This is a genomic window from Moraxella sp. CTOTU47724, from assembly GCF_032014955.1.
Lineage (GTDB): Bacteria > Pseudomonadota > Gammaproteobacteria > Pseudomonadales > Moraxellaceae > Faucicola > Faucicola tetraodonis.
Genome location: NZ_DALZSV010000003.1, coordinates 1 through 96,676 on the forward strand (window position 1 = coordinate 1; position 96,676 = coordinate 96,676).

The window sequence follows — 96,676 nt, forward strand, 5'->3', positions numbered from 1 at the left end:
TCATTTGGGGATTTTTGGCAATTTTGCCTTGCCCCAAAATTGGGAAATATGGTATAAAGTACCGTTTAATTTACGTTTCGTGACATTGTAAACAATCTGCTAAGCGATCCATCAGGCACTTGGTATGGCAAGTCTTGGATAGCGATGGCAAACAATGTGCGCGATATTATAGGGTGTATTGACAATGGCTTTAATCGTACAAAAATACGGTGGTACGTCGATGGGTAGTGTCGAACGTATCAAAAATGTGGCACAGCGCGTCAAACGTTGGCATGACAATGGTCATCAAGTGGTGGTTGTCGTCTCTGCCATGAGTGGTGAGACCAATCGCTTGATTGATTTGGCACGTCAAATCAGTAAAGAACCGAATGCTCGTGAATACGACCAAATGGTGTCAACCGGTGAGCAAGTATCAATTTCTTTACTTGCTATGGCATTAAATGAAATCGGTGTGAGCGCCAAGTCAATGACGGGCGGGCAAGTGGCGATTCGTACCGATGATAGTCATACCAAAGCCCGTATTCAACATATCGATGATAGTCAGCTTCGCGCCGCACTCGATGCTGGCATGGTCGTTGTGGTGGCGGGTTTCCAAGGGGTGGATGAAAAAGGTGACATCAACACCTTAGGTCGTGGTGGCTCGGACACCACCGGGGTTGCACTGGCTGCTGCCCTATCTGCCGATGAATGTCAAATCTATACCGATGTCGACGGCGTGTATACTACTGACCCACGTGTGACACCAAAAGCCAAAAAATTATCAAAAATCACCTTTGAAGAAATGCTAGAAATGGCAAGCCTTGGCTCAAAAGTGTTGCAAATTCGCTCGGTTGAATTTGCCGGAAAATACCAAGTACCACTGCGTGTTTTATCCAGTTTTGATGAAAATGCCGATGGTAAATTCGATGATGATTTTAAAAAGAATGTAGGTACATTAATTACCACCGATGAGGGAGACAGCATGGAACAACCAATTATTTCGGGCATCGCCTTTAACCGTGACGAAGCTAAAGTATCTATCTTAGCAGTGCCTGATCGCCCTGGTATTGCATCATCGATTTTAAGCCCAATCAGTGCTGCCAACATCGAAATCGATATGATTATCCAAAACATCGCAGAAAACGGATTGACAGACTTTACCTTTACCGTTAACCGTGGTGACTTTGATAAAACCCTAGCGATTTTGGGTGACAATCTTGCTGAGATTGGCGGCAAAGAAATCGTGAGCAATAACAACGTGGTTAAAGTATCACTGGTGGGTGTTGGCATGCGCTCACATGCAGGCGTGGCAAGCAAAATGTTTGAAACACTGGCAGAAAACAACATCAATATCCAAATGATTTCTACCAGCGAAATCAAAATCTCGGTACTGATTCAAGAAGAACAACTGGAGAAAGCGGTTAAAGCGCTACATACCGCTTTTGGTCTTGACCGTGAAGACGGTGAAAGCAAGGTTGCTGGATTATAATAAATTTGTAATTCTCCACAAAAATAAGGTTAATATCCGCGTTTTGCGGGTGTTAACCTTTTTTTTACTTCTGCATTTCGTTTATAATGGCATCTCGTTTATTGGGCACAAACGCAACTGACCCCTCAATGCCTATTTTGACTGTTGGCAAATAGCTGCCAAGCATGATGAGTTGGCTTAAATTATGCCCTTGCAGTCTGTCTTTAACGTATCATTGGGCAATGATACATGATAATATATTTGACGAATTTAGCTAATTTATCGTTGAATCATCATAGGACATTGATGGTACTTGTTGCGACATAAGGAGTGTGACGCATGTTAATTTTGACTCGCCGTGTTGGCGAAACGTTAATGATAGGTGACGAAGTGAGTGTCACCGTACTGGGTGTAAAAGGTAATCAAGTCAGACTGGGCGTCAATGCGCCAAAAGACATTGCCGTACACCGTGAAGAGATTTATCAAAGAATTCTGCATGAACGGACTGGGCATGAACGCATGGGTTATGATAATCACCCAGTCGATTTTGCCGCCCATGATAGAATGGGTCAAGACCGCAGTGGTTTTGGGGCAGCCAGTCATGAGGCCTTCCCCCAAGAGCGCAGTAAACCCTCTCAACCGCGTAACAGCGGTCAGCAAATGCGTCATTTAGAAAACCGTGTGGAAAACCGCGGTTTTGGTCAGACCAACAATAATTTTAACCCAGCTTTTGATCCGTTTGAGGACGATTATTTTAACCGTTAATCACCTTATTTATTTTGACTTTTGGAGTAACTATGAGCGCTATTGATAAGCTAGAACTATCAAAACTATTAGCTAAACTAGAAAACAAATCGCTAGATTTTGCTTCCGTGCTAGCTATCATCGATAGTTACTATGACTATCGACCAACTGAGTTTAACAATGGCGAAGTGCACAATGCGGCGGGTGAAAATGAAGGCAGTGCGAAAGTGTTTGGCTTTGCCCTACTCAACCATTTGACCCAACAAGATACGCTAAAACTGTTTGCTGAGCACTATGACAGTGTTAAAGCAGAGCCGAAAGGTACGAACCATGCCAATATCCGTAACTTTAGCTTTTTTGGCTGGCAAGGCTTTTTGATGCAGCGTAACTGTTTAACGCCAAAAGCATTAACACCAAAAGCGTCATGACATTCTCTAACATGCTTTAGTCTAAAAATCTAACTGTTTTTTGCGTCAAACAAGGCAGCCGATGGGTTGCCTTTTTTTATCCAATATTTTTTATTTTAAAGAATGGTTTTGAGAGACTCATTGGTTATTGGTTTGCCCTTAACTGCTGGCGCAGTTGTTTTTTTTGCTCACGACGATGGCGAAAAAAATCCTGCAACAACGCGCGACTTTGCTCTGCCATTAGCCCCTGTTCTACGGTCAAAAAATGATTATAGAACGTCACTTGGCTAAAATCCTGCTGGCTGACAATCATGCCTGCTTTCGGCTCTGTCGCTGCAAACACCAAGCGCGATACTCTGGCATGAATAATCGCTCCTAGACACATGGTGCAAGGCTCAAGCGTGACAAACAGTTCACAATCCGCTGGCAGACGGTAATTATCAAAATATTGACATGCTCGCCTTATTGCCACTATTTCGGCGTGGGCAGTGGCATCATGACTTAAAATCGGTTGATTGTAGCCTTTGGCTATGATGGTGCCTTGATGCACAATCACCGCACCCACTGGCACTTCCCCCAGCTGTCCGCCCTCGGCTGCAACGTCAAGCGCCGCTTGCATAAAGGCATAATCGGTGTCACAAAAGTCGCTGTCACAAAAGCCTGTTTCACAACAGTTATGCTCACTTGCATTCATTTATGATACCACCCAAACTACTGTGGCAACTGCCAATCTATCGGGCTTTTGCCATGCGCTATCAGATAATCATTGGCTTTGGAAAAAGGACGGGTGCCAAAAAAACCACCCCGATTGGCACCAAGCGGTGATGGATGCGTGCCTGTAATGATTAAATGCTTAGATGTATCGATAAAACGGCCTTTTTTCTGTGCGTAACTCCCCCATAAGATAAAGACACAGTGCTCACAGTGCTGATTGACTGCCTCAATCACCGCATCAGTGAACGTTTCCCAGCCAATACGCTGATGACTGCCCGCCTGCCCTGCTTCTACCGACAACATACTGTTAAGCAGCAGCACCCCTTGGGTTGCCCAATGGGTCAGATCGCCATGTTTTGACGGGGCGATACCCAAATCGGCGGCGAGCTCTCGTAAAATATTTTGTAGACTCGGGGGTTTGGGGATGGCTTTGGGCACAGAAAAAGATAACCCCATCGCTTGTCCCGCGCCATGGTACGGGTCTTGACCCAAAATAACTACTTTAACCTGCGACAACGGGGTCAAATTAAACGCATTGAACATTTGACTACCCGAGGGATAAATCACTTTTTGCGCATGATATTGATCTCGCAAAAATTGGCGAATCTTATCCATATTGCTGCTCGTTAGCTCTGTCGCCAAGGCGTGCTTCCAATCGTCCGGCATTTTGACATTGGCTAAAATTTGTTGTTGTTCAGGCGTTAATGTTTTCATGGTTTATCTGCTATCAAAAAATTATAAAAAAAGCCAAAGAATTTCTTGGCTTTATTGTAGCAAATAATTGTCGTCAATAACTGCAACACTTCTATATTGTATATTCTATACCCACTAATTATTCTGAAAAAGTTTGACGTAGGGTAAAATCGTCTAATTTGACCGCTTCACGGCTGCTTTTTTCAGTGGGGGGAATTACTTGCGCTTCGCCTGTCACTACCGCTTTACCGTCTTGATTGGTCACTTGGCAATCTAACACCACCCATTTTTTGCTATCGTCTTTACTTTTCACCGTCAAGGTCGCGGTTAAGGTATCATCGATATGCACAGGACGACGAAACGACAAGCTTTGGTTCAGATAAATTGTCCCCAAGCCTGGAAATTTGGTGCCAATCAAGGCTGATAATAGACCTGCTGTCCACATACCATGCGCAATCACGCCTTTAAACTGGCTTTGCTCGGCATACTCATTATCGAGATGCGCAGGGTTGTAGTCATGGGTAACAAGCGCAAATGCTTTGACATCATCTGCGGTCACTTGGCGGGTCATGCTGGCAGTTTGCCCGATAGTTAATTCCTCATAGGTAAAATTACTAAAAATTGTCATTGTCCGTCCTTTTGTTTTTGTTGATTAATTTTATAAAAACCACGATTACAAAATCGTTTTGATGGTTTGACTATAGTTCGACTATAGCATAAATTTTTCAATTTTTTATGACAATGACTACGCATTCATCAACCCATCTGATTTTAATAATTACAAATTTTTTATCTTTTTGCTTGACTTGATGAACTGCTAATAAAATCAAGCGTCTAGCATTTTTGCAGAAAAATAGGCAAAAAATTGAAAAAAATACAAGCTAGAATTACAAATTTTTTTACGCTATATTGTGCGAAATAATAAAACAACCCCTAGATATAGTAGTTTTTTGCAAAATCTTGCAATAATACGGCAATGACTTTGCAATGTTACATAAGTGACGTGGCCTCGGCTCAAAAGCCGTCGTTAAAAGCGGCATACACACTCACTATACTTTCGGTTAGCTGTTTTACTTGGCATTTTTATCTCACCACCTCTCACTCAGCGCCTTTTTAATACATACAGATATGACGTTGATAAACAGGTAAAAAAAGGAACGTATTATGACTCGTACTGAAGATATCCTCGTGCAAAAACGCGACGGGCGTTTGGAAAAAATTGATTTGGATAAGATTCACCGAGTCATCGAGTGGGCAGCAGAAGGGCTTGATAATGTGTCTGTCTCACAAGTAGAAATCAGCTCACATATCCAGTTTTATGACAAAATCACCACCAAAAGCATCCATGAAACCATCATTAAATCAGCCGCGGATTTGATTTCTGCAGCAACGCCTGATTATCAATATTTGGCAGCGCGATTGGCAATTTTTCATTTACGCAAAATCGCGTTTGGCCAGTTTGAGCCGCCGCATTTGTTTGACCATGTCACCAAACTGACCCAAGAAGGTCGTTACGATGCCCATATTTTGCAAGACTTTAGTAAAGAAGAGTTTGATATACTCAATGACTATATTGACCACAACCGTGATTTGAGCTTTGCGTATGCCGCCGTCAAACAAATGGAAGGCAAATACTTGGTGCAAGACCGCGTCAGCAAACAAGTCTTTGAAAGCCCACAATTTTTGTACATGCTCGTCGGTATGTGTCTGTTTGCCAGTTACGACAAACAATATGACAAGGCTTCGCGATTAGATTACATCAAGCGCTTTTATGACACCACGTCCACTTTCAAAATCTCACTGCCAACGCCAATCATGTCGGGCGTGCGTACCCCATCGCGTCAGTTTAGCTCATGTGTACTTATTGAATGCGATGATAGCTTAGACAGTATCAATGCCACCACCAGTGCCATCGTGCGCTATGTGTCACAGCGTGCCGGTATTGGTGTCAATGCGGGTCGTATTCGCGCATTAGGTAGCCCAATCCGTGGTGGTGAAGCGCAGCACACCGGCTGTATTCCTTTTTACAAACTATTTCAAACTGCGGTCAAATGCTGCTCACAAGGCGGCGTGCGTGGTGGTGCAGCGACCTTGTTCTACCCGATTTGGCATTTGGAAGTGGAAAATCTGTTGGTGCTCAAAAACAACCGCGGTGTGGAAGACAACCGTGTTCGCCACATGGATTATGGCGTGCAAATCAATAAAACCATCTATCAACGTTTGATTAAAAATCAAAACGTAACCCTGTTTTCACCATCGGATGTGCCAGGTTTGTATGATGCTTTCTTTGCCGATCAAGCCGAGTTTGAGCGTTTGTATGAGCAATATGAGCAAGATGACTCCATTCGCAAACGCAGTGTGCCGGCGCAAGAGTTGTTTAGCCTGATGATGCAAGAGCGTGCCAGCACGGGTCGTATCTATGTGCAAAACGTTGACCATTGCAACACCCACAGTCCGTTTGACCCAAGTGTCGCGCCAATTCGCCAATCCAACCTATGTATGGAAATCGCGCTACCGACCCAACCGCTTGACAACATCAATGATGAAAGCGGTGAAATCGCCCTTTGTACGTTATCAGGGATTAACTTGGGTGAAATCAACCAATTAGAAGACATCAAAGAGCCAGCGGAACTGATCGTGCGTGCGCTAGATGCCTTGCTTGACTACCAAGACTATCCGGTTATCGCTGCTAAAAATGGCTCTATGAAACGCCGCACGCTGGGTATTGGTGTCATCAACTATGCCTATTATCTTGCCAAAAACGCTACCAAATATTCAGATCCTACGGCGCTCGGTTTAACCCATCGCACTTTTGAAGCCTTACAGTATTATCTGTTGGTGGCGTCCAATAAACTGGCTAAAGAGCAAGGCGCGTGTCCTGCATTTGGCGATACCACGTATTCACAAGGTATTTTACCGATTGATACGTATAAAGCAGACATTGATGCGATTTGTAATGAGCCGCTACAACTCGACTGGGAAGCACTGCGTCACGATATCAAAACCCACGGTCTTCGCAACTCAACCTTGACCGCCTTGATGCCATCAGAAACCTCTAGCCAGATTGCTAACGCAACTAATGGCATTGAGCCACCCCGCGGTTTAGTATCTGTCAAAGCATCAAAAGACGGTATTTTAAAACAAGTGGTGCCTGAGATTGATAAGCTCAAAGATCAATACGAGCTATTATGGCAAATGCCGAATAACAAAGGTTATTTGAGTCTAGTGGCGATTATGCAAAAATTCATTGACCAAAGTATCTCAGCGAATACCAACTACGACCCAACCAAGTTTGAAGATAGCCGTGTACCGATGAAGGTGATGATTCAAGACTTGTTGATGGCGTATAAACTGGGCGTTAAGACGCTGTATTATCATAATACCCGTGACGGCGCCAATGATGCCCAAGACGACCTTGAAAATGGCTGTGCTGGCGGTGCTTGTACTTTATAAGAGAGTATTTAGGGATAATACTGATGGATTATCCCTAGTTTTTTATTCAGTGATTTATCTTTTGTAAATACAAATAAAAATGGCATAACCCATTAAATTGATTACTTAAATTATTTCGATGTAACATCTAGGTTTTTATTATTAAAAGCCTAGAAATTTTCATTGCATGGATTTTTATTACATAGGATGTTTGAACTTGAAAAACCCATTAATTGTTTATGCCATTTTAGTGATGAACCTTACCTCGTGTGCTTCTTTGCCGCAAACATACGACAGTCCGATTCCTGTCTATGTTGACTTGGGTGATGCCACACCTGCCACCACCCTGCCCAATTCAAATTCAAAAGCCAATGTCAAAACTATGAGTCACTAAGGCTGGGTATCAGGCTTATCCGATTGTGCCAGTTTTTCTGACGCTACCACTTTATCTTTGCCGGGTACAGTATTAGCAAAATTTGAATGGGTAACATCAATCGGTTTGCCCATCATCACACGGCTGGTCGGTAACGCATTTTTGAGCCCCACCTCTTTCATCATCTCAGCGATTTTTAAAATCATATCAGTTTGTTTTTGATTAAAATCCATCGCCCCTTTCACATTGAGATAGCATCGCACTTCGACAAGATAAGCGTCTTGCTGAGTGCCAGAGATACGCACTTGATTCCACACACTGTTGGTGTCAGGATGATTGGTGATATAAATTTGCGTCTGCTCGATAAATTCCTTGATCTCACTGATTTCGCTATCGCGCGAGATATAGAACACTTGCGAAAAATGAAACATGTCGCGCTGCGAGACATTTTCAATGCTCATCGATGAGAAGTTACCATTGGGAATCGTTACCACCGTGCGATCCGTGGTGCGCAGACGGGTGGAGCGGATACCAATGTCTTCAACCGTACCTTCTTGCGTGCCAAAGCGGCAGTAGTCGCCCACATTCACAGGCTGGTCAGCGACTACCGATACACTGCCGACTAAATTTTCAACCGTTTTTTGTGCACCCAATGCCAACGCCACACCACCAATCCCCAATGCGGCAATACCTGTGGTTAAGTCGTAGCCTAGATTACCCAAAATCACAATGGTCGCAATCGCAATCAAAATCAATTTTACGACTTTTCGCAGCAGATTTAGGACAGATAGCCGCTCTGGATGATGGTTATTACTCGCATAGTTTTCTGCACGTTTAAAAATCAAATCCAAAATACGTAAAATCAACCATACCATTGATACCCAAGATAAAATATCGGCAAGGTTGGACGCCATATTGCGCACAACCAAATTAATACCCACCAAAATCATGGCTTCTTTGATAATCAGCGCCGTCAGCACCATTGCGGCAGGTACGACCACGCGCCCATCAATCGGAAATTGCTTTTCTTTATCTGGGTGGGTCGCTAGATAAATTCGCGTGATAATCATATATAAGATTTGGCTAATCAATAGACAGGCGAGATAAGTCGCTATCATGAGCGCAATCACTGCCGCAATATGCCCAAGACTATAGCCTTTAATATCTTTCTCAATCCATTGTTTGGGAATGTACTTTTCTACCAGTGTCGGCTGGGTAACGAGTGATAACGACGCCACTTCTTGCAAGGTTTGTCGTGAAATCAGCCAAATATAGGTGCCGTTAGATTGTTTGACACGCTGCATTAAGATATCAATACTCTTTTTGTCAGCGTCGGGATTGTTGATTTCCCCTACCTTATCGAGATTGGGCGCTAGTTTGTCATCGAGATTGCCGGTAGGGTCATTGCTAATTTGCAGCTGCTCGTTGATACGTCCGCCGCTATCGAGTGCCGATTTTAAAGATTCGAGCGTACCACTGGGGTCTTTGGTAGAACTTAAATCCACATAACGGCTGGCGAGCATCCAATCACTTTTTGCCAAGGCTTGAATAAAGCCTTGCACGCTGCCGCGCGGGGTATCACGCCCAAAGGTGTCTTGTGGGGTTGCTGTGCCGCTGGCGCTACTGGCTGATTTGCTGCTATCAGCCGCCCATACAGCGGTGGGTTTGACACTGGTGATAACCATGAGTAAAGCAAACAATGCCATCATAAAACAACGGCGGTATAAAGATGGTGCATCAGCATGACGCTGACATTGGTTAAGAGACTTTGACAACGGCATAAACTTCCCAAAATTTGTAAAACGCTCAGACATAGTTAGGCTAAATAAACGGCCTTGATTTATGTTTTAAGAAATCCTAAATTGCAATGCGCTTATTCTGAATAAAGTATTTCGTCTTGTAGGTATAACTGCTAAAATACGCGCATTATTTGATTTTATCAGTTTTAAATTCCAAAAACACTTTTAAATGCATTGAGTTATTATGTTTAATTTACATCCGCAACTAGCAAAAGATACTTTTTTGGTGGGCGAATTTCCGTTATCTACTTGCCGCTTGATGAACGACTGTCAATTTCCTTGGTTGATTCTAATTCCGCGTGTACCCGGTATCAAAGAATTATACGAATTATCCGCCAGTGACCAAGCCCAGTTTTTACGTGAATCCAGCTGGCTATCAAGTCAGCTTGCCAAAACTTTTCAAGCCGACAAAATGAACATCGCCGCGCTTGGCAACCAAGTGCCGCAATTGCATTTTCATCATATCGTGCGCTACCAAAATGACATTGCTTGGCCTAATCCGGTATGGGGTAATCCTGCTATCCCTTATACCCCTGAAGTGCTCAGCCATATGCAGCAGACACTGATGATGGCGCTGCGGGGTCATCGTGATATGCCATTTGATTGGCAAATGAACGTCTAAAAAAAATTTTACTACGAGGCACGAGGTAGACAAACTAAATTGCGTGAATCCATTCAAGGTCTTTCGACCAATCTAAAAAGTCCGAAATTCATTGAACTGGCGGCATTTTTTATTTTATTGCTTACCTTAACCTCTCTTGATGTACCGCCTATTTATCATACGCTCAGTATTTTGCTGTTGGTAGCAGGCGTTATTGTCACTGCTTTGAGTGTTATCCGGCCCCATCACTATATTACTTCAGCCAGTGTATTAACCCTGATGGCGTTGGCAACGGGTATGTTGCAGTTTAACTATATCCCAAGCCTTGCGTTATGGTTGTTGATTTTGATTCGTCTGATTTTTTCAGATACCAAACATACTGTTTCGTTGGTATTATTAACCGTAGCAGTGGGTCTACTTAGTCTGATATCTGCGCATTTTTTATTACCCGCCATTAGTTTGACCGCCAAGCAAGAAGATATTTTAAATTTTGTCATCGTATTTACCGATATCTTGATAGTTGGTTATCATATCTGTTCTCTGGTGATTCGCTTACGCCAAAAAAATCAAATGCTTGCGCAGCAACAAGCACGGATTGATACCTTGGTTAATGTGACCAATAAATTAACCCGTTTTTTGCCGCCCCAGATTTGGCAACCGATTGTCAAAAATAACACCAAGGTTGAAGTCATTAATCAACGTCGCAAGCTAACTATTTTGTTTTCGGACATTGTTGGTTTTACTGATTTGTCGGATCATATTAGTCCCGACCATTTAGCCAATATTTTAAATACTTACCTTGACCGTATGACCCAAGTGAGCCAAAAATATGGTGCGACCCTCGATAAGTTTTTGGGAGATGGGTTATTGTGCTATTTTGGTGATATGGGTGGTAGTGACCGTGATAACGCCATTGCTTGTGCCAGTATGGCCATTGAGATGCGCCGTGAAATGGAAGTGCTGCGCCACCAATGGCGATTACTCGGTTTTGAAGGGCTGCATGTACGTATGGGTATCAATACAGGGTATTGTTATGTCGGTAATTTTGGCAGCCGCAATCGTATGACTTATACCGTGGTTGGAAAAGAGGCCAATTTTGCCTCTCGCCTTGAATCTGCCGCGCAAAACAATCAAATTTTGATGAGTGAAAGTACGTTTAATTTAATTGGTCATGTCCATCATTGCCAAGCCGTGGGGCAATTTAAATTTAAAGGCTTTCAAGATGCCATGAATGTGTGGGAATTGCTTGAACCCAAAAGCGAATCAATGCAACAAACCGATTGGGTGGACTTTAGCTTGCCTGGGTTTAACCTACATTTAAATTTTCATGATATTCGTAATTATGATAAAAATGATATTACTAACCAGCTAAAATCTGCATTGGCGCTTGTCGAAGAAAAGCAAAAATAATGATATTGACGGTTTTTGCTCAGCTATATTCTTAGCTTAGCTATGTTTAACCATTTACCGACACTAAAAACCAGACACTAAAAAAGCCGAAGCATTCAGCTTCGGCTTTTCTTATACTATTGAACTAGGCATCAAACGAAGCCAATGCTTGGTTAAATGTCGCACTTGGGCGCATCACTTGGCTTAGCTTTTGTTGGTCTGGTTGATAGTAACCACCAATATCCACACCTTGACCTTGAACATCATTTAATTCCGCCACGATTTTGTCTTCATTTTCTGACAACGCTTGAGCAAGTGGCGCAAACTTGGTTTTAAGCTCGCTATCTTCCTCTTGGTTTGCCAATTCTTCTGCCCAGTATTTGGCTAGATAATAATGGCTACCACGGTTGTCGAGCTCACCGGTACGACGCGATGGTGATTTGTCGTTATCCAACAATTTACCCGTTGCCAAGTCTAGGGTTTTTGCCAGTAATTTTATCCGTGGGTTGTTTTCTTTAATCCCCAAGTCTTCTAAAGATACCGCAAGCGCGAGCATCTCGCCGAGTGAATCCCAGCGCAGGTGGTTTTCTTCAACTAACTGCTCGACATGTTTTGGGGCTGAACCGCCTGCCCCTGTCTCATAAAGACCACCGCCTTCCATCAATGGGACGATTGATAGCATTTTGGCTGACGTGCCTAATTCTAGGATTGGGAATAAGTCAGTTAAGTAATCACGCAAGATGTTACCTGTGACTGAGATGGTATCCAAACCACGCGCCACACGCTCAAGGGTATAACGCATCGCACGAACTTGAGACATGATTTGAATATCTAGCCCTGTGGTATCATGCTCTTGTAAGTATTTTTTAACTTTCTTGATAAGCTCATTTTCATGTGGGCGGTATGGGTCAAGCCAGAAGATAGCTGGCATGCCTGAGTTACGTGCACGCGTCACTGCCAGTTTTACCCAGTCGCGAATTGGCGCATCTTTGACTTGACACATACGCCAAATATCGCCTTCTTCAACATTTTGCGACATCAATACTTCGCCTGTCTCAATGTCAGTGATATTGGCAACACCTGCCTCTGGGATTTCAAAAGTTTTGTCGTGAGAGCCGTATTCTTCCGCTTTTTGCGCCATCAAACCTACGTTTGGTACGGTACCCATGGTCGCTGGGTCAAAGTTGCCATGCCATTTACAGAAGTTGATGACTTCTTGGTAAATACGGGCAAAGGTCGATTCTGGCATCACTGCTTTACAGTCGTAAGGCTTGCCATCGGCTGCCCACATTTTACCACCATTACGAATCATCGCTGGCATTGAGGCATCTACAATGACATCATTTGGCGAATAGAAGTTATCGATTCCCTTTGCTGAGTCCACCATCGCCAATGCGGGGCGATGTTCTTGACAGGCATGCAGGTCACGGACGATTTCTTCACGGATAGTGGTCGGTAGGGTTTCGATTTTTTCGTATAGTCCTGCCATACCATTGTTAACATTAATACCTAATTCGTCAAAGGTTTTGTTCCATTTTTCGAATGCATCTTTGTAGTACACTCTCACGCAGTGACCAAATACGATAGGATGTGACACCTTCATCATCGTGGCTTTGACGTGTAGAGAGAACAGGATTTTACCTTCGCGGCAATCTTCTAGCTCTTTTTCATAAAATTCGATTAAGGCTTTTTTGCTCATAAACATTGAGTCAATCACTTCACCGTCTTGTAGGGCAACTTCGGGTTTTAGCACCAAAGCTTTGCCACTGTTGGTGATGAGCTCCATTTTGACTTTACGCGCTTTATCAAGGGTCATTGATTTTTCGCCATGGTAAAAGTCACCTTCTTCCATGTGAGAGACGTGGGTTTTTGACCATTGTTTCCATTCACCCATTGAATGCGGGTGTTTTTTGGCATAGTTTTTTACGGCAGCGGGGGCACGGCGATCTGAGTTACCTTCACGTAATACGGGATTTACCGCAGAACCTAAACATTTACCATAACGGGCTTTGATGGCTTTTTCTTCGTCTGTGGTTGGGTTTTCTGGGTAATTAGGAATGTTGTAGCCTTTGGCTTGTAACTCTTCAATACATTCTTGTAGCTGAGCCACTGAGGCACTGATATTAGGCAGTTTGATGATATTGGTGTCTGGGTCTTGGGTCAACCGACCAAGCTCAGCAAGATTGTCGGTCACTTGTTGTTCTGGGGTCAGGTAGTCGGAGAACTCTGCCAATACACGCGCGGCAACGGAAATATCGGTTTTAGTGATTTCAACGCCAGCAGGTTTGGTAAATGTTTCAATGATAGGAAGTAGTGAATAAGTCGCCAGTAGCGGTGCTTCGTCAGTTAAGGTATAGATAATATTTGACTTTCCACTAGCCATAGAGAACCTCTTTTATATGAATGTTAATTGAGACACTAGATGATGCATCTAGCAGCGTGAGAAATTTCACAGTAAGCATTACTAATTATGGGATAAAATGTGATTGACCATTTTAAACGCAAAGTATACGGTTACCGCATAATGAGTCAATAATGTATCTAGGAATACCTATATTTAGGAGAAAAATAATGCAGATACGATGTATCCCTATCGATTAAGACAATCCCTTTTTTTGTCATAGTGTACCACAGTATCATAGTGGCGAATATATCCAATCACTGACAGACAGCCATGGCAATGTCGTCAAATGTATAAATTTTTGGCTCTCAAAATGCTTGGTGATTTTACTTAGGAGAATTAAAGAGTAAGCTTACGCTACACCCAAGTCATCTCGCCGTACGGACCAATTTTCCACTCACTTCTTTTTCAATTAGCGCCATCTTGTTATTATCTAAAGGTTGCTGCTCGTTGTTGTAGCGCCAGCTATCGGCAGAACGGGTCAGACTGGCAAACCATAATGCCTTCGTATTACTTGGCAGTTTGGCCAAAGCTAATTCACTAATCACATTGCCTTCATCATCACTGAGCTGACAAGACGCTTGTTTCGCTTTGCTAAGCGCATAGCCGTGATAAGATGACACAATCATCACCACATGAAATACTTGCGGCGGAAGCTTACTTAAAAAAAGCACCATACTTTCTTGATTGAGGTTGGCATCATTGACCTTTGTGCTTTGATTGTTATAAGGGTCTTCTTTGCGGTCATCGATAGCGCTAAATGGCTTTTTGCCCAATAATTCATCGCCTTGATGACGCACTGATTGCGCTTTATCACGGACATTTTTGAACCAAACGGTTTCAATTACCTCGCCATATCGGTTACAAAGTAAGCAGGATAAGTCTAAGTCCATGGCTTGCGTGCGTTTTTTAAATTTATTGTAAAGCCCCGATTTTGGCATCTGCGTTTGCTGCCATTGCACGCTAAAATACCACTGCTTGAGTACCACATCCATATGCTCGATAGCTATACCTGACGCTGTTTTATCATCTTCAAGCTGATCGTCTTGGGTGATTGCTAACTGATGACTTTTTTGCAAAATATTGTCATCAGTCATTGAGTTGATTTTTGGCGCCTTCTGTAGCGAATGGTGTAGCGGCGAGGTACTTGCCACTCCTGCCTCATTGGTGTTTTTATCGGTTAAATTGGATGAGTTGACAGGCGCTATCACTTCAGCCGATGGTGCTGGCGTTGGGTCAGCAAACTGCGTCGAAATAATCTGGTACGTTTCTGTGGTAGTGCTGGGTGTCAGATTGTCAGGCGATTTGACAGATGTGATAGGTGAATCATCCGTCAAATCACTGTATAAAATCGTGGTTTTTGGCTTACTAGGCTGCTGTGAGTTGGTGTCGGTGGCAGTGGACTCAAGGGTGTTATTATCAGTATGTTTCATAAGATTCTCGAAAAATCGGACAAAGTAGTTAGTTTACTTGGGCGTTTGTTCATTATTCGCTTATTGTTTGGGCGGTGGGTTGTTGATTAGGCGCTTGTTGGTTTGGCGTTTGGGTTTCAAAGACGGCGATTGATAAAATCTCAGGCTCGATTTTTCGCAGTCCTTTACCAAAACCGCGTAGCCACCATACTAGCTGCGACGTCATGTTCACTGTGGCTGTGATATGCAATCCTTCATCATCTTCCCAGCTTTGCTGGTCGGTTGACAATGGGCTTTCAAGCAAGCTTGCCCCCGATAACGGATGAAACAATAAACGCACTTGCTGTATGGGGGGCTCGTGGTTGTTTTTTTCACTGTCAGGCATGAGTTTTTGGAACAACGGATAATTAAACCCCATCGCGCCTGTGTTGATATAATTGTCTAAATTAAAATCTTTCGGGGTTTGCGCGTCGCTTGCGCTCACTTCCGCACTTTCAAAACGGTGCAAAGCAAATTGGCGCACATCGTCAGACGCTCTGTCAGTTCGCGAGGCAATCAAGTAAATCACTACACCACGCTGCACAATGGCTAGCGGATTTAAGGTGTATTTTTGCGCTTCCTCTCGCCCGCGCGCTTTATAACAGGCGATGAGTTTTTTATTTTGAAACAATGCATCATAGACGGCGTCTTTGGCGGCTGGATTGACCGATGGCGGGATGAGCGGTTGATTGGCGGACAGGATACGCACTCTATCAAGCCAAGTATTTGCCACTTTGCTTTCTTTGAGTTGCCGATTCGCTAGGTCAAACCAAGGAATCAATTCATCCAAAATAGCCGGGGGTAATAGCTGGGTCAAATTATGGCGCATCATACTAAACGCCACTGCTTGCGACAAATTCATGTGCGGCAAGCTTTGCATCGGTGCATCTTCACGCCAGCGCCAACCTTGTGGATTGGTGTTGTTTTTTTCAATCGGAAAACGCGTTGCCAAAGCGTTTAAATCTCGCTGAATGGTTCGCAAACTGATATCAAAACCCATCAAATCAAGCTGTTCTTTGATATGGGTGGTACCGAGCCAACGTTTGCGATCCAGCTGTGACAGGATTTGCCATTGCCGAGCCGTCGTTGCGGTTGCATTGTTGGCAAGCGATTTACTCATGGCAATTCTCCATACGCAGGTAAAAGACAGATAGTTAAAAGGCAAGCGGTTAATAATAAATAATAGCCAGCTAAGCGCCAAAGCTTTATCAAGCTTTAAAAAATTAACACCTTGATACCTGCATAATTTATCAAAATTTAGCGCAATATAGGTGATAAATTATATTAACATGTCATTTTATGTCGTTTATCATCTTTATTGGGTGTTATGGTTATCAGATTGTGTATGAATCAGCAAAAACGCTTGTGTAGAGGAGTACACCCTTTTTTACCCTTAGCTGCAATTTAGTTTGTCCATTAAATAAATTTTTCTCAAGCTCATAGAGTAAATGCACTTTTGACACACTGCGATTGATAGCAGACAAAGCTATCGCGTCAAAGTCAACATTAAACCAAATCGCTTCGATAGTAAAAGGCACATCGGGATACGACAACCATAATTTTAAATGACGCTCTTTTAACACCCGATAATCTTGCACTACAAACACCCCATCAAATATCGGTGCCACAAACCCATGTCCCCAAATAGCCAACGTCTGCAAGCTATCTATAAAATCAACCGTGAATTCACCGGCTGTCAATTCGCCATCGCTATATAACGTCTCTGCAAATACCTCATCAGCCACCGCTGCAATTACCTCATCAAACGCTTTACAAAATGGCTCAAAGTTTTTCCGTTTGATTGTCAGGCCTGCCGCCATCGCATGCCCACCAAAGTGGCTAATGAGTTCGGGGTAGGTTTGCGCGACTGATTCAATGGCATCACGGATATGAATGCCTTCAATAGAGCGTGCGGAACCTTTGATAGCATCGTCATCTTCAATCAATGCTGTATCAGCAGGGGCAAACACGATAGCGGGCACATGGTAGCTTTCTTTTAATCTGCCTGCGACGATACCAATCACCCCTTGGTGCCACTCATCTTGATACAAAATAATACTGCGTTTGCGGTGCGTTACTTGATTTACAGCATTTTGCTCAGATGGATTCTCAAGCGTCCTTAATACACTATCGGCTTGTTGTCGCATGCCCTGCTCGACTTGGCGGCGCTCTTGATTGAGTTTATCGAGCTGATGCGCAAGCCGCTGTGCCTCCCCCCAATCATCGGTGAGCAAGCAGTCAATGCCTATGCGCATACTATCCATACGACCTGCGGCGTTGATGCGTGGTCCCAAAATAAAACCAAAATCTTGAGCCGTGATGTCGGCTACCTGCCGACTCGCCTGCTCCAACAATGCCAAAATACCCACACAGCAACGACCTTGCTTGATGGCTTGGATACCTTGGTGCACCAAAATACGATTATTTTGGTCTAATACGCCCACATCCGCCACCGTGCCGAGTGCCACCAAATCAATATAGCGACTCACTTGGGTGGTGGATTTGTTGGCTTGGCGTCTGACTTTGGCAAGATTGCCTAGCACATAGAATGCCACCCCAACCCCTACCAATGATTTACTAGCAAAATCACAGCCCAGCTGATTGGGATTGACCACGGCATCGGCGTTTGGTGTCGCCTGCGTCGTCAAGTGGTGATCGGTAATAATCACCGTTAGCCCTTCGGCTTTGGCAAGTTCGACCCCCGCATGGCTAGAGATACCATTATCAACCGTGACAATGACATCAGGATGATAGGTTTCAATACCTAGCGCAACAATTTCTGGCGTCAGTCCATAACCGTACTTAAAACGATCGGGCACCAAGAAATCAACCTGCGCGCCCATTTCACGGAGCACCCTTACCATCAGTGCCGTGCTGGTCGCGCCATCGCAGTCAAAATCACCCACAATCAGTATTTTTTGCTGCGTATCAATCGCCTTATCAAGTAGCGCCACGGCCTTGGTAATGCCTGTCAACGAATTTGCAGGTAACATCTTATTGAAGGCGGTGTCTAAATTTGCCACATCTTGCACGCCCCGCCCAGCCAAAACGCGGGCTAATGTCATCGATGTCTGCGCCAAGGGCTGTAAATCGCGGGGAATCTCGTCAATATGGGTCGCACTAAAACGGGGAGTCACAGTCAACATAAATTTATCATGGTTGTCAAATAAAGTAGAGAGAACAAACTAGCATAATGAGAGTGAATAGGCAAAATTACAACAGCAAAATGATGAAAAACACCCCATCAGCTTTCGTAGCTATTTGTGCGTTTTGCATATCGTAATAATGCCACTACAAACCATTAGCATTTTTTTGCAAAAAGATGCTTATTCATACGTTTACACTCAGTTATAATCAAACCAAAGAGTCATTACTTACCATTAATGAAACAGTATCAATGACCATTAATGAATAATCATCTCTTGTTGCAAGCGTTTTGCAATACTACCTTTACTATTGATAATTGAAATTTTTTAGAAGGAAAAATTATGTCAGCAGAAAATTCGACCAAAACCATCGACCCAAAACTTGATTTAGAAAAAATCAAACGCGAATGCGAGGCGATGATTAAAAGTAAAGCCAAAATGTCTGCCGTAGCAGCGGTTGTCCCTGTGCCGCTGCTAGACGTTGCGGTTGACGCAGGTCTATTATCAAAATTGCTACCTGAAATCTCCGCTAAATTTGGTTTAATTGAACCAGCTCAAGCAGCGGTAGATTTGAACAACGGCGCGCAAATCAACCAACTAAAAGATAAAGCGGTGGATTTTGCAGGGCTAGTGGTGACGCGCAGTATCGCCAAAAAAACTTTCCAAGGTTTTGGTAGCCGTATTATCGCCAAGCAAGTCACCAAATTTGTACCGTTTGGTGGTCAATTAGTGGCGGGTACCATCGGTTATTTGATGTTTAAAAAAATTGCTGAAAATCACATCAATGAATGCTACCAAAAAGCTAAAAAATTACAGCAGCAAGCAAGCTAATTGTTGATATAAAGGCTTGTATTAAAACCCCTTTAGTTACTAAAGGGGTTTTTTATTGAAAAATTCTCAAGCTTTAATGAGCAATGACCAAGCGAAAGTAATAGCTTATGTAACGATATTTTTCTACAATGTGTCTTTAAACTATTTTTTTGGGTCAAGTTATGCGTCATACCTGTCAGACATCACTACGTTTTATCAAAAGGCCATTTTTTAATATCCATCCAATCACGCAAAGCGTTTTGGTAATTATTGGCATGTCCATGACTGGTGTTAGCGCTCATGGAGCGGCTAGCGAAGCTGCTAATGGCGAAACTGAATCCACCTTGCCGAGCCTTACTTTTACCACCACAGCAACCAAAACGCCGACGCTTGTCAAGAATACCATCGCCCAAACCACCGTGATTGATGAAGAACAATTACAACGTTATCGCGGTCAAAGCGTGATAGATGTATTGCGTAGTCAAGCAGGGGTGCATATTACCCAAAATGGCGCGGACGGTAGTGCGAGTAATTTTTATCTTAGAGGCTATGAAGGCAAGCAAGTCTTAGTGCTTATTGATGGGGTTCGCTATAGCTCGATGACCATTGGTACGCCTGCATTATATCTTATTCCAGCCGACCAAATCGACCGTATTGAGATATTGTATGGCGCTTCGGGTGCTAGCTTATATGGCGCTGATGCGATGGGCGGCGTGATTCAAATCTTTACCAAAGGTCAAAATGCTCAGCAGTCTAATGTTGCCTTGACCATTGGCGGCGGTACACAAAACAGCTATAAAGGGCAAATCACGGGGCAATATGTCAACGATACTTCTACCTTAAGCTTATCTACAGGCTATGAAAAAACCGATGGTATCAATGCCACGAGACCCGATGTCGGATCTAATTATTTTGCGGATAAAGATGGTTTTGAGTCAAAAAGTGCAAGCTTTGTCGCTAAACACAAAATAAATGACGCAGTCGATGTGGGTGTCAATGGCTTAGTTTCAAAATCTACCAGTGATTTTGATAGTGGTGCTACCCTAATCAATACTTATTCCGATCAAAAAAACGGCGCAGCATCAGCCTATATTAACTTCAATCAAGATAAACTCTCTGCCAATCTCAAATATGGTCAAAGTTTTGATAAAACAACAACTTACGACTCAACATCACCACAAGGCAATACCTTTGACACCACACAAAAACAGCTCAATTTTCAATTGGGCTATAAGTTACCCGTGGGACAATTGATTGCAGGCTTAGAGCATCTTAAGCAAGAAGCCGATGTTAATGCTGATTACGGTGGCGGCTATAATGCGATTTATGATTTAGACCGAACTGTCAAAAGCCTTTTTACTAGCTACCTAGTTACCCAAAATAATTTTGATTTTCAAGCAGGCGTGCGACGAGATGATCACTCTGAGTACGACAAGCATACCTCTTATAATATTGGCAGCGCTTATCGTATCAACCCAACAACCCGTTTAGGTCTAGCTTATTCAACAGGTTTTAAAGCGCCTACTGTCCAAGACATATACTATGGCAGTGGCAAAGTACCTTTCCAAACGAACAAAAACTGGGAAGCCTTTATTGAAAATAGCGGCAAGAATCGCACTACACGTTTAACAGGTTATCAGTCGGACATTGAAAATAAAACCATTTGGGCTGACGGAAAAACCCAAGTGATTCCCAATGCCTCGATTGATGGTATCAATCTAAGTTCTGATTGGAAATCAAACGCGCTGTTATTTGGTTTTGACTATGACTATCAAAAAGCCAAGAATGAGACGACTAATCAAACCTTGTATTATCACCCAAAAAATAAAGCCACAGTGTATGTCGGATATCAGCAACCTAAATACGATTTGCGTGCTGAAGTGTCTTATACTGACGAATCCATCTCACCTGATTACCGTACCTATCCAGAAACCAGACAAACCTTGGATGATTATACTCTGCTGAATATTTCAGCCAATTATTATCTTAGCCCGAACTTGACGATTAATACGAGAATCAATAATTTAACAGACACCTCTTATCAAACCGTTTATGGTTATAACACTAAAGGCACCAACGCCTTTGCATCACTAACCTACCAATGGTTCTAATTTTTATAACTGCAGTACATCAAAGGGCATAGATTTTATGCCCTTTTTTATATGTCTTTTTTATACTTCTTTTTTTACAATCACGTTTTAACTTTTGCACTATTTTGGTTCAAAATATATCATACTACGATTAGCCCGTTGCTATAAATGAGTGATTTTTTGATATCAAATGACTGATTTGCTGCCCATCGTTCTATTATTTATCTGTTGTGAAAATAATCCAAACATTATTCAATAGTTTGTTGGCATTTAAATTGCACTTTAACCATTGCTCAAATTTGTGGTAGTTATCCAATGACCCATCCTACTTTTTTACATAGTCTTGAATCCAACCAAACCCTGTTTGATGATATGTTCAATAACCTATTATCGGGGCTGATTGTCGCTGACAGCAACTATGAGTGCGTCTATATCAATGCGACGGCTGAGCAGATTTTGTCAGTCAGTCAGCCCCATTTACTTCATAAAAATGTGATTGATATTTTAACCCCCGCAAACTATGAAAAACTACTAACGCAAGCACCAGAGCAATCATCCACGGATGATGACCTGATAACCCATAAAAAAACCAAAGTACAGGCCAAATTGGCGCTACAAAACCAATTTGAACATACCAAAAAAATGTACCAAGCCTTTATCCATCATGATTGCACCATTTTGGGGCTAAGCGCTCAAGGGATTGGTGCACCATTATTGGTCGATTATGGGGTTTCCCCGTTAGAAACCGAGGCGGGTTTTTTCTATTTGATTGAAATTTGGGCAAAAGATCGCGAAAGTCGTATTCAGCAAGAACAATATCAAAATCACCAACATTTAATAACCCGCCAAATGATTCGCAGTATGGCACACGAAGTCAAAAACCCTTTAGCCGGCATCCTTGGGGCAAGCCAACTGCTTGAGAAGAATTTTAATCAAATCATGAAATCTGATGGGATTGTCCGCTATATTAACGACACCAAGGCGCAAAAGGTCGCCAATTATCTCAGTATCATCATGGATGAGACCAGACGACTCAATAACTTGGTGACCCAATTGCTGGGTGCGCCAAATTTGCCCAACTGGCAAGTAATCAACGTGCATGAACCACTACAGCATGTACTAACATTGGCAGAGATACAAAACCCCAATATTAGTCTAGTCAGAGACTTTGATTTATCATTGCCAGAAATCACCGCTGATAAAGACCAGCTCGTACAAGTATTTATGAATATCGTCAATAATGCGATACAAGCGCTCAATGAAAACGACATTGTATCGCCTAGCATCACGGTAAAAACCCGTATTCAGCACCAACAAACCATTGGCGATATACGACATAAAAGCGTATTGCGCGTTGATTTTATTGATAATGGCTTGGGCATTGATAGTGAGTTGTTACCGCAAATTTTTTATCCTTTGGTCACAGGACGCGCCAATGGTACGGGGTTGGGACTGGCACTTGCTCATGACATTATTCAGCGTCATCAAGGGCAAATCAGTGTAACCTCTCAGCCAGGTGAAACCCTGTTTACGATTTTTTTACCTTGGCAAATTCGGCAAATAACCAAATGATAGTTTAAGCGTGGTACACCATAGCATCATGACTGATCGGCTATGAATTTTTCAATCAATAATGTTTAAACCAATAAAGTTTCCCATATAGGGTTTTTATATGACTTATCCCAATAATAAAACGCCAACCACCGAGCCTATTGTTTGGGTCATCGATGACGACCAAGCGTTACGTATGATTTTGGAAGACACGCTGACAGATAGTGGATTTCAAGTGCAAACCTTTGGCAATGCGAAATCGGCGTGGCGGCTGCTACAAGATAGTGGGCAAGACAGTCAACCGAAGAGTGACAATAGTGCCTCCTTACCAAGCATCATCGTCACCGATATTCGAATGCCGATGATGAATGGCTTGGACTTTAGCAGTAAAATCAAACAAGCCTTTGCACAAATTCCTGTCATCATCATGACCGCGCATGCCGATGTGCAGTCTGCGGTGGATAGCTATCAATCAGGCGCATTTGATTACTTACCCAAGCCGTTTGAGCTAGATGATGCCATTGCCATGGTAAAAAAAGCTTGCCTGCAAAGCCAGTCAAACCAAACACAAAAGCGCAGTAAGTCCGAGAACCACAACGACTCTCTGATTCGTGATGCACAGCAGCCGCCAACTGAACCCGTGGCAGCCGAGCCAGAAAAAACCACCACCAACCCATCGGGTATCATCGGGCAATCGATTGCTATGCAAAAAGTATTTCGTGCGATTGGCCGCTTGTCGCATATGCCGATGACCGTACTCATCACCGGCGAATCAGGGACGGGTAAAGAGCTGATTGCCAGTGCCTTACACGAACATTCGCCACGCAAATCCAAACCATTTATCGCGCTCAATATGGCGGCGATTCCGCATGATTTGATTGAAGCTGAACTATTTGGTCATGAAAAAGGCGCGTTTACAGGTGCGACTACCACGCGCCAAGGGCGTTTTGAGCAGGCGCATGGTGGCACTTTGTTTTTGGATGAAATCGGCGACATGCCTTTACCTACCCAAACACGTTTGCTGCGCGTCTTAGCAAATGGTGAGTTTTACCGTGTCGGTGGTCTCAAACCCATTAAAGTCGATGTACGTATCATCGCAGCGACCCATCAAAACCTAGAAACTCTGGTGCAACAAGGCAAGTTTCGTGAAGATTTGTTTTATCGGCTCAATGTCATTCGACTGGCGCTACCTTCCCTACGTGAGCGCCGCGAAGACATTCCGCTGTTAATCGATTTTTTTATGCAAAATATTACCAAAAGCATGGATACCCCCACCAAAACCATCACGCCGTCTGCCATGCATATTTTGCAAAGCTATCATTGGCAAGGTAACGTGCGTCAACTTGAAAATACCTGCCGTTGGCTCAGTGTGATGACAACAGGGCAAACCATTCAGCCCAGTGATTTGCCACCCGAGATTTTACAAGCGTTTGAATCGCAAGATAGTACGCCTATAACTACGCGTGAGCCCAATACACAGACACATAAGACACATAATTATCAGCCTGACACTCAGTTTGAGACACCAGCTAGCGAACATCCATCATCTTTGTCAGCTCCCAGTAACACCCCCAGTGCTAGTGCCAATCTCAGTGCCCATTCGAGTGCGCTGCCAACGCCTTTGTCCGCTACGACGGTCGTACCGACCTTACCTGCATCACAAACTGGCGCGACCGCAGATTGGATCACGCCGCTGCAAGTTTGGGCACAACAAGCACTCGCTGAAGGACAGTACGACATTCTGCAAACCGCTTATCCGATGTTTGAGAAATGTTTACTTGAAGTGGCACTTGCCCATACTGCTCAGCATAAAGGACAAGCGGCTGACCTACTGGGTTGGGGGCGCAATACCGTGACCCGAAAATACCAGCAGTTGATTGAAGGTAGACTCGTTAAGCCATCATGATTGAGACAAGGTCAACTCACAAAGTACTGGTTATCATAAAAAATGGCTGTCAGTCGCTCGTTACTGACTTACAGCCACTATCAGCTTCAAATCCACTCAACCATACCGAGCTTTGGTACGGGGTATGGCATTCAACTCACTCCCCGCCTACTGCCGTTGTCGTTAAACAATTACTACCTCACTTTAATGCAACCAATCTCGCCCATTTTGAGCAAGAAATTAACGCCCTTCATCATTGCCAAAGCCTAGCGATTGACAGCACCCATCATACAAGCGGTATTCCCACGCTGTATGCTTCAAACCTTCTACCTGATACCCTCATCTTTGACCAACAGCAGCCGCAGCAATCTGTTAGTCCGTGTCTAGTCATGTCGTATCATCCAGGCGAGACGTTAAAATCCTTGCTGTATGCGCATGCTAAATTGCCAATACTTAATCTTCCGCAAAAAATGACCATTTTTTTACATAGTTGCCAAGTGGTCAACCGTTTGCATCAATTTGGGCTGATGCATTTGGATCTCAAACCCGCCAACTTTATTGTAAAACCCAATCTTGAAGTGGTGTTAATTGATTTTGGTCTGAGTGATTTTAGTTTTAGTGATATTGGTCTTGGCGATGCTATGGGGAAAAATGCCTCACTGAACTGCAAAACTTACACCGCTGGTACGCCTGCCTATATGAGTCCTGAGCAATTCACAGGACAGCCTTTTGACAAGTTTAGCGACTACTATAGTTTGGGGGTGATATGGTACGAATTATTGATGGGATGTCTGCCTTTTATGGCAGATGATTATCCTGGTTGGGCAATCGCGCATCGCCAACAGCCCGTGCCTTTTCTATGCCCAAATCATCAGTTATCAGAATTTGCTTGCCAAGCTTGCCAGCCTTTTATTGACAAGCTGCTGGCAAAACGCGTGGAAAACCGTATTAGTAACTTGGCAGATATTATCAATGCGCTAAAAATTTTACTTAACCAATAAAAAAATGCGTTTTTTTTAAAAAACCCCTTGCCAAAGCGAAAATTTTCTATATAATAGCCAACCACAAAGACACTGATACAAATATTGAGTCAACACTTTGAGGCAACTCATGGGGCTGTGGCGAAATTGGTAGACGCACTGGATTTAGGTTCCAGCGCCGCGAGGTGTAAGAGTTCGAGTCTCTTCAGCCCCACCACTCAAATCGATATTAGTTAAATTAACCTGCCTCTTGCAGGTTTTTTTATGCCTAAAATTCCTGTCTATCTTATCTCACCATTGCTTACTGCCTTACTGTTAGCCAGTATGCTGCTCATTTTGTTGCTAAAAATTTTTTAACTGATTGCCAACTAGCTAATTTTTAACTTGCATCTAGTATTAACTGCCCCATCTCTATAGTTAGCTTGTTTATTGCTAACTATGTTAATTTTTCTACTGCCTTTTATAAGCCTATATTCCTATGAAAATTTTACAATCGCCCTATTATCAGCCGCGAAAGCTGCTTAGCGCCTCCTCTGAGCCGCCCTATAGCGTTCAACTCATTGAAGATAACATCCAATACGCTAGCAAATATAACCCTTTTGAGTCGCTACTCGATGATATTTTCCCTGGGGTACATGTTGGCAACCATGATATGGTGATTCGCAAAGAACAGCTTAAAGATTTTGAGCGTTGTACCGATTTTACCACCGTCGCCTATTCGCATAAAAATAATACCTTGTATGAGCGTGAAGCTTGTTATTTTCATCCCAAATATGAAGTGTTCATGCTCACCAACGAAGATTTGTCCAATGACTATGACGAATATATCTTTGAATCAGGTCTGCTAAAAGTCGTCAGTATTTACTATATTTCGACCAATCCGCATTCGGCGGCGAGTGTCAAAAACGTGTTTGATGAGTACTTGCAAAAGTATGTGTCGCAAGAGGCTAAAGTATCTATTTTACTTAAAGAAGTCCATGGTTTTGTATTTAAAACCCATCGTATCAAGCCATTTCCCATCAATTTAGATACCATGTATCACGAGGATTTTCTGCCCGTGCATCAGCATATCAAAGAATCACTCAATCATGATGGTAAAGGCGTGGTACTGTTGCATGGCGTGGCGGGTTCAGGTAAAACTAACTATATCAAATGGCTAACCAGCCAAGTGCCTAATAAAAAATTCATCTTTGTGCCCACTACCATGATTGGGTATTTGACCAACCCTGAATTTATGTCACTATTGGTGGATAACAAAAACTCGGTATTAGTGCTTGAAGACTGTGAAAACTACATTGCCGAGCGTAGCATTGATAACGCCAATACCGATGTGGTATCGGCGATTTTGAACATTGCTGATGGTATGCTGTCGGATGTGTTGGAGTGTCAGTTTATCTGTACCTTTAACTCAGATATCTCAAAAATTGACCCCGCGCTGCTGCGTAAAGGTCGATTGATAGCTGAGTATAAATTCAAAGAACTGTCCGTTGAAAAATCCAACGCGTTTTTGGCATCGATTGATAAAGCTATCACCGTCAATAAACCGCACTCATTGGCAGAGTTAACCAACATGGATCATCTGTCCTATCGAGAGAAACCAGCAGAAAAACCCAAATTTGGTTTTGTATAACTATTAAGCCTAATCATTAATTATAATCATTAGCGATAGTCATTAAGTATAATCATTAAACATAATCAGTAAGCATAAAAAAAGGAGCGCAATTGGCTCCTTTTTTTATACTAGACATTACTAAACATTGTCGATTTGCTTCTCATCAATGGGCACAAGCTCAATCGCTGTTTTATCTGCATTCATACGAATCGACATCGTACCGCCATTGACCAAATCACCAAACAATATTTGCTCTGCCAATGGTTTTTTGATTTCATCTTGAATCAAGCGGTTCATTGGGCGTGCACCCATGAGACGATCGTAACCTTTTTCTGCCAGATAATTTCTCACCTCATCATCAATTTCAAGCACCACTTTCTTGTCATCAAGCTGGGCTTGCAGCTCAACCAAGAACTTATCAACCACAGATACAATGACATTTTGATCCAATGGGTTAAATTGAATGATGGCATCCAAACGATTGCGAAACTCTGGGGTAAACATCCGTTTCATCGCTTCACTATTGTCGCGGCTATGGTCTTGTTTGGTAAAGCCCATGCTGTTGCGACTGATGCTATCAGCGCCGACGTTGGTGGTCATAATCAGTATCACTTGTTTAAAGCTTGATGTGCGGCCGTTATTGTCGGTGAGCGAGCCATGATCCATCACTTGGAGTAGCAAGTTAAATACATCAGGATGGGCTTTTTCAATCTCATCTAGCAATAGCACACAATGCGGAAATTGATTGATTTTTTCGGTCAATAAACCACCCTGATCAAAGCCCACATAGCCTGGCGGTGCCCCAATCAAGCGTGACGCCGTATGTGCTTCCATATACTCAGACATATCAAAACGAACCAGTTCAATGCCTAACAAATTCGCTAACTGACGACTGACTTCCGTTTTACCGACACCGGTAGGACCGGCGAACATAAACGAACCAATCGGTTTATCATCTGGTTTTAAGCCTGCACGTGACAACTTGATGGCATCTGCCAAGTTTTTGATGGCTTCATCTTGACCAAACACCAGATGTTTTAGGTTGCTTTCAAGATTTTGCAGCACCGATTTGTCATCCGTTGAGACGGATTTTGGTGGGATACGCGCAATTTTTGAGATAATGTATTCAATTTGCGGAACATCAATCACCACCTCGCCATTTTGTTGTGCCGCGTCAATCACTTTATTGTCGGCTTCGCTTAACATAGCCTCAGGTTCGACAACACCATCCGCTGCATGGCTAACATCTAAGTCATCGACAAGTGCGTCTTCATCCACCACAGGCTGATTTGATAACTTGTCATTTGCGACATTATCAGTGGATTGATTGCTGTCCACAGTAGATTCAACCTGATTTTCGGCTTGTTTTTGCAGGCGAACAAATGCACCCGCTTCATCAATCACATCAATGGCTTTGTCAGGTAAAAAGCGTTCGTGAATGTGTTTTACCGCCAGATGCACCGCACTTTGTAGCGCCTGATCGGTATAGCTGACGTTATGGAATTTCTCATATTGTTTTTTCAGACCGCGTAGAATATCAATCGTTTCATCAATGGATGGCTCGTTGACATCAACTTTTTGGAAACGACGACTTAAGGCATGGTCTTTTTCAAACACTTGGCGGTATTCGGTAAAGGTGGTTGAGCCGATACAACGCAGCTCACCGGATGCCAACGCAGGTTTGATTAAATTTGACACATCCATATTGCTGCTCATCGATGAGCCTGCGCCGATAATCATATGGATTTCGTCAATAAATAAAATCGCATTGGGCTTGGCTTTTAAGGCATCTAATAGCGCTTTCATCCGTTTTTCAAAATCACCGCGGTATTTTGTACCGGCAATCAGCGCACCAATATCTAAACTATATACCACACAGCCTGATAATGGTTTTGGTGCTTTGTCATTGACAATCAACCATGCCAAGCCTTCCGCAATCGACGTTTTACCCACCCCTGGGTCACCCACCAGTAGCGGATTATTTTTGCGGCGGCGGCATAAAATCTGCGCGGTACGCTCGATTTCTGCTTGGCGACCAATTAACGGATCGGTGCCACCCGTAGAGGCTTTTTGATTGAGATTAACGGTAAATTCAGTCAATGGGTCTTTATTGGCTTTTTCACCCGTTTCTTCAGTTTCAACACTGGTTAATTTGTCGCGCACTTTTTTGTCTTGACCATGCGATAAGTACTGGGTCAACTCAAGTCGCGTCACCCCTTGTTTTTTAAGTAGGTACACCGCGTAGGTGTCATGCTCTGAGAACATAGACACTAGCAAATCTGAGCCTTCCACCAAACGGCTGCTGGCAACCGATTGCACATGAAAAATCGCCCGCTGCAAGATACGGTCAAAACTGCGCGTTGGTTGTGGCGAGTAATCTTCGTTGATATCGACCGTTGGGGTATGTTCATCAATATACTGGGTCAAATCTTTGCCAAGCTGATCCACATTGACTGCACAAGCCACCAAGGCTTCTACCGCATTTTCATTCTCTAACAGTGCCAATAGCAGATGCTCGACCGTTAAATATTCATGTGCACGTTGTTTTGCAAGTGTCACTACCAACCGCAACGTGCTTTGTAATTCTAAACTTAACATAAGATGTCCTTAATACTTGTCACCGACGGTTTTTGATTTTGCCCTACTTGAAAAATCATGCGTTATCTAATTGATTGGTTTGATGTCGTTATAGGTGTTGATGGTTATTTGCGTTGATGTTTTCTCAAGTTTCATTTGCCGTCACCTCAGCACCAAATATCTTATGGATATCTGGCTAATCATGCTAAGTTCGGTTAAAAGGAAGTAAAAATGAAAGATGACAAAATGGGAAAAATCAAAATCATTACGTTTAATATAATGACATTGCTAATAAATTCAAGTGATAAAACGTAGTTAATGGCGGGTTTTAAAATGGCAAAAAATTCAATGATGAATAAAAAATAGAAAGGAGGTGCCACCAAAAATAAAACTGGGTTAAATAGCAAACTGCCACTAACCTTGCGGCTCAATTTGACTCAGTAACGGATAACCTGCCTGACGCGCTTCACGGTTAACGGCTTGGGCTTTGGTTTCTGCGATGTCTTTAGGGTATATACCGGCAATTCCTTTGCCTTGTTGATGAATGGCAAGCATAATACTGATAGCTGAATCTAGCGAATGTTTAAAATGATTTTGTAAAACATCCACCACAAATTCCATCGGCGTATAGTCATCGTTATACATGACCACCGCATACATCTGTGGTTTTTTCAGTTCAGGGTCAGCCAATAGCACATCTTCGACGGGGTCGGTATTTGGCTCGCCTTCTATGTCGGTCAAACGCGCTGGCAATGAATTTGGTGATTGGTTAGGTAGCTGTTTAGGGGACTGCGTTGGCAACCATGCCGGTAGGTGCCAATCCATATTCGTGGTGGTTGGCTGTGATACAACTGATTGACGAGAAAAATTAAGCGTTTGAAGCATCATTAATTGAACATTTACCTAAGATTAGACGAAACATTGATTATACTACTTTACAGCAGTCGTTGCGGCAGGTTTTTGCGTATTGGCTGTGCTTGCCACTGGCGTGCTATCGGTCGAACTCACAGGTCGTTTATCCGCTTCAGGCGTTTCTTCAAGCGTATATGGCATGTTATCAATCGGTTGACCGAGTTGCCAATCATACACTTGCTCAGTTTTTTGGTTGCCGGCGGCTAATTCAAGTTTCACTTGTTTGGGTACAAAGTTTTTGGGCATCAAAAAACGCCCGCGAATTCTTGCAATCCCATGAATCGAGTAACTATTAGGTTGCAATGGGACTTCGACCATATTAACTTCATCGAGCAAGGTCAATTTTGGTATCAGATTTTTTGGCTGATTTGATGGATCGACCATACCGACATCAAAGCGGTATTCATAGGCATTTTCTGGCAATGGTGCGATTTTTGCCCCGATGACTTGTAAACTCATACCGCCTTTTTTGGCAAGCGACGTGGTTAAGAATTGCTGACCTTGTTCAAGCTGTAAGTTGGTGACTTTTAGATCTTGAATATCGGTACGCAGCGCTGATAGGTTCGCCAAGCTGATATCACGCTCTTGCTGCGCAGTGGTTAATTGGCTTTGTAACGTATCAGATTTTAGCTTTAATGATTTAATGTTTTCTGCTGAGATTTCAAGACCTGCGGCGGTTTTTTTCGCTTCTTCAGCAGCAAAGCTCAAGCCGCGATGATAACCAATGCGTTGACCTAACACCAGTGCAATGATGGCAACTAACAACAAACTAACCCCAAACGCAATCAGCCACCCCGACACCTTGTTGGGTTGGGCAATATAATTGCGTTGTGCTTCTGGCAAAGATTGAGAAGAGTTATTATCTTCGGGCAAATCCATAGAGATACTCAAATTGAAAAACGATCAAAACATGGATAATCACAGTACTGATGATAGCTCAAAAAGGGTTGATGAATATGACATCCATTAAAGCGAACCCCATTATAAACAAAAATTATGATGAATTCAGCTAAATTTATTGACTGAAAAAATAATAAAGTTAGCCCATTTCATCATAGCGTCATATTTTTTTGGCTAAAAAAAATAAAGCAATGCTTGTTATGGCATTAACATTTTTAAATAGGCTGACCATAAATAGCTTAAGAAAACCACTTATTAAAGAAATAACTTAAGGCACGACGGCAACTAACGCCAACCCTGTTTGCTCTGCAAGCCCAAACATCACGTTCATATTTTGCACGGCTTGTCCTGCCGCACCTTTGACCAAATTATCTTGTACCACCAAAATCGTCGCCATCGGGCTATTTTCTAGTGTTTGCACCGCAATTCTTAAATAGTTGCTACCCCGTACACTACGGGTATCTGGGTACATCCCTTTTGGCATGACGTCTACAAAATATTCGTTTTGATAGCTGGTTTCATATAAAGATTGTAAATCTAACGCTTGACCCGCCGCCGTCAAGCGAACATGAATCGTGGTAAACATACCGCGAATCATGGGTACTAAATGGGGTACAAAGCGGATATCATGCGACTGAAAGCGTTTGCTTTGACCCAATATTTGGTCAATCCCTTGGCTAATCTCTGGAGCGTGACGATGACCTGCCACGCCATAGGCGCTAAAACTATCCGATGTCTCGCTAAATAACAAATTCATTTTGGCTTGGCGACCTGCACCTGAGACGCCTGATTTGGCATCAATAATAATCCAAGGCTCAATCAATGCCTGCTGCTGGCTGTTTTGGGCGTCGATTAGTGGTTTTAATCCCAAAATCGCCGTGGTGGGATAACAACCTGGGTTGCCAATGACCTTGGCTTTGGCAATGGCATCACGATTGACTTCGGGTAACCCATACACAGCTTCTTTTAAAATATCGGGGCAAGTATGTTCAAGTTTATACCAAGTTTCAAAATCTTGTAGCGACTGCAAACGAAAATCTGCCGCCAAATCGATGACTTTAGTGCCATTTTCGGTTAAAAATTTGGCATGCTTCATGGCAACGCCGTGGGGCGTAGCAAAGAATACCACATCACATGCTGCTAATTTTTTTTCATCCAAATCCGAAAACGTTAAATCGGTCACGCCCCGCAAACTTGGAAACATATCATCAACGCGTCGGCCCGCTTCTGAGCGCGATGTCAGCATCGTCACTTGTGCCTGTGGATGACGACTCAATAGTCGAATTAGCTCTACGCCAGTGTAGCCTGTGCCACCGACAATACCTACTTTGATCATGGTCGTCTCCTGATGTTGGTATTAAAGTTTATATTCATGCACCGCATCAATAAAAGCTTTGGCATGGTCAGGATTAACCCATTGGTTAATACCGTGACCTAAGTTTGCTATATAGCCTGTTTTATCACCGAGGCTGTAGGCGTCCTGTAGCATCAAATGCGTCTGCTGGCGAATATGCTCAGGCGATGCAAATAATGTCGCGGGGTCAAGATTACCTTGCAGCGCGATGCCTGTATGCAGCTTTTTGTGCAATTTGGTCAATTCTTTTTGTTGTTCAAAGACGATGCTGCGGGCTCTATCTAGTGGCATCGTCCAATCAAGTCCTAGCGCATCCGCGCCACTGTGGCATTGGGTATCTAACCACAAGCCGCCACCTTTGGTAAATAGTACCACAGGTACCTCTGGGTATGTTGCTTTGATCGCCGCGACAATTTTAGTATTGTAATGGTGCGAGAATTCAACAAATTGGCGATGCGCCAATGCCCCACCCCAACTATCAAAAATTTGTAATAACTGCGCCCCCGCTGCTATCTGCGCTAGCAAATAATCAATCACAGCATCAGTGATTTTAGCGAGCAGCGCATGCAAGGTTTCAGGCTCGCCATACAACATGGCTTTGGCATAGCGGTATTCTTTAGAACTACCGCCTTCAATCATATAGGTCGCTAGCGTCCACGGACTACCCGAGAAGCCAAATAATGGCGCACGGCCTGCCAGCGCATGACGAATACTGGTCACCGCTTTCATCACATAGTCAAGTGCATCTGCCATCGCGACGGTTGGCAAGGCTTCAACCTCTGCCATGCTTCTGACAGTTTTGTGAAATTTTGGGCCTTCCCCTGCTTCAAAATACAGACCCAAACCGAGCGCATCAGGAATGGTTAAAATATCACTAAACAAAATCGCCGCATCCAACTCAAAACGGCGAAATGGCTGAATGGTGACTTCCGTCGCCAAATCGGTATTTTTGCAAAGCGATAGAAAGTCACCGGCTTGGGCACGGGTTTTTTTATACTCAGGCAAATATCGACCGGCTTGTCGCATCATCCACACTGGGGTCACATCCACGGATTCAAAACGCATGGCTCTTAAAATACGGTCATTTTTTAACATCGGAAAATTATGGGTCATGTCGTTGCCTTTAAAAATAATCTTGGGTAAAAATAATCTTGGGTAAAAATAATCTTGGCTAAAAATACTATTGGGTAAACATACTATTGGGTAAAAATACTATTGAATCAGTCTAAAATTAGTTAAATTTCAATCAAAAATTGTCGAAAATTATACGATAATCGCCATATTATCACGATGTACCATCACGTGGCGTTCCTCATTTTTACCCAAAATCGCTTCGATGTCGCTATTGCGTTTGCGAGCGATGCGCTTAGCTTCACTTGATGAGAAATCCACCTGACCGACCGCGATACGTACCCCTGTTTTATCAACGCACTCCACCACATCGCCCTCATCAAAATCACCTTGCACTTCAATCACCCCGACAGGCAATAAGCTTTTGTTATTTTTAATGATGGCATCCACTGCGCCATCGTCAATCACCAAGCGACCTGCCATACGCAGATGCGCGGCTAGCCATTGTTTTTTGGCAATGCGTTTATCATCGTCATTGGTGGTGAGCATCGTACCTAAGGATTCCCCTTTGACCACGCGATTAATCACGTTATCGATGCTGCCGCTGACAATCACGGTGGGACAACCACCCATTGCCGCAAGCCTTGCCGCACGAATTTTGGTAATCATGCCGCCACGACCCAATTTGCCACCATCTCCCGCCACGTCAAACAAATAATCTGCCATTGCCCGTTCGCTCTTAATCAGCTTCGCATCCGGGTTGGTGCGAGGGTTATCGGTGAATACGCCTTGCTGGTCGGTCAATATAATGTATAAATCAGCTTTGACCATGGCTGCCACCATCGCACCTAGACTGTCATTATCACCAAATTTGATTTCATCGACACTGACGGTGTCATTTTCATTAATGACCGGTAGCACTCGCCATTCAAGTAGCTGATTTAACGTACTAGCGGTATTGAGATAACGATTTCGATTGGCAAGATCGTCATGTGTCAGTAGCAACTGCGCGCTTTGTACACCATACTGAATCAACGCCGACCACCAAGTTTCAATCAAGCCCATCTGCCCAATGGCGGCGCAGGCTTGCAAGGCTTGTAATTTTTTGGGGCGTTCTTCCAAATTCATCCGCACCACCCCTTCCGCCACTGCCCCTGAGGACACTAGCAATACTTGGTAGCCTTCATTATGCAGCTTGGCAATTTGCTTCGCCCATTCATAAATTGCGGTGCGATCCAAGCCTTTACCATTATTGGTCAGTAGCGATGAACCAATTTTTACCACAATGGTGTTGGACTTAAGGGCTTTTTTAGTTGAGTTAGGTGAGGCGGTGGCAGTCATAAGTTGATAGTCATAATCAGTCAAGTGCAATTTTTTAATCAAATTAAATGCCATAATGGCTTGGCTGAGCATTGTAACAATTTTTACTGGGTTTATAAATGCTAATCGATGCCGGTAGCCGTTAAATATCACACGTTTTTGCCATACGCATTTTTATCCCAATTAAATAGCAACCATCGAAAAAAAAATTGACATTGTCAACTAAAAAATATCGACTTGAAGTTTTCTCAATTTAGATGAGGATAACTTGCTATCAACTTTGCTTTTATATAAATTTGCTCATCTTCATGGGCTACTGGGTTTATCAAATTTATGAAAAGAGCTGTTGTCACCACCTCCTCATCTTGTCTTGAAGCCCTCGGATTGTCGCAAGGCATGGACATTCTGCGCTTACACGTAAACATCAATAACGTTGATTTTATCGATGGTAAAAATATCACCAGTGAGCGCCTAGCAACCATCATGAAAACCAACCTCAAATCGGTAGCGAGTACATTTCCGCCATCCATCCATGAAATGCATCTGTTGTTTAATGATTTGATTGCTCGCGGAGTCACTGCGGTATTTGTTTGCGGCATCTCGTCCAAATTTAGCCAAACCTTGCCCATGCTAGAAGAACTCAAAGTACATTATGCCAATCGTCTGCACATCTTTGTGTATGACACCAAAACACTCAATATTGCTGAAGGGGCGCTGGCGTACGAGGCAAAAGTGTTGATTGAACAAGGTGAATCGTTTGAAAACGTGGCAAAAAAACTTGACGATTTGCGACGTCGCAGTGAATTTTTATTTACCCTCAGTGACTTGGACTATATTATTCGCAACAAAAAATTGTCCGCCCCTGCCGCATTTGTTGCCAACTTATTTGATATTAAACCGATTATGCAAATTAATCAAATTGGCGAGATTATCGCGGTGGAAAAAGTGCGCAAGCTTGAAAAAACCCTGATCACCATGGGAAAAACCATCGAAAAACTTGCCGCAAATCAACCCGCGTTTATCTATTTGACAGATACGGGGCATCATGAAAGTACCGAATTTTTTAAAAAAATATTAGCGACCCATTTTGGTTGGGATGATTTGCTTGTCATTCGCGTGTCGACTATTTCGCTTGCCAATCATGGCTTGATGGGGACAGGCATTGGGGTGTTTTATGGTGAATTACCGCATATTGTCAAAGCATTAAAAAAATGACCCGTCCTTATCTAAATTCACTTAATAAAAAGGTTAGCCCGGGCTAACCTTTTTAAAGCTATTTCCATCACCGCTAAGGTGCGTATACTACTTCCACGCCATCATCGTCATCGTAGTCGTCGTCATCAAAATCATCTTCATCCAATGCGCGACCTTCACGCTCAGCTTTACGTTTGGCACGATATGCTTCTTTTTGCTCTTCCGTATTGGCGCGCACTTCCGCTTCCAGTCGTTCAAAACGCAACCGCTGACTTTCAGCAAAGTCGGGATCAGTTTCTTCCATCTCGCGCTCTTGCTCGATTTCATTCATCAAATGCCAAACCACGGCATCAACCCCTTCCCCTGTGAGCGTGGAAGTACGAAAAACCATCCCTGTCCAACCAAGCTCTGCCACGATATGAGTGCAAAGTTGGTTTAATGACTCTTCGGGCACTTGGTCGATTTTGTTTAAAATCAAAATTTGTGGCAGTTTTGACAGCTCTGGCGAGAATTTTTCTAACTCATTAAAAATCACTTGGGCGTTTGCCACAGGGTCGCTACCATCAATGGGCTGTACATCGACAAGATGCAATAATCGACGGGTACGAGCGACGTGTTTTAAAAAGCGAATACCCAGTCCAGCCCCTTCAGAGGCGCCTTCAATCAGTCCTGGGATATCTGCCATAACAAATGAGCGGTGTTTGCCCACATCCACGACACCTAGATTCGGTACCAAAGTGGTAAACGGATAATTGGCAACTTTGGGTTTGGCAGCAGAGACTTGACGAATAAAGGTGGATTTACCCGCGTTTGGCAGACCGATAAGACCTACGTCCGCTACCACTTTTAGCTCAAACTTCAAGACTTTTAATTCACCTGCAAAACCTGGGGTGGCACGTCGTGGTGCTTGATTGGTGGAGGTTTTAAAATGGGTATTGCCTTGCCCGCCGTCACCGCCTTTGGCAATCCTCGCCGTTTGCCCTTTTTTGGTCAAGTCTGCTAAGACCTCACCTGTTTCAGTATCAACGACGGTGGTACCGATGGGCACAGATAGATAGATATCATCTGCCCCACGACCTGAACAGTTTTTGGCGCCGCCATTTTCGCCGCGTTTGGCATCATAGCGACGTGTAAACCGGTAATCGACGAGGGTATTGGTGTTGTCGTCGCACACCACATACACATCACCGCCTTTGCCGCCATCACCACCATCGGGGCCGCCTTTGGGGACGTATTTTTCTCGGCGAAAACTGACGATACCATTGCCGCCGTCGCCTGCTTTGACTGTTACGATTGCTTCATCGATAAAACGCATTGAAGACTTTCCTTAAATTCTTGGATAACCAAATATTATAGCATGAATTTTAGCAAGAAAAATTTCAACACAATCGATGTTTGAAAATTTATTCAATAAAAAACCGCCCAAACTTGAGCGGTCTTGTAATCGTCCTTAACGCTTAGGAACACTTAGACATTTTTCGCCATGGTTTCAGCGACACGCAATACTTGGGTGCTATAGCCCATTTCGTTGTCATACCATAGGTACATCACTGCACGGTTCTCTTGAGCAAGCGTAGATTTGGCGTCCCAAATCGCCACTTTTTCACAGCCCACAAAGTCGGTAGAAACCGCTTCATCCGAATCTGAATAAGCAATTTGCGCTTGCCATTGTTCGCTCTGACTGGCTTCTTTGATAAAGGCATTGAGTTCATCGCTTGAATTGACCGGGTTTTTGAAATTCAAATTCAAAATCGCAAGGCTCACGTTTGGCGTTGGTACACGTACCGAGCTGCCTGACAATTTGCCTTTTAGTTCTGGAATCGCTTTACTGACCGCTTTGGCAGCGCCTGTGCTTGTCATTACCATATTTAAGGTTGCAGCACGCCCACGACGCTCGGCTTTATGGTGGTTATCAACCAAGTTTTGGTCATTGGTGAACGCATGGATGGTTTCCATGTGACCGTTTTCAATGCCGTATTTATCGTTTAAGAGTTTGAGCGTAGGGGTAATCGCATTGGTGGTACAGCTTGCCGCTGACACGATGGTATCACTGCCGATGGTGTCGTCATTGACATTATAGACGATGTTTTTGATATCGCCTGACGCTGGCGCAGTCAATAGCACTTTTTTGGCACCTTTTGACTGTAAATGCTTGCCAAGACCTGCTTCATCTTTCCATTTACCGGTGTTGTCGATGATTAAGGCATTGTCAATACCATAAGACGTGTAGTCGATTTCGCTTGGGTCAGCAGCATAAATGACTTTGATAAAACGACCGTTGGCGATGATACCGCTGTTTGCTTTATCCACCACCACTGAGCCATCAAACCAGCCATGTACCGAGTCACGCTCAAGCAAGCTTGCACGTTTTTCCAAATCTGCTTCACCGGCTGGACGGACGACGATGGCTTTTAATTGTAAGCCTTTGTCTGAGGCAGGACGGCTCATCAGCAAACGAGCCAAGATACGACCGATACGACCAAAACCGTACAACACGACATCTGTCGCAGGCACTTCGTCACCGCTGGTAAAGCTATCGGCTTGTTTACCTGATTTGAGCGCTTGACCCAAGTCCACCGTGGTATGGCTTAGATTTTGGTCGTTTAACGCGGTGGCAAAAGCGAGTGTATCAGCGATGTTAAGGGCGTTTTTGTCATGATGAGCGATGATATCAACAAGGTTTAGGGCAATGCGGTTGCCAAAAAACAACACATTGACGCCTTTATTGGCTAGGGTATTTAGCTCAACTAGTAACTGAACCGCTTGGGCTTCTTGATTTTTGCGAGTAGTGAGGTGGTCTTGGTAAAGATTGGCAGACATAGTATGACCTTTTTTTGTGAAGGAAAAATAAAATCTGTGGAAAATGCAGCAATAAATAAACGCCTAAATTGTAACGGAATTTAGGCGTTTTAGCAATTTTAAAGCAGGGTGTTTCAACTACCTAGCTTATCGGCTATTTTGTGCGGTTTTTTGCAATTTACTGACATCGTAGCCTTGAGATTTTGCGGTAGCGACCATTGTTTGATAAGTGTCTTCATCTATCGTGGGCGTGCGTGACAAAATCCACAAGTATTTTTGATTTGGCGTACCCACCAACGCATGGTTATAATTGGGGTCTAAAGCAAGCACCCAATAATCGGCTTTACCAACAGGCAACCAACGCAGTCCTTGCGGCAAGAAAGTAACTTTAAGTTTACTGCCACTGTCGCCATTTTTGGTGGCTTCACCAATGCTTTGCATGGGTTTGCCATCTTTGCCCATACATTGGTTATTGACTTCCACCTTGCCTGTCGGTTGTAGGGTGTAAGTGGCGGTGACATCACTGGCACAGTTACGCTGAAAAAACATCGGCAAACGGGCAATTTCGTACCATTTGCCCGCATAACGGTTTAAATCAACGCTTTGCACTGCCTGAGCTTTACCAACGCCTGTGGACTTGGCGGTGGTTTCGGTTGTCGGTGTAGTGGAACAAGCACTCATCGCAATTAATGTACCTGCAATACCTGCCGCTGCTAGCGTTTTTTTACTCATTATTTTCATTGTCTATATCACCTTATTTTACTCAGTGTTATTGCGCATTAAAGTAGTCATTTTAGCCCAAAATAAACGCTCAAACGGTGACTATTGGGGCACTTTTTGTCAGCCAGTTGTTACAGTGAATGCGCTATTGTCAACCTGTTGGCTAGTTTTTATACCTTGTCGACCAATAACCGAATACCCGCGACTCCCATCGCCCCATGCTCATAGGCGGTGGCTAAATCTGCCTGCCCTACTCCGCCTAGCGCAAACACCGGCACATCACTAAGCTTTGCTAATTCGCCGAACGCTTGCCAGCCCATGCCCCCACTTTGAAAGGTTTCTGGGTGTGTCAGCGTGGCTTTCACCGGCGATAAAAAACAGCCCATGACAGTATGCGATGTCGCCAAGGTATTTAATCTGCTTAGGCTATGTTGGTCATGGCAACTGGCAAAATAGCGACAATTTTTTGATAAGCTTGAGAAATCAAGCGTCATGAGTTGTTGGTGATTCAAATGCACCATGCCGTTTTTTAACCACGCATCTAATCGCTCAGGTAAGCACTTAAATAAGCACGCTAGTGTTGCATATTGAATAATCGGGGTGATATCCGCTCTTATCCTTAGTAAGCCATCAATCATAGCGGTGGCATTTTCATCGCTGGTTTGCGGGCGAAGATAACAATGGGCATCTTGAGGCAGTTTTTGGCTATAAAAATCAACCCACTTATCCACACCAATGAAGTGATCTAAGGGCTGCGTGATATAAATCGCATTGGGCAATTTTAACCACTCTAAAATGCGGGCATTGGCATCGGGCAGCGCGTACTGATTGGCGACTAAGTCTGACTGGTGCACCCATGTGACCGCTTGACCCTCCTTGCCTATACCCTGTTGTAAACCATCAAACTGGGCTTGACTCACTTGAATTTTAAAAACGTGCAATGCCACGCTTTTATCAGCATAATCATGGCGTATCACCCCCATTTTGACTGCGGTATTTTGCGCGATATCCAAGCCAATCTCTTCATGGACTTCACGGACTAACCCTTGTTTTGGGGTTTCATCTGGCTCAATTTTCCCCCCAACAAATTCATAGCGATTGCCTTGGTGTTGATTGGTATGGCGAAATCCCAATAAATATTGATTGTTAAAATGTATCACCGCGACTGCCACATTAACGACTTTTGACATATTTTTCTCAAACTGTTGATTGTTACCCATTATAAAGCATTAGATTTGATGAAAAAGTGAAAAAAGTCACTTGACGACCCATTAAATATAAATGATAATCATTATCAATTAAAAACACTATTCGCCCCACTTCCAGAGAAAAGGAGTATCCTATGCTACATTTATTAAATCGCGCCAATCTCATCCAACAAAGTTCCTTGCCTACGCTATATTCCAATCATTTATTTGCGCTGACCAAAGAGATTCGCATTCAGCATGACGGCGAAGAATACCGTCTTCGATTGACCCGTAATAACCGCCTAATACTCACCAAATAGTGACTTACCAAATAGTCCCGGTGAAATTGTTAATAAAAAAAGCCAATCTTCTTCAGAGTGGCTTTTTTAAATGGCTAAATTGATAGGCTCTGTTGCCAGTCACTGTGCGCAGTTACTGGTAACAATCACCTAAATTAACCCATGCGAATAGCGCCGTCCAAACGAATGACGTCGCCATTAAGATAGCTATTTTCGATGATATGGGCCACCAATTTAGCAAATTCTTCTGGATTGCCCAAACGTTTGGGAAAAGGAACCGCTTGCTCAAGACTGGTACGGGCAGCTTCTGGCAGGCTTGCCATCATCGGTGTACCGAACACCCCTGGGGCGATGGTCATGATACGTATTTGATGGCGCTGCAGCTCACGCGCGAGTGGTAAGGTTAAGCCCACCACGCCTGCTTTAGATGACGAGTAACTGCCTTGCCCGACTTGACCATCGAATGCGGCAATTGAAGCGGTGTTGATAATCACACCTTTATCTTCATTATTGTCTGCAGTATTTTTTGCCATCGCAGCCGCTGCCAGTCGCGCCACATTAAAAGTACCGATGAGGTTAATCTGGATACCACGGGCAAAGGTGGTTAAATCGGCTGGATTGCCTTCTTTGTCCAGTAATTTTTGCACCAACACGATACCGGCACAGTTGATTGACCCTGATAATTTACCAAATTTGGTCACACCCGCCTCAATCGCGTTTTTGACATCCGCTTCGCTGGTGACGTCACATTTTGCAAAAATCGCTTTATCGCCCAATTCAGCCACTAATTTCTCACCGGCTTCTTGGTTCAAATCGGCGATGATAACATTTGCGCCATGCGCCACCAAATAACGGGTTGTCGCCTCACCTAGACCTGACGCGCCGCCTGTGACCAAAAATGTATTATTTTGTACTTGCATTGTTTTTCCGTTAACCTGTTATTTTTGTTGGTGTTAAAAGCAGTGGGTTTATGTGATTAAATTTTTCACGGTTATGGCTGTCGGTGTACGGGGCAGCATGGTTGATACCCGATCGCCTTTTTTCACCCCCAAAGAAATAAACAGATTGCGGGGTTTGGGTGTCAAAATTGTCCATGATAGGTTCCTAATGTCGTCCATGAGATAGGAATGAGTACCAGTGTCAACGGTCACCAGCTGACTTAAAATAACGCTGACTTCAAATAAATCTGGGTTGAAATAAATTTGAGTTGATACAACCAGTTTTTTGACGATGGGCTCGCAACTATTGCTGATTTACACTCACGCTGATTCACTTGTATTTCGATTTACTTGTCTCAAGTCAAGCTAACAAATTCCTTTTGTCAGCTTATAATGCCTAAAATTTTGGATAATTTCAAGTATTATGATATGAATTGTATCGTTTTAAAAATTTTACTGTTAACCAATAAACTTAAAAAAGTGCTCTTTATAGTGGCGCAGTTCACGAATTGAATCACGGATATCATCAAGTGCCAAATGATTGCCTTTTTTCTCAAAGCTTGACAAAATATCGGGGCGCCAGCGATAAGCCAGCTCTTTGACCGTTGACACATCTAAGTTGCGGTAATGAAAAAACCGCTCAAGCGTCGGCATTTGCCGTGCCAAAAACCGTCTGTCTTGGCAAATCGAATTGCCACACATCGGTGAGCGTCCTGATTCGACATATTTACTCAAAAATGCAATGGTTTCGGTTTCTGCTTGAGCCATCGTCACGTTACTACGGCGAATACGGTCAATCAGTCCCGATTGCCCATGTTGGCGCGTGTTCCAATCATCCATGCTGTTGAGCACAATGTCAGGCGTATGGATGGCAAACACAGGACCTTCGGCTAAGATATTGAGTTCACTGTCAGTCACTATCGTCGCTATCTCGATGATAGTATCTTTGAGGGTATCTAGACCTGTCATTTCAAGGTCAATCCAAATCAGATGTTTTTTATCAACCGCCATACTGTTGCCTTTTCATACTCTTTAACAAATAATCCGCCATCTTAGCAGATTTTACAGGTAAAATATCGGTTTTGTTGGCGATTGCTCATGCGTGCTCATGTAGCCATACATGCCCATGTAGCAGTGTCTAAAAGTATTGCAAAATTTTATAAGGTGTTAGTATGGTAAAAAATCCCCTAGTGGCTGATGTAGTGGATAGCGTATGGCGTTAATCCGTAAACGTAAACTCACTGACCAGCAAACCCGCCGCATCCAAAAACAACAAAAATCCCAGCAAGTGCTGGACGATGCCCAGCTGATGGATGGCATTGTTGTCGCAAACTTTGGCAAGCAGCTCGAAGTCCAAGCCATTAGCTTACCGCAAACCCTGCCTGAAAAACCGATTGTCGCCGCTAACGAGCCAGAACCATTTTGGCAACCCATCACCCTGCACAGTGTTTGGCGTTGTCACACCCGTACTAACTTGCCACTGATTGCCACTGGGGATAAAGTCCGTTTTGTCGCTGACCCAAATACAGGACTTGGGCGTATTGAAGCGATTTATGATAGACAAAGCATCATCAACCGCCCTGACCGTTACCACAAGCTCAAACCCATCGCCGCCAATGTCGATATTTTAGCAGTCGTATTTGCGCCGCTGCCGCTGCCGTCTGCCCAGCTGATTGATCGGTATTTGGTGGCTTGCCATCACTCAGACATCACGCCATTACTGATTTTAAATAAAGCCGATTTGTTGGCAGATGGTAGTCATAGCGAGGTGACAGAGCTACTGTCAGCCTATCAACAGCTTGGCTACGCCACCTTGGTGACCCAATCGAGTGGTGACTTAACCCACCTAAAAAACACCGTTGCCGGCAAGAATGTGATTTTTGCTGGTCAATCAGGGGTTGGTAAAAGCAGCTTGGTCAATCAGTTATTGCCTGCCGCGGGACAATCAGTCAATGAAATTTCAACCATTTCACAGTTGGGTCAACATACCACCACTACCAGCCGATTTTTAGCGTTTGACCCGATGGCGCTCAGCAAAGGTGCCATTATTGATACGCCCGGTATTCGCGAATATGGGCTTTGGCATTTGACCCCTGATGATATTTTACAAGGCTTTATCGAGCTTGCGCCGCTTGCCCCCTACTGCCGTTTTCGCGATTGCAAACATACCGAGTCCACGCCCAATTGTGCGATGTGGCAGGCAGTAGCAGACGGACAGGTGCTAGCAAGGCGGGTGGAGAATTTGGTACTCCTGCAACAAGAAGCGGCCTCGCAGGATTTTTAAGCTTGCGATTTTAGACTAAATATTAGACTAAATAAAAGTTTCTTAAAATTGACAACTACCGTTATAATACAGTCAATTTTTTATGGGCAATCAAACGATAATTTTGAAGCAATGCCCCTGTGGAGGATATCTTGGAACGTTGGTTTGAGTTTATGGGTCATCACCCATTTTTATTTGGCACCATGTTTGTGCTAATTGTGCTATTTTTTATGCTTGAGAACAAACGCGGCGGCAAAAAAATCAATCCAAATGCAGTGGGCTTGATGGTTAACAACCAAAACGCTCAGCTGATTGATATCCGCCCACGAAAAGATTTTGAAAAAGGCTATATCAAAGGCAGCCGCAATATCCCGTTTACTGAGCTAAAAGATCACGTTGACGCACTTCGTAGTGCTGACCATCCTATTATCATCGTTTGCCAAATGGGTATGACTGCAGGTACCGCAGTGGCAATGATTGGTAACGACAACGTTTATCGTCTCGATGGTGGTATTACCAATTGGCAAGCCGCAGGTTTACCTTTAGTGGTAGAAAAAACCGTGTCCGGCAAAACCAAATAAGACTGGTTGGCTGTTCACAATTTGAAATTTGAATCGCCAAGCCCCATAACCATCAATAACGCTTTATTATCTCATCGGTATCTGATAATAAGCTTTTAACCCATTTTAAAAAATCTAGAAATAAGGAGATTGTTATGGCTATGGTGAAAATTTATACCACACCGACTTGCCCCTACTGTATGCAAGCTAAAATGCTATTAAAAAACAAAGGTCAAGCATTTGAAGAAGTTAACATGTATGATGTGACCACAGAAGAACGTCAGGCATTGGCGCAAAAAACCAATAATTATCGCACAGTACCGCAAATTTTTATTGGTGATAATTTCATTGGTGGTTATGACCAACTCGCTGGTCTTGAGCGTCAAGGCAAACTTGATGGTTTATTAGCGGATTAATCGTTCGCAGATTAAAAAAATTTACTAGAACTTTACTAGATAAATAACCCCCATTATAAATACAGTTGATAGTTTTTAGACTAGTTTTTAGAAAAATTTAAAGCTGTCATATTGTTATAATTCCCGTAAAAACAGTTAATTGAGGACACTATCATGGCAGACGAACAAAACTTACCACAACTGGCGCTAGAACGTATCTATGTTAAAGATATGTCATTAGAAGTACCGGGTGCAGAGGTATTTACCCGTGAATGGCAACCAGAGCTTGATATCAACCTATCAAGTGCCGCTGAAAAATTGGACGATGACCACTACCAAGTAATATTAACCGTTAATGTGACTGCCAATAACGGTGGGGAAACCGCGTTTATCGCAGAAGTACACCAAGCGGGCATCTTTATGTTGCAAAATATCCCTGAAGAACAATTGGGCGCAATTTTAGGTGCGTATTGTCCAAACGTATTGTTCCCTTATGCCCGTGAAGTGGTCAGTGACATTGTGACCCGTGGTAGTTTCCCACAATTGTTACTTGCGCCAGTCAATTTTGACCAAGCCTATCAACAAACGCTTGAGCAAGGTAACTAATTTTTTTAAAGTTAACTATTTTAAAGCTAACTAATTTTTAAGTGTCAAAAATTAAGAGCAGGCTAAGCCCTGCTCTTTTTTTATGTAAATTTAAGGTAAATCGTTAGGACTTGGTGCGCCATTTGGTGATGCTTTGGCTAAAGGCATGGGTGCTTTGCTGATAATCCTGCAGCGCTTGATAAAGTTGTGTCGCTCGTTTAAGGTGTGTGATAATCATGGGGTTTTCCAATCCCAACCAATTGGGCTCATATGGATTAAAGCATGAATGATTAAAACGACAAACCGATTAATCAAATAGCCATAGGTAGCAAATGATGTTGAATCAAGCAGCGATGAGCGAAGTATCCAATCCGTGCCGCGTGGCGTGTGTCACAGGTGGCGCCAAACGAATTGGTCGGGCGCTTGTGCTGGCACTGCACCAAGCCAATTATAATATCATTATCCATTACCATACCAGTGAATCAGAAGCCATGGAACTTGTTGATCACTGTAATGCCATTCGCCCAGAGTCAGCAAAAAGCGTGCAAGGGGATTTAGAGGATTTTGAAATGCTGCCACAATTGACTTGGCGCATAATCAACAGTTTTGGTCGATTGGATTGTTTGGTTCATAATGCCTCACGGTTTTACCCGACGCCCTTTGGTCAAATCTCTCAGCAAGACTGGCAAAATTTATTTTTGACCAATGCGCAAACTCCGTTATTTATCAGCCAGTATTTATACCCTTATCTAAAAAAATCGCAAGGCTGTATTATCAGCATTTTGGATATTCACGCCAATGGCAAGCCATTTGGGGGTTATACGGTCTATAACATGGCAAAAGCCGCGCACCAAATGATGGTGCAGTCGCTAGCAATCGAACTAGCGCCCGATATCCGCGTCAATGGCATTGCACCGGGTATTAACATTTTACCCATGGAAGGCACTGAGCAAGCGCTCACCGCTGAGACGATTGACAAAATCTGCCGCGCCGTACCATTAAAAAGAATTGGCACACCGCAAGATATCGCGCAAGTGGCGGTATTTTTGGCAGCTGCCCCGTATATCACAGGGCAGATTATTGCCGTGGATGGCGGGCGTGGTTTGACCTTAGCTGGTAATGAAAGCAGGTAATGACAGCAAATAACCACAGCCGGCAGCCAGAGCAGGTAAAGTACCCAATTAACCGCAACGCAGTAAACTTTTGAAGTTTTAAATAACGTTTAATGATGTTTTTTCAGTAATTCCATTAATTCTGCTCGAATGTCATCCTCATTGCTGGCGCCATTTTGATTAGCACTGTCATTGTTTTGGTCAAAGTTTTGTGACGTGGGTAGCTCGGTCAAAGCTTCTTGGGGTTGTCTTTCACCTAGGGTCACATTGACGCTGCTTTGCGCTTTATTACGCATCACTTGTAGATTGACCACACTGTTGGGTGCTTTACGTGCGACCAATTGAATCAGTGTATTGGCATCATTGACAGGTTTATTATCCATTGCGGTGATGATATCCCCTTTTTGCAAGCCCGCTTTGGCAGCAGGACCATCACGCATCACGTTCATCACTTCAACGCCCTGCGTGTCATCACTGAGTTTGGTTGGGTCTTTCATCGAACTTTGTAATTCAATCCCAAGCCAGCCGCGGTGCACTTTACCATTTTTAATAATGCCATTCATCACAAGCTTAACAATCTCGGTAGGAATCGCAAATCCAATCCCCATCGAGCCGCCCGAGCGTGAAAAAATCGCGGTGTTGATACCAACCAGCTGACCATAAGCATCGACCAGCGCACCCCCTGAGTTACCGGGATTGATAGCGGCATCGGTTTGGATAAAATCTTCCACCGTGTTGATACCCAGTCCCGTGCGCCCCGTTGCCGAGATAATACCTTGGGTGACGGTTTGACCGACCCCAAACGGGTTGCCAATTGCCAACACCACATCGCCCACCTGGGTCGACTGTTCACGAAATCCTAAGGGTTTCAGCCCTGTCAAATCAACCTTAATCACCGCCAAATCACTTTCCACATCGTTGCCGATGACTTTTGCGGTTGCTTTGCGACCATCATTGAGCATCACGATAATGTTATCGGCTTTGGAAATCACATGCGAGTTGGTGACGATATAGCCATCTTGCGAAATAATGACACCCGAGCCTAAATTGGTATTATCGCTTTCGCCATTAGGGATACCGTGATATTCAAAATAGCGGCGCATCATCGGGTCATTCATATAGGGATGCTCCTCGATTTTTTGCGTGGTATAGATATTGACGACTGACTGCGCAGCGACAGCGACAGCATTGTGATAAGATGCCACCGCAGCATTTGGATTGTCACCGAGTTTTTTGGTATCGACAGGCTCAGATTTCGGCGGCTGCCACCCGGGCTGACTGGCTACCACCGCTTGATTTTTTTGCCAAGGCAACTGTGGCTTGGTCATCATCCACAAGCCCGCCAACAGCACTAGTAGTAACAAAATCCAGGGTAGTATTAGAGTAAATTTGTTAGGTTTACGATACGTAGGCGGCAAAACAGGTGGGGTTTCCAAAGGCTTGTCTGAACGGGGGTCTGTCATAGTCAACGTTTCTCAACGATAGGTCAGAAAATAGACGGGTTTGAGCGAAAAATACGGTTTAGTCTAACACTGATTATTTGGTGAGTTGAGCCGATTTTTTATTAGTTTTGTTTCAAAAGATATCTTTGATATTACTGGCTTCAATAAGGGTAAGGGTTGGCTTTGTTGAGGACTGGATTATCATAAAAAAACCGCAGTCATTACTGTGACTGCGGTTTTGAAAGCTATCGCTATATTAATGCTATATTGGCATTTTTTAAACGTCTTTGCGGCGCATATGCGGAAACAAAATCACATCACGAATACTCGGTGCATTGGTAAATAACATCACCAAACGGTCAATACCGATGCCCTCGCCTGCAGTCGGTGGCAAGCCATAGGACAAGGCTTCGATAAACTCTGCATCATAATGCATCGCTTCATCATCGCCTGCGTCTTTCTCAGCCACTTGTTGTTTAAAGCGCTCAGCTTGGTCGATTGGGTCATTGAGTTCGCTAAAGCCGTTGGCAATTTCACGCCCGCCGATAAATAGTTCAAAACGGTCAGTAATCTCGCTATTGTCATCGTTACGGCGTGCTAGTGGTGAAGTTTCGGCAGGATATTCTGTAATAAAGGTTGGTTGACGCAGTTTGGTTTCTGCAGTTTCTTCAAAGATGATGGTTTGCAGTTTGCCAATCCCAAAGATGTCTTTAACGTCTTGTCTGAGTACGTTTTTGGCATAATCCGCTAGATAATCACGGTCTGCGATTTTGCTCATGTCGAAATTATCCGCGTATTTTTCAATCGCTTTGGTCATTGGCAAGCGTTCAAATGGGGCTTTGAAACTAATTGCTTCACCTTGATAATCAATCTCCGTGGTACCTAAAATATCGTTTGCCAGTTTTTCAAACATATTTTCGGTTAGTTTCATCAAATCTTCGTAATCGGCATAGGCTTGATAAAACTCAATCATGGTAAATTCTGGGTTGTGACGCGCCGATACCCCTTCGTTACGAAAATTACGGTTAATTTCAAACACACGCTCAAAACCACCCACGACTAGACGTTTTAAATACAGCTCTGGCGCAATGCGTAAAAAAAGCGGCATATCAAGCGCATTATGATGGGTGACAAATGGACGAGCCACAGCACCGCCTGGGATGACGTGCATCATCGGGGTTTCAACTTCCATGTAACGCTCGTTAAGCATATACTCACGAATCCCTGCAATGACTTTACTACGGATAATAAAGGCGTTACGGCTGTCTTCATTGGTCATCAGGTCAAGATGACGGCTACGATAGCGAGCCTCCGTATCGCTTAACCCATGGAATTTGTCTGGTAGTGGGCGTAATGATTTGGTCAATAATTGTACTTCGGTAGCATGCACAGATAATTCACCGGTGTTGGTTCGAAATACATACCCTGTCACACCAATAATGTCTCCGATATCCCATGTTTTAAAGTCATTATAAATCTCTTCGCCCAAGTCGTTTTTGCTGACATAGGCTTGGATACGACCTGTCATGTCGGCAATGGTCACAAAGCTGGCTTTACCCATCACCCGTTTGAGCATGATACGACCGGCGACTGTCACCATGACTTTATCGCTGTTTGCCAATGTTTCTTTGTCTTTATCGGCAAATTGCTGCTGCAAGTCTTGGGCGTATTCTTTGCGTTTGAATTGGTTTGGGTAAGGGTTTTTACCTGCTTGTTTGATTAAATCAAGTTTGCTGTGACGTTGTTTGATAAGTTCGTTGACGTCTTGGCTGTCTTCCACATGCGCTTCGGTTGCTGCATTTTCAGTTTGGTTTTGCTGTGACATGATGTTTTCCCACAATTTTAGTTACACTATCAAAAGTTAAAATTTTTATGCCAAATGGTAAAAATACCGAACTTGCCGCGTTTTTCTTCACCACCCTTTTCACTACCAAGTTGAGTCAAACGCAATTCGCCTGCAATTTCTTGTAAATAACCATTTTCAATCATTTTGGCAGAGAGTTCTGAGGTTTTCATACCCAACTGACTCGCTAATTTAGCAATCGTTATTTTGCCATACTCTTTATTTTCTGATGTCGTTGACATTTCATTTACCTTGTCAACTGACATTCTCACTTCTTCACTAATACGAATAATACGCTGTGCTTCTTCATATGCATCGCTATATAGCTGATTATCTGCATCACGAGCGATTAAAATGCCCATTTCATTGTTATTGATTTGGCTAAATTCATATAAATTTAAACTTGTGATAATGCATTCATTCTCGTTCATGTAGCATTTGGCATGCAAATTTTTGCAAAAACTGGTTCGAATGAACGTCAAATTTTTGAGCCAATTAATTTCTTCAGGTTGCAAGTCGCTCTTACCATATACGATACGAATATCAATTTTTAAACGATTTTTATCTTCAAGTAACTCTTTAATTCGTTCATTTAATTTAAGATAAGGGCTAATTAAAATTAAACGGTCAGATGACTTTTTGATGAGTTCTTCCAAATGGTAAGTAGTACCACTGGTATTTAAAAATTTTGCCATCTTATTCTTCCCCACTCACCGATGCCATCAAGTCAGCTTGGTGCTCACGCAGTAGGCTGTCGAGAAGCTCATCTAAGTCACCCTGCATAATGGCATCGAGTTTGTACAAGGTTAAATTAATACGGTGGTCGGTCATCCGCCCTTGGGGAAAATTATAAGTGCGAATGCGCTCCGAGCGATCACCACTACCGACCAAATTGCGACGCATATCGCTTGACGCATCGATTTGTTTTTGTACTTTTTCTTGCTGAATTTTGGATACCAGCATTTTCATGGCTTTATCGCGGTTGGCGTGTTGGCTACGCTCTTGCTGACATTCAACCACCGTGCCTGTTGGAATATGGGTGATACGCACCGCAGAGTCGGTTTTATTGATATGCTGACCACCTGCCCCACTGGCACGATAAGTATCGATACGCAAGTCGGCAGGGTTGATATCTACGGTATCATCAATTTCAATCTCTGGCATCACCGCGACCGTGCAAGCCGAAGTATGCACCCGTCCTTGGCTTTCAGTCTCTGGCACCCGTTGCACCCGGTGTGCGCCCGACTCAAATTTTAAGCGGCCATACACACCCGTGCCCGATACACGGCTGATGATTTCTTTATAGCCGCCATGCTCACCTTCATTCTCGGACAATACTTCCACTGTCCAACCTTGGGTTGCCGCATAACGCTCATACATCCGGAACAAATCCCCGCTAAAAATTGCCGCTTCATCGCCGCCCGTCCCTGCTCGAATCTCCAAGAAGGCAGGCACTTTATCATTCGGGTCTTTAGGCAGCATCATCACATTGAGCACGTCTTCAAGCTCATTGATGGTGTCTTTGGCGGCTTGGATTTCTTCTTGCGCCATTTCTTTCATGTCGCCATCGCCCGTTGAATCTGACAGCATTTCTTCAGCGGTTGCCAAATCTTCTTCCGCTTGGCGGTATTTGCCCCAGACATCGACCAATGCGGATAAATCACTGTGCTCAACCGATAATTCACGGAATTTTTTGTTGTCATTCATGGTTTCTGGCTCAGACAGCATGGCGGTGACTTCTTCGAAACGGTCAGACATTTGGTCAAGGCGAAAACGTAAAGATTCTTTCATAATGATAGCTTAAAAATAATGGCTTAAAAGTTTTGGCTTAATTTAGGGCTTAAAAATAAAAATGGCAAAATAATCGGATATTTTGCCACATTTTGGGGGGATTTGCATGGGTTTCGTGAGAGGCAATAAAAAGCTTAGACTTTTTTGACCAACACACCCCCAATTGAGTAACCTGCGCCAAACGAGCAAATCACACCCAAATCACCCGACTGCATATTTTCTTGGTGTTTATGAAACACAATCATGGGACTGGCTGAGCTGGTATTGGCATATTCTGCTAGCACCATAGGCGCAATCGATTTATCCGCTTCTTTGCCCAACACGGTGCGTAAAATCAAATCAATCATGTTGGCATTGGCTTGGTGCAGCCACATTTTTTTGAGCTGTTGTGGCTCAACGTGGTTTTTATGGAGCAGTTCAAGGATTAAATTGGACACGGCAGGGCACACTTCACGAAATACCTTGCGACCTTCTTGCAAGAACAATTTGTCGGTCACAGGCGCGTCGATATCAGGATACATCGGCGTGCCAGCGGCTAAGAATTCACTGCGATCCAAAAAGCCGTATTCATTTTTAATATTGGTTGAAAACTGGGTAAACAGCTGACTATCTAAAATTTCATAGCCTTTGGGTGTGGCTGTTTTTTCGTCAATCTCTTCGATAATCGTCGCCGTTGCCACATCGCCAAAGATAAAGTGGCTGTCACGGTTGCGCCAGTTGAGGTGCGCTGAGGTGATTTCGATATTGACCATAGCGACACGTTTGGCGGTGCCAGATTTGATCAGACCGACCGCTTGGGCGATACCAAAGGTTGCTGCGCTACAGGCGACGTTCATATCAAAGCCAAAACCGCCTTGCATACCAATGTATTGCTGAATTTCGATGGCGATGGCAGGATACACGCGCTGAAAGTTTGAACAAGCAACAATAATGCCGTCTAAGTCTTTACCTTGTAGACCTGCATTGTCCAGTGCTTGTTTGAGTGCATCTAGACCCATTTCTGCCATGATGGACATCTCTTCGCCAAGCTTGCGATAAGGAATCACAGGCGCCATGATATCTGGGTTTAAAATTCCGTCTTTTTCCATCACATAGCGAGATTTGATACCTGAGGCTTTTTCGATAAATTCAGCCGTCGAATGCACAAGTGCCGTCTTCTCTCCACGGGCGATGGCATCGGCATTTTTGGCATTATAGTTATCAACATATTGGTTGAAAGTAGCGACCAACTCTTCGTTACTGATGCTGTAAGGCGGGGTGTATAATCCTGTGGCAGTGATACAAATACTCATATTAGGATTCCTTTTCTAAACGTAAAACGGCAAGGTAATCATCTAGCTGTTGTTATCAATAATAATGCCGCGATGCATGCCATCGGGGATGGTATTGAACAAACAGATGATTAAAAATAGGGGTGTGGCTTATTATGCCTTGAAAATAGCGATAATGCGATAACTATGTTACAAATTATTTCATAGCTTTAAAAATACAGAAAACAAAGGCGAGGGTTTTTTGCGAGCATATACCACCCATATTACTATTCCCCTGCTACTGTCTAAGTCAATCGGTGCTGCGATAAAGCACTACTTGGTTAAACTGCTTGGCTTCATCCATATCAGGCAAAGTGGTTGTATTATCCAACGTCGTTACCTTGTGGTAGCGCGGGTGAGCAAAATTTTTGACGCGGCTATCAGCCACCCAAACATCATGCGCGTATTGTAAGAACACATCTAATAATGGCAAATTGGCTTTGTCATACAGCACATCCGCGACCAATAGCACATCGACCTTATCCATGCCAAATTGCTGTTTTAACTCAAATAAATTATCTAGCAGCTCAGCCGTTACCCCATTTAATTGCGCATTAGCTCGGCAACTAGTCAGGCTCACGCTATCAATATCACAGCAAATGACCCGTTTTGCACCCGCCATTTTTGCGGCAATACCGACAATCCCCGACCCTGCGCCAAAATCCATCACCACTTTATTGCGCACCATCTGTGGCTGCTGCAAAATATACTGCGCCAATACTTGCCCGGACGCCCATGCAAACACCCAATATGGACAATTCTTCCACAGATTTTCTATCACCGCTAGCGTCAAATCTTCATGACAAAAATCTGGATCAATGAGCCATAAATAAAAAGGTTGATTCGGCTTAGATAGTAACGGCACATATGTCTTGGCAAGATTAGCGCTAGGCAACACTTGCTGCAATGCGGTAATCAGTCGATGAAAAACGATTGACGCGTCAGAAGCATTTGATGGCGTTGAAGTTTTATAGGGGGACGTTTTATAAGCGGAAGTTTCAGCATCAGTCACGTAAAGATTTCCAGTCATGAGTCATAGTGAAAAAATGAATACAAAAAAAATGCACAAAAAAAGGAAGCTTTAAACACTTCCTTTTTTAATTCAAACCCATTATTTTGCTGCTGCTTTTTCTGCCGCTTCTACCGTTTGACGGATGAGTGTATTAATGGTCATTGGACCTACGCCACCGGGCACTGGGGTATAGCTTGAGGCAATAGCTTCGATACCTGTCAGCTCAATATCACCCACGCCACCGCTCGTACCATCCGCATGGGTACGCGGATGAAACCCTGCATCGACCACCACGGCGCCCGATTTAATCCAATCTTTTTTGATAAGTTCTGGTTTGCCGACAGCACCCACCACGATATCCGCTTGTTTGACCAATTCTGCCAAATTCTGGGTACGTGAGTGGCAAATGGTCACGGTACAGTTGGCGTTTAATAGCATCATCGCCATCGGTTTACCCAAAATCGCGCTACGACCCACGACCACCGCATGCTTACCAGCAAGCTCAACGCCGTTTTTTTCTAATAAATACATAATGCCTTGCGGGGTGCAAGAACCATACGCAGGCTCACCCATCGCCATATTGCCAAACCCTAAACAAGTCACGCCATCCACATCTTTTGCCAGTGCAATAGCATCAAAACAGGCACGCTCATCAATTTGGCTGGGCACAGGGTGTTGTAGCAAAATCCCATGCACGTCAGGATTGTTGTTAAGCTCGGCAATTTTTGCCAATAGCTGCTCGGTGGTGGTCGCTTGTGGCATGGCAACTTTTAAGGAATCCATACCCACACGTTGACAGGCATTGCCTTTCATTTTGACATAAGTTGCCGAGGCAGGGTCATCACCCACCAAAATCGTTGCCAAAATCGGCGTGCGTCCAGAGTCTTGTTTTAACTTGGCAACCCGCTCGGCAAGTTCAGCTTCCATTTGTTTGGCATACGCTTTGCCATCTAACACTGTCGCAGTCATGGTGGTTCCTCAATCAATAACGAATCGGTCAACAAAAAGTCGTTTAGCAAAAAATTTGCGTTATTTTAACCGATTTTGCGGCGTGATAACATCCATTGAAAATGTTTAACCGCTAAATTAGCGCTCAAATACCCTTCACCATCCTTCATTACATCGCTCAAATGGCTAAAAAAGTCCTTGCACTTTTAAAAATTTTTGCTATCATAGCAAACCTAAATGAAATGGCTGGGTAGCACAGTGGCCATGCATCGGATTGCAAATCCGCGGACGCCGGTTCGATTCCGGCCTCAGCCTCCATTTTCATTTTACGGTACTATTGTTTTATTATTATGGGTGTTTTGTTATTATGAGTCAGCAATAAACGCGAAAAAATATCGTAAAAAACTGCTTGCAAAGTTAACAAAACTGATTATAATAGCACCCACTTCTGACACAGACACCACACGACGCCAAGCGTCAGTGCTGTGACTACCCTGCCCGGGTGGTGAAATTGGTAGACACAAGGGATTTAAAATCCCTCGCTCTTACGAGCGTGCCGGTTCAAGTCCGGCCCCGGGCACCATTGATTAAGCCTAAACTTTTACGTTTAGGCTTTTTTGTTGCCGGCTATTTTTTAACTTTTACTTTTTGTCTTTCAAATAATGGTTAGCTGCCTAAGTTAATGGCACCACTCTCATCACTTCTTCAAACGTCGTCACCCCTTCGGCAATCTTTTTTGCCCCTGCCAGTCTTAACGGTTGCAACCCATCTTGATAGGCTTTTTGCGCGATTTGCGACAAGTCAGCGCCTTCGCTAATCAATTTTTTAAGCGCATTACTGAGCACCATGATTTCATACAATCCCACTCGCCCAAGATAGCCAGTGTTACGGCAGTGTTCACAGCCAACGGCATGATTGATGGTATCTGGGGCGGCGGCTTTCCAAGGACTGACTAACGCCTGCCAAGTCTGCTGCTCAATGTCATTCATGGGCTTATTGGATTTACAATGTGGGCAAAGGGTACGCACCAAACGCTGTGCCATGATGCCCAAAATGGTCGCTGAGGTTAAAAACGGCGCCACGCCCAAATCATGCAGCCTCGTCAACGAACTGGGGGCATCATTGGTATGTAAAGTCGATAACACCAAGTGCCCAGTTAGCGAGGCTTGTACCGCCATTTCTGCGGTTTCGGTATCGCGAATCTCGCCAATCATGATGATATCGGGGTCTTGACGCATCAATGAGCGAATACCGTCAGCAAAGGTCAAATCAATGTTATTTTGAATTTGCATTTGGTTAAATGACGGCTCCACCATCTCAATGGGGTCTTCGATGGTACAGACATTGACTTCTTCTGTCGCCAGTTTTTTGAGGGTACTGTACAGCGTCGTGGTTTTACCCGAGCCTGTCGGACCTGTGACCAAAATAATACCATTGGCTTTACGGGTCATGTCATCCCATTTTTGCAAATCCCGCCCTGTGAGCCCCAACTGTTCAAAAGAGCGCACCAGTACCTCGGGGTCAAATACCCGCATCACCAATTTTTCGCCAAACGCAGTGGGGAGTGTCGATAACCGCAGCTCGGTTTCTTGACCTTTGGGGGTACGGGTTTTGAGCCGTCCGTCTTGCGGTTTACGTTTTTCAGCGACATTGAGTCTTGCTAAAATTTTTATCCGAGCCACTACCGCGGTCATAATTCCAGTCGGCATTTGATAAACGGTATGCAAAATACCATCGATACGAAAACGCACGTTGCTTTTATCTCGGCGCGGCTCTAAGTGAATATCACTGGCACGCTGGTCAAAGGCGTACTGTAATAACCAATCGACAATTTTGACGATGTGTTGGTCATTGGCATCGGGATTTTCAATATTGGCGGCATTGCCCAGTTGTAATAATGCTTCGACATTGGTGATATCGGCATCCGCGCGTTTTTGCTGATGGTTTGCCCCGGCAATGGCTTTGGTGACTTGATAAAATTCTTGGCGATAGCGGTTGATTTGCTCGGGACTGATTAATACGGTTTTGATTTTTTTGGGCGACACGATATGCGCAATATTGAGCTGCCAATCTTGATAAAATGGCTGGTCAGTACCGATTTCCACCGTATCTTGGGTGACGGCGACTGGCAAAATGTGCTGCGAGCGCGCATATTCAAATGACATAATTGATGTCACTGAGGGCACATCGGTTTTCAGCGGGTCAATACGTACATAATCAACGCCTGCTTTTTGTGCCAACCAGCGATTGAGCTGGTCCAGACTGAGCGCCATGTGCGTGGTTTTATCGACTAGATGAAAGCCTGCAATCACTTGCAGGGGATGCAAGGTTTTGCGGTTATGGGTCATCACCAAATTATAATCACGTTGGTCAATGACGCCATCTTTTAGCAGTTCATTAAGACACCAACGGGTATCAATTATCATTGAAAAAGCATGGGATAGCATAGGGTTTCCAAAACGATTGCGCCAATAGAATAGCAATTAGGGTCAATTAGGGACAATCGGGTTAAAGGATTAAAATTATCATAAAAATAAGTGAAATAAATCACCACGCTACCCATCGGTATGGCTTGGCAACTTATATTGCCAACATGGTATCAACAATATGAGCAAGAATATAAGGGCGACTACTGGTATAGCCCTTTGCCATCAAATCGGTGCAACCGCAAAAAATACAACCCAGATAAAATCGTCATGATACCCAAAATGATAAAACTGTATGAAAACGCGGTTTGTGTCTGTGCCAGCGAGGCGCGAGCGGGCGTCAGTAAATGTAACAGCATCGCCCCAAAGCCAATCCCAAAACTAATCGCCAACTGTTGGTTGACGGACAATAAACTATTGCCACTGCTGGTTTGACTTGGGCGAAGCCGTGCGATACTGATGGTGTTCATCGTGCTAAATTGTAGCGAATTACACGCCCCCATAAAAGTCAAAAATGGCACACTTAGCCAAATCGGCGTGGTTTGATTGAGTTGTGATAGCAGCATGATATTAACCCCAATCAACAAGGTATTGCCCGCCAATGTTCTACGATAGCCAAATCGCTTCACAATACGCGTGACCAGCGGCTTGGTCAACAGCGCGCCCACCGCAATCGGTGCCAACATCCAACCCGCTTGTGACGGCGAATAACCCTGCACCACTTGCAGCAGTAGCGGCAGTAGAAAAGGAATCGCACTCATCCCCAAACGGGTCAGCAAATTGCCAACAATGCCCACCCGAAAGGTACGCACTTGAAACAAATCCAAGCCAAATAGCGGTTGTTGCCCATTACGCGATTCTGAGTATTTGGCATGATAATAATAGCCAATGAGCAGCATAATCGCCAATAAAGCAACCATCACGGGAAAAACCGCTGAAGCCAGATTATCGGCATGAATGTTATTGGCAAACTCGAGCGCAAAGGTAAAGCTTGCCATCGCGCCACCAAATAGCAAGAACCCAAGCAAATCCATGCTGGGATTGCGCTGTAGATAGTTGGGCATCAGTTTCCACCCTGCCCACATCCCCAATGCCCCCATGGGAATATTAATCAAAAAAATCCAATGCCAGCTTGCAAGCTCCACCAAATATCCCCCGACCAAAGGCCCAATCACGGGCGCAATCATCGCAGGCATCACCGCATAATTCATCACCGACAGCATACGTTCTCGCGGATAGCTTTTAATCAGCGTTAACTTGCCCACAGGCATGAGCATCGCACCGCCCAATCCTTGCACCACGCGAGAAAAAATTAGGCTATTGAGTGTTGGTGACATCGCACACATCATCGAGCCTGCGGTAAACACGCCAATCGCCACCATAAAGGTGGTCTTGGTGCCATACTTATCGGCAATAAAACCACTAATCGGGGTAAAAATTGCCAAAGTGAGCGCATAGCTAATCACTGTCCACTGCATTGATAACGCAGGCTGACTCAAATCATGCGCCATCGCAGGCAAAGCGGTATTGAGCACCGTTGAGTCTAAAATTTGCATAAACAAAGCGATTGCCACCACGATTGGCAAATATTTGGTTTGCGCGGGGGTCAAGGCAGCTATAGCAAATAGGTCATGCTGTGGCTTTTTGTCTTCAGTAATGATGGAATTTGGCATGGTTAACTTTTAACAATTGCTAAAGGGCTGTAGTGAAGTGCATGTAATCAAGTCGCTGTATAAGTGCTTGTAATAAAATCACTAGGGTTAAATGAGTAGGGTAAATTGGCTATAACCAAGCAAACTTATATAACAACGTGGTTCACGATAATGGTTAACTTTCTAATGTTTTGACAGCAAACCCGCTAGTTTTTACCGCTGTGCGCAATTAGAGCAGTCACATAGTGATTTTGTGGTTGGATGAAGATATTGTCTGTCATATCATATGCTTGTGTTTCGCCATTTTTCAATACCAGTATCGTTTGGCACAATGCCTTAACCACCTGCAAATCATGGCTGATAAAAATATAGCTTAAGCCAAATTTTGCTTGAATATCTCGTAATAACTTGACCATTGCGACTTGGGTGCTGCTATCAAGCGCCGATGTGGGCTCATCGAGTAACAAAATTTTGGGTTTCATCACCAACGCCCGCGCAAGTGCCACCCGCTGACGCTGACCGCCTGAAAGCTCATGCGGATAACGGCTGACAAAATCTCGTGGCAACCGCACCGTGTCTAAGGCTGCTAATACCGCTTTTTCACGCTCCGTTTTTGCCATACCTTGGATGGTTAGCCCTTCTTCAATTATCTCAAACACACTAAATCGTGGGTTGATACTGGCATATGGATCTTGAAATACCATTTGCATATCCGAGCGATACGGCAAAAAGGCTTTATTCGACAACGCTAAAACGTCCGTCATGTGAGCATTGGCTGACAGCAAAATCTGACCTTGCACCTTGATAGCATTAGCCAATAATTTGATGAGTGCCAAAGCCGTGGTGGTTTTGCCAGACCCCGACTCGCCCACTATACCCAAGGATTGCCCTTGAGTAAGGGTCAAATTTAACCCTTTGACCGCCTCAAACCATTGGGTGGTTTGACCCAATATATTGTTTTTTTGGGGGAAAGCAATGGTTAACGCTTTAACTTCCAAAACACTGGGTGAATTGTCAATGATGGGCAAACTTTGTCCAAAATCTTGATAAATCAATGAGCGAGTATAACTCTGCTGCGGATGGTCAAAAATCGCTTGGGTTGCCCCCTGCTCCATGACTTTGCCTTGTTGCATGACGATGAGATTGTCGCTGTAGCGTTTGACAAGGTTTAAATCATGGCTAATCAAAATCATCGCCATGCCCCGCTCGTTTTTTAGCCCATGCAGTAACCGCAAAATCTCATGGCGAAGCGTGACATCTAGGGCGGTGGTTGGCTCGTCTGCGATAATAATGTCAGGGTCTTGCGCCAGTGCCATCGCTATCATGATACGCTGTCGTTGCCCACCCGAGAGCTCGTGCGGATAGCGGGCAAGTTTGCTTTCAGGGTCAGCAATATTGACTTGGGAAAGCAGCTCTAGGGTACGCTGTCGCCAGTGTTTTTTTGCCACGCCAGCCATAGCAAGCGATTCGGCGATTTGTTTGCTCACCGTGTGCAAGGGGTTTAAGGCAGTCATCGGCTCTTGAAAAATCATGCCGATACGTTTGCCACGGATTTGGCGAAAGACGTTTTGGTTATCTTTGCTTAGGCTATTTTTTTCAATCGGTAAAATGATTGGTTTGGGGTTTTGCGTATCGCTAACATCAGTTAAAGTGGCTTGTCCTGTGATACTTAGGCTATTTGGTAGCAGTCCGAGTAAAGCAAGGCTTGAGATGGATTTACCAGAGCCACTTTCACCCACAATGGCAAGGGTTTTGCCTGTGTGCAGGGTGTAGGATAGGTTATCGACCAGCGTTTGGGTGGCGGATTTAATGGTTAGATTTTTGACTTTGAGTAACTCGTTCATTTATCATTTCCTTGAATGATCGAACTTTTATCCGTATGCACGAGCGTCCCCGCCACAAAACCTGAACTCATATTTTTATCCTTTTAACTATTTATTAAAATGTGTATAATATCAAAGAATCATACACAAAGGCGAAATGATATGCGAACTAACATCATAATAGATGACAATCTAATGCAACAGACCCTACAAGCCACAGGCATTAAAACTAAAAAAGAAGCCGTCGAACAAGGGCTAAAGCTACTCTTGCAAAAAAGCCAACAACAAAAAATCCGTGACTTACGGGGCAAACTGCATTGGGAAGGCGACTTATCCGAAATACGTAAAACAGGTGTCGAAGCGTGAACTTGCCTATCATCGCTGATACTAGCGTTTGGATAGACTATTTTAACGGTCATTCAACACCTCACACCGATTTTTTGGACACGCAGCTTGAGGCAAGTAATGTGGCGATTTTTGACGTGATTTTGATGGAAATTTTGCAAGGTTTTCGCCTTGATACAGACTACAATCAAGCCAAAAATGCCCTTGATAGTTTATTATGTTACGATATTTTAAACCAACAAAATGCGATTAAATACGCTGATTATTACCGCCAATTACGCAAACAAGGCATTACCATTCGTAAAGCCAATGATGTGATGATTGCTAGTTTTTGCGTTGAACATCAATTACCCCTGTTATTTTGCGATAGGGATTTTATTCCGTTTACTCAGCATTTTGGGTTGATTTCTGCATTGAATTTTAGTTAATTCAAGACTGCCGTGGGTCAAACGCATCTCGCAGCGCTTCCCCAATAAAAATCAGCAGCGACAACACAATCGTTAAACTAAAAAACCCAGCCAAAGCGAGCCACGGTGAATCCAAATTATCTTTTCCCTGCGAAATTAGCTCCCCCAAAGACGGCGACCCTGCAGGCAAGCCATAGCCCAAATAATCGAGCGTGGTGAGTGCCGTGATATTCGCGGTCAAAATAAACGGCAACTGTGACAGACTCGACGACATGGCATTAGGCAAAATATGGCGAAACATAATCTTGCCATCACTCACGCCCATCGCCTTGGCAGCCCGCACATAATCAAAATTTCTCGCTCGCAAAAACTCAGCACGCACCAGACCAACGAGCCCCATCCAGCCAAAGAGCAGCATTAAGCCAAACAACACAAACACACTGGGGCTAAACAGACTGACCAAAATAATAATCATAAACAGCTGTGGTAAACCGCCCCACACTTCCATCAACCGCTGACCCACCAAATCTGTCCAGCCGCCAAAATACCCTTGCACCGCCCCCACCGCAATGCCAATAATTGACCCTGCCACCGTCAACGCCAACCCAAATAATAGCGATACACGCAAACCATACAATACCCTTGCCAGCACATCTCGACCTTGGTCATCGGTACCGAACCAGTTTTGGGCATTGGGTGGGGCAGGAAACGGCACCGAGCGCATGACACTTGGCGTTTGGTCGGCAAACGGTATCATAGGCTCAATCATATAGCCATGTTGGTTGATTAGGTCTTTGACTACAGGGTCTTGGTAGTTGGTTTCGGTTTCGAACACACCGCCAAAGGTGGTTTCGGGGTAAGACTTGACGATGGGAAAATACCAGTGATTTTGATAATTAACCAGTATCGGCTTGTCATTGGCGATAAGGTTTGCCCCCATGCAGGCAAGGAAAATCAGGCTAAACATGATGAGCGAAAAAAATCCCAACCGGTTAAACCGAAAGCGGTGAATGCGGGCTTGCCAAACAGGATGTCTTATCAGCATTAGCGACCCTCAAAATCAATACGGGGATCAATCAGATGATAAGTCACATCACTTATCAACTGCAAAATCAGCCCCATCAAGGTAAAAATAAACAACGTGCCAAAAATCACCGGATAATCGCGCTGCCCAATCGCTTCAAACCCCAGTCGTCCCAAACCATCCAAGTTAAAAATTACTTCAATCAAAAAATTGCCGGTAAAAAATATTCCCACAATCGCCGACGGCAAGCCTGCAATAATAATCATCATCGCATTGCGAAATACATGACCGTATAGCACTTTTTTTTCGCTTAACCCTTTACTGCGAGCCGTCAGCACGTATTGTTTGTTCAACTCTTCCATAAAACTAAACTTGGTCAAATATGCGAGTCCCGCAAACCCGCCTATCGTGCTTGCCGTGATGGGCAATGCCAAATGCCAAAAATAATCTTTGATTTTGCCAAACGTGGACAGCTTATCAAAATTCTCACTCACCAAGCCTTGTAGCGGAAAAATCTGCCAATAACTTCCCCCTGCCAACATCACCAGTAACACCACCGCAAGCACAAACACAGGCACGGCATAACTCACCGCAAGCAGCAACGCGGTGGTTTTATCCATCAGTGAATTATGGCGTCTGGCTTTGGCAATCCCAAGCGGCACAGCGATTAGATAAATCAGTAGCGTACTCCAAAGCCCTAGCGAAATCGACACGGGCATTTTATCCAAAATCAGCTCGCCCACCGGTTTGCCTTTAAAAAATGAGGTACCAAAATCGCCCTTGGCATAGCTTGTCAGCATGAGCCAAAACCGCTCGAGCGCGGGTTTATCAAAGCCATATTGTTTTTTGATAGCCTCGACCATGTCTGGCGATAAACCCCGACTGCCTTGATAAGTGGTCGTTGACAGCTGGGTTTGGGTGGCGCCCTGTTTTTGTTCTGCTTCAATTTGGGATATTTTTTGCTCGACAGGACCGCCCGGCGCCGACTGGACAATGGCAAAATTGGTGAGCAGAATCAAAAACAAGGTGGGGATGATTAACAACAGCCGTTTAAGAATATATTTGCCCATGGTTATCCCTCATTATTAGCCTTAATGGTTACCTTTAATTGTTGCCCTTAAAAGTTATTTTTTAGTTGGCGTAAGGCTTTAAATATCTCAAACGGACTGTCATCCTCAATTCCTGTTTGCGTTTGTACGGTTTTTATCATCTCATCACTGGGTGCAAGCACCGCACGCATAAACGGATTGATGGCTTTTTCATCGGCAAGCGTGGTCGGTAAGGTTGGCGTATTTTGCTGGCGTAACTCACTGTCATGCGCTATTGCCTGTGCAATGGCTGGGTTATTGGGCTCGATAAACTGGGCAAAGTTAAGATTTGACAAGGTATACTCATGGGCAGGATAAAATAGCGTTTCATCGTCATGTAACTGCGCAAAACGGTCAAAGCTTTCAAACAACGTCTCAATCGTGCCGGTGAAAACCCGGCCACAACCTGCGCGAAATAGCGTATCTCCACAAAAAATATGCAGACGGTTATCAAGCGTCACTAAGTACGCTAAGTGATTTTCGGTATGCCCTGCCACCTGCCACACCTGCACAGGACTGCCCCAAGCGGTTAATTCGCGCCCTTCAGCGACGGGGATTAACTGTGTGGCATTGATTAACGAGTGAATATTGACATGCGCAAAAATCTGTGCGTTTGGAAACACATTTGCCAATGCTGTTACGCCGCCGATGTGGTCGCTGTGATGATGTGTAACCCACATTTGGGTGATGGTTAGATTTTCACGGTTGACAAACTCTAAAACAGGCTCAGCATCGCCAGCATCAACAATAATCACTTCGTGTGTTCCATCATTGATAATCGCCCAAATATAGTTGTCAGTGAAGGCTGGGATTGGGTGGATTTTTAGCATTGTTTTATTCCTTATTATTTTCCTAAATACTGCATGACTTGTGCTTGTTTGTCTTTGTTCACCCACCAATAATCGATACCGATGGCATTGCTTGGCAGCGGCCCATGCTCATAAAATTTCCAATACGCCACATTGTCAGTATGCTTGCCATAAGTCGGCACGACATAATAGCCCGCCCGTAGCAGACGGTCTAATACTTTGCTGTATAGCACAATATCATCACGATTTTTGGAGACTATGAGTTTGGCAATCACCGCATCAATGGCTTTGTTTTTGATACCCGCCGAGTTTTGGTTGCCTTTTTCGTCTGCGGCTTGTGAGCCCCACATATAGGTTTGCTCGGCGCCAGGGGACAAACTTTGGGCAAACATATCGATAATCATGTCATAGTCGTATCTGCGAGTGCGCTCTAGGTACTGGGGGACATCGGCTTGGCGAAAGCTGGCATCAAACCCGAGTCGTCGCAGGTTACGTAAAAAAGGCAACACAATGCGCGCATTCTTGTCATCGGCGGATAAAAATTCCAGTTTGGCGGGCTGACCATTGGGCTGATATAGCTTCATATTTTGGTATTTGAAACCTGCTTGTAGCAGCAATTGACGCGCTTTTAATAAATTGTCTCGATTAAATCCATCGCCAGTTGATTTGGGGGCTTGCCAATCGCTTAAAACAGCCTGTGTTTGAATGGGCTCAAGGTCAGGTAATAGCGGATTGATAACCGCCAGCTCTTGGGGCGTTGGCATGCCGGTTGCGGCAAGCGCTGACCCATGAAAAAAGCTTTGCAAGCGTTCATACTGCCCATAAAACATGGTTTTATTGAGCCATTCAAAATCATACGCCAGTGTCATCGCTTGGCGCACCCGAATATCTTGAAAAATCGGTCGGCGCAAATTCATCACAATCGCTTGCATCGGTACGGGGTTGTTATTGGCGATTTGCGCTTTGGTGATCATGCCTGCTTTGACGGCAGGAAAGTTATAACCCGTCGACCATGTCCGCGCTTTGTTTTCGGCACGGAAAAAATATTCGCCGGATTTAAAGCCTTCAAATGCCACTTCGGGGTTTTGATAATACACATACTTAATTTGGTCAAAATTATAACGACCGACATTCACCACCACGCCTGCGTCAGGTTTGGCACCCCAATAATTGGGGTCGCGCACATAAGTAATGGCGCGTCCTGCATCGATTGTGCCGACTTTATACGCGCCACTGCCCATCAGTGGCGTCAGTCCGACTTTATCAAAATAGCCATCAATCGATTTTTTTGACCAAATCGGCATTTGCGCGACGGTCAGTTTGATTTCTTGGTTGTCTTTAGATTTAAAAATAAATTTGACGGTTTGTCGATCTATCACTTGCGTTTCTTTGACATCCGATAAGTAGCTACGCATACTCATCACGCCTTTTGTGAGCAGTGCATCCATACTGGCTTTGACATCTTGCGCCGTCACAGGCGTGCCATCCCAAAAATAGGCTTTGGGGTTGATGTGATAAATAACCCAGCTTGGGTCATCTGGGTCATAAGTGACTTTATCCGCCAGTAGTGGGTACTGCACAAACGCTTCAGAGAGCGAACCTGTCATCAAACTTTCAAACAAATAATCGGTGCCGGTCACAGGCGTACCGACATCAATCCATTTATTAATGCTGTCAAAGGTGCCGATGGCAGATAGGCTCAACACACCGCCTTTGGGGGCGTTGGGATTGGCATACGGTAAATGAGAAACATTGGCAAATTGCGCGGTGCTGTTGTGAGCGATAGATGTGCCAGTGATGATAGCAGTATTGGCAGCGGACGCGACCACTAATAAGCCCAGCACCCAGTATTTTTTGCCGAATGTTTGGCGAGTGATTGCCCTCATCCAGTGGGCTGGTTTTATCATCCTGTCTTTTTTCACTTGCATCCCCATGACCCCTTCAACTATTTTTCAAAAACCCTTGGTATGGCTAGCTGTTATCCCTCATATGCCCCACACCCGCCAACTATAAAAAAGACTTAACAAGCATTTTAGCTGTTAAGTCTTAATGTAGCATGATTGTTAAATCTTTTTATACGCTAGTTTGTTCAAACTGCTGCATAAATTTGATTAACTTTTCAATGGTCGCCAAATCAATCGCGTTATAAATACTGGCGCGCATGCCGCCCACTGACCGGTGTCCTTTAAGATTTAAAAATCCTGCTTCGTCGGCTTTAGCTAAGAAGGTTTTATCAAGTTGACTATCTGCCAAGGTGAAGGGTACATTCATGATTGAGCGGTTGTCTTTGTTGACAGGGTTTTGATAAAAATCGCTTTGGTCGATAAATTCATACAGCTTTTGCGCTTTTAACAAATTTTGTTGATAGATTGCCTCGACACCCCCTTGCTCAAGCAACCATTCAAACACCAAACCTGCCAGATACCAAGAAAAAGTTGCGGGGGTATTGACCATCGAATCATTGTCGGCTTGGTTTTTATAGTCCAAGATACTTGGGCAAACCAAGTTGGCATGACCGATCAAATCATCACGGACAATCACAAGTGTCAAACCTGCAGGACCGATATTTTTTTGCGCACCTGCATAAATCAGTCCAAATTTTGATACATCTATTGGGCTAGATAGGATGCAAGATGACATATCCGCCACGATGGGTACATTGACCGCTGGCACATCAAACATCGCCAAGCCATTAATGGTCTCGTTGGGGCAATAATGGAAATAATCGGCGTTGTCATTAAGTTGCCAGCTATCACGTGAAGGCACAGTGGTATAGTTGCTGTCTTTGGCAGAAGCAACGACATTGATTTTGCCTAGCCCCGCTTGCTCATAGCGTTTGGCTTCGCTGATGGCTTTTTTCGACCAAATGCCGGTGTCTAAATAATCAGCCTCCCCTTTGAGTAAATTCAATGGAATGGCTGAAAACTGCAAGCTTGCGCCACCTTGCAAAAATAGCACTTTATAATTGTCAGGAATGTTCATCAGCTTGCGCAAATCCTGCTCGGCTTTTGAGGCAATGCCCACAAATTCACTGCTACGGTGGCTCATCTCCATCACCGACATGCCTGAGCTATGCCAATTTAACAATTCGGCTTGCGCTTTTTGCAGCACCGCAGTCGGCATAGACGCTGGGCCTGCACAAAAGTTAGCAACACGTTGATCAAAGCTGACACTCATAGCACGTTCCTTTTTATCGTGTGAAATGTTATCGTGTGAAATGAAATAAAAAAATACTTTACCACAATATGGCTAGTCGATGAATCATAAAGATAAGTCATCAATCGGCAGCTCATTGGGTTTAACGGGCTAGCAACTGCCAAAGTTGGCGTTTTAGGCGATAATCATCGAGCATATCCAGCAGATACGGCAGACGCTGTATGGGTTGTTCATCTAGACAGTCAGGCAATGGCGTCAATGCCCCCACCTTGGGATTGCCTTGATTAATACGATATAAAAATCCTGAAAACCCTGCGACTGCCATCGGGTAGCTGCTCATTAATTGCACCGTGGCTTTGGGTAAATTCTGGCTATCGGTAAGCAAGGGAAAGTTAAAAAAATGCACTGATGCTTTTAACCCACTGATGATTTGTTGCCATAACTGCTGTTGGCGGCTGTCCGTTTGCAAAAAATGACTGTCAACCACCAGTGTCCACTCACCCCCCACTATCGCCTGCACATCAAAACTGGCAGTGAGCAATTCATCATTGATCTGTTCATTATTGAATAGCTCATCACTCTGCCCGGGATTACTGTACCTATCATTATTTGGCGCAAGGTCGCTTTTTAAAGGTGAATGATTGGGTAAAGGTATATCATGGGGGTGAAAATCTGCCAGACTCGCTAGGGGTAATTCTGCTACACTCCCAACGGCATCATCCGCAATAACAGGATGATTGAAGTCTGGCGTTGTATCAATGGGCGCAAGTTCGCTCGTTAACCCAGTTTGAGCTGGTGGTAACTGCTGTGGCATGGCAGCAAGCGTCTCAACCGCTTGATAGGAAGAAACAACCTCAAAATCTTCTAGATTAGCAAACGTTTTGACAGGGCAATCTTGGCGCACCCAACGTGTAATACCCATCTGCGCCAGTATTTCGCTTTGCCAGGCATCGTACTGCTGCTCATCAAGGGTAAGGTCAGGCACAGTCATACCAATGTTAACTCAAGTTGAATGGGGCAACGCATTGTAGCAACCTTATAGCAACCAAATACCCCTATTAAAAAATTATACAATCGGGGTGAGCGGCACAGTGACATCTGCATTTTGCCCACGATGACGCAGATAATGGTCTAACAGCACAATGGCAAGCATGGCTTCTGCTATCGGCGTAGCACGTACACCGACACAAGGATCATGCCGCCCTTTGGTTAGCATCTCTACTGCATTGCCGTGAATATCAATACTTTGACCCGGCGTAGTGATACTGGCAGTAGGTTTTAGCGCAATACTCACTACTATCGTCTGACCCGATGAAATCCCCCCTAAAATTCCCCCGGCATGGTTGGCATTAAAGCCGTCCAAGGTTAACTCGTCGCGAGACTCATGCCCAAACTGTCCCGCCACTGCCATGCCATCGCCAATTTCAACGCCTTTGACTGCATTGATGCTCATCATCGCATGGGCAATATCCGCATCAAGCCTGTCAAACACAGGCTCACCCAATCCCACCGGTACACCCGATGCCAATATGGTAAGCTTTGCGCCACAGCTTGTTCCTTGCTCACGGCATTGGGTAATCAGCTGCTCAAACTTTGGTAAGGCGTCTATATCCGCACAAAAAAATGGGTTGCTGTTGACAAATTCCCAATCAATCGTATTTTCAGGTATCTGTTTGGCAACCACATTACCAATCTGGGTCACATAACCGCGAACTTCTACCCCTAGCCGTTGTTTCAAATATTTCTTGGCAATCGCGCCCGCTGCCACTCGCATTGCCGTTTCACGCGCTGATGAGCGACCACCGCCACGATAATCGCGAAACCCATATTTCATGCTATAAGTATAATCGGCATGATTGGGACGAAAGGTGTCTTTAATATCGCTATAATCTTTGGATTTTTGGTTGGTATTGCGAATCAACAGCCCGATAGAAGTGCCTGTCGTTTTACCCTCAAACACACCAGAGATAATTTCAACTGCATCGTCTTCACGGCGCTGGGTCGCAAATTTTGAAGTACCGGGCTTACGACGATCCAAGTCAATTTGCAGATCTGCTTCGGTTAAAGGCAAACCTGGTGGCACACCGTCAACGATTGCCATGAGTCCTGCACCATGTGATTCGCCACAGGTGGTAACGGTAAAAACTTGCCCGATGGTATTGCCTGCCATTTACGCTCCGCTTACTATTTCATGAATGCTTGCAAATAAAATAATAGATTTGTTGCACCCTGTTCATATATTGTTTTTTTAGCCAATATCTAACTCATTAAATCAACAAGTTAAAGATAGCAACCCTAAACAACCGCTTACTAAGAAACACTCACATACTGCTCAAAATATGCCCGATTTTCCATCAATTCATCATAATCCATGGCAAAAATCCCATGTCCGCCATGCGCAAAGGTTAACCAATCAAACTGAATTTCAGGATAGGCTTGGCGTAGTGCCCATTCACTATCCCCCACCTCGCACACTAGCAGGCCGTCACGAGTTAGATAATCTGGGGCGTTGTATAAAATATGATGCACCAAATCCAAGCCATCTTGTCCCGCTGCCAACGCATGGTCTGGCTCATGCAAGAACTCGGGTGGTAAATCTGCCATCGTTGCCGCATCGACATACGGCGGGTTGGTCACAATCAAATCATATTGATTTTCTGCAGGCACTTTTTCAAATAAGTTTGACTCAATCAAATTGACCTGATGGTTCATGTGGTGATGTTCCACATTGACCGCTGCCACTTCTAGCGCGTTCTTGTCGATATCACTGGCATCGACCATTGCATCAGGGAAACGGCTTGCCAAGGCAATGGCAATACAGCCTGACCCTGTACACAAATCAAGCATACGCTCTGGTTGTGCTAACTGTTTATCATACAATCCGTGGTCATGAAATTTTTTGTCATTAGTAGGGCCACTGATTTTTTCAACCAAATCATTCGGCTCAAAATAGGGATAAAACTGCTGGCGAATCAGCTCAGCAATGGGCGAGCGTGGAATCAATACCCGCTCATCCACATAAAATGGCAAATCGCAAAAATAAGACAAATTAATTAAATAACTCAAAGGTTTACGTTCAACGATACGGCGCTGCAACAATGTCAATACTTCTGATTTTTCGCTATTGGTCAGGCGACAATCTAAAATTTGCTCATCGGCAGACCAATCAAGCGACAAGGTTTGTAGCACAATGGCAGAAGCTTCAGCAAACTCATCTGTGGTACCTTGCGCGACTACCACATCATGCTCGCGTAATTTACTGACTCCAAAACGGATAAAATCGCGAATCGTTTTTAGGGTTTGGTGGGCTTCAGCAAACTCTTGCTGCATAGTGTCAAAGATGTCATCTGACTCAGTTTCTTTATCCATATCAAGTGCTTGCAAATCGATTTGCAAGTCATCAAAATTTTGTGAATCTTGACGTTGGTCAAAAGATGGCGTGTGAGAAACATTGGCTGATGCAAATGGCGATGATGACATAGTGGTTAACCTAAAAAATTTTGAATTAAAATTATAATATACTTTGATTTTTTTACAAATTATTTAACGAGCTAAAGTTATTTAACAAGCTAAAGGGTCACAGATTTGCACAATTCAATTTTTCATCATCGAGCTGTTAAATAAACATGGTAAAAATAAATGTTGCTCGCAGGTCTAAATGTTTTAAACCCTTTTTTGCCTTAACCTTGCTATAAAAATACCGCTTGGTTAAAAAATTTTACCATTGTCTATGATGCGATTTGTTAATGTTAGACTTAAAGCATGTAAATTCGCCTCTGGGACAATTTATCTATACAACAATTTAACGGCGTAAAAATTAAGTGTGTAGCGAGGTTTCAGAGCGCAAGGTTGTTAAACGCCTTGGCAAACGCTACTTAGATTGCCGTGCTGCCAACAAATGAGCCATTGCCCGAAAAGTTGGTTTTTATAGTATAATTGCTGCCAATTTATGCTTTTATTGTACGTTATTTATATTGTCCCTTATTTTTATTTGTTATTGCCGATTATTGAGTCAATCTATGAAAAAATTTGTACTGTCTACCCTAGCTTGTCTTATTGCCAATCAAGCATTTGCAGCCACCAATACGGTCTCAGACACCACCGCCACCAAAAAAACGACCACGACTAAAACTGCCACCACGAAAGCGGCTAGCGCCTCTACCGCAGCCGCGACTGCTACTACTAAAAAACCGCAAACAGCCAAGCCCGCAGCTAGCGTCACACAATCTACCACCACGCCCAAAGTCGCCTCGGCTACTGCGGTGACGGCAGCAAAACCAACGGCAACTTCAACCGATATTCCCTTGACGCCAGTCTCAGCCACCACCACGGCATTAGGCATTAAAGAAGACGCCACCCAAACAGGTATCGACAGTGACTATACCTCGGGTGCAGGTGTCGCAGGCGCGAGCTCTGAAGAAGTCAACAATACTACGACGGCTGCGCCAACTTTTGACCCGACGACGGTAGGTAACAATAAAACAGCAACGACACCTGCCAGTTTTTCTACCCTAAATTTGTCTGACTACGCACAGCTAGTCAATAGCGCCGACTGGAAACCCGGTCAAAATGTTAACTCAGCAACGACCTTAAAACTTCAAGCCTTGTTAGATTGGAATCATGCTTCACCGGGTCCGATTGATGGCGGCTGGGGTATGAATGCCAAAAAAGCGCTCAAAAATTTCCAAGCCATGCATGGACTACCCCAAGATGGTCGTATGAGCGCGGAAGTTTGGAAACTGTTAAATGAAAAAATCCCTGCCAATCAGCCTGTGTTGGTCGGTTATACCTTGACGCAAGAAGATATTAAAGGTCCGTATCAGCCAACACCGAGTGGTAGTGAAGCCAAATCTAAAATGAAAGGTCTATACTATCAAGACGTCCAAGAAATGTTGGCTGAACGTTTCCACATGGATATTCGCTATCTTAAAAAGCTTAATAGCGATAAAAAATTCACCGTGGGTGAAACCATCACCGTGTTTAACCCAGGCGCGCCACTCAATGAGAAAATCACCCGTTTGGTTGCCAAAAAAGCCGACAATATCTTATACGCTTATAATGGCGATAGATTAATTGCCACTTATCCTACCACGGTCGGTAGTAGTGATACACCGTCTCCTACGGGTACCTTTAGTATTGTCAATCGTGTTAAAAACCCTTGGTACCGCGCCAGTAGCGGTGAAGGCAAAGATAAAAAAGTGTTTATGTTGCCGCCAGGACCCAAAAGTCCAGTCGGTGTGGTATGGATGGGACTGAGTAAACCATCATATGGTATCCATGGCTCGCCCGTTCCTGAAGGCATTAGCCGTCAAGCCTCGCACGGCTGTGTTCGCTTAACCAACTGGGATGTGCTTGAAGTGTATGCCAATGTTGATACAGGTACCAAGGTAGATTTACAGTAGCTGTTGAGCTATAGCGTTTAGCACCGTAGTCTAGCGTGAGTGCTATACACTTTTAACCTTATTAGCCATAAAAAAACCGCTTAGCTATTATTAGTTAAGCGGTTTTAGCGGTTTTAGTTATTTATCTAGCGTACTTTGTTATCGCGCAACTGGGGTTTTGGCAGTAGTCAGTGTTTGCATTTTTTTGGCGACAATCCATGCAATTGGAATAGATAGGATTAAACCGACAATCGCTGTGGCTATAATGTGTGGAATTTGGTCAAAACCAGTTACCAGCGCAATGGTCATTAAAACACCGATAGTCACACCAGAAGCGATTGTAAAAATTACGCTAAATAATTGCCAGTTCATAACAATTCCTTATTATTGTGTAAATAGATGTATTTGTTACGTATAGTTATAATCCAATCCCACACTCAATACAAGGGAAAAAAAGATTAAACAAATGCGCAACCTAAAACAATTGGTTATCAATCCCACATTTTTAGTAAGGTTTAATTTGAATCAAATCTATCGAAAAATCCAAAAAATCCGTGTTTTTTTCCGATTAATATCACTGAGGTCGAGGAATTTAATTGGCTTTATAAACATTGATGAAAAAAAATCCCACCCAGTTTTTTAAGTTTGATGGCATATTTTTTAGTAACTATTTTTAATAACTATGACCCAATAACATGACTTGGTTAAAAAATTGTGGTAAAGAAATCTTCTGTAATCTGCTATGTTAGCGGTGTTTATCAATTGTTTAACACAATAAAGGACAGGAGTATTTGATATGCATCAACAATTTTCTTTTTTCGCCGCTATTAGGCTATCTACTAAACGCCTAGCTAATAAACGCCAAGCTACTAAATGCATAGGAAGTGCCGCTGCAGTGATTGGCTCAGCCCTAGCCTTGGGCGGCTGCGCCGCTACCACTGGTACCGGTGTGATGGATGCTAATAGCACCATCGGCGCTGCCAACAATGTCGGCATGGCGATATTTAAAGCCGCAGTGAATCAACAATGCCAAGCTCAATTACAAAATAACCAATACTGGCGCTTGGGCAGTGTATTGATGACTTCCGACAAGCAAGCAGAGGTAGCGAGCAATGTCTGTAGCTGCGTCAGCGAAAAAGCCCCGCAGTCCGTCACCATTGTCGATTTGACCACAGCAGCAGTCGACCCGGCCGCGCGCAATGTCATTGTGGCGCGTGCGGTATCGAATACCTTACAGCAATGCGTGGGCGAATTTGTTAAGTAAATATTAACTTGCTACTGAGTGTGTGCTACTATATAATAGCGCACCTTGTTTATACCAATATAGTTAGATGATTCTAACTTAGGTGCATTCAATCTCCTTGCTGTTGACACGGGGTCAACGGCTGTTTAATCCGTGAGGAGTCTTTATGAGACATTATGAACTGGTATTATTGGTTCACCCAGACCAAAGCGACCAAGTGGTTGGCATGGTTGAGCGTTATATCAACTTAGTAAAAGAACAAGGTGGTGCTATCCATCGCCTAGAAGATTGGGGTCGTCGTCAATTAGCTTACCCAATCAACAAAGTTCACAAAGCTCACTATGTGCTATTAAACATTGAAGCGGGTCAACAAACGCTTGATGAGCTTGAAGAATTATTCCGTTATAACGATGCTATCATCCGTAGCTTAGTTATCCGTCGTGACGAAGCGATTACTGAAGAATCACCATTAGCAAAAAGTGCTGAAGAAAAACGTGCTCGTAAAGCTTCACGCCGTAACGATACAGCTCAAGATGACTATCAATCAAATGATGATGAGTCAGAAGTTGATGCTGAAGACAACAACGACGAATAATTAAGGAGACTAATCATGGCACGTTTTTATCGCCGCCGTAAATTTTGCCGTTTTACTGCTGAAGGCATTACCCATATCGATTATAAAGATATCGAAATCCTAAAACAGTATGTCACTGAAAGTGGCAAAATCGTACCAAGCCGTATCACTGGTACTTCAAACAAATATCAACGCCAATTGGCTGTAGCAATCAAACAAGCGCGTTATCTTGCGTTGGTTCCTTACACTGACAGCCAAAAATAAACCGAGGAGTGATATATGCAAGTTATTTTATTACAACGTATCGCTAACCTAGGTAAACTAGGCGATACTGTTAATGTAAAAGCAGGTTATGGCCGTAACTTCCTTGTACCACAAGGTAAAGCATTACCAGCTACTGCTTTTAACATCGAAAAATTTGAAGCACGCCGTGCAGAACTTGAAAAAGTAGAAGCTGATGAATTAGCCGCTGCTAATGCCCGTGCTGAAGCGCTACAAGACGTCAATGTTATCATCCGTGCAAAATCAGGTGATGAAGGCAAACTATTTGGCTCTATCGGTACTCGCGATATCGCCGATGCCTTAACTAAATCTGGTTTACCTGTTGACCGTTCAGAAGTTAAATTGCCTGAAGGTGCATTACGTCAAATTGGCGAATACAATGTTGACATTCAATTACATCACGATGTAATGACCAACATTCAAGTCACTATCTTGGCAGAAGATTCAGCTGCTTAATTGATAGTTTACTTTAAAAAAGAGATGGCTTTGCTGTCTCTTTTTTTTATTGTTTGCGGCGTAAAAATTCAACAAAAAACCCTAAAATTCAAGCTGATTTCATTCAAAAAAATTGCCGTTTTTTTATATTTTTCTCATTAGAATTTGGATGGTTTTTTCGGTATATTGACTGTTCTATTTTGATGCGTGTGTTAGACTCACCATTTGCAACCGATAACTTTTAGCAAAATTTTGCCCTTTCAAACTATTTAAAATAACTTTATCACAGGTCATCATGGCAGACGATAAAACCAAAGAGAACGATCTTAAGAATACTTCGCTGACGCAGCATCAACCGCACAGTATGGACTTAGAAAAGTCCGTCCTAGCGTCGCTGATGAGCCTTGAAGAGTCGTTTGATCGCATCTCAGATATTATTACCAAATATGATTTTTATGCACAGCGCCATCAATATATTTTTGATGCTATCTCTCATCTTGCCAATGCCAATGAGCCGTATGATGCCACCATGGTGATGGACTGGCTCGATATGCAAAAACTGCTTGAACCTGCAGGTGGTAGCGATTATCTAGGCGATATCCTATCACAAAGCCCAGCGACGCTGTTTAACTTGACTGCTTATGCGCAGCGGGTAAAAGAATTCTCGACCTTACGCCAAATCATCAAAGCCGGCAGTCATATGCTAGAGCTTGCCTTTGACCCAAAAAATCAAAGTGTCAGTGATATTTTAGATACCGTTGAAAGCGAAATTTTTGCCATCAATGAAACCCATAGCCGCCATTCAAAACACAAGGGTCCTACCCAACTGAGCGATGTTATTACCAATGTCGTCAACAATATCCAAGAACTTAAAGACCATCCTGAAGGCATGATTGGGCTTAAGACCCCGTTTGAAGAACTCAATAACAAAACCCAAGGGCTACAAGCGGGCGATCTCATTATTGTGGCAGCGCGTCCTTCGATGGGTAAAACCACATTTGCGATGAATTTGGCAGAGAGTATTTTATTTCATACCGATTTACCGGTGGTGGTGTTTTCGATGGAAATGCCTGCCGAGTCAATTGTGATGCGTCTATTGTCCTCTTGGGGGGCCATCAACCAAACGCATTTGCGCTCAGGTCAAATGAACGAAGATGAATGGGGTAAACTTTCTAACGCCATCGCCCATCTGCATGCTAAAAAATTGTATATCGATGACAGTACCGCGCTACCGCCATCTGAGGTTCGTTCGCGCTGTCGCCGTATTGCCAAAGACAATGATGGCAAACTTGGCATGGTAATGGTCGACTATCTACAATTGATGAAAGTCCCAGGCTTAGGCGACAACCGCGTGGGTGAGATTTCGGAGATTTCTCGAAGCTTAAAAGCGCTTGCCCGTGAGATGAATTGCCCGGTGGTGGCTTTATCACAGCTAAATCGGAGCTTGGAGAATCGCCCCAACAAACGCCCGATTATGTCGGACTTACGGGAGTCAGGTGCCATTGAGCAGGATGCCGATTTGATTATGTTCATTTATCGTGATGAGGTTTATAATGAAAATAGCGATGCTAAAGGCACAGCTGAAATCATTATCGGTAAACAGCGTAATGGACCTATTGGGACAGTGCGCCTATCCTTTGAAGGGCAATTTACCCGTTTTGGTAACCTAACCCCTGAATTTTACCAAACCGCTTCCTTTAGCGAACCTGATGAATAAAAATTTCACTGCAACAAGGTCAAGATTGTGCGTCAAACCAGCATCACCATCGATTTAGCAGCGCTTACCCATAACCTACAACGCGTCAAAGATTATGCCCCTACCGCCAAGGTATTAGCCATGGTGAAAGCCAATGCCTACGGGCATGGCGCAGTCAACTGTTTACCCGCCGTAGCACAAGCCGATGCCTTAGGTGTCGCTTGTTTGCAAGAAGCGATAGAACTACAACAGGCTGGCTGGCAAAAACTAATGGTAGTGATTGAAGGCGCGTTTTCGTTAGCAGAATGGCAATATTGTATAGCGCATCAAATCGAGTGCGTGGTACACCACCAACGCCAATTAGACTGGGCGTTGCAGCAGCCTGCAAAAACCGGCGCAACCGTGTGGCTAAAACTAAACACTGGCATGAACCGCCTTGGCTTTACATCGGATGAAGTCAGGGAAATTGCCCAGCAATTAACCGAGGCAGGTTACGAGATTGTTTTGACCACCCATTTTGCCAACGCTGATGCCATCGATCATCCCAATAACCAACAACAATTTGAGTTATTTGATTTAACCTTACAAATGTTACGTGACCAAGTCAACCCAGCGATTAAAGGCTCATTGTGTAATTCAGCAGGGATTGTCAACTGGTCAGACCGCCATTATGATTGGGTGCGCCCAGGCATTATCTTGTATGGGGCAACGCCTGTAAATCATGCCACTGCCAAACAGCTAAATCTGCAACCCGTCATGCATTTTAACGCCAGCATCATGGCAATTCATACGCTAAAAGCGGGCGATAGCGTGGGTTATGGTAGTCGCTGGACTGCCCAAGCCCCAGCGCGCATCGGCATTATCAGTGTGGGTTATGCTGATGGTTATCCAAGGGTGATTAGCGATGATGCCTATGTCGTGGTCGCAGGTCAACAGGCGCCTATCATCGGTCGCGTGGCGATGGATATGTTGATGGTTGATTTAACCCATACTACTGAGGTAAACCTTGACTGCCCTGTCCAGCTTTGGGGTAACGCACCGACTATTGATGAAGTGGGTAGCTGGAATGATACCATTAGCTATGAGCTGTTAAGCGTGGTCACGCGACGTCCAACGTGGATTTATCAGTCGTAACTGTTAACTATGTGACGGATGTTAAAGTGACACAAATGCGTCAATTTGCTAGACAGTTTGGATAAATCCGCTATACTGATAGTTTACTGTAATGTTTATTGACAAAATTGGGATGTAGGACAGGCAATGAGTACCCGCCATTTTTTGACGTTATTGGATTTTAGCAAAGAAGAATTGATGCAAGTGATTAAACGCGGCAGTGAACTGCGTTTGATGCAGCATGAAGGGGTTATTTATCAGCCTTTTGTCGGTCGTACCTTGGGGATGATCTTTGAAAAATCGAGTACCCGTACCCGTATTTCGTTTGAAACAGGGATGGGACAGTTTGGCGGTCATGCCATATTTCTATCACCTCGCGATACCCAGCTAGGTCGTGGCGAACCGATTGAAGACTCAGCACGTGTCATCTCACGCATGGTCGATATCGTCATGATTCGCACCTTTGAACACAGTATTGTTGAAAAATTCGCCCAGTATTCGCAAGTACCTGTTATCAATGCACTCACTGACGAACAGCATCCTTGTCAGCTACTAGCCGATATCCAAACCTTTATGGAACACCGTGGCAGCATCGAAGGCAAAACGGTAACTTGGATTGGGGATGGCAACAATATGTGCGCTTCTTTTATCCATGCCGCGCATCAATTTGGCTTTCAATTGCGGGTTTCCGCCCCTTATGGGTTTGAACCCAATGCCGACCTCATCAAACAGTATTCGCACTGTGTCGAGCTGGTCGAAGATGTTAATGAGGCGGTCAAAGGCTCGCATTTGGTTGCCACCGATGTATGGGCAAGTATGGGACAAGAAAGCGAGCAAAATACTCGTGCGCGGCGATTTGCTCAGTATATGGTGACCCGTTCATTACTGGATAAAGCCGATCCAGACGTCTTGTTTATGCATTGTCTGCCTGCCCACCGCGGCGAAGAAATCTCCTATGATTTGCTTGAGGATCCGCGCGCTGTGGTATGGGATGAAGCCGAAAATCGTCTGCATGCCCAAAAAGCGCTGATGGAATTTTTGTTAACCGATAAAATCAAACTCGCCTAATCTATTGAGCCTGGGCGTTATCTTTGCGCCCTGCTCTGCCATTATCATCATTATCTTAATCGCTCGAATTCTTAACCGATAAAGCAAACGGAACATAGCCATGTACTTTGTGCTCTCGCCTGCCAAAAATTTGAATGAAAAAAATGATTTACCTTTCGATTGTAGTCAACATTACACCCAGCCTGCTTTGATGGCGCACGCTTGCGAATTGATGGGTGAATTAAAAACATTAGCACCAACCGATTTGTCGGCGTTGATGAGTATCTCAGGTAAACTTGGGCAATTAAATGTCGTGCGCAACCAAAATTGGCGATGGCATACTACCCAGCCATTTAGCACCGATCATGCTGACATACCTGCTAAAGCGGCGCTGTATTTATTTGATGGCGATGTCTATACAGGCTTGGCAGCGCAGCAAATGACTGAACAACAAGTCCATTATGTCAATGAGCGATTAGGAATATTGTCTGGGTTGTACGGCTTGTTAAAACCGCTTGATTTGATGCTACCTTATCGCCTGGAAATGGGCACAAAACTAAAAAATCCCAAAGGCGAGAATTTGTATCAATTTTGGGGCGATACGCTTGCCAATCTCATCAATCAACGCATGGCAGAAAATAAACACAAAGTTTTGGTAAACTTGGCTTCCAACGAATACTTCAAGGCGGTTAATCCCAAAAAAATCAGCGCGGATATTATCACGCCCCGTTTTGAAGACGGCAAAGATGGTCAATATAAAGTGGTAAGTTTCTATGCCAAAAAGGCACGCGGCTTGATGGTGCGTTTTGCCGCTGAAAATCAGCTGACAACCGCGCAACAGTTAAAAGACTTTAACTTGGAAGGCTATCAGTTTGTTGAAAATGCTTCAAGCTCAACTGAGTATGTTTTTAGACGGGATAATGATTAACTGCGCCGCCATTTAACGCAAAATATTCGCCCATAAATCCACACTCATACTATCTTTTAACACATTTTTATTGAATACACCGATGGTGTTGGCTTGTGGTAGTGAAGCGGTCGGTAGTTCCATCGTCATGGTTGTGATAATTTCCCTAATTAAAAAACCCTATTAAACTGAAGTTTAATAGGGTTTTAATTTTAGCTAAATGGCTTGAGTAGGATATAATCTTTAGATTACATCATGCCGCCCATACCACCCATGCCGCCCATACCACCCATGGCAGCAGCGCCAGCGTCGTCTTTTGGCAGGTCAGTAATCATTGCTTCTGTCGTAAGCATCAAGCCTGCCACAGATGCTGCGTTTTCAAGCGCTGAGCGAGTGACTTTGGCTGGGTCTAAGATACCCATTTCAAGCATATCGCCATATTCACCAGTCGCTGCGTTGTAACCGTAGTTACCTTGACCGCCTTTGACTTGGTTTACCACCACAGATGCTTCATCACCTGCGTTGGTCACGATTTGACGAAGTGGTGCTTCCATCGCACGACGTAAAATGTTGATACCCGCGGCTTGGTCGTCATTGTCACCATTGACATTGTCAAGCGCAGAGATAGCACGAACCAATGCCACACCACCACCTGCTACAACGCCTTCTTCGACGGCAGCACGAGTTGCATGCAAGGCATCATCCACACGGTCTTTTTTCTCTTTCATTTCAGTTTCAGTCGCCGCACCGACTTTGATAACTGCCACACCGCCTGCGAGTTTAGCAATACGCTCTTGTAGCTTTTCTTTGTCATAATCAGAGGTTGATTCTTCCACTTGGCGACGGATAGAGGCAACACGATCATCGATTTCAGTTTTTTGACCGGCACCATCGACAATCACAGTGTTTTCTTTACCAACCGTCACTTTTTTGGCAGTACCTAATACTGATAAATCCGCCGTTTCTAAGCTCATGCCCATTTCTTCTGATACAACCGTACCACCCGTTAAAATAGCGATATCTTGAAGCATTGCTTTACGACGGTCACCAAAACCAGGGGCTTTAACAGCGCAGACTTTTAAACCGCCACGCATGTTATTTACAACTAAAGTTGCCAAGGCTTCGTTTTCAACATCTTCAGCAATGATCAGTAAGGCTTTACCAGATTTCATCACGTTTTCAAGTAGTGGAATCAACTCACGGATGTTGCTGATTTTTTTGTCGACTAACAAGATTAATGGGTTTTCTAGTTCAGCGGTCAACGTATCTGCTTTATTGGCAAAGTATGGGCTGATGTAGCCACGGTCAAACTGCATACCTTCAACGACTTCAAGGGTGTCTTCAAAGCCTGAACCTTCTTCAACTGTGATTACGCCTTCTTTACCCACTTTTTCCATCGCTTGAGCGATGAGGTCACCGATAGTTTGGTCAGAGTTAGCTGAGATAGAGCCGACTTGTGCGATGGCTTTGGTGTCATTGGCTGGGGTTGAAAACGCGTGGATTTGTGCAACAACGGCACGCACACCTTTATCGATACCACGTTTTAAGTCCATTGGGTTCATGCCAGCGGCAACTGATTTCATGCCTTCTTGCAAAATCGCTTGGGCTAAAACAGTCGCTGTGGTAGTACCGTCACCTGCAACATCGTTAGTTTTGCTTGCAACTTCACGCACCAACTGTGCGCCCATGTTTTCAAATTTGTCATCAAGTTCGATTTCTTTAGCCACTGATACGCCATCTTTAGTGATGGTGGGTGCGCCAAAAGATTTGTCGATAACCACGTTACGACCTTTAGGACCCAATGTTACTTTAACCGCATTTGCTAATACGTTGACGCCGTCAATCATTTTTGCACGGGCATCAATACCAAATTTTACATCTTTAGCCATGTTAAATTCTCCAAATTATAAATTTTTATTTGTATAAGGTAGTTCAAATTGCTACCACGGTTGCTATTAATTACTTTACCAAGTACTCAACCAGTTAGATTAAGACCAGGTAAATTAAGACTAAGTAAATTAGCTTTTGGGTAAAAAACGATTGTTTAAAGTAATGACTGATTAACCTTCAATCACACCCAATACATCACTTTCTTTCATAATCAATAATTCTTCACCATCTACTTTAACCGTTGAGCCGGCGTATTGACCAAATAGTACTTTGTCGCCAACTTTGACATCGAGCGCACGTACATCGCCGTTTTCACGGATTTGACCATTCCCTACTGCAATGACTTCACCTTGAGAAGGTTTTTCTTGGGCACTGCCTGCTAGTAATAAACCGCCAGCCGTTTTTTGTTCTTCTTCGCTGCGACGCACGACGATACGATCATGTAAAGGACGAATTGCCATAATCTACTCCATAAATTAACTGTTAAATTATTGTTTGAAAGCCGTAGTTAGCTTTGAAAGCTGTGATCAGCTCAGAGGTTAGCTCAAAAGACCACCGCTATTTTGCCGACCACAAAAAGATGATAACTATCTGTTTGCATAAATAATCCTATGCTTATCACATGTTATCAATTCACTGTCTAACAGTGGGGATGTATGCCAGTTTGTTCAAGCAGAAAATTGCGAAATTTTGCAATTTGTTGTCAATTTTTTAACCCCTTCACCCAAATACCTCATAAAGACTGTCGTTTATTGCACAATCACAATCTTTTGTTAACTGGCTTGTATTTGCTTGCCATCAATACTACTGTATGCATACCAAATAGATTTAACCTTATCTGATGAACGTTATTTGATGGATGAAACATGAAAAATTCTTTAGTAAAAAAACTGTTAGTAAGTACTTCACTCGTGTCAGCGATGGCTATCACTTCTATAGCGAATGCGGCAGTTGCCCCTTTTAATGCAACCTATAATTTTAATATTGAAGGCAAATATAATGGTACCGCAAGCCGTGTATTGACCCAAACTGGCAATCAGTATTTTTATAACGTTAATGCAAGTGTCGGTAAATTAGCCAGTGCCAAGCAAACCGCCAATTTTGTCAATACCAATGGCGCTATCTTACCGGTGAGCGCGTTAACCCAATACAAAATCTTAGGGGCGGGTCGAACTACCACATTAAACTTTAATAACGCAAAAAAACAACTGGTCACCAATTATAAAGGTCAAAACAAAGTCATTGCTTTGCCACAGCCTGCGTATGATGATTTAAGTTTAGAAATTCAAATTCGGGAAGATTTAAAAGCAGGCAAGTTCCGTGGTAACTATTACATGGCAGATCGCAATACCGTTGAAGCAGTGCCCTTCAAAAAATCTGCCATGACTCGCATTACCGTGCCAGCGGGCACTTTTGATGTGGTGCGTATCGATCGCGTACATGATGATAAAGACCGTCAAACCAGTTTTTGGTTAGCCCCAAAACTCGATTATCTACCTGTCAAAGTGGTTCAAAACAATGATGGTAGAAAAATGGAAATGAATTTGGCTAGAGTAAATTAATACTTTGTCATGTTTTGACTCAAACACCGATTATATTAATCGGTGTTTTGTTATGTTTATGTCACTGTAAATACGCTATTAATGACTTATCAGGTCAGAAATTGGCGCTATTTTTGTAAGCCATAAGTTGTCAAGGCGTAAGTTTTTAACTATTCTTTGTGGGTCCATTGGAAGGCCTCACTATCCTGTCTAAGTTTCTCATACCTTTTAGCAACCTTTAGCAAGCTCTCCAATTCGCACTTTATCAATATCCATGTAAAAGGGAGTATTTCATGTCATTAAGATTGCAATCCTTAACACTCGCTATTGCCAGCATTTCATTTGCTAGCGCTGCCCAAGCCGCAGGGCTTGACCGCTCAACTCAGCCAAGTTGGGGGTTTACGCAAGATGGCACTTTTGCGTACATCGAACGAATCACCATCGACCCATCAATTAGTGGCAAAGACAATGCGGCCACCACCCCTTCGCCAACCACGTACGAAGAAGGTCGCGATACCAACAACATGGCGCTAAACTATGATTTTATCAATTATGGGGCAAAAGCAGACATCAATGATAAAGTCAGTGTGGGTGTGTTTTTTGACCAACCGTGGGGCGCGGATGTTGAGTTCACAGGCAATAATAACTTTGTTAATGGTACAGTCAGCGCGCAGCAGGTTGCTGCTGCAGGACAAGCGGCGCTAGCAGCCGCCACAGCTGCAAAAACCGCTGCTGCTGCTTATAAAGCAGATCCAACCAACCAAACACTCGCTTATAATGCAGCTAACGCGGTTAAAACCGCACAGCAAGCAGGGGCAGCCTACAATCTAGCAAGCAATATCGCTCAGCATCCCAACGAAGGTACCAATGCCTCCGTTGATAGTAAAAACTTCACGGGTTTGGTGGGGGTCAAATTTGGCGAAAAAAATAACTGGCAAGTATATGGCGGGCCGGTATTACAAAAATTAGAAGGTGAAGTGCATTTACGCGGTAAAGCCTACAATTCTACCCAAGGTTATGATGGCATCTTTGCCCAATCGAATGGTTATGGTTGGATGGCAGGTTTAGCCTATAGCAAACCTGAGATTGCGCTTAAAGCGGCGTTGACTTATCGCTCTGAAATTGATCATGACACCGTAGCGTATGAATACATGCCAGCAACTGGCGAATCAGGCAGTTATGACATGACCATCACTACCCCAAAATCTGTGAATGTTGACTTTCAAACAGGTCTCAATCCAACCACCCTATTGACCGCAAAACTGCGCTGGGTACCTTGGAGTGATTTTTCAATCAAACCGCCTTTGTATAATGCAACGACCAAAAAAGCCACCGGCGCGGATTTTAAACCCCTATATCCCAATGGTTTAAACTTGATTGATTACTCAGATGATGGCTGGGCAGCAGAAGTGGGCTTGGGTAAAAAATTAAGTAATCAATGGGCGGTATCAGGCTCAGTGGGTTGGGATAGCGGCGCGGGTGATCCCACCACCACCTTAGGGCCTGTCGAAGGTCATTGGAATGTGGGTCTAGGCGCCAAGTACAATGTTACACCCGAAGTTGCCGTGTCGGCAGGCGTGAAATATTTGATGTTTGGCGATGCCAAATCAAAAATCCCCAATGGCGACTTAGTGGGTGATTTCCAAAACAACGATGCTTGGATTTATGGGCTGCGTTTAACTTATCAGAAAAAGTAAGTCTCATAAAAAAAGCCTATCACATCGATAGGCTTTTTTTTATATCGATCCATTAATCGCGATGTTTACCATCCACCTCTAATCCTAACATATCAAGTAAGGCTGCCATACTTGCAGATACCGTGATATTTGGGTTAGTAACCAAACCCAAATAGCGTTGCAACTCAACGGGGGTATCCATATTAATCGGCTGTAAATCTTGATTGACTAACGTTTGTGGTAACACCGACCAGCCTAGCCCAACCGACACCAACATACGAATCGACTCTAGCGGGTTGGTGCTCATCGTGGCATACGGTTTTAAGTTATATTTGGCAAATTCAGCTAAAGTGATTTGGCTGGTAAAGGTATTGGCGGCGGGTAAAATCGCTGGATAATTCGCCAATTGCTCAAGCGTCACGTTCATTTTATGCGCCAGTGGCGATAAAACACCCGTCACAAAATGCAGCGGATCTGACCATAGCATATGATAATTTAGACGTTTATCATACACAGGGGGTAGGGTTAAAAAAGCCAACGACAAGTCGCCATCAAGGACGGCTTTATGCGCTTGCTCAGAATCGACAAAATGCACTTCCAGCTGTACCGCAGGATAGCTTTGGATAAATTGTTTGAGGACAGCTGGCAGATGATGTAAACCAATATGATGACTGGTACCGATAATCAGTTTACCTGACACCGTTTGCTGGCGGTTTTTAAGATTAATTTTTAGATTATCGTAATCATCTAGCCAGCGTTTGGCATGGGGTATCAAGTCATGTGCCGCTTGGGTTGGGATAATACCACGACCCACGGTATCAAAAAGGGTGACATCAAATTCGTCTTCTAAGTTTTTGATACGCTTACTCACTGCAGGCTGTGTAATAAATAGTTTATCAGCCGCCTGCGAGATACTACCTGTTTGCATAACCGCTAAAAAAGTATTTAAATTTGTGGTATTCATCTTTCCCCCAAAACTAAAACCCTACCATTTGATATAAATAAAAGTTTCATTCTTTAAAAAATACATTAAATAAGATTATAAGATAACGTATAGACAAATACAATTTATTTAATTGCCCAATACATTCCTAAAATTTTTATAAAATATAAAAATCATCAATTAAAATTATCATTTTTCTTTGTTATAATGGCGTTATTGTTTACCCGATTACTACGCCCCTTTATAAAAAAACCATAGGATATGTGTCATGGCAGCGCAAACGCTTTATGATAAACTTTGGCAAGATCACTTAGTCAATCAACGAGACGACGGTTCTAGTCTTATCTATATCGACCGTCATTTATTACATGAAGTCACAAGCCCGCAAGCATTTGAAGGCTTGTCATTAGCCAATCGTGAACCTTGGCGTTTGTCAGCAAACATCGCCACTCCTGACCATAATGTCCCGACAGTGGCGAGCGAACGTAAAGAAGGGGTGGCAGGCATTAAAGATGACGTCTCTCGCCTGCAAGTAGCCACACTCGATGAAAACTGTGCCAAATTTAACATCACTGAATTTACCATCAATGACGTGCGCCAAGGCATTGTGCATGTGGTAGGCCCAGAACAAGGTTTGGTATTACCTGGGATGACCGTAGTGTGTGGCGACTCACATACCGCAACCCATGGTGCGTTAGGCTGTCTTGCCCACGGCATCGGTACCAGTGAGGTTGAGCATGTATTGGCAACACAATGTCTTGTGCAAACCAAGATGAAAAATATGCTTATCAAAGTCGATGGCAAATTGGGTGAAGGTGTCACCCCCAAAGACGTGGTACTAGCGATTATTGCAAAAATCGGCACCGCGGGCGGGACAGGCTACGCCATTGAATTTGCAGGCGATGTGTTCCGTGACATGAGCATGGAAGGACGTATGACCGTGTGTAATATGGCAATTGAAGCCGGCGCGCGCGTTGGTATGGTAGCCGTTGATGACACCACCATTGAATACGTCAAAGGTCGTCCCTATGCGCCTACCGGTGAAATGTGGGATAAAGCCGTGGCTTACTGGCAAACCCTGCATTCAGATGCTGATGCCGTGTTTGATACCGTCATTGAGATGGCAGGCGCGGACATCGCCCCCCAAGTATCTTGGGGCACATCCCCTGAGATGGTGGTGGATATCAGCGCGCACGTCCCTACCCTAGATGCCGCAAAAGATGACGTACAAAAAGAGGCTTGGACACGCGCTTATGAGTATATGGGTTTGACCGCAGGCCAACCGGTCACCGACATCAAAGTCGATCGGGTGTTTATCGGCTCTTGTACCAACTCACGTATTGAAGATATTCGCGCGGCGGCGGCGGTTATCAAAGGTCGCAGAGTCGCAGATAGCGTCAAAGAAGCGATTGTGGTAGCCGGTTCTGGGTTGGTTAAACAACAAGCAGAAAGCGAAGGGCTGGATAAAATCTTTACTGCAGCCGGTTTTGAATGGCGGGAGCCAGGGTGCTCGATGTGCCTTGCCATGAATGCGGATAAATTACAGCCAAAAGAACATTGCGCCAGTACCTCCAATCGTAACTTTGAAGGTCGTCAAGGCAATGGTGGGCGTACCCATTTGGTCAGCCCTGCCATGGCCGCCGCTGCCGCATTAGCCGGTCATTTTGTTGACGTGAGAAATTATTAAGGTAGAACTATGAAAAAATATACCCTTGAGCAAGGCATTGTCTGCCCGCTAGACCGCTCAAACGTGGACACTGACCAAATCATTCCAAAACAGTTTTTGAAATCTATCAAACGCACAGGGTTTGGTGCCAATCTATTTGATGAATGGCGTTATTTGGACGAAGGCTATCCCGGTCAAGACAATAGCAAACGCCCCATTAACCCTGACTTTATTTTAAATCAGCCCCGTTATCAAGGTGCTAACATTTTGCTTGCACGTAAAAACTTTGGCTGTGGTTCAAGCCGTGAGCATGCCCCTTGGGCGCTCGAAGAATACGGTTTTCGCACGGTGATTGCGCCCAGTTTTGCCGATATTTTCTACAACAACTGCTTTAAAAATGGCATGTTGCCAGTGATTTTAAGCGAAGATGCGGTCAGTGAATTGTTTGCCGAATGTTTTGCCCAAGATGGCTATCAATTAACCGTGGATTTAGAAAATCAGCAAGTGATTTCACCCTCAGGTAAAAGCTATTCGTTTGACGTCGATGAATTTCGTAAGCACTGTCTGCTCAACGGTTTAGACGATATTGGTCTGACATTACAGCAAGCTGATAGCATCAAAGCGTATGAAGAGAACGCCAAACAATCACGCCCTTGGGTATTTGGCACAGGCGCGGCTTAAAGTGCTGCTTGGTTAGGTAAATGTACAATGTCAGTAGCGTTTCATTATTGATGATTTATCATTGAGAGCTTATCCATCATCTATCCCAATCTGCGTATAAGCCGCGTCTAAAAAGGCATTTTTTGACAAAGGTTGGGATATTGGTTATGTTAGTCACATTTTAATGTGCCTAGGACTGTGTTTAAATCATGGCATCATCCGCCATGGTTATCATCATTTAACTATGGCAGGCACCCTGTTACTGCAATTTTTTAATTGCTTTTTTTGATTTGAGGGAATAACGACCATGATGTTTACGAAGCGCTTTTTTCGCCTTGACTGTTTGCCTGTTGTAGGTATAGCCATTGCGATTTGTTCGGCAGTGGCGCTATCTGGCTGTCAATCAATGACAAAGCAGCCAAGCGCACGCGCCAAACCCTCAGTGGTAACAGCGCCGCAACCGATTGCTGCAGGCAAAAGCACCCTAAAATGTACCGGTATTTATGCCTGTGAAATCAATCGTATTGGCACGTTGTCAGTTATTAATCAATCGACTCACACCCCGAGCGCTACACTTGGCAACCATAGCTCAATGACCAGCCCAGTGACCGTCACACCTTTGATGAGTAAGCCGCAGAGCAAGTCTACTATACCAAATTACTTGGTAAGTTTTCCCAGTGGTCAGCACATGGTTGCCACCCGTTTTTATTTGGATGAAGATTTGACGACAGTTGAAAGTTTCAGTTTTATCCATCGTTTTGAAAGCGGTAAACGCTATGAGCTCAAAGCCTACCGCCAAATTCAAAAGACCGATTATAGTTTGCTAGCGCAGTCTGCCCCAACGCCACTGTGTATTGATTTGTATGAAAATGCCAAACTTACCAATCAATGGTGTAAAAAACCTAATCAGCAAGGCGCTTTATCGAATGAATTTATAAAGATTGCTTTATAGATGCCCCTAAAAGCTTTTCTCACAAAAAGCTTTATCCAAGAAAGCGTCATTCAATAATGCCTGATTCGATTATTTTTTAGAAACTAACAAAATTTTAAAAGCTGCGTTGTCAGCAAAAAGTTGTGGATTAACGTGAAGGAAGTAACATGACAAAACAGATCGCCGTATTACAAGGTGATGGTATTGGTCCTGAAATCATTGGACAAGCTGTCAAAGTATTGGACAAATTAATCGAGCAAGGCTTAGACGCTCGCTATGAGTATGGGCTGTTAGGTGGCTCAGCGTATGATGCGCATGGCTCACCCTATCCAGAAGCTACCCAAACCCTGTGCCGCAAGGCTGATGCGGTATTGCTCGGTGCTGTCGGCGGCCCACAGTATGATAGCCTTGAACGCTCAGTGCGCCCAGAGCGTGGATTACTGGCGATTCGTAAAGACTTAAATCTATTTGCCAATCTTCGCCCAGCCATTCTTTATCCAGAGCTTGCCAATGCCTCAACTTTAAAACCTGAGGTGGTATCTGGGTTAGATATTTTGATTGTCCGTGAGCTCACCGGCGATATTTATTTTGGTGAACCACGCGGTATTCGCACGCTTGAAAACGGTGAGAAAGAAGGCTATAACACCATGAAATACAGCGAATCAGAAATTCGCCGTATTGCCAAAGTCGCTTTTGAAGCGGCACAAAAACGCGGTAAAAAACTCTGCTCAGTTGATAAAGCTAACGTACTTGAGACCACAGAGTTTTGGAAGCAGATTTTCACTGAAGTCGCTGCCGAATACCCAGATGTTGAATTGACTCACATGTATGTCGACAATGCAGCGATGCAGCTGGTCAAAGCCCCAAAACAGTTTGATGTGATTGCCACCGGCAATATTTTTGGCGATATTTTGTCAGATCAAGCCTCAATGCTGACTGGCTCTATTGGTATGCTACCATCCGCGAGCTTAAATGACACAGGTAAAGGGCTATATGAACCATCGCATGGTTCTGCCCCTGATATCGCCGGTCAAAATAAAGCCAATCCATTGGCAACCATTTTGTCATTGGCGATGCTGTTACGTTATAGCCTCAATGATGAAGCCCGTGCCACGCAAGTTGAGCAAGCAGTGCAAAAAGTATTACAGCAAGGGTTACGTACAGGCGATATCTTTGAACAAGGCACCACGCTGGTTTCTTGCTCAGATATGGGTGATGCAGTTATCGCTAACTTATAATCTTTGATTACCCTAATTTTTATCCTGCGTTAAAGGTAGTGTTAGCTAATCTAACCTGCCTTTTTTTACGGCATTTTTGCCAACATTTTTTTGAAAAATTTGTAAAATCCTGCTTATCTTGAAACCAGTTTTGCTATAGTATGCCATTATCGTTTCTCTAAAACCTCGATGACCTTCCATCCTCCCTTGCTAAATTTTTCTTAAATTTCAATGACTATGTCTTCTTATCATAAAATTTTACCTTGCTTTACAAGCATCGTGCTTGCTATCAGTTTATCTGCCTGTCAACAGTCACCCAATCAAGCTATGGATGTACCCACAGTTCCGACAGCAAGTACTACAGCTAGTACTGCAGCCAGTACAACCGCAAGTGTCGCTGCCTCTTCGCCTGCCCCAACGCTAAAAGCCAATGTCAGTCAACAGTTTATTGGCACAAGCTTGGTGCAGCAACGACTGAAACAAGCCTTGCCAGAGATTGCCTATACCACTGATAATTTACCGATGATTGCCCAGCAAGTAAACCAAGTGAGTTGGTCACCCAAAGGCGCTATTGAATTAAAAACCATGCCTGCCTCTGCGGTGGTGGCGTCACAAGCCGCATCAACCCCGCCTGCCTCAGCGACCCCATCTGTGACGGGTTTTCAATCAACTATTGACTATGCTGCGCTCAAACAATCGGCTAATGACAATCCGTCATCCGTGGCTAACAAAGACGCGTTACCATCAAAACAAGTGTCCATTAAACCTGATGAACTGCTGGTATTTAAGACCCAAGCCCTGCTTAACTGGCATGGGCATAGTGTGGGTGCACTGACAGGAATAATGAATAAAAATACCATCAAAGCGATGCAGATTTTTCAGCAAAAACACAATCTGCCCGTAACCACCACGATGAATGAAGCCACTTGGTCAGCGTTAACCAGCAACGAGACGTTAAATAAGCAGCCGATTTTTATCAATTATCAGCTAACGCGCGATGATTTGGTGATTACCAAAGTGCCCAGAGACATGCAATACAAATCAGCGCGTGAAGCGGTAGCTGAAAAATTTCATATGAGCCAAAAGCTGGTAAGTCGATTAAACCCCACCACGCCACTCAAAGCGGGTAATATTATCACCGTCTACAATCCTTATCAGCCCAATATGACGGAAGTGACTAAGGTTGTGAGCGATAAAAAGAAAAATATCTTGTACGCCTATGCTGCTAGTGGTGAGCTTGTTGCAAGCTACCCGACAACAGTCGGCTCTAATTACACCCCCTCACCCTCTGGCACCTTAAAAGTTAAAAATCGGGTATTAAACCCCACCTATAATACTGATTTTTCTTCCAAAGAAAAGTGGCTACCACCAGGACCCAACAACCCTGTGGGGCGTGCTTGGATTGGGTTATCAAAACGGAGTTATGGTATTCATGGCTCGCCTGAGCCTGAGTTAATCAGCGCGCAAAAATCACACGGTTGTGTGCGTTTGACCAATTGGGATGCGCTAAGTCTGTATGGCACGATAGCCGATGGCGCAGACGTGGTATTTGAATAAGTTTATATTGTATAGGCGTCAACTAAACACCCCAAAATCTGGGGTGTTTGGTTATTACGCTTCCTGTCGCCAAACTTGTTTTCGCAAATCCTGCTTGGTTTGTCGCCGCTGTTTTTTGCGGGCGATTTCGACATCGTCTTTTTCATGCAGTCCGCCTTTTTGCAAAAGCGGATTTAACGCCAAGTAATTACGGGGTTTAACAGCCAAATTGGATTGCGCGATTGACGGATTTTTCTCCAGTTGCTCGCCCAATTTAATTAATTGTTTTTGGTTTTTCATGGTTTATCCTTTAATACACATCACTTGTTTGAGCGTATGCACGACTTCGACCAGCGCCGACTGATTCGCCATTACCGCATCAATATCTTTATACGCCTCTGGAATTTCATCCATCACGCCCTTGTCTTTACGGCACTCCACGCCCGCCGTCTGGGCTCTTAGGTCATCAAGGTTAAAATGCCGCATCGCTTTGCCACGGCTCATGCGTCGCCCTGCCCCATGTGAACACGAACACAACGCCTCGCTATTGCCCTTGCCTTTGACGATATAGGATTTTGCCCCCATCGAGCCAGGTATAATACCAAGCTCGCCCTCGAAAGCAGAAATTGCCCCTTTACGGGTTACGTAGACATCCTCACCGTAGTGATGTTCTTGGCTGACATAATTGTGATGGCAATTAATCGCCTCTTTTGTCAGCGTAAAATGCGGCAGTTCACGCTGTAACACATTGATAATCAGCCGCATCATCTCGCGGCGATTCTCTAACGCATAATCCTGCCCCCACTGCACTGCCTCGAGGTAATCGTCGAAACTATGGGAACCTTGGGCAAAATACGCCAAATCACGGTCTGGCACATGCCCAAAACGGCTTTGCTGTTCCTTTTTGGCAAGGGTAATAAAATACTCACCAATACAGTTGCCAATGCCGCGACTGCCCGAATGCAGCATCACCCAGACATCCTCATTCTCATCGATACACAGCTCAATAAAATGATTACCACCGCCCAGTGTACCGAGCTGTTTTGCCCAAGTTCGCTCAAAGTTGCGCAGCATTTTGAGTAGCCCCTTGTGCTTATCGGTGATGCGCTTTAAGCGTTTGGCAAGTGGGTCAAGCGTAGTCATTTTCACCGTGATGGCTTGGTGCTGGTTAAAACCGACAGGGACTTTGGCTTCAATCGCTGTACGGATTTTAGCCAGATTATCGGGCAATTGGTGGGCTTTGAGCGACAGTCGCACCGCATTCATGCCGCAGCCGATATCCACACCCACCGCCGCAGGAATAATCGCATCTTTCGTCGGAATCACACTACCCACAGTCGCACCCTTGCCTACATGCACATCAGGCATCACTGCAATGTGGTGATGGACAAATTCAAGCTGGGCAAGATTACGTAACTGCTGGATGGCTTCTTGTTCAATATCTTTGGTAAATACTTTGACAGGTACGCCATGTTGCGCAGATTTATTTAATACTAATTGAATACTCATATATTTTTTCTTTTTTAATGCTAAATTCACTTACCCTTAACATTTTTAGCGTAGCAAATTTAGACCAATAAATGATAATTAAATTTTTTTGAAATAAGTTTGATAAGTAAATTTAAATAATAAAACGTCGTCCAATCGTTTAACACGACTGGCAAACAAGACTGACACACGTAAATGCGTTTGAAACACTAAATGCTCTGAAAAAGTTTGTTAGCTAAAGTTTGTTAACTATTGTAGGGTGCGCTTTAGCTATCCGACGATTTCTATGGCATGTAAAAATAGGGACATGGGGAAATAGGAAAATTTTAGACAACAAAAAACCCAAATTATTACCATCACAATAAACACAATCAAAAGCCAATATTCGCTTTATTCTCAGTCAGTTACTATTGATGGTGATGCTTTGGGTTTGGTAAATCAAAATCGGTAAATGGAGGGGCGTATGGCATATACGCTGTTAAAAAACCAAATTTTAATTAGTTAAAACAGGCGGTAGACACATCAACAGTGTTGTTTAGACGTTTTACGTTGTGAGTAAGTACGGACATCATGTGTCTCCTTTTTTCCTTTTGCTAGGGTGGCGGTTTTGGCGATGGTACTAACATCGGAATGCCAAAACAGAGCTGAAATAAAAGTTTGGGTACATTCACAGTTTGATATGTTATCAAAACTAATGAATAAGCGGCATACTATAAAATTTTATTTGTCGATATGCAAATTTTTTTATAAAAAAACCAGCGACAGGGGTCACTGGTTTTTTAAAAGGCTTAAGGTAAAAATTAAGCTGGGATACGAAGTACTTGACCTGGATAGATTTTATTTGGGTCAGATAATAATGGTTTGTTGGCTTCAAAGATTTTGTTGTATTGGTTGGTATCGCCATACACTTCTTTTGAAATTTTTGACAGCGTATCGCCTGATTTCACTGTGTACATACGAGATTCTGGCTCTTGCGTCGCAACCGTGATGTTGTCTTCCACTTGTGCTACATACTGTACATTACCTGCCGCTAGAATGGCTTTTTCGCGCTCTGCTTGGTTAGCAGCAGAACCATTAATGGTTACTTTGTCAGTATTACCGTCATAGTTGACTGATAGGTTGTCAATTTTGGCATTTTGTTGGATGCGCTGAATCAATAAGTTTGCAATCTCTTGTGCAGATGGCTCAGTAGAAGCGGCAGGCGCTGCGGTTGGTGCAACATTTGATGCAGGTGTCGATGCTGGCGCAGCGTCTTTGTTACGATGAAAGATTTTATCACCGATGTCTTTTGCAAAACTAAATAGTCCCATTTGTTTTTCCTTATGTTGTAATATTTTAATGCACGCTTTTTAATGTATAGTTTGTTGAAACGCCTAAATAATCGTTTCAACACCTCAAATGACTAGAACGACCTCACATCACTACAACGATAATCGTGTTAATTATGGCGTTATTCTAGTTACCCTCTAGATTAGCAAAAACTTAAATCGATGAGCATAAGTATTTAGTAAAGGAATGTTACTGATTGCAAGTAGTCTTTTCATTTATTACGTCATTTATTACGCCAATTTTCTATGCCATTTATTCCTTTAGGGTTAGGGGATAATTGAGAAAAACACAAAAGTGGCTAACATGACCAAATGGATGATGCCATGTAAAAAAG

At 43.9% G+C, this 96,676-nt stretch carries 82 protein-coding genes, 3 tRNA genes and 1 pseudogene; 41 read left to right on the forward strand and 45 right to left on the reverse strand.

Features of this window, described 5'->3' with window-relative positions; all coding sequences use genetic code 11:
* The first annotated feature begins 184 nt into the window (after positions 1 to 184).
* The 3 genes and pseudogenes from RTR63_RS01185 to RTR63_RS01195 all read left to right on the forward strand — a co-directional run bounded on the left by RTR63_RS01185 (position 185) and on the right by RTR63_RS01195 (position 2,619).
* A complete protein-coding gene (locus RTR63_RS01185) occupies positions 185 to 1,468 on the forward strand; it encodes an aspartate kinase (RefSeq protein WP_007115684.1) in 1,284 nt (427 codons plus the stop codon).
* Positions 1,469 to 1,786: 318 nt separating this feature from the next.
* Positions 1,787 to 1,969, forward strand: a pseudogene (csrA, locus tag RTR63_RS01190) (carbon storage regulator CsrA); the annotation flags it as partial.
* Between the two features lie 275 nt (positions 1,970 to 2,244).
* The gene (locus tag RTR63_RS01195) at positions 2,245 to 2,619 is read left to right on the forward strand and encodes a HopJ type III effector protein (RefSeq protein WP_099808227.1); all 375 of its coding nucleotides are present in this window, start codon (positions 2,245 to 2,247) and stop codon (positions 2,617 to 2,619) included.
* 124 nt (positions 2,620 to 2,743) lie between these two features.
* Here RTR63_RS01195 and tadA read toward each other — a convergent pair whose 3' ends face one another.
* From tadA to RTR63_RS01210, 3 genes are all read right to left on the reverse strand, one after another.
* Positions 2,744 to 3,292, reverse strand: a complete 549-nt coding sequence (gene tadA / locus RTR63_RS01200) for a tRNA adenosine(34) deaminase TadA (protein WP_409418179.1) — start codon at positions 3,290 to 3,292, stop codon at positions 2,744 to 2,746.
* Between the two features lie 17 nt (positions 3,293 to 3,309).
* Positions 3,310 to 4,026 (reverse strand): uracil-DNA glycosylase, encoded by a 717-nt coding sequence (ung, locus tag RTR63_RS01205; protein WP_060995186.1) that lies wholly within the window; start codon positions 4,024 to 4,026, stop codon positions 3,310 to 3,312.
* A gap of 118 nt (positions 4,027 to 4,144) precedes the next feature.
* Entirely contained in the window at positions 4,145 to 4,633 is a 489-nt protein-coding gene (locus tag RTR63_RS01210; protein ID WP_065252853.1) for a MaoC/PaaZ C-terminal domain-containing protein, read from the reverse strand.
* 536 nt (positions 4,634 to 5,169) lie between these two features.
* Between RTR63_RS01210 and nrdA the strand changes: the two genes are divergently transcribed.
* Both nrdA and RTR63_RS01220 read left to right on the forward strand, forming a co-directional pair.
* Positions 5,170 to 7,458, forward strand: coding sequence for a class 1a ribonucleoside-diphosphate reductase subunit alpha (nrdA, locus tag RTR63_RS01215; protein WP_312522245.1), 2,289 nt, complete (start codon positions 5,170 to 5,172; stop codon positions 7,456 to 7,458).
* 196 nt (positions 7,459 to 7,654) lie between these two features.
* Positions 7,655 to 7,831 (forward strand): hypothetical protein, encoded by a 177-nt coding sequence (locus RTR63_RS01220; RefSeq protein ID WP_312522246.1) that lies wholly within the window; start codon positions 7,655 to 7,657, stop codon positions 7,829 to 7,831.
* Here the strand turns inward: RTR63_RS01220 and RTR63_RS01225 are convergent.
* Positions 7,828 to 9,591, reverse strand: coding sequence for a mechanosensitive ion channel family protein (locus RTR63_RS01225; RefSeq protein WP_312522247.1), 1,764 nt, complete (start codon positions 9,589 to 9,591; stop codon positions 7,828 to 7,830). The genes RTR63_RS01220 and RTR63_RS01225 overlap by 4 nt on opposite strands.
* A gap of 202 nt (positions 9,592 to 9,793) precedes the next feature.
* On the opposite strand from RTR63_RS01225, the gene RTR63_RS01230 reads away from it, so the two are divergent.
* Both RTR63_RS01230 and RTR63_RS01235 read left to right on the forward strand, forming a co-directional pair.
* Positions 9,794 to 10,231, forward strand: coding sequence for an HIT domain-containing protein (locus RTR63_RS01230; protein ID WP_036601311.1), 438 nt, complete (start codon positions 9,794 to 9,796; stop codon positions 10,229 to 10,231).
* Between the two features lie 39 nt (positions 10,232 to 10,270).
* A complete protein-coding gene (locus tag RTR63_RS01235) occupies positions 10,271 to 11,620 on the forward strand; it encodes an adenylate/guanylate cyclase domain-containing protein (RefSeq protein WP_312522249.1) in 1,350 nt (449 codons plus the stop codon).
* 124 nt (positions 11,621 to 11,744) lie between these two features.
* On the opposite strand, the gene RTR63_RS01240 is transcribed toward RTR63_RS01235, so the two are convergent.
* The 4 genes from RTR63_RS01240 to recJ all read right to left on the reverse strand — a co-directional run bounded on the left by RTR63_RS01240 (position 11,745) and on the right by recJ (position 18,597).
* Positions 11,745 to 13,982, reverse strand: coding sequence for an NADP-dependent isocitrate dehydrogenase (locus tag RTR63_RS01240; protein WP_312522251.1), 2,238 nt, complete (start codon positions 13,980 to 13,982; stop codon positions 11,745 to 11,747).
* Positions 13,983 to 14,368: 386 nt separating this feature from the next.
* Positions 14,369 to 15,433, reverse strand: coding sequence for a TerD family protein (locus RTR63_RS01245; RefSeq protein WP_312522253.1), 1,065 nt, complete (start codon positions 15,431 to 15,433; stop codon positions 14,369 to 14,371).
* A 52-nt stretch (positions 15,434 to 15,485) separates the two neighbouring features.
* Positions 15,486 to 16,571 (reverse strand): helix-turn-helix transcriptional regulator, encoded by a 1,086-nt coding sequence (locus RTR63_RS01250; RefSeq protein WP_312522255.1) that lies wholly within the window; start codon positions 16,569 to 16,571, stop codon positions 15,486 to 15,488.
* 214 nt (positions 16,572 to 16,785) lie between these two features.
* Entirely contained in the window at positions 16,786 to 18,597 is a 1,812-nt protein-coding gene (recJ, locus tag RTR63_RS01255) for a single-stranded-DNA-specific exonuclease RecJ (RefSeq protein ID WP_312522257.1), read from the reverse strand.
* Between the two features lie 342 nt (positions 18,598 to 18,939).
* Here recJ and RTR63_RS01260 point away from each other — a divergent pair, with 342 nt between their 5' ends.
* The 7 genes from RTR63_RS01260 to RTR63_RS01290 all read left to right on the forward strand — a co-directional run bounded on the left by RTR63_RS01260 (position 18,940) and on the right by RTR63_RS01290 (position 27,543).
* Positions 18,940 to 19,428 (forward strand): hypothetical protein, encoded by a 489-nt coding sequence (locus RTR63_RS01260; RefSeq protein WP_007114980.1) that lies wholly within the window; start codon positions 18,940 to 18,942, stop codon positions 19,426 to 19,428.
* A gap of 260 nt (positions 19,429 to 19,688) precedes the next feature.
* Positions 19,689 to 21,518: a TonB-dependent receptor domain-containing protein gene (locus RTR63_RS01265; RefSeq protein ID WP_312522260.1), complete on the forward strand. Its 1,830-nt coding sequence runs from the start codon at positions 19,689 to 19,691 to the stop codon at positions 21,516 to 21,518.
* A gap of 294 nt (positions 21,519 to 21,812) precedes the next feature.
* Entirely contained in the window at positions 21,813 to 23,069 is a 1,257-nt protein-coding gene (locus tag RTR63_RS01270; RefSeq protein WP_312522262.1) for a two-component system sensor histidine kinase NtrB, read from the forward strand.
* 100 nt (positions 23,070 to 23,169) lie between these two features.
* Complete coding sequence (locus RTR63_RS01275) at positions 23,170 to 24,954, forward strand: sigma 54-interacting transcriptional regulator (protein WP_312522263.1); 1,785 nt, start codon at positions 23,170 to 23,172, stop codon at positions 24,952 to 24,954.
* The gene (locus RTR63_RS01280) at positions 24,951 to 25,934 is read left to right on the forward strand and encodes a serine/threonine-protein kinase (RefSeq protein ID WP_312384089.1); all 984 of its coding nucleotides are present in this window, start codon (positions 24,951 to 24,953) and stop codon (positions 25,932 to 25,934) included. The genes RTR63_RS01275 and RTR63_RS01280 overlap by 4 nt, the downstream gene beginning before the upstream one ends.
* A gap of 111 nt (positions 25,935 to 26,045) precedes the next feature.
* A tRNA-Leu gene (locus tag RTR63_RS01285) sits at positions 26,046 to 26,130 on the forward strand.
* Positions 26,131 to 26,391: 261 nt separating this feature from the next.
* Positions 26,392 to 27,543, forward strand: a complete 1,152-nt coding sequence (locus RTR63_RS01290; RefSeq protein WP_312115159.1) for an AAA family ATPase — start codon at positions 26,392 to 26,394, stop codon at positions 27,541 to 27,543.
* A 120-nt stretch (positions 27,544 to 27,663) separates the two neighbouring features.
* Here the strand turns inward: RTR63_RS01290 and clpA are convergent, their stop codons facing one another.
* The 6 genes from clpA to proB form a co-directional block, all read right to left on the reverse strand.
* Positions 27,664 to 30,123 (reverse strand): ATP-dependent Clp protease ATP-binding subunit ClpA, encoded by a 2,460-nt coding sequence (gene clpA / locus RTR63_RS01295; RefSeq protein ID WP_312522265.1) that lies wholly within the window; start codon positions 30,121 to 30,123, stop codon positions 27,664 to 27,666.
* Between the two features lie 393 nt (positions 30,124 to 30,516).
* Entirely contained in the window at positions 30,517 to 30,990 is a 474-nt protein-coding gene (locus tag RTR63_RS01300) for an ATP-dependent Clp protease adaptor ClpS (protein WP_312522267.1), read from the reverse strand.
* A gap of 42 nt (positions 30,991 to 31,032) precedes the next feature.
* Positions 31,033 to 31,893, reverse strand: coding sequence for a hypothetical protein (locus RTR63_RS01305; RefSeq protein ID WP_312116364.1), 861 nt, complete (start codon positions 31,891 to 31,893; stop codon positions 31,033 to 31,035).
* A gap of 289 nt (positions 31,894 to 32,182) precedes the next feature.
* Entirely contained in the window at positions 32,183 to 33,250 is a 1,068-nt protein-coding gene (argC, locus tag RTR63_RS01310) for an N-acetyl-gamma-glutamyl-phosphate reductase (protein ID WP_188874992.1), read from the reverse strand.
* 21 nt (positions 33,251 to 33,271) lie between these two features.
* Entirely contained in the window at positions 33,272 to 34,381 is a 1,110-nt protein-coding gene (gene hemE / locus RTR63_RS01315) for a uroporphyrinogen decarboxylase (protein ID WP_312522269.1), read from the reverse strand.
* 150 nt (positions 34,382 to 34,531) lie between these two features.
* Positions 34,532 to 35,680 (reverse strand): glutamate 5-kinase, encoded by a 1,149-nt coding sequence (proB, locus tag RTR63_RS01320; protein ID WP_312522322.1) that lies wholly within the window; start codon positions 35,678 to 35,680, stop codon positions 34,532 to 34,534.
* Between the two features lie 312 nt (positions 35,681 to 35,992).
* Between proB and RTR63_RS01325 the strand changes: the two genes are divergently transcribed.
* Entirely contained in the window at positions 35,993 to 36,874 is an 882-nt protein-coding gene (locus RTR63_RS01325; protein WP_312522271.1) for a DegV family protein, read from the forward strand.
* A gap of 73 nt (positions 36,875 to 36,947) precedes the next feature.
* On the opposite strand, the gene obgE is transcribed toward RTR63_RS01325, so the two are convergent.
* From obgE to RTR63_RS01345, 4 genes are all read right to left on the reverse strand, one after another.
* Entirely contained in the window at positions 36,948 to 38,168 is a 1,221-nt protein-coding gene (gene obgE, locus RTR63_RS01330; RefSeq protein ID WP_203172067.1) for a GTPase ObgE, read from the reverse strand.
* Positions 38,169 to 38,320: 152 nt separating this feature from the next.
* Positions 38,321 to 39,673, reverse strand: coding sequence for a glyceraldehyde-3-phosphate dehydrogenase (locus RTR63_RS01335; RefSeq protein ID WP_312522273.1), 1,353 nt, complete (start codon positions 39,671 to 39,673; stop codon positions 38,321 to 38,323).
* Between the two features lie 126 nt (positions 39,674 to 39,799).
* Entirely contained in the window at positions 39,800 to 40,393 is a 594-nt protein-coding gene (locus RTR63_RS01340) for a lipocalin family protein (protein ID WP_007114965.1), read from the reverse strand.
* 149 nt (positions 40,394 to 40,542) lie between these two features.
* Positions 40,543 to 41,562: an NUDIX domain-containing protein gene (locus RTR63_RS01345; protein ID WP_312522276.1), complete on the reverse strand. Its 1,020-nt coding sequence runs from the start codon at positions 41,560 to 41,562 to the stop codon at positions 40,543 to 40,545.
* Between the two features lie 152 nt (positions 41,563 to 41,714).
* On the opposite strand from RTR63_RS01345, the gene hemP reads away from it, so the two are divergent.
* On the forward strand, positions 41,715 to 41,879 hold the full coding sequence (gene hemP / locus RTR63_RS01350; protein ID WP_007114963.1) for a hemin uptake protein HemP: 165 nt from the start codon (positions 41,715 to 41,717) through the stop codon (positions 41,877 to 41,879).
* A gap of 134 nt (positions 41,880 to 42,013) precedes the next feature.
* Here hemP and RTR63_RS01355 read toward each other — a convergent pair whose 3' ends face one another.
* Together RTR63_RS01355 and orn are read right to left on the reverse strand one after the other, a co-directional pair.
* Positions 42,014 to 42,778, reverse strand: a complete 765-nt coding sequence (locus RTR63_RS01355; RefSeq protein ID WP_312522278.1) for an SDR family NAD(P)-dependent oxidoreductase — start codon at positions 42,776 to 42,778, stop codon at positions 42,014 to 42,016.
* A gap of 477 nt (positions 42,779 to 43,255) precedes the next feature.
* Complete coding sequence (gene orn / locus RTR63_RS01360; protein ID WP_312522280.1) at positions 43,256 to 43,807, reverse strand: oligoribonuclease; 552 nt, start codon at positions 43,805 to 43,807, stop codon at positions 43,256 to 43,258.
* Between the two features lie 202 nt (positions 43,808 to 44,009).
* Between orn and rsgA the strand changes: the two genes are divergently transcribed.
* From rsgA to RTR63_RS01385, 5 genes are all read left to right on the forward strand, one after another.
* Positions 44,010 to 45,080, forward strand: a complete 1,071-nt coding sequence (gene rsgA / locus RTR63_RS01365) for a ribosome small subunit-dependent GTPase A (RefSeq protein ID WP_312522282.1) — start codon at positions 44,010 to 44,012, stop codon at positions 45,078 to 45,080.
* A gap of 131 nt (positions 45,081 to 45,211) precedes the next feature.
* Positions 45,212 to 45,640 carry a rhodanese-like domain-containing protein gene (locus tag RTR63_RS01370; RefSeq protein WP_007114958.1) on the forward strand — a complete coding sequence of 143 codons (429 nt, stop codon included), beginning with the start codon at positions 45,212 to 45,214 and terminating at the stop codon, positions 45,638 to 45,640.
* Between the two features lie 134 nt (positions 45,641 to 45,774).
* On the forward strand, positions 45,775 to 46,035 hold the full coding sequence (gene grxC, locus RTR63_RS01375; protein ID WP_036589920.1) for a glutaredoxin 3: 261 nt from the start codon (positions 45,775 to 45,777) through the stop codon (positions 46,033 to 46,035).
* A 153-nt stretch (positions 46,036 to 46,188) separates the two neighbouring features.
* On the forward strand, positions 46,189 to 46,620 hold the full coding sequence (gene secB / locus RTR63_RS01380) for a protein-export chaperone SecB (RefSeq protein ID WP_050325070.1): 432 nt from the start codon (positions 46,189 to 46,191) through the stop codon (positions 46,618 to 46,620).
* 311 nt (positions 46,621 to 46,931) lie between these two features.
* Positions 46,932 to 47,732 carry a pteridine reductase gene (locus tag RTR63_RS01385; RefSeq protein ID WP_312522284.1) on the forward strand — a complete coding sequence of 267 codons (801 nt, stop codon included), beginning with the start codon at positions 46,932 to 46,934 and terminating at the stop codon, positions 47,730 to 47,732.
* An 89-nt stretch (positions 47,733 to 47,821) separates the two neighbouring features.
* On the opposite strand, the gene RTR63_RS01390 is transcribed toward RTR63_RS01385, so the two are convergent.
* The 7 genes from RTR63_RS01390 to folD all read right to left on the reverse strand — a co-directional run bounded on the left by RTR63_RS01390 (position 47,822) and on the right by folD (position 56,078).
* A complete protein-coding gene (locus tag RTR63_RS01390) occupies positions 47,822 to 49,174 on the reverse strand; it encodes a S1C family serine protease (protein ID WP_312522286.1) in 1,353 nt (450 codons plus the stop codon).
* Positions 49,175 to 49,430: 256 nt separating this feature from the next.
* Entirely contained in the window at positions 49,431 to 50,978 is a 1,548-nt protein-coding gene (gene lysS / locus RTR63_RS01395) for a lysine--tRNA ligase (RefSeq protein WP_312522288.1), read from the reverse strand.
* Positions 50,979 to 51,007: 29 nt separating this feature from the next.
* Positions 51,008 to 51,691, reverse strand: coding sequence for a phospholipase D family protein (locus RTR63_RS01400; protein WP_065252940.1), 684 nt, complete (start codon positions 51,689 to 51,691; stop codon positions 51,008 to 51,010).
* 1 nt (position 51,692) lies between these two features.
* On the reverse strand, positions 51,693 to 52,787 hold the full coding sequence (gene prfA / locus RTR63_RS01405; protein ID WP_203172078.1) for a peptide chain release factor 1: 1,095 nt from the start codon (positions 52,785 to 52,787) through the stop codon (positions 51,693 to 51,695).
* 134 nt (positions 52,788 to 52,921) lie between these two features.
* Positions 52,922 to 54,079 carry a beta-ketoacyl-ACP synthase III gene (locus RTR63_RS01410; protein ID WP_312522292.1) on the reverse strand — a complete coding sequence of 386 codons (1,158 nt, stop codon included), beginning with the start codon at positions 54,077 to 54,079 and terminating at the stop codon, positions 52,922 to 52,924.
* Positions 54,080 to 54,347: 268 nt separating this feature from the next.
* The gene (locus tag RTR63_RS01415; RefSeq protein WP_312522324.1) at positions 54,348 to 55,031 is read right to left on the reverse strand and encodes a class I SAM-dependent methyltransferase; all 684 of its coding nucleotides are present in this window, start codon (positions 55,029 to 55,031) and stop codon (positions 54,348 to 54,350) included.
* 177 nt (positions 55,032 to 55,208) lie between these two features.
* The gene (gene folD, locus RTR63_RS01420) at positions 55,209 to 56,078 is read right to left on the reverse strand and encodes a bifunctional methylenetetrahydrofolate dehydrogenase/methenyltetrahydrofolate cyclohydrolase FolD (RefSeq protein ID WP_036589930.1); all 870 of its coding nucleotides are present in this window, start codon (positions 56,076 to 56,078) and stop codon (positions 55,209 to 55,211) included.
* Between the two features lie 223 nt (positions 56,079 to 56,301).
* Between folD and RTR63_RS01425 the strand changes: the two genes are divergently transcribed.
* Positions 56,302 to 56,375 (forward strand) — tRNA-Cys (locus RTR63_RS01425).
* A gap of 178 nt (positions 56,376 to 56,553) precedes the next feature.
* Positions 56,554 to 56,640 (forward strand) — tRNA-Leu (locus tag RTR63_RS01430).
* Positions 56,641 to 56,731: 91 nt separating this feature from the next.
* Here RTR63_RS01430 and tfpB read toward each other — a convergent pair.
* The 3 genes from tfpB to RTR63_RS01445 form a co-directional block, all read right to left on the reverse strand.
* Positions 56,732 to 58,504 (reverse strand): type IV pilus assembly ATPase TfpB, encoded by a 1,773-nt coding sequence (gene tfpB / locus RTR63_RS01435; RefSeq protein WP_095356068.1) that lies wholly within the window; start codon positions 58,502 to 58,504, stop codon positions 56,732 to 56,734.
* Between the two features lie 182 nt (positions 58,505 to 58,686).
* Positions 58,687 to 60,156 carry a DHA2 family efflux MFS transporter permease subunit gene (locus RTR63_RS01440; protein WP_312522293.1) on the reverse strand — a complete coding sequence of 490 codons (1,470 nt, stop codon included), beginning with the start codon at positions 60,154 to 60,156 and terminating at the stop codon, positions 58,687 to 58,689.
* Positions 60,157 to 60,341: 185 nt separating this feature from the next.
* The gene (locus tag RTR63_RS01445) at positions 60,342 to 61,979 is read right to left on the reverse strand and encodes an ATP-binding cassette domain-containing protein (protein ID WP_312522294.1); all 1,638 of its coding nucleotides are present in this window, start codon (positions 61,977 to 61,979) and stop codon (positions 60,342 to 60,344) included.
* Positions 61,980 to 62,120: 141 nt separating this feature from the next.
* Between RTR63_RS01445 and RTR63_RS01450 the strand changes: the two genes are divergently transcribed.
* Together RTR63_RS01450 and vapC are read left to right on the forward strand one after the other, a co-directional pair.
* A complete protein-coding gene (locus tag RTR63_RS01450; protein ID WP_060994389.1) occupies positions 62,121 to 62,324 on the forward strand; it encodes a type II toxin-antitoxin system VapB family antitoxin in 204 nt (67 codons plus the stop codon).
* The gene (gene vapC, locus RTR63_RS01455; protein WP_173846724.1) at positions 62,321 to 62,731 is read left to right on the forward strand and encodes a type II toxin-antitoxin system VapC family toxin; all 411 of its coding nucleotides are present in this window, start codon (positions 62,321 to 62,323) and stop codon (positions 62,729 to 62,731) included. Before RTR63_RS01450 ends, vapC begins: the two co-directional genes overlap by 4 nt.
* Before the next feature lies 1 nt (position 62,732).
* Here vapC and RTR63_RS01460 read toward each other — a convergent pair whose 3' ends face one another.
* From RTR63_RS01460 to prmB, 8 genes are all read right to left on the reverse strand, one after another.
* Positions 62,733 to 63,755 (reverse strand): ABC transporter permease, encoded by a 1,023-nt coding sequence (locus RTR63_RS01460; RefSeq protein WP_312522295.1) that lies wholly within the window; start codon positions 63,753 to 63,755, stop codon positions 62,733 to 62,735.
* Entirely contained in the window at positions 63,755 to 64,804 is a 1,050-nt protein-coding gene (yejB, locus tag RTR63_RS01465) for a microcin C ABC transporter permease YejB (RefSeq protein WP_096489127.1), read from the reverse strand. The genes RTR63_RS01460 and yejB overlap by 1 nt, the downstream gene beginning before the upstream one ends.
* A 47-nt stretch (positions 64,805 to 64,851) precedes the next feature.
* Positions 64,852 to 65,652 carry a hydroxyacylglutathione hydrolase gene (gloB, locus tag RTR63_RS01470; protein ID WP_096489128.1) on the reverse strand — a complete coding sequence of 267 codons (801 nt, stop codon included), beginning with the start codon at positions 65,650 to 65,652 and terminating at the stop codon, positions 64,852 to 64,854.
* Positions 65,653 to 65,666: 14 nt separating this feature from the next.
* On the reverse strand, positions 65,667 to 67,538 hold the full coding sequence (locus tag RTR63_RS01475) for an extracellular solute-binding protein (RefSeq protein ID WP_312522297.1): 1,872 nt from the start codon (positions 67,536 to 67,538) through the stop codon (positions 65,667 to 65,669).
* 166 nt (positions 67,539 to 67,704) lie between these two features.
* A complete protein-coding gene (gene serC, locus RTR63_RS01480; RefSeq protein ID WP_050325058.1) occupies positions 67,705 to 68,808 on the reverse strand; it encodes a 3-phosphoserine/phosphohydroxythreonine transaminase in 1,104 nt (367 codons plus the stop codon).
* 121 nt (positions 68,809 to 68,929) lie between these two features.
* The gene (locus RTR63_RS01485) at positions 68,930 to 69,778 is read right to left on the reverse strand and encodes a hypothetical protein (protein WP_312522298.1); all 849 of its coding nucleotides are present in this window, start codon (positions 69,776 to 69,778) and stop codon (positions 68,930 to 68,932) included.
* Positions 69,779 to 69,853: 75 nt separating this feature from the next.
* Entirely contained in the window at positions 69,854 to 70,957 is a 1,104-nt protein-coding gene (gene aroC / locus RTR63_RS01490; RefSeq protein WP_312177285.1) for a chorismate synthase, read from the reverse strand.
* A 140-nt stretch (positions 70,958 to 71,097) separates the two neighbouring features.
* Positions 71,098 to 72,156, reverse strand: a complete 1,059-nt coding sequence (gene prmB / locus RTR63_RS01495) for a 50S ribosomal protein L3 N(5)-glutamine methyltransferase (RefSeq protein WP_409418180.1) — start codon at positions 72,154 to 72,156, stop codon at positions 71,098 to 71,100.
* Between the two features lie 650 nt (positions 72,157 to 72,806).
* On the opposite strand from prmB, the gene RTR63_RS01500 reads away from it, so the two are divergent.
* Positions 72,807 to 74,189 (forward strand): L,D-transpeptidase family protein, encoded by a 1,383-nt coding sequence (locus RTR63_RS01500; protein ID WP_312522300.1) that lies wholly within the window; start codon positions 72,807 to 72,809, stop codon positions 74,187 to 74,189.
* Between the two features lie 138 nt (positions 74,190 to 74,327).
* Here the strand turns inward: RTR63_RS01500 and RTR63_RS01505 are convergent, their stop codons facing one another.
* Complete coding sequence (locus RTR63_RS01505; protein WP_309576718.1) at positions 74,328 to 74,540, reverse strand: hypothetical protein; 213 nt, start codon at positions 74,538 to 74,540, stop codon at positions 74,328 to 74,330.
* Positions 74,541 to 74,964: 424 nt separating this feature from the next.
* Between RTR63_RS01505 and RTR63_RS01510 the strand changes: the two genes are divergently transcribed.
* The 8 genes from RTR63_RS01510 (at position 74,965) to yaaA (ending at position 81,486) form a co-directional block, all read left to right on the forward strand.
* Positions 74,965 to 75,432: a hypothetical protein gene (locus tag RTR63_RS01510; protein WP_312522302.1), complete on the forward strand. Its 468-nt coding sequence runs from the start codon at positions 74,965 to 74,967 to the stop codon at positions 75,430 to 75,432.
* Between the two features lie 145 nt (positions 75,433 to 75,577).
* Positions 75,578 to 76,006, forward strand: coding sequence for a 30S ribosomal protein S6 (rpsF, locus tag RTR63_RS01515; protein WP_007114929.1), 429 nt, complete (start codon positions 75,578 to 75,580; stop codon positions 76,004 to 76,006).
* 15 nt (positions 76,007 to 76,021) lie between these two features.
* Positions 76,022 to 76,249 carry a 30S ribosomal protein S18 gene (rpsR, locus tag RTR63_RS01520; protein ID WP_036594162.1) on the forward strand — a complete coding sequence of 76 codons (228 nt, stop codon included), beginning with the start codon at positions 76,022 to 76,024 and terminating at the stop codon, positions 76,247 to 76,249.
* A 15-nt stretch (positions 76,250 to 76,264) separates the two neighbouring features.
* Entirely contained in the window at positions 76,265 to 76,723 is a 459-nt protein-coding gene (rplI, locus tag RTR63_RS01525) for a 50S ribosomal protein L9 (protein ID WP_060994380.1), read from the forward strand.
* A gap of 274 nt (positions 76,724 to 76,997) precedes the next feature.
* Positions 76,998 to 78,419: a replicative DNA helicase gene (dnaB, locus tag RTR63_RS01530; protein WP_312116298.1), complete on the forward strand. Its 1,422-nt coding sequence runs from the start codon at positions 76,998 to 77,000 to the stop codon at positions 78,417 to 78,419.
* 27 nt (positions 78,420 to 78,446) lie between these two features.
* Positions 78,447 to 79,532, forward strand: a complete 1,086-nt coding sequence (alr, locus tag RTR63_RS01535; protein WP_312522305.1) for an alanine racemase — start codon at positions 78,447 to 78,449, stop codon at positions 79,530 to 79,532.
* A 126-nt stretch (positions 79,533 to 79,658) separates the two neighbouring features.
* On the forward strand, positions 79,659 to 80,579 hold the full coding sequence (gene argF / locus RTR63_RS01540; protein WP_007114922.1) for an ornithine carbamoyltransferase: 921 nt from the start codon (positions 79,659 to 79,661) through the stop codon (positions 80,577 to 80,579).
* Positions 80,580 to 80,679: 100 nt separating this feature from the next.
* Positions 80,680 to 81,486, forward strand: coding sequence for a peroxide stress protein YaaA (yaaA, locus tag RTR63_RS01545; protein WP_312522309.1), 807 nt, complete (start codon positions 80,680 to 80,682; stop codon positions 81,484 to 81,486).
* A 227-nt stretch (positions 81,487 to 81,713) separates the two neighbouring features.
* On the opposite strand, the gene groL is transcribed toward yaaA, so the two are convergent.
* Together groL and RTR63_RS01555 are read right to left on the reverse strand one after the other, a co-directional pair.
* Positions 81,714 to 83,354, reverse strand: coding sequence for a chaperonin GroEL (groL, locus tag RTR63_RS01550; protein WP_224054190.1), 1,641 nt, complete (start codon positions 83,352 to 83,354; stop codon positions 81,714 to 81,716).
* 171 nt (positions 83,355 to 83,525) lie between these two features.
* Positions 83,526 to 83,819, reverse strand: a complete 294-nt coding sequence (locus RTR63_RS01555; RefSeq protein ID WP_198001374.1) for a co-chaperone GroES — start codon at positions 83,817 to 83,819, stop codon at positions 83,526 to 83,528.
* 402 nt (positions 83,820 to 84,221) lie between these two features.
* On the opposite strand from RTR63_RS01555, the gene RTR63_RS01560 reads away from it, so the two are divergent.
* Both RTR63_RS01560 and RTR63_RS01565 read left to right on the forward strand, forming a co-directional pair.
* Complete coding sequence (locus RTR63_RS01560; protein WP_312522311.1) at positions 84,222 to 84,917, forward strand: DUF3108 domain-containing protein; 696 nt, start codon at positions 84,222 to 84,224, stop codon at positions 84,915 to 84,917.
* A gap of 272 nt (positions 84,918 to 85,189) precedes the next feature.
* On the forward strand, positions 85,190 to 86,593 hold the full coding sequence (locus tag RTR63_RS01565) for an outer membrane protein transport protein (protein ID WP_312522312.1): 1,404 nt from the start codon (positions 85,190 to 85,192) through the stop codon (positions 86,591 to 86,593).
* A 52-nt stretch (positions 86,594 to 86,645) separates the two neighbouring features.
* Here RTR63_RS01565 and RTR63_RS01570 read toward each other — a convergent pair whose 3' ends face one another.
* Positions 86,646 to 87,536: a LysR family transcriptional regulator gene (locus RTR63_RS01570; RefSeq protein ID WP_095356087.1), complete on the reverse strand. Its 891-nt coding sequence runs from the start codon at positions 87,534 to 87,536 to the stop codon at positions 86,646 to 86,648.
* A 247-nt stretch (positions 87,537 to 87,783) separates the two neighbouring features.
* Here RTR63_RS01570 and leuC point away from each other — a divergent pair, with 247 nt between their 5' ends.
* From leuC to RTR63_RS01595, 5 genes are all read left to right on the forward strand, one after another.
* Positions 87,784 to 89,202: a 3-isopropylmalate dehydratase large subunit gene (gene leuC, locus RTR63_RS01575; RefSeq protein ID WP_312522314.1), complete on the forward strand. Its 1,419-nt coding sequence runs from the start codon at positions 87,784 to 87,786 to the stop codon at positions 89,200 to 89,202.
* Between the two features lie 9 nt (positions 89,203 to 89,211).
* Complete coding sequence (gene leuD / locus RTR63_RS01580) at positions 89,212 to 89,862, forward strand: 3-isopropylmalate dehydratase small subunit (protein ID WP_159374993.1); 651 nt, start codon at positions 89,212 to 89,214, stop codon at positions 89,860 to 89,862.
* A gap of 286 nt (positions 89,863 to 90,148) precedes the next feature.
* Positions 90,149 to 90,793 carry a hypothetical protein gene (locus RTR63_RS01585; protein ID WP_312522316.1) on the forward strand — a complete coding sequence of 215 codons (645 nt, stop codon included), beginning with the start codon at positions 90,149 to 90,151 and terminating at the stop codon, positions 90,791 to 90,793.
* 146 nt (positions 90,794 to 90,939) lie between these two features.
* The gene (leuB, locus tag RTR63_RS01590; RefSeq protein WP_060994371.1) at positions 90,940 to 92,010 is read left to right on the forward strand and encodes a 3-isopropylmalate dehydrogenase; all 1,071 of its coding nucleotides are present in this window, start codon (positions 90,940 to 90,942) and stop codon (positions 92,008 to 92,010) included.
* A 216-nt stretch (positions 92,011 to 92,226) separates the two neighbouring features.
* Positions 92,227 to 93,546, forward strand: a complete 1,320-nt coding sequence (locus RTR63_RS01595; protein ID WP_312522318.1) for a L,D-transpeptidase family protein — start codon at positions 92,227 to 92,229, stop codon at positions 93,544 to 93,546.
* Positions 93,547 to 93,600: 54 nt separating this feature from the next.
* Here RTR63_RS01595 and RTR63_RS01600 read toward each other — a convergent pair whose 3' ends face one another.
* The 3 genes from RTR63_RS01600 to lysM form a co-directional block, all read right to left on the reverse strand.
* On the reverse strand, positions 93,601 to 93,825 hold the full coding sequence (locus RTR63_RS01600; protein WP_050325040.1) for a hypothetical protein: 225 nt from the start codon (positions 93,823 to 93,825) through the stop codon (positions 93,601 to 93,603).
* Between the two features lie 3 nt (positions 93,826 to 93,828).
* The gene (locus RTR63_RS01605) at positions 93,829 to 95,034 is read right to left on the reverse strand and encodes an RtcB family protein (RefSeq protein WP_312522320.1); all 1,206 of its coding nucleotides are present in this window, start codon (positions 95,032 to 95,034) and stop codon (positions 93,829 to 93,831) included.
* 779 nt (positions 95,035 to 95,813) lie between these two features.
* Complete coding sequence (gene lysM / locus RTR63_RS01610) at positions 95,814 to 96,323, reverse strand: peptidoglycan-binding protein LysM (RefSeq protein WP_007114907.1); 510 nt, start codon at positions 96,321 to 96,323, stop codon at positions 95,814 to 95,816.
* Positions 96,324 to 96,676 lie beyond the last annotated feature (353 nt).

Excerpts from the sequence above, each read along its gene's own strand:
- RTR63_RS01185 (WP_007115684.1), top strand. The coding sequence starts at position 185 with ATGGCTTTAATCGTACAAAAATACGGTGGTACGTCGATGGGTAGTGTC.
- RTR63_RS01195 (WP_099808227.1), top strand. The coding sequence starts at position 2,245 with ATGAGCGCTATTGATAAGCTAGAACTATCAAAACTATTAGCTAAACTA.
- tadA (WP_409418179.1), bottom strand. The coding sequence starts at position 3,292 with ATGAATGCAAGTGAGCATAACTGTTGTGAAACAGGCTTTTGTGACAGC.
- ung (WP_060995186.1), bottom strand. The coding sequence starts at position 4,026 with ATGAAAACATTAACGCCTGAACAACAACAAATTTTAGCCAATGTCAAA.
- RTR63_RS01210 (WP_065252853.1), bottom strand. The coding sequence starts at position 4,633 with ATGACAATTTTTAGTAATTTTACCTATGAGGAATTAACTATCGGGCAA.
- nrdA (WP_312522245.1), top strand. The coding sequence starts at position 5,170 with ATGACTCGTACTGAAGATATCCTCGTGCAAAAACGCGACGGGCGTTTG.
- RTR63_RS01225 (WP_312522247.1), bottom strand. The coding sequence starts at position 9,591 with ATGCCGTTGTCAAAGTCTCTTAACCAATGTCAGCGTCATGCTGATGCA.
- RTR63_RS01230 (WP_036601311.1), top strand. The coding sequence starts at position 9,794 with ATGTTTAATTTACATCCGCAACTAGCAAAAGATACTTTTTTGGTGGGC.
- RTR63_RS01240 (WP_312522251.1), bottom strand. The coding sequence starts at position 13,982 with ATGGCTAGTGGAAAGTCAAATATTATCTATACCTTAACTGACGAAGCA.
- RTR63_RS01245 (WP_312522253.1), bottom strand. The coding sequence starts at position 15,433 with ATGAAACATACTGATAATAACACCCTTGAGTCCACTGCCACCGACACC.
- RTR63_RS01250 (WP_312522255.1), bottom strand. The coding sequence starts at position 16,571 with ATGAGTAAATCGCTTGCCAACAATGCAACCGCAACGACGGCTCGGCAA.
- recJ (WP_312522257.1), bottom strand. The coding sequence starts at position 18,597 with ATGTTGACTGTGACTCCCCGTTTTAGTGCGACCCATATTGACGAGATT.
- RTR63_RS01260 (WP_007114980.1), top strand. The coding sequence starts at position 18,940 with ATGTCAGCAGAAAATTCGACCAAAACCATCGACCCAAAACTTGATTTA.
- RTR63_RS01265 (WP_312522260.1), top strand. The coding sequence starts at position 19,689 with ATGACTGGTGTTAGCGCTCATGGAGCGGCTAGCGAAGCTGCTAATGGC.
- RTR63_RS01270 (WP_312522262.1), top strand. The coding sequence starts at position 21,813 with ATGACCCATCCTACTTTTTTACATAGTCTTGAATCCAACCAAACCCTG.
- RTR63_RS01275 (WP_312522263.1), top strand. The coding sequence starts at position 23,170 with ATGACTTATCCCAATAATAAAACGCCAACCACCGAGCCTATTGTTTGG.
- RTR63_RS01280 (WP_312384089.1), top strand. The coding sequence starts at position 24,951 with ATGATTGAGACAAGGTCAACTCACAAAGTACTGGTTATCATAAAAAAT.
- RTR63_RS01290 (WP_312115159.1), top strand. The coding sequence starts at position 26,392 with ATGAAAATTTTACAATCGCCCTATTATCAGCCGCGAAAGCTGCTTAGC.
- clpA (WP_312522265.1), bottom strand. The coding sequence starts at position 30,123 with ATGTTAAGTTTAGAATTACAAAGCACGTTGCGGTTGGTAGTGACACTT.
- RTR63_RS01300 (WP_312522267.1), bottom strand. The coding sequence starts at position 30,990 with ATGATGCTTCAAACGCTTAATTTTTCTCGTCAATCAGTTGTATCACAG.
- RTR63_RS01305 (WP_312116364.1), bottom strand. The coding sequence starts at position 31,893 with ATGGATTTGCCCGAAGATAATAACTCTTCTCAATCTTTGCCAGAAGCA.
- argC (WP_188874992.1), bottom strand. The coding sequence starts at position 33,250 with ATGATCAAAGTAGGTATTGTCGGTGGCACAGGCTACACTGGCGTAGAG.
- hemE (WP_312522269.1), bottom strand. The coding sequence starts at position 34,381 with ATGACCCATAATTTTCCGATGTTAAAAAATGACCGTATTTTAAGAGCC.
- proB (WP_312522322.1), bottom strand. The coding sequence starts at position 35,680 with ATGACTGCCACCGCCTCACCTAACTCAACTAAAAAAGCCCTTAAGTCC.
- RTR63_RS01325 (WP_312522271.1), top strand. The coding sequence starts at position 35,993 with ATGAAAAGAGCTGTTGTCACCACCTCCTCATCTTGTCTTGAAGCCCTC.
- obgE (WP_203172067.1), bottom strand. The coding sequence starts at position 38,168 with ATGCGTTTTATCGATGAAGCAATCGTAACAGTCAAAGCAGGCGACGGC.
- RTR63_RS01335 (WP_312522273.1), bottom strand. The coding sequence starts at position 39,673 with ATGTCTGCCAATCTTTACCAAGACCACCTCACTACTCGCAAAAATCAA.
- RTR63_RS01340 (WP_007114965.1), bottom strand. The coding sequence starts at position 40,393 with ATGAAAATAATGAGTAAAAAAACGCTAGCAGCGGCAGGTATTGCAGGT.
- RTR63_RS01345 (WP_312522276.1), bottom strand. The coding sequence starts at position 41,562 with ATGTCAAAAGTCGTTAATGTGGCAGTCGCGGTGATACATTTTAACAAT.
- hemP (WP_007114963.1), top strand. The coding sequence starts at position 41,715 with ATGCTACATTTATTAAATCGCGCCAATCTCATCCAACAAAGTTCCTTG.
- RTR63_RS01355 (WP_312522278.1), bottom strand. The coding sequence starts at position 42,778 with ATGCAAGTACAAAATAATACATTTTTGGTCACAGGCGGCGCGTCAGGT.
- orn (WP_312522280.1), bottom strand. The coding sequence starts at position 43,807 with ATGGCGGTTGATAAAAAACATCTGATTTGGATTGACCTTGAAATGACA.
- rsgA (WP_312522282.1), top strand. The coding sequence starts at position 44,010 with ATGGCGTTAATCCGTAAACGTAAACTCACTGACCAGCAAACCCGCCGC.
- grxC (WP_036589920.1), top strand. The coding sequence starts at position 45,775 with ATGGCTATGGTGAAAATTTATACCACACCGACTTGCCCCTACTGTATG.
- secB (WP_050325070.1), top strand. The coding sequence starts at position 46,189 with ATGGCAGACGAACAAAACTTACCACAACTGGCGCTAGAACGTATCTAT.
- RTR63_RS01385 (WP_312522284.1), top strand. The coding sequence starts at position 46,932 with ATGATGTTGAATCAAGCAGCGATGAGCGAAGTATCCAATCCGTGCCGC.
- RTR63_RS01390 (WP_312522286.1), bottom strand. The coding sequence starts at position 49,174 with ATGACAGACCCCCGTTCAGACAAGCCTTTGGAAACCCCACCTGTTTTG.
- lysS (WP_312522288.1), bottom strand. The coding sequence starts at position 50,978 with ATGTCACAGCAAAACCAAACTGAAAATGCAGCAACCGAAGCGCATGTG.
- RTR63_RS01400 (WP_065252940.1), bottom strand. The coding sequence starts at position 51,691 with ATGGCAAAATTTTTAAATACCAGTGGTACTACTTACCATTTGGAAGAA.
- prfA (WP_203172078.1), bottom strand. The coding sequence starts at position 52,787 with ATGAAAGAATCTTTACGTTTTCGCCTTGACCAAATGTCTGACCGTTTC.
- RTR63_RS01410 (WP_312522292.1), bottom strand. The coding sequence starts at position 54,079 with ATGAGTATTTGTATCACTGCCACAGGATTATACACCCCGCCTTACAGC.
- folD (WP_036589930.1), bottom strand. The coding sequence starts at position 56,078 with ATGACTGCGACAGTGTTAGATGGCAAAGCGTATGCCAAACAAATGGAA.
- tfpB (WP_095356068.1), bottom strand. The coding sequence starts at position 58,504 with ATGCTATCCCATGCTTTTTCAATGATAATTGATACCCGTTGGTGTCTT.
- RTR63_RS01440 (WP_312522293.1), bottom strand. The coding sequence starts at position 60,156 with ATGCCAAATTCCATCATTACTGAAGACAAAAAGCCACAGCATGACCTA.
- RTR63_RS01445 (WP_312522294.1), bottom strand. The coding sequence starts at position 61,979 with ATGAACGAGTTACTCAAAGTCAAAAATCTAACCATTAAATCCGCCACC.
- RTR63_RS01450 (WP_060994389.1), top strand. The coding sequence starts at position 62,121 with ATGCGAACTAACATCATAATAGATGACAATCTAATGCAACAGACCCTA.
- RTR63_RS01460 (WP_312522295.1), bottom strand. The coding sequence starts at position 63,755 with ATGCTGATAAGACATCCTGTTTGGCAAGCCCGCATTCACCGCTTTCGG.
- yejB (WP_096489127.1), bottom strand. The coding sequence starts at position 64,804 with ATGGGCAAATATATTCTTAAACGGCTGTTGTTAATCATCCCCACCTTG.
- gloB (WP_096489128.1), bottom strand. The coding sequence starts at position 65,652 with ATGCTAAAAATCCACCCAATCCCAGCCTTCACTGACAACTATATTTGG.
- RTR63_RS01475 (WP_312522297.1), bottom strand. The coding sequence starts at position 67,538 with ATGATAAAACCAGCCCACTGGATGAGGGCAATCACTCGCCAAACATTC.
- serC (WP_050325058.1), bottom strand. The coding sequence starts at position 68,808 with ATGAGTGTCAGCTTTGATCAACGTGTTGCTAACTTTTGTGCAGGCCCA.
- RTR63_RS01485 (WP_312522298.1), bottom strand. The coding sequence starts at position 69,778 with ATGACTGTGCCTGACCTTACCCTTGATGAGCAGCAGTACGATGCCTGG.
- aroC (WP_312177285.1), bottom strand. The coding sequence starts at position 70,957 with ATGGCAGGCAATACCATCGGGCAAGTTTTTACCGTTACCACCTGTGGC.
- prmB (WP_409418180.1), bottom strand. The coding sequence starts at position 72,156 with ATGGATAAAGAAACTGAGTCAGATGACATCTTTGACACTATGCAGCAA.
- RTR63_RS01500 (WP_312522300.1), top strand. The coding sequence starts at position 72,807 with ATGAAAAAATTTGTACTGTCTACCCTAGCTTGTCTTATTGCCAATCAA.
- RTR63_RS01505 (WP_309576718.1), bottom strand. The coding sequence starts at position 74,540 with ATGAACTGGCAATTATTTAGCGTAATTTTTACAATCGCTTCTGGTGTG.
- RTR63_RS01510 (WP_312522302.1), top strand. The coding sequence starts at position 74,965 with ATGCATCAACAATTTTCTTTTTTCGCCGCTATTAGGCTATCTACTAAA.
- rpsF (WP_007114929.1), top strand. The coding sequence starts at position 75,578 with ATGAGACATTATGAACTGGTATTATTGGTTCACCCAGACCAAAGCGAC.
- rpsR (WP_036594162.1), top strand. The coding sequence starts at position 76,022 with ATGGCACGTTTTTATCGCCGCCGTAAATTTTGCCGTTTTACTGCTGAA.
- rplI (WP_060994380.1), top strand. The coding sequence starts at position 76,265 with ATGCAAGTTATTTTATTACAACGTATCGCTAACCTAGGTAAACTAGGC.
- dnaB (WP_312116298.1), top strand. The coding sequence starts at position 76,998 with ATGGCAGACGATAAAACCAAAGAGAACGATCTTAAGAATACTTCGCTG.
- argF (WP_007114922.1), top strand. The coding sequence starts at position 79,659 with ATGAGTACCCGCCATTTTTTGACGTTATTGGATTTTAGCAAAGAAGAA.
- yaaA (WP_312522309.1), top strand. The coding sequence starts at position 80,680 with ATGTACTTTGTGCTCTCGCCTGCCAAAAATTTGAATGAAAAAAATGAT.
- groL (WP_224054190.1), bottom strand. The coding sequence starts at position 83,354 with ATGGCTAAAGATGTAAAATTTGGTATTGATGCCCGTGCAAAAATGATT.
- RTR63_RS01560 (WP_312522311.1), top strand. The coding sequence starts at position 84,222 with ATGAAAAATTCTTTAGTAAAAAAACTGTTAGTAAGTACTTCACTCGTG.
- RTR63_RS01565 (WP_312522312.1), top strand. The coding sequence starts at position 85,190 with ATGTCATTAAGATTGCAATCCTTAACACTCGCTATTGCCAGCATTTCA.
- RTR63_RS01570 (WP_095356087.1), bottom strand. The coding sequence starts at position 87,536 with ATGAATACCACAAATTTAAATACTTTTTTAGCGGTTATGCAAACAGGT.
- leuC (WP_312522314.1), top strand. The coding sequence starts at position 87,784 with ATGGCAGCGCAAACGCTTTATGATAAACTTTGGCAAGATCACTTAGTC.
- leuD (WP_159374993.1), top strand. The coding sequence starts at position 89,212 with ATGAAAAAATATACCCTTGAGCAAGGCATTGTCTGCCCGCTAGACCGC.
- RTR63_RS01585 (WP_312522316.1), top strand. The coding sequence starts at position 90,149 with ATGATGTTTACGAAGCGCTTTTTTCGCCTTGACTGTTTGCCTGTTGTA.
- leuB (WP_060994371.1), top strand. The coding sequence starts at position 90,940 with ATGACAAAACAGATCGCCGTATTACAAGGTGATGGTATTGGTCCTGAA.
- RTR63_RS01595 (WP_312522318.1), top strand. The coding sequence starts at position 92,227 with ATGTCTTCTTATCATAAAATTTTACCTTGCTTTACAAGCATCGTGCTT.
- RTR63_RS01600 (WP_050325040.1), bottom strand. The coding sequence starts at position 93,825 with ATGAAAAACCAAAAACAATTAATTAAATTGGGCGAGCAACTGGAGAAA.
- RTR63_RS01605 (WP_312522320.1), bottom strand. The coding sequence starts at position 95,034 with ATGAGTATTCAATTAGTATTAAATAAATCTGCGCAACATGGCGTACCT.
- lysM (WP_007114907.1), bottom strand. The coding sequence starts at position 96,323 with ATGGGACTATTTAGTTTTGCAAAAGACATCGGTGATAAAATCTTTCAT.